At 66.2% G+C, this 115,343-nt stretch carries 105 protein-coding genes, 1 pseudogene and 1 riboswitch (2 of these 107 only partly in view); of the genes and pseudogenes, 51 read left to right on the forward strand and 55 right to left on the reverse strand.

Annotated elements, in window-relative coordinates; translation table 11 throughout:
* The 9 genes from cbbX to DCN14_RS34570 form a co-directional block, all read left to right on the forward strand.
* On the forward strand, window positions 1-230 hold the final stretch of the coding sequence (cbbX, locus tag DCN14_RS34530) for a CbbX protein (protein ID WP_096507078.1). It extends 649 nt beyond the left edge of the window; the window shows 230 of its 879 coding nt (coding positions 650-879); its start codon lies off the left edge, out of view; its stop codon occupies window positions 228-230.
* Window positions 231-242: 12 nt separating this feature from the next.
* Window positions 243-1,322, forward strand: a complete 1,080-nt coding sequence (locus tag DCN14_RS34535) for a class 1 fructose-bisphosphatase (RefSeq protein ID WP_096506950.1) — start codon at window positions 243-245, stop codon at window positions 1,320-1,322.
* A 40-nt stretch (window positions 1,323-1,362) separates the two neighbouring features.
* Window positions 1,363-2,241, forward strand: a complete 879-nt coding sequence (locus DCN14_RS34540) for a phosphoribulokinase (RefSeq protein WP_096506949.1) — start codon at window positions 1,363-1,365, stop codon at window positions 2,239-2,241.
* Between the two features lie 30 nt (window positions 2,242-2,271).
* Window positions 2,272-4,311 (forward strand): transketolase, encoded by a 2,040-nt coding sequence (gene tkt, locus DCN14_RS34545; RefSeq protein WP_096506948.1) that lies wholly within the window; start codon window positions 2,272-2,274, stop codon window positions 4,309-4,311.
* The gene (gph, locus tag DCN14_RS34550) at window positions 4,308-4,973 is read left to right on the forward strand and encodes a phosphoglycolate phosphatase (protein WP_096506947.1); all 666 of its coding nucleotides are present in this window, start codon (window positions 4,308-4,310) and stop codon (window positions 4,971-4,973) included. The genes tkt and gph overlap by 4 nt, the downstream gene beginning before the upstream one ends.
* A 34-nt stretch (window positions 4,974-5,007) precedes the next feature.
* Window positions 5,008-6,024 (forward strand): type I glyceraldehyde-3-phosphate dehydrogenase, encoded by a 1,017-nt coding sequence (gene gap, locus DCN14_RS34555; RefSeq protein ID WP_096506946.1) that lies wholly within the window; start codon window positions 5,008-5,010, stop codon window positions 6,022-6,024.
* Between the two features lie 90 nt (window positions 6,025-6,114).
* Window positions 6,115-7,161: a class II fructose-bisphosphate aldolase gene (gene fba, locus DCN14_RS34560; RefSeq protein WP_096506945.1), complete on the forward strand. Its 1,047-nt coding sequence runs from the start codon at window positions 6,115-6,117 to the stop codon at window positions 7,159-7,161.
* A 4-nt stretch (window positions 7,162-7,165) separates the two neighbouring features.
* Window positions 7,166-7,888, forward strand: coding sequence for a ribulose-phosphate 3-epimerase (gene rpe, locus DCN14_RS34565; RefSeq protein ID WP_096506944.1), 723 nt, complete (start codon window positions 7,166-7,168; stop codon window positions 7,886-7,888).
* Between the two features lie 26 nt (window positions 7,889-7,914).
* On the forward strand, window positions 7,915-8,673 hold the full coding sequence (locus tag DCN14_RS34570) for an HAD family hydrolase (RefSeq protein ID WP_096507077.1): 759 nt from the start codon (window positions 7,915-7,917) through the stop codon (window positions 8,671-8,673).
* Window positions 8,674-8,790: 117 nt separating this feature from the next.
* Here DCN14_RS34570 and DCN14_RS34575 read toward each other — a convergent pair whose 3' ends face one another.
* Together DCN14_RS34575 and DCN14_RS34580 are read right to left on the reverse strand one after the other, a co-directional pair.
* Window positions 8,791-10,863 carry a sigma-54-dependent Fis family transcriptional regulator gene (locus DCN14_RS34575; protein ID WP_096506943.1) on the reverse strand — a complete coding sequence of 691 codons (2,073 nt, stop codon included), beginning with the start codon at window positions 10,861-10,863 and terminating at the stop codon, window positions 8,791-8,793.
* Between the two features lie 440 nt (window positions 10,864-11,303).
* The gene (locus tag DCN14_RS34580; RefSeq protein WP_096506942.1) at window positions 11,304-11,711 is read right to left on the reverse strand and encodes a hypothetical protein; all 408 of its coding nucleotides are present in this window, start codon (window positions 11,709-11,711) and stop codon (window positions 11,304-11,306) included.
* Window positions 11,712-12,223: 512 nt separating this feature from the next.
* Here DCN14_RS34580 and DCN14_RS34585 point away from each other — a divergent pair.
* From DCN14_RS34585 to DCN14_RS34645, 13 genes are all read left to right on the forward strand, one after another.
* Window positions 12,224-14,041: a methanol/ethanol family PQQ-dependent dehydrogenase gene (locus DCN14_RS34585; protein WP_096506941.1), complete on the forward strand. Its 1,818-nt coding sequence runs from the start codon at window positions 12,224-12,226 to the stop codon at window positions 14,039-14,041.
* 159 nt (window positions 14,042-14,200) lie between these two features.
* Entirely contained in the window at window positions 14,201-14,611 is a 411-nt protein-coding gene (locus tag DCN14_RS34590; protein ID WP_096506940.1) for a c-type cytochrome, read from the forward strand.
* 65 nt (window positions 14,612-14,676) lie between these two features.
* Window positions 14,677-15,543: a substrate-binding domain-containing protein gene (locus DCN14_RS34595; RefSeq protein WP_096506939.1), complete on the forward strand. Its 867-nt coding sequence runs from the start codon at window positions 14,677-14,679 to the stop codon at window positions 15,541-15,543.
* A 74-nt stretch (window positions 15,544-15,617) separates the two neighbouring features.
* Window positions 15,618-16,304 (forward strand): hypothetical protein, encoded by a 687-nt coding sequence (locus DCN14_RS34600; protein WP_096506938.1) that lies wholly within the window; start codon window positions 15,618-15,620, stop codon window positions 16,302-16,304.
* Between the two features lie 16 nt (window positions 16,305-16,320).
* Window positions 16,321-17,295, forward strand: coding sequence for a LysR family transcriptional regulator (locus DCN14_RS34605; protein ID WP_096506937.1), 975 nt, complete (start codon window positions 16,321-16,323; stop codon window positions 17,293-17,295).
* Between the two features lie 101 nt (window positions 17,296-17,396).
* Window positions 17,397-18,416, forward strand: coding sequence for a MoxR family ATPase (locus tag DCN14_RS34610; RefSeq protein ID WP_096506936.1), 1,020 nt, complete (start codon window positions 17,397-17,399; stop codon window positions 18,414-18,416).
* A gap of 3 nt (window positions 18,417-18,419) precedes the next feature.
* Window positions 18,420-19,283: a VWA domain-containing protein gene (locus DCN14_RS34615; RefSeq protein WP_096506935.1), complete on the forward strand. Its 864-nt coding sequence runs from the start codon at window positions 18,420-18,422 to the stop codon at window positions 19,281-19,283.
* A complete protein-coding gene (locus DCN14_RS34620; RefSeq protein WP_172441928.1) occupies window positions 19,280-20,227 on the forward strand; it encodes a calcium incorporation protein MxaA in 948 nt (315 codons plus the stop codon). The genes DCN14_RS34615 and DCN14_RS34620 overlap by 4 nt, the downstream gene beginning before the upstream one ends.
* On the forward strand, window positions 20,224-21,210 hold the full coding sequence (locus DCN14_RS34625) for a vWA domain-containing protein (RefSeq protein ID WP_096506934.1): 987 nt from the start codon (window positions 20,224-20,226) through the stop codon (window positions 21,208-21,210). Before DCN14_RS34620 ends, DCN14_RS34625 begins: the two co-directional genes overlap by 4 nt.
* Window positions 21,207-21,767: an MxaK protein gene (locus DCN14_RS34630; protein WP_096506933.1), complete on the forward strand. Its 561-nt coding sequence runs from the start codon at window positions 21,207-21,209 to the stop codon at window positions 21,765-21,767. Before DCN14_RS34625 ends, DCN14_RS34630 begins: the two co-directional genes overlap by 4 nt.
* 86 nt (window positions 21,768-21,853) lie before the next feature.
* Window positions 21,854-22,729, forward strand: coding sequence for an MxaL protein (locus DCN14_RS34635; protein WP_240327508.1), 876 nt, complete (start codon window positions 21,854-21,856; stop codon window positions 22,727-22,729).
* A 191-nt stretch (window positions 22,730-22,920) separates the two neighbouring features.
* The gene (locus DCN14_RS34640) at window positions 22,921-23,145 is read left to right on the forward strand and encodes a hypothetical protein (protein WP_096506932.1); all 225 of its coding nucleotides are present in this window, start codon (window positions 22,921-22,923) and stop codon (window positions 23,143-23,145) included.
* Between the two features lie 107 nt (window positions 23,146-23,252).
* Window positions 23,253-24,623 (forward strand): MFS transporter, encoded by a 1,371-nt coding sequence (locus DCN14_RS34645; protein WP_096506931.1) that lies wholly within the window; start codon window positions 23,253-23,255, stop codon window positions 24,621-24,623.
* Window positions 24,624-24,837: 214 nt separating this feature from the next.
* Here the strand turns inward: DCN14_RS34645 and DCN14_RS34650 are convergent, their stop codons facing one another.
* Window positions 24,838-25,026 (reverse strand): hypothetical protein, encoded by a 189-nt coding sequence (locus tag DCN14_RS34650; protein WP_096506930.1) that lies wholly within the window; start codon window positions 25,024-25,026, stop codon window positions 24,838-24,840.
* Window positions 25,027-25,225: 199 nt separating this feature from the next.
* Window positions 25,226-26,043 (reverse strand): IS5-like element IS402 family transposase gene (locus DCN14_RS34655; protein WP_115531492.1). Its coding sequence is split into 2 segments (ribosomal slippage): window positions 25,226-25,695 and window positions 25,695-26,043, totalling 819 coding nucleotides; the frame shifts between segments, so codons are not numbered across the junction.
* A 541-nt stretch (window positions 26,044-26,584) separates the two neighbouring features.
* Window positions 26,585-26,688, reverse strand: a riboswitch (SAM-I-IV-variant riboswitch).
* Between the two features lie 353 nt (window positions 26,689-27,041).
* Between DCN14_RS34655 and DCN14_RS34665 the strand changes: the two genes are divergently transcribed.
* The 4 genes from DCN14_RS34665 (at window position 27,042) to DCN14_RS34680 (ending at window position 31,282) form a co-directional block, all read left to right on the forward strand.
* The gene (locus DCN14_RS34665) at window positions 27,042-27,356 is read left to right on the forward strand and encodes a helicase (RefSeq protein ID WP_096504468.1); all 315 of its coding nucleotides are present in this window, start codon (window positions 27,042-27,044) and stop codon (window positions 27,354-27,356) included.
* Between the two features lie 496 nt (window positions 27,357-27,852).
* Complete coding sequence (locus DCN14_RS34670) at window positions 27,853-29,253, forward strand: sodium:solute symporter (RefSeq protein ID WP_240327456.1); 1,401 nt, start codon at window positions 27,853-27,855, stop codon at window positions 29,251-29,253.
* A gap of 52 nt (window positions 29,254-29,305) precedes the next feature.
* A complete protein-coding gene (speB, locus tag DCN14_RS34675) occupies window positions 29,306-30,262 on the forward strand; it encodes an agmatinase (RefSeq protein ID WP_096504472.1) in 957 nt (318 codons plus the stop codon).
* Window positions 30,263-30,337: 75 nt separating this feature from the next.
* A complete protein-coding gene (locus DCN14_RS34680; protein ID WP_096504474.1) occupies window positions 30,338-31,282 on the forward strand; it encodes a LysR family transcriptional regulator in 945 nt (314 codons plus the stop codon).
* A 76-nt stretch (window positions 31,283-31,358) separates the two neighbouring features.
* On the opposite strand, the gene DCN14_RS34685 is transcribed toward DCN14_RS34680, so the two are convergent.
* The 6 genes from DCN14_RS34685 to DCN14_RS38215 form a co-directional block, all read right to left on the reverse strand.
* Window positions 31,359-33,860 (reverse strand): TonB-dependent receptor, encoded by a 2,502-nt coding sequence (locus tag DCN14_RS34685; RefSeq protein ID WP_240327457.1) that lies wholly within the window; start codon window positions 33,858-33,860, stop codon window positions 31,359-31,361.
* 367 nt (window positions 33,861-34,227) lie between these two features.
* Complete coding sequence (locus tag DCN14_RS34690) at window positions 34,228-35,241, reverse strand: FecR domain-containing protein (protein ID WP_096504476.1); 1,014 nt, start codon at window positions 35,239-35,241, stop codon at window positions 34,228-34,230.
* Window positions 35,242-35,244: 3 nt separating this feature from the next.
* A complete protein-coding gene (locus tag DCN14_RS34695) occupies window positions 35,245-35,772 on the reverse strand; it encodes a sigma-70 family RNA polymerase sigma factor (protein ID WP_096504478.1) in 528 nt (175 codons plus the stop codon).
* Between the two features lie 223 nt (window positions 35,773-35,995).
* On the reverse strand, window positions 35,996-36,421 hold the full coding sequence (locus DCN14_RS34700; RefSeq protein ID WP_096504480.1) for a transcriptional repressor: 426 nt from the start codon (window positions 36,419-36,421) through the stop codon (window positions 35,996-35,998).
* Between the two features lie 360 nt (window positions 36,422-36,781).
* Complete coding sequence (gene bfr / locus DCN14_RS34705) at window positions 36,782-37,261, reverse strand: bacterioferritin (protein ID WP_096504482.1); 480 nt, start codon at window positions 37,259-37,261, stop codon at window positions 36,782-36,784.
* A gap of 436 nt (window positions 37,262-37,697) precedes the next feature.
* Window positions 37,698-37,859 carry a hypothetical protein gene (locus DCN14_RS38215; protein WP_162826280.1) on the reverse strand — a complete coding sequence of 54 codons (162 nt, stop codon included), beginning with the start codon at window positions 37,857-37,859 and terminating at the stop codon, window positions 37,698-37,700.
* 129 nt (window positions 37,860-37,988) lie between these two features.
* Between DCN14_RS38215 and DCN14_RS34710 the strand changes: the two genes are divergently transcribed.
* On the forward strand, window positions 37,989-38,855 hold the full coding sequence (locus tag DCN14_RS34710) for a LysR family transcriptional regulator (protein WP_096504814.1): 867 nt from the start codon (window positions 37,989-37,991) through the stop codon (window positions 38,853-38,855).
* 74 nt (window positions 38,856-38,929) lie between these two features.
* Here the strand turns inward: DCN14_RS34710 and DCN14_RS34715 are convergent, their stop codons facing one another.
* The 5 genes from DCN14_RS34715 to DCN14_RS34735 form a co-directional block, all read right to left on the reverse strand.
* Window positions 38,930-39,274, reverse strand: a complete 345-nt coding sequence (locus DCN14_RS34715) for a DUF3088 domain-containing protein (RefSeq protein ID WP_096504816.1) — start codon at window positions 39,272-39,274, stop codon at window positions 38,930-38,932.
* Between the two features lie 165 nt (window positions 39,275-39,439).
* Entirely contained in the window at window positions 39,440-41,161 is a 1,722-nt protein-coding gene (locus DCN14_RS34720) for an ABC transporter ATP-binding protein (RefSeq protein ID WP_096504484.1), read from the reverse strand.
* Window positions 41,162-41,170: 9 nt separating this feature from the next.
* A complete protein-coding gene (locus tag DCN14_RS34725; RefSeq protein WP_096504486.1) occupies window positions 41,171-42,139 on the reverse strand; it encodes an ABC transporter permease in 969 nt (322 codons plus the stop codon).
* Window positions 42,140-42,176: 37 nt separating this feature from the next.
* Window positions 42,177-43,157 (reverse strand): ABC transporter permease, encoded by a 981-nt coding sequence (locus tag DCN14_RS34730; protein ID WP_096504488.1) that lies wholly within the window; start codon window positions 43,155-43,157, stop codon window positions 42,177-42,179.
* Window positions 43,158-43,181: 24 nt separating this feature from the next.
* Window positions 43,182-44,786 carry an ABC transporter substrate-binding protein gene (locus DCN14_RS34735; protein WP_096504490.1) on the reverse strand — a complete coding sequence of 535 codons (1,605 nt, stop codon included), beginning with the start codon at window positions 44,784-44,786 and terminating at the stop codon, window positions 43,182-43,184.
* Window positions 44,787-45,073: 287 nt separating this feature from the next.
* Here DCN14_RS34735 and DCN14_RS34740 point away from each other — a divergent pair, with 287 nt between their 5' ends.
* Entirely contained in the window at window positions 45,074-46,690 is a 1,617-nt protein-coding gene (locus DCN14_RS34740) for an ABC transporter substrate-binding protein (protein ID WP_096504492.1), read from the forward strand.
* A 203-nt stretch (window positions 46,691-46,893) separates the two neighbouring features.
* Complete coding sequence (locus tag DCN14_RS34745) at window positions 46,894-48,078, forward strand: LLM class flavin-dependent oxidoreductase (RefSeq protein WP_240327509.1); 1,185 nt, start codon at window positions 46,894-46,896, stop codon at window positions 48,076-48,078.
* A gap of 172 nt (window positions 48,079-48,250) precedes the next feature.
* Here the strand turns inward: DCN14_RS34745 and DCN14_RS34750 are convergent, their stop codons facing one another.
* From DCN14_RS34750 to DCN14_RS34775, 6 genes are all read right to left on the reverse strand, one after another.
* Window positions 48,251-49,468: an acyl-CoA dehydrogenase family protein gene (locus DCN14_RS34750; protein ID WP_096504496.1), complete on the reverse strand. Its 1,218-nt coding sequence runs from the start codon at window positions 49,466-49,468 to the stop codon at window positions 48,251-48,253.
* 221 nt (window positions 49,469-49,689) lie between these two features.
* Window positions 49,690-50,712, reverse strand: a complete 1,023-nt coding sequence (locus DCN14_RS34755; RefSeq protein ID WP_096504498.1) for an aldo/keto reductase — start codon at window positions 50,710-50,712, stop codon at window positions 49,690-49,692.
* Between the two features lie 117 nt (window positions 50,713-50,829).
* Window positions 50,830-51,132, reverse strand: a complete 303-nt coding sequence (locus tag DCN14_RS34760) for a LysR substrate-binding domain-containing protein (RefSeq protein ID WP_240327458.1) — start codon at window positions 51,130-51,132, stop codon at window positions 50,830-50,832.
* Between the two features lie 8 nt (window positions 51,133-51,140).
* Window positions 51,141-52,265, reverse strand: coding sequence for a porin (locus DCN14_RS34765; RefSeq protein WP_162826281.1), 1,125 nt, complete (start codon window positions 52,263-52,265; stop codon window positions 51,141-51,143).
* An 84-nt stretch (window positions 52,266-52,349) separates the two neighbouring features.
* Entirely contained in the window at window positions 52,350-53,750 is a 1,401-nt protein-coding gene (locus DCN14_RS34770; protein ID WP_240327460.1) for an APC family permease, read from the reverse strand.
* A 76-nt stretch (window positions 53,751-53,826) separates the two neighbouring features.
* Window positions 53,827-55,380: a carboxylesterase family protein gene (locus DCN14_RS34775; protein ID WP_096504504.1), complete on the reverse strand. Its 1,554-nt coding sequence runs from the start codon at window positions 55,378-55,380 to the stop codon at window positions 53,827-53,829.
* A gap of 170 nt (window positions 55,381-55,550) precedes the next feature.
* On the opposite strand from DCN14_RS34775, the gene DCN14_RS34780 reads away from it, so the two are divergent.
* Complete coding sequence (locus DCN14_RS34780; protein ID WP_096504506.1) at window positions 55,551-56,102, forward strand: TetR/AcrR family transcriptional regulator; 552 nt, start codon at window positions 55,551-55,553, stop codon at window positions 56,100-56,102.
* Window positions 56,103-56,271: 169 nt separating this feature from the next.
* Here DCN14_RS34780 and DCN14_RS34785 read toward each other — a convergent pair whose 3' ends face one another.
* From DCN14_RS34785 to DCN14_RS34805, 5 genes are all read right to left on the reverse strand, one after another.
* Entirely contained in the window at window positions 56,272-57,138 is an 867-nt protein-coding gene (locus DCN14_RS34785) for an IclR family transcriptional regulator (protein WP_096504508.1), read from the reverse strand.
* A gap of 109 nt (window positions 57,139-57,247) precedes the next feature.
* Window positions 57,248-58,654, reverse strand: coding sequence for an MFS transporter (locus DCN14_RS34790; RefSeq protein WP_096504510.1), 1,407 nt, complete (start codon window positions 58,652-58,654; stop codon window positions 57,248-57,250).
* A 115-nt stretch (window positions 58,655-58,769) separates the two neighbouring features.
* Window positions 58,770-59,603 (reverse strand): sugar phosphate isomerase/epimerase, encoded by an 834-nt coding sequence (locus DCN14_RS34795; RefSeq protein ID WP_096504512.1) that lies wholly within the window; start codon window positions 59,601-59,603, stop codon window positions 58,770-58,772.
* Between the two features lie 39 nt (window positions 59,604-59,642).
* A complete protein-coding gene (locus tag DCN14_RS34800; RefSeq protein WP_096504514.1) occupies window positions 59,643-60,254 on the reverse strand; it encodes an NIPSNAP family protein in 612 nt (203 codons plus the stop codon).
* Entirely contained in the window at window positions 60,251-61,996 is a 1,746-nt protein-coding gene (locus DCN14_RS34805) for an FAD-dependent oxidoreductase (RefSeq protein ID WP_096504516.1), read from the reverse strand. Before DCN14_RS34805 ends, DCN14_RS34800 begins: the two co-directional genes overlap by 4 nt.
* A gap of 138 nt (window positions 61,997-62,134) precedes the next feature.
* On the opposite strand from DCN14_RS34805, the gene DCN14_RS34810 reads away from it, so the two are divergent.
* Window positions 62,135-63,031, forward strand: a complete 897-nt coding sequence (locus tag DCN14_RS34810) for an NAD(P)-dependent oxidoreductase (RefSeq protein WP_096504518.1) — start codon at window positions 62,135-62,137, stop codon at window positions 63,029-63,031.
* A gap of 20 nt (window positions 63,032-63,051) precedes the next feature.
* Here DCN14_RS34810 and DCN14_RS34815 read toward each other — a convergent pair whose 3' ends face one another.
* Window positions 63,052-64,098 carry a Gfo/Idh/MocA family oxidoreductase gene (locus DCN14_RS34815; protein WP_096504520.1) on the reverse strand — a complete coding sequence of 349 codons (1,047 nt, stop codon included), beginning with the start codon at window positions 64,096-64,098 and terminating at the stop codon, window positions 63,052-63,054.
* A 216-nt stretch (window positions 64,099-64,314) separates the two neighbouring features.
* On the opposite strand from DCN14_RS34815, the gene DCN14_RS34825 reads away from it, so the two are divergent.
* On the forward strand, window positions 64,315-65,613 hold the full coding sequence (locus DCN14_RS34825; RefSeq protein ID WP_096504522.1) for an ABC transporter substrate-binding protein: 1,299 nt from the start codon (window positions 64,315-64,317) through the stop codon (window positions 65,611-65,613).
* A gap of 135 nt (window positions 65,614-65,748) precedes the next feature.
* Window positions 65,749-66,618 (forward strand): branched-chain amino acid ABC transporter permease, encoded by an 870-nt coding sequence (locus DCN14_RS34830; protein ID WP_096504524.1) that lies wholly within the window; start codon window positions 65,749-65,751, stop codon window positions 66,616-66,618.
* Between the two features lie 15 nt (window positions 66,619-66,633).
* On the opposite strand, the gene DCN14_RS34835 is transcribed toward DCN14_RS34830, so the two are convergent.
* Window positions 66,634-67,686 carry an RNA-guided endonuclease TnpB family protein gene (locus tag DCN14_RS34835; RefSeq protein WP_096504820.1) on the reverse strand — a complete coding sequence of 351 codons (1,053 nt, stop codon included), beginning with the start codon at window positions 67,684-67,686 and terminating at the stop codon, window positions 66,634-66,636.
* Window positions 67,687-67,799: 113 nt separating this feature from the next.
* On the opposite strand from DCN14_RS34835, the gene DCN14_RS34840 reads away from it, so the two are divergent.
* The 5 genes from DCN14_RS34840 (at window position 67,800) to DCN14_RS34860 (ending at window position 75,378) form a co-directional block, all read left to right on the forward strand.
* Window positions 67,800-70,355 carry a branched-chain amino acid ABC transporter ATP-binding protein/permease gene (locus DCN14_RS34840; protein ID WP_096504526.1) on the forward strand — a complete coding sequence of 852 codons (2,556 nt, stop codon included), beginning with the start codon at window positions 67,800-67,802 and terminating at the stop codon, window positions 70,353-70,355.
* Window positions 70,352-71,194: a shikimate dehydrogenase gene (locus tag DCN14_RS34845; RefSeq protein WP_096504528.1), complete on the forward strand. Its 843-nt coding sequence runs from the start codon at window positions 70,352-70,354 to the stop codon at window positions 71,192-71,194. The genes DCN14_RS34840 and DCN14_RS34845 overlap by 4 nt, the downstream gene beginning before the upstream one ends.
* Before the next feature lie 146 nt (window positions 71,195-71,340).
* Complete coding sequence (locus DCN14_RS34850; protein WP_096504530.1) at window positions 71,341-72,561, forward strand: porin; 1,221 nt, start codon at window positions 71,341-71,343, stop codon at window positions 72,559-72,561.
* Window positions 72,562-72,706: 145 nt separating this feature from the next.
* Window positions 72,707-74,485 (forward strand): FAD-binding protein, encoded by a 1,779-nt coding sequence (locus tag DCN14_RS34855; RefSeq protein ID WP_096504532.1) that lies wholly within the window; start codon window positions 72,707-72,709, stop codon window positions 74,483-74,485.
* Window positions 74,486-74,547: 62 nt separating this feature from the next.
* Window positions 74,548-75,378 carry an aldo/keto reductase gene (locus tag DCN14_RS34860; protein ID WP_096504534.1) on the forward strand — a complete coding sequence of 277 codons (831 nt, stop codon included), beginning with the start codon at window positions 74,548-74,550 and terminating at the stop codon, window positions 75,376-75,378.
* Window positions 75,379-75,423: 45 nt separating this feature from the next.
* Here DCN14_RS34860 and DCN14_RS34865 read toward each other — a convergent pair whose 3' ends face one another.
* The 5 genes from DCN14_RS34865 to DCN14_RS34885 form a co-directional block, all read right to left on the reverse strand.
* Window positions 75,424-76,800, reverse strand: a complete 1,377-nt coding sequence (locus tag DCN14_RS34865; RefSeq protein ID WP_096504536.1) for an MFS transporter — start codon at window positions 76,798-76,800, stop codon at window positions 75,424-75,426.
* A gap of 105 nt (window positions 76,801-76,905) precedes the next feature.
* On the reverse strand, window positions 76,906-77,673 hold the full coding sequence (locus DCN14_RS34870; RefSeq protein ID WP_096504538.1) for a glucose 1-dehydrogenase: 768 nt from the start codon (window positions 77,671-77,673) through the stop codon (window positions 76,906-76,908).
* A gap of 28 nt (window positions 77,674-77,701) precedes the next feature.
* Window positions 77,702-78,043 (reverse strand): NIPSNAP family protein, encoded by a 342-nt coding sequence (locus DCN14_RS34875; RefSeq protein WP_096504540.1) that lies wholly within the window; start codon window positions 78,041-78,043, stop codon window positions 77,702-77,704.
* Between the two features lie 14 nt (window positions 78,044-78,057).
* Window positions 78,058-79,821: an FAD-dependent oxidoreductase gene (locus DCN14_RS34880; protein ID WP_096504542.1), complete on the reverse strand. Its 1,764-nt coding sequence runs from the start codon at window positions 79,819-79,821 to the stop codon at window positions 78,058-78,060.
* An 82-nt stretch (window positions 79,822-79,903) separates the two neighbouring features.
* The gene (locus DCN14_RS34885) at window positions 79,904-80,737 is read right to left on the reverse strand and encodes an SDR family oxidoreductase (RefSeq protein WP_096504822.1); all 834 of its coding nucleotides are present in this window, start codon (window positions 80,735-80,737) and stop codon (window positions 79,904-79,906) included.
* 188 nt (window positions 80,738-80,925) lie between these two features.
* Between DCN14_RS34885 and DCN14_RS34890 the strand changes: the two genes are divergently transcribed.
* Both DCN14_RS34890 and DCN14_RS34895 read left to right on the forward strand, forming a co-directional pair.
* Window positions 80,926-81,822 carry a helix-turn-helix domain-containing protein gene (locus tag DCN14_RS34890; RefSeq protein ID WP_096504544.1) on the forward strand — a complete coding sequence of 299 codons (897 nt, stop codon included), beginning with the start codon at window positions 80,926-80,928 and terminating at the stop codon, window positions 81,820-81,822.
* Window positions 81,823-81,895: 73 nt separating this feature from the next.
* Window positions 81,896-82,024: an SEC-C metal-binding domain-containing protein gene (locus DCN14_RS34895; RefSeq protein WP_096504546.1), complete on the forward strand. Its 129-nt coding sequence runs from the start codon at window positions 81,896-81,898 to the stop codon at window positions 82,022-82,024.
* Window positions 82,025-82,093: 69 nt separating this feature from the next.
* Here DCN14_RS34895 and DCN14_RS34900 read toward each other — a convergent pair whose 3' ends face one another.
* From DCN14_RS34900 to DCN14_RS34935, 8 genes are all read right to left on the reverse strand, one after another.
* On the reverse strand, window positions 82,094-83,341 hold the full coding sequence (locus DCN14_RS34900; RefSeq protein WP_096504548.1) for an enolase C-terminal domain-like protein: 1,248 nt from the start codon (window positions 83,339-83,341) through the stop codon (window positions 82,094-82,096).
* A 46-nt stretch (window positions 83,342-83,387) separates the two neighbouring features.
* A complete protein-coding gene (locus tag DCN14_RS34905; protein ID WP_096504550.1) occupies window positions 83,388-84,680 on the reverse strand; it encodes an MFS transporter in 1,293 nt (430 codons plus the stop codon).
* Window positions 84,681-84,763: 83 nt separating this feature from the next.
* Complete coding sequence (locus DCN14_RS34910) at window positions 84,764-85,531, reverse strand: SDR family oxidoreductase (RefSeq protein ID WP_096504552.1); 768 nt, start codon at window positions 85,529-85,531, stop codon at window positions 84,764-84,766.
* 101 nt (window positions 85,532-85,632) lie between these two features.
* Window positions 85,633-86,352 carry a FadR/GntR family transcriptional regulator gene (locus DCN14_RS34915; protein WP_096504554.1) on the reverse strand — a complete coding sequence of 240 codons (720 nt, stop codon included), beginning with the start codon at window positions 86,350-86,352 and terminating at the stop codon, window positions 85,633-85,635.
* Between the two features lie 259 nt (window positions 86,353-86,611).
* Window positions 86,612-88,084, reverse strand: a complete 1,473-nt coding sequence (locus DCN14_RS34920; protein ID WP_096504556.1) for a methylenetetrahydrofolate reductase C-terminal domain-containing protein — start codon at window positions 88,082-88,084, stop codon at window positions 86,612-86,614.
* 111 nt (window positions 88,085-88,195) lie between these two features.
* On the reverse strand, window positions 88,196-88,705 hold the full coding sequence (locus DCN14_RS34925; protein ID WP_096504558.1) for a flavin reductase family protein: 510 nt from the start codon (window positions 88,703-88,705) through the stop codon (window positions 88,196-88,198).
* A 140-nt stretch (window positions 88,706-88,845) separates the two neighbouring features.
* Window positions 88,846-89,874, reverse strand: coding sequence for a methionine synthase (locus tag DCN14_RS34930; RefSeq protein WP_096504560.1), 1,029 nt, complete (start codon window positions 89,872-89,874; stop codon window positions 88,846-88,848).
* Window positions 89,875-89,900: 26 nt separating this feature from the next.
* Window positions 89,901-90,884 (reverse strand): DUF1852 domain-containing protein, encoded by a 984-nt coding sequence (locus DCN14_RS34935; RefSeq protein ID WP_096504562.1) that lies wholly within the window; start codon window positions 90,882-90,884, stop codon window positions 89,901-89,903.
* Window positions 90,885-91,217: 333 nt separating this feature from the next.
* Between DCN14_RS34935 and DCN14_RS34940 the strand changes: the two genes are divergently transcribed.
* From DCN14_RS34940 to DCN14_RS34950, 3 genes and pseudogenes are all read left to right on the forward strand, one after another.
* Window positions 91,218-92,126, forward strand: coding sequence for a LysR family transcriptional regulator (locus DCN14_RS34940; protein WP_096504564.1), 909 nt, complete (start codon window positions 91,218-91,220; stop codon window positions 92,124-92,126).
* 260 nt (window positions 92,127-92,386) lie between these two features.
* Window positions 92,387-92,545: pseudogene (glyA, locus tag DCN14_RS34945) on the forward strand (serine hydroxymethyltransferase); the annotation flags it as partial.
* 18 nt (window positions 92,546-92,563) lie between these two features.
* A complete protein-coding gene (locus DCN14_RS34950; protein ID WP_096504566.1) occupies window positions 92,564-93,280 on the forward strand; it encodes an epoxyqueuosine reductase QueH in 717 nt (238 codons plus the stop codon).
* Window positions 93,281-93,416: 136 nt separating this feature from the next.
* Here DCN14_RS34950 and DCN14_RS34955 read toward each other — a convergent pair whose 3' ends face one another.
* The 9 genes from DCN14_RS34955 to DCN14_RS35000 form a co-directional block, all read right to left on the reverse strand.
* Window positions 93,417-94,871 carry an NAD-dependent succinate-semialdehyde dehydrogenase gene (locus DCN14_RS34955; RefSeq protein WP_096504824.1) on the reverse strand — a complete coding sequence of 485 codons (1,455 nt, stop codon included), beginning with the start codon at window positions 94,869-94,871 and terminating at the stop codon, window positions 93,417-93,419.
* 187 nt (window positions 94,872-95,058) lie between these two features.
* Window positions 95,059-95,766 carry a GntR family transcriptional regulator gene (locus tag DCN14_RS34960; protein WP_096504568.1) on the reverse strand — a complete coding sequence of 236 codons (708 nt, stop codon included), beginning with the start codon at window positions 95,764-95,766 and terminating at the stop codon, window positions 95,059-95,061.
* Between the two features lie 11 nt (window positions 95,767-95,777).
* Window positions 95,778-96,875 (reverse strand): ABC transporter ATP-binding protein, encoded by a 1,098-nt coding sequence (locus DCN14_RS34965; RefSeq protein ID WP_096504570.1) that lies wholly within the window; start codon window positions 96,873-96,875, stop codon window positions 95,778-95,780.
* A gap of 11 nt (window positions 96,876-96,886) precedes the next feature.
* Window positions 96,887-97,687, reverse strand: a complete 801-nt coding sequence (locus tag DCN14_RS34970; RefSeq protein ID WP_096504572.1) for an ABC transporter permease — start codon at window positions 97,685-97,687, stop codon at window positions 96,887-96,889.
* An 86-nt stretch (window positions 97,688-97,773) separates the two neighbouring features.
* On the reverse strand, window positions 97,774-98,658 hold the full coding sequence (locus tag DCN14_RS34975; RefSeq protein ID WP_096504574.1) for an ABC transporter permease: 885 nt from the start codon (window positions 98,656-98,658) through the stop codon (window positions 97,774-97,776).
* 141 nt (window positions 98,659-98,799) lie between these two features.
* Window positions 98,800-99,840, reverse strand: coding sequence for an ABC transporter substrate-binding protein (locus tag DCN14_RS34980; RefSeq protein WP_096504576.1), 1,041 nt, complete (start codon window positions 99,838-99,840; stop codon window positions 98,800-98,802).
* Window positions 99,841-100,003: 163 nt separating this feature from the next.
* Window positions 100,004-100,960, reverse strand: a complete 957-nt coding sequence (locus DCN14_RS34985; RefSeq protein WP_172441901.1) for a flavin reductase family protein — start codon at window positions 100,958-100,960, stop codon at window positions 100,004-100,006.
* Window positions 100,961-101,184: 224 nt separating this feature from the next.
* Window positions 101,185-101,871 carry a GntR family transcriptional regulator gene (locus DCN14_RS34995; RefSeq protein WP_162826282.1) on the reverse strand — a complete coding sequence of 229 codons (687 nt, stop codon included), beginning with the start codon at window positions 101,869-101,871 and terminating at the stop codon, window positions 101,185-101,187.
* Between the two features lie 128 nt (window positions 101,872-101,999).
* Window positions 102,000-102,323: a DUF1330 domain-containing protein gene (locus DCN14_RS35000; protein WP_240327461.1), complete on the reverse strand. Its 324-nt coding sequence runs from the start codon at window positions 102,321-102,323 to the stop codon at window positions 102,000-102,002.
* Between the two features lie 76 nt (window positions 102,324-102,399).
* Here DCN14_RS35000 and DCN14_RS35005 point away from each other — a divergent pair, with 76 nt between their 5' ends.
* The 7 genes from DCN14_RS35005 (at window position 102,400) to DCN14_RS35035 (ending at window position 109,169) form a co-directional block, all read left to right on the forward strand.
* A complete protein-coding gene (locus DCN14_RS35005) occupies window positions 102,400-103,002 on the forward strand; it encodes an amino acid synthesis family protein (protein ID WP_096504586.1) in 603 nt (200 codons plus the stop codon).
* Window positions 102,971-103,789, forward strand: a complete 819-nt coding sequence (locus DCN14_RS35010) for an alpha/beta hydrolase (protein WP_096504588.1) — start codon at window positions 102,971-102,973, stop codon at window positions 103,787-103,789. The genes DCN14_RS35005 and DCN14_RS35010 overlap by 32 nt, the downstream gene beginning before the upstream one ends.
* Before the next feature lie 2 nt (window positions 103,790-103,791).
* Window positions 103,792-104,727, forward strand: coding sequence for a flavin reductase (locus tag DCN14_RS35015; RefSeq protein WP_096504590.1), 936 nt, complete (start codon window positions 103,792-103,794; stop codon window positions 104,725-104,727).
* 11 nt (window positions 104,728-104,738) lie between these two features.
* Window positions 104,739-105,776, forward strand: coding sequence for an LLM class flavin-dependent oxidoreductase (locus DCN14_RS35020; protein WP_096504592.1), 1,038 nt, complete (start codon window positions 104,739-104,741; stop codon window positions 105,774-105,776).
* 12 nt (window positions 105,777-105,788) lie between these two features.
* Window positions 105,789-107,258, forward strand: a complete 1,470-nt coding sequence (locus DCN14_RS35025; RefSeq protein ID WP_096504594.1) for an aldehyde dehydrogenase — start codon at window positions 105,789-105,791, stop codon at window positions 107,256-107,258.
* Between the two features lie 93 nt (window positions 107,259-107,351).
* Entirely contained in the window at window positions 107,352-108,764 is a 1,413-nt protein-coding gene (locus DCN14_RS35030) for a cytosine permease (protein WP_096504596.1), read from the forward strand.
* Between the two features lie 15 nt (window positions 108,765-108,779).
* Window positions 108,780-109,169, forward strand: coding sequence for a carboxymuconolactone decarboxylase family protein (locus DCN14_RS35035; protein WP_096504598.1), 390 nt, complete (start codon window positions 108,780-108,782; stop codon window positions 109,167-109,169).
* Window positions 109,170-109,184: 15 nt separating this feature from the next.
* On the opposite strand, the gene DCN14_RS35040 is transcribed toward DCN14_RS35035, so the two are convergent.
* The gene (locus DCN14_RS35040) at window positions 109,185-109,520 is read right to left on the reverse strand and encodes a cupin domain-containing protein (RefSeq protein WP_096504600.1); all 336 of its coding nucleotides are present in this window, start codon (window positions 109,518-109,520) and stop codon (window positions 109,185-109,187) included.
* 28 nt (window positions 109,521-109,548) lie between these two features.
* Window positions 109,549-110,256: a succinate dehydrogenase iron-sulfur subunit gene (locus DCN14_RS35045; RefSeq protein ID WP_096504602.1), complete on the reverse strand. Its 708-nt coding sequence runs from the start codon at window positions 110,254-110,256 to the stop codon at window positions 109,549-109,551.
* 413 nt (window positions 110,257-110,669) lie between these two features.
* Between DCN14_RS35045 and DCN14_RS35050 the strand changes: the two genes are divergently transcribed.
* Complete coding sequence (locus tag DCN14_RS35050; protein WP_096504604.1) at window positions 110,670-111,725, forward strand: NAD(P)/FAD-dependent oxidoreductase; 1,056 nt, start codon at window positions 110,670-110,672, stop codon at window positions 111,723-111,725.
* Window positions 111,726-112,001: 276 nt separating this feature from the next.
* Here the strand turns inward: DCN14_RS35050 and DCN14_RS35055 are convergent, their stop codons facing one another.
* From DCN14_RS35055 to DCN14_RS35065, 3 genes are all read right to left on the reverse strand, one after another.
* Window positions 112,002-113,189 carry a M20 aminoacylase family protein gene (locus DCN14_RS35055; RefSeq protein ID WP_096504606.1) on the reverse strand — a complete coding sequence of 396 codons (1,188 nt, stop codon included), beginning with the start codon at window positions 113,187-113,189 and terminating at the stop codon, window positions 112,002-112,004.
* Window positions 113,190-113,258: 69 nt separating this feature from the next.
* Window positions 113,259-114,728: an aldehyde dehydrogenase family protein gene (locus DCN14_RS35060; RefSeq protein ID WP_096504608.1), complete on the reverse strand. Its 1,470-nt coding sequence runs from the start codon at window positions 114,726-114,728 to the stop codon at window positions 113,259-113,261.
* An 87-nt stretch (window positions 114,729-114,815) separates the two neighbouring features.
* Window positions 114,816-115,343, reverse strand: the 3' end of a protein-coding gene (locus DCN14_RS35065) for an FAD-binding oxidoreductase (RefSeq protein ID WP_096504610.1). The gene runs 798 nt beyond the window's last position; only the last 528 of its 1,326 coding nucleotides appear in the window; the start codon falls outside the window, past its right edge — the gene reads right to left on this strand; the stop codon is at window positions 114,816-114,818.

Below are 115,343 nucleotides of genomic sequence, written 5' to 3' on the forward strand. Positions count from 1 at the left end.
ATTACCGGCTCGATGCGGGTGCGGAGGACGCGCTGCACGCCTACATCGCGCGACGCAAGGCCCGGCCTCATTTCGCGAATGCGCGTTCGATCCGCAACGCGCTCGACCGGGCGCGGCTGCGGCAGGCAAACCGGGTGTTCTCGGCCGGCGGCAGCGTGACGCGCGACGTGCTCGAGACGATCGTCGCCGCGGATATTCGGGCGAGCCGCGTGTTTGGCGACACGCAATAACAGGAGAGCAATATGCAGCACGGCCGTACGACCCTCTCGAAATTCATCATCGAAGAGCACCGGCGCCACGCGGCGCAGGACGAGCAGCTCGCCGCGCTCGTCAACGACATCCAGACCGCGTGCAAGTACATCGGTACGCGCGTTGCCCGCGGCGCGCTCGACGGCGCGATCGGCGCCGCCGGCGCGAAGAACGTGCAGGGCGAGATCCAGCAGAAGCTCGACGTGATTTCGAACGAAATCATGCTGTCGTGCTGCGAGTGGGGCGGGCAGCTTGCCGGCATGGTCTCGGAGGAGCTCGAGCATGCGTACGAGATCCCGCGCGCCTACCCGCGCGGGCGCTATCTCCTGCTGTTCGACCCGCTCGACGGTTCGTCGAACATCGACGTCAACCTCACGGTCGGCACGATCTTCTCGGTGCTCGAGGTGCCGCCCGGCGTGACCGAGCCGCGCGTCGAGGACTTCCTGCAACCGGGCAGCGCGCAGGTGTGTGCCGGTTATGCGTTGTTCGGGCCGGCCGACATGATCGTTCTGACGCTCGGTCGCGGCGTGCACGGGTTCACGCTCGACCCGGAGATCGGCGCGTACATCCTCACTCACCCCGATCTGAGGATCGGCGAGGACACGTCGGAGTTCGCGATCAACGCGTCGAACATGCGCTTCTGGGAGCCGCCCGTGCGGCGCTACATCGAAGAGTGCCTGAAAGGCCGGGCCGGCCCGCGAGAGAAGGATTTCAACATGCGCTGGATCGCATCGCTCGTTGCGGAAGTCCATCGCATCCTGATGCGCGGCGGCGTCTTCATGTACCCGAAGGACAGCAAGGACCCGATGAAGCCGGGGCGCCTGCGGCTGCTCTATGAAGCCAATCCGATGGCGATGATCGTCGAGCAGGCGGGCGGGCGCGCGTCGACCGGGCGCGGACGGATTCTCGACGAGCCGCCCGAGGCGCTGCATCAGCGCGTGCCGGTGATTCTCGGTTCGCCGCGCGAGGTCGAACTGATCGAGCACTATCACCGCGAATACGACAGCGGCGCCGATGCCGAGTTCGACTCGCCGCTGTTCAACACGCGTTCGCTGTTCCGGGCGACGACGTGAGACGCGCTGGAGCTTTGCATTCCGAACAGAAGGAGGAGACATGTCGACCAAACATCCGATCGTCGTGATTACGGGTTCGTCGGGGGCCGGAACGACCACGATCACGAAGGCGTTTCGGCACATATTCCGGCGCGAGTCGGTCAATGCGGCGCTTGTGGAAGGCGATTCGTTCCATGCGTACGACCGCTTGCAGATGCGGCAGAAACTCAAGGAAGCCGAAGAAAGGGGCGACGGGCACTTCAGCCATTTCGGCCCGAAAGGCAATTTGCTCGACAAGCTCGAGGAATTGTTCGCGGCCTACGGCGAGACGGGTACCGGGCTTTGCCGAAAATATCTGCATGACGAGGCGGAGGCCGCCGAATATGACCAGGCGCCCGGCACCTTCACGCCCTGGACCGAGCTGCCCGGCGGCACGGATCTGCTGTTCTACGAGGGGCTTCACGGCGCGGTGGTGACGGACGAGGTCGATCTCGCGCGCCACGCGGACCTGCTGGTCGGTGTCGTGCCGATCATCAACCTCGAATGGATTCAGAAGCTGCATCGCGACCAGAACATGCGCGGCTACTCGCAGGACGCGGTGATCGACACGATCCTGCGCCGCATGCCCGACTACGTGGGCTACATCTGCCCGCAGTTCTCGCGAACGCACGTGAATGTCCAGCGAGTGCCGGTCGTCGATACGTCGAATCCGTTTATCGCGCGCGATATTCCGTCGCTCGACGAAAGCATGCTCGTGATCCGCTTCGCGAATCCGCGCGGCATAGATTTCCCCTATCTGTTGTCGATGCTGAACGGTTCGTATATGTCGCGACCGAATACGATCGTATGCCCGGGCGGAAAGATGGGGCTCGCGATCCAGTTGATTTTCACGCCGATGATTCTGCGTCTGATGAGCAATCGCCGGCAGGCGGTGCTGTAAACGCGTCCGTTCCGTCAAAGAGGATTAACCATGAGCTTTCCGGATCGTGCCGGCCGCGCTGCGAGCGCGGCCGAGGCGCCGCGTCGCCGGCTCGCGAACGCGCTTCGCTTTCTGGCGATCGACGCGGTCGAGGCGGCGAAATCAGGACATCCCGGCATGCCGATGGGCATGGCCGACATCGCCGAGGTGCTTTGGCGCAATCATCTCCGGCACAGCCCCGGCGATCCGGCGTGGCCGGACCGCGACCGCTTCATTCTGTCGAACGGTCATGGCTCGATGCTGCTTTACGCGGCGTTGCATCTGTCGGGCTACGATCTGCCGCTCGACGAGCTGAAGCGTTTTCGGCAACTGCATTCGAAAACGCCGGGTCATCCGGAAGCCGGCGTGACGCCCGGCGTCGAAACGACCACGGGCCCGCTCGGTCAAGGGCTCGCGAACGGTGTCGGCATGGCGCTCGCGGAAAAGCTGCTGGCCGCGCATTTCAACCGCCCGGGCTTTCCGATCGTCGATCACCGTACTTACGTGTTCCTCGGTGACGGTTGCCTGATGGAGGGCGTCAGCCACGAGGTAGGCTCGCTCGCCGGCACGCTCGGGCTCGGCAAGCTGGTCTGCCTTTACGACGACAACGGAATCTCGATCGACGGGCGCGTCGGCGGCTGGTTTTCGGACGACACGGCCGGGCGTTTTCGCGCCTACGGCTGGAACGTGATCGGTCCGATCGACGGACACGATGCGCAGGCCGTCGATGATGCATTACGTGCCGCGGGCACGAGCACCGGACGGCCGAACCTGATCGTCTGTCGAACCACGATCGGATGGGGTTCGCCGAATCGCGCCGATACGCACGAGGTGCATGGCGCGCCGCTTGGCGCCGACGAGATCGAGGCGACCCGCAAGGCGCTGGACTGGGATCATCCGCCGTTCGAGATTCCGGACGACATCCGCAAGCGCTGGTGCCAACGCGAGCGCGGTGCGGCGGAGGTCCGCCAATGGCAAGCGCGGTTCGATGCGTATCGTGACAACCATCCGGCCGAGGCCGCGGAGTTCGAGCGGCGGATGCGGCCCGACCTGCCTTTGAACTGGCCGGACATCGTGCGCGCGCTGACCGACGTTGCCGGTGCGGCTACGGCGCCGGTCGCGACGCGCAAGGCATCGCAGGCCGCGCTCGACGTGCTGGTGCCCGCGCTGCCGGAGCTGTTCGGCGGGTCGGCCGACCTGACCGGCTCGAACCTCACCGCGGTCGACGCGTCGCGGCCGGTCGACGGGCAGCGGGCGGTCGGACCGGGCGTGAACTACCTGTCCTACGGCGTGCGCGAGTTCGGCATGGCGGCGATGATGAACGGCATGGCGCTGCATGGCGGTTTCATCCCGTATGGAGGCACGTTCCTCGTTTTCTCGGACTACGCGCGCAATGCCATCCGCATGAGCGCGCTGATGAATTTGCGCGTCGTGTACGTGCTCACGCACGATTCGATCGGCCTGGGCGAAGACGGTCCCACGCATCAGCCGATCGAACACGTGGCGAGCTTGCGACTGATCCCGAATCTCGACGTCTGGCGCCCGGGCGACACGGTCGAGACGGCGGTCGCATGGCAGATGGCGATCGAGCGCAAGCACGGGCCGAGCGCACTCGTGCTGTCTCGGCAGAATCTTCCGCAGGCGGCTTGCGACGACGCGCGGATCGAAGGCATCCGCCGCGGCGGCTATGTGTTGAGCGAGGCGGCGGGCGGACCGCCGGACCGGTTGCTGATCGCGACCGGGTCCGAAGTCGGGCTTGCGCTCGACGCGCAGCGCAGGCTCGCGGACGAGGGCGTGCGCGTGCGCGTGGTGTCGATGCCGTCGACGTCGGTGTTCGATCGCCAGGATGCCGCCTACCGCGAGAGCGTGCTGCCCGCGGGCGTGCGCCGTGTCGCCGTGGAGGCCGGGATCGGCGACGCGTGGCACAAGTATGTCGGACTCGATGGCGGCGTGGTCGGTCTCGTCTCGTTCGGCGAGTCGGCGCCGGCCAGCGCGCTGTTTCCGCTTTTCGGCCTGACGGTCGAACGGATCGTGGACGTCTGCCGCCGATGAAGACACGCCTCGTTACCTTCGATCTCGACGGCACGCTGTTCGACACCGCGCCGGAAATCGCGCTCGCGGTGAATCGTACGCTCGACCTGTACGGCTACGCGCCGCTCGAGCTCGATACCGTCATCGGCTATATCGGGCAGGGCACGCGGGAACTGATGCGCCAGGTGCTGATCCATCACGGCGTCGTGCCGGACGCGGTGCTGGATTCGATCATGCCGGCGTTCTACGTCCGCTACGACGAAACGGCCGGCACGCTGGCGCGACCGTATCCGGGCGTGCCCGGCGCGCTCGAACGGCTGAGATCGGCCGGCATTCAGATGGCCGTCGTGACCAACAAGGATCACCGGTTCGCGCAGCGGCTGCTCGAAAATGCCGGACTCGGGGCGCATTTCGACATCGTCGTCGGCGGCGACAGCCTGGCTTGCCGAAAACCCCATCCGCTGCCGATTCTCCATTGCATCGAGCGCCTGGAGGCGCCGGTGGCGGCGACCGCGCACATAGGCGATTCCCGCACCGACGTCGAGACCGCCCGACGCGCCGGGGTGCAGGCCTGGGCCGTGCCTTACGGATACAACTACGGCGTCCCGATCGCGGACGCAGCCCCGGACCGCATCTTCCCGTCGATCGCGGCGATGGCCGAACACGTTTTTGCCGCGTGCTGAGCACGCGCGCCGAATTCATCGTCAAGGAGACGACATGCCTGTCAACGTAGCGATCAACGGCTATGGCCGCATCGGGCGCAACATCCTGCGCGCACTCCACGAAGCGGGGCGGACCGACGAAATCCGCATCGTCGCCATCAACGATCTCGGCGATGCGGAGATCCATGCCCATCTGACCCGCCACGACACGGTGCACGGCCCGTTTGCGGGCACTGTCGAAGTGGTGGGCGACACGCTCGTCGTCAATGGCGAGCGCATCAAGGTGCTGTCCGTGCGGAATCCGGCGGAACTGCCGTGGCGCGAACTCGGCGTCGACGTCGTGTTCGAGTGCACGGGCTTGTTCACGAGCAAGGAAAAGGCGTCCGCGCATCTCGAGGCCGGCGCGCGCAAGGTGATGATTTCGGCGCCGGGCGGCAAGGACGTCGACGCGACGATCGTGTACGGCGTCAACGACGCGATACTGAAGCGCGCGTTTTCCGTGATCTCGAACGCGTCCTGTACGACCAATTGCCTGGCGCCGCTGGTCAAGCCGCTGCATGCGGCGATCGGGATCGAGCACGGCCTGATGACGACGATCCATTCCTACACGAACGACCAGGTCCTGACCGACGTGTATCACGAGGATCTGCGCCGGGCGCGCTCGGCCACGCATTCGATGATTCCGACCAAAACAGGCGCGGCGGCGGCCGTCGGGCTCGTGATTCCGGAACTGAACGGGCGGCTCGACGGGTTTGCGATTCGCGTGCCGACGATCAACGTATCGGTGGTCGACCTGACCTTCAGGGCCGCGCGGCCGACGACGGTCGACGAGGTCAACGCGATCGTCGCCGCCGCCGCGCAGGGCGAACTGAACGGCATTCTCGGCTACAACGACGCGCCGCTCGTGTCCGTCGACTTCAACCACGACCCGCGCTCGTCGATCTTCGACGCGACCCAGACGCGCGTGTCCGGCGGCACGCTCGTCAAGGTGCTGAGCTGGTACGACAACGAGTGGGGCTTCAGCAATCGCATGCTCGACACCGCGATCGCCTGGATGAGGGCCGCCCGGTAAGCCCGCCGCGCTCCGCGGGCCGGAGCGCCTGCAGGCCGGTCGCGCCGGAACGATCGGCAGCACGTATTCGCCATTCATCAGGAGACCTTCATGGCACTTATCGCCTTGCGTCAATTGCTCGATCATGCCGCCGCGCACGACTACGGCGTACCCGCGTTCAACGTCAATAACCTCGAACAGATCCAGGCGATCATGGAGGCGGCCGACGCCACGCAAAGCCCGGTGATCCTGCAGGCGTCCGCCGGGGCGCGGAAATACGCGGGCGAACCCTATTTGCGGCACATGGTGCTTGCCGCGATCGAATCGCACCCGGATATCCCGGTCGTGCTGCATCAGGATCACGGCGGGAGTCCGGCCGTGTGCCAGATGTCGATCCGTTCGGGGTTTTCGAGCGTGATGATGGACGGTTCGCTTGAAGAGGACATGAAGACGCCGTCGAGCTACGCATACAACGTGCGCGTGACGCGCGCCGTGTGCGAGACGGCGCACGCGGTCGGTGTGTCGGTCGAAGGCGAGCTCGGCTGCCTCGGCTCGCTCGAGACGGGCGAGGCCGGCGACGAGGACGGCGTGGGCGCCGCCGGCAAGCTGTCGCACGACATGCTGCTGACCGATCCCGATCAGGCGCGCGACTTCGTCGAGCAAACCGGCGTCGATGCACTGGCGATTGCGATCGGCACGTCGCACGGCGCGTACAAGTTCACCCGCAAGCCGAGCGGCGACATTCTCGCGATCGAACGCATCGCGCAGATCCACGCGCGGATTCCCGACACGCACCTGGTCATGCACGGCTCGTCGTCCGTGCCGCAGGAATGGCTGCAGATCATCCGCCGGTTCGGCGGCGACATCAAGGAAACCTACGGGGTGCCGGTCGAGGAAATCCAGCGCGGCATCCGCAGCGGCGTGCGCAAGGTCAACATCGATACCGACATTCGTCTCGCGATGACGGGCGCGATGCGCGCGCTGTTTGCCGAACAGCCGTCGGAATTCGATCCGCGCAAGGCGTTCGCGGCCGCCAGGCAGGCCGCGGGCGAGATTTGCATCGCCCGCTTCGACGCATTCGGCTGCGCGGGGCAGGCCGCCCGGATCAAGCCGATTCCACTCGAGAAGATGGCAACGCGCTATGGCGCAAGAGGGTGAAGGCATGGATGCGCTCAATTCCGTTGTCATCGCGCCCAGCCTGTTGTCGGCCGATTTCGCGCGGCTCGGCGAGGAGGTTCGCGCGGTCGAGGCGGCCGGTGCGGACTGGCTGCATTTCGACGTGATGGACAACCACTATGTGCCGAATCTGACGTTCGGGCCGATGGTGTGTGCCGCGCTGCGTCCGCACACGTCGCTGCCGATCGACGTTCACCTGATGGTGCGTCCGGTCGACGCGCTGGTCGATGCGTTCGCGCAGGCCGGCGCGAATTCGATCAGCTTCCATCCCGAGGCGAGCGATCACGTGCATCGGACACTGCACCAGATCAAGGCGCACGGCTGTCGGGCCGGTCTCGCGCTCAATCCCGGCACGCCGCTGACGTGGCTCAGCGAGTTGCTGGACGATCTGGATTTCGTGCTGCTGATGACGGTGAATCCCGGTTTCGGCGGCCAGCAGTTCATCGAGTCGATGCTGCAGAAAATTCGCGTCGCCGCGCTGCACATCGATCAGCTGGCAGCCCGCACGGGCTGCCGGCCGAGGCTGGAAGTCGACGGCGGCATCAAGCTCGACAACGTGGCGCGGGTGGCGGAGGTCGGCGCCGACACGTTCGTGGCGGGCTCCGCCGTATTCGGCGCGCCCGACTATCGCGACGTGATCGACGGGTTGCGCGACCGCGCCGACATCGCACGCGTCGGCGCGCGCGAAAGCGGCATGACGAGACTGTGAGGCCGGCACCGGCAGGGAGAATGCACATGCGGGCACTGGTTTTCGACGTCGACGGAACCATGGCGGATACCGAGGCGGTTCATCGCGAGGCGTTCAATGCGGCGTTTGCCGAAGCCGGCCTCGACTGGCATTGGGACGAGGCGCTGTACGCCCGCCTGCTCAAGGTGGCGGGCGGCAAGGAGCGCATCCGGCATTACTGGCACTGCGTCGAGCCCGAGGAGGCCGCGGGGGGCAAAAGCCGGGACGTGGTCGATGCGATTCATGCGATCAAGACCCGCCGCTACACGGAACGGGTGCGCGGCGGCGGTGTGCCGCTGCGGCCCGGCATCCGGCGCCTGATCGACGAAGGGCATGCGGCCGGCATGCCGCTGGCGATTGCCACGACCACCACGCCGGCCAATATCGACGCACTGTTGTCCGGGCCGCTCGGTGTCGGCTGGCGCGAGCGGTTCGCGGCGGTATGCGACGCATCGACGGTACTGGTCAAGAAACCGGCCCCCGACGTGTACATCGCGGTCTTGCGGCAACTCGGCTTGCCGGCGGCCGACTGTCTCGCGCTGGAAGATTCGGAAATCGGCCTGCGCGCGGCGCGCACGGCCGGCATTCCGGTCGTTGTCACGCCAACCGCCTACACCGCGGCGCAGAATTTCGACGAGGCCCTCGTGGTGCTGCCGCATCTGGGGGACCCGGGCGTGCCGGTACGGCGGACCGGCGCGGAACCGGAGCACGACTGCGTCGATCTGGAATCGCTGCGGCGCATTCACCTGCGGCAGGACGTTCGATAAATCCCCGCGCCGACGCGGGTCGGCGCCATTTCGTTCGGTATCCGGACAAACTCGCGGCGCGCGGCCCGACCGCGAGCGACGGCCGTTGCGTCGGAACGCGGCCGTGCAGGTTCCGCATTACGTGTCGGTGGAAATCGAGGCATCGGGTGACGCGTCGTCCAGGAACATGTCGTCGAACCCCGGGTTCTCGTGCGACAGACGGATGGATAGCCGGCGCATCTTGCGATAGAGCGTGTTGCGGCTGATACCGAGCGCCCGGGCGACATTGCTGACGTTCCAGCGGTGTTCGTCGAGCAGCGTGTTCAACGTTTCGCGTTCGTTCAGCTGGATCGCATTGAGCGCGGAAAGATCGAGGCCGCCGGCCGGCGCCGGCGCAAGGTCCGCGGTCGCACGCGACATGGGCGGCAGCGCGGCGTCCGGCGCGGGTTGCGTGATTTCGACGGGCAGATCCTTGCAGCGGATCGGCTGTCCGTCGCAAAGCGCTATGGCGATCTGCAATACATGCCGCAACTGGCGAATGTTGCCGGGCCACGCATGATTCAGCAGTGCCTGCGCGGCTTCCGGCGTCAGGGCGGGGGGATCGTTGTCCGTTTCCTGAGCGAGCAGATGACGAATCAGCGCGAGCTTGTCGAGCCGGTCCTTGAGCGGCGGCAGGTTCAGCTCGATGCCCTTGAGGCGGTAATACAGATCCTCGCGGAATTCCCCTTCCTGCACGAGTTCGAGCAGGTTGCGGTGGCTCGCGCTGATGAGCTGGAAATCGACCTTGACCGTCGTTTCGGCGCCCAGCGGCGTGACCTCGCGCTCCTCGATCACGCGCAGCAGGCGCGCCTGCAGCGCGAGCGGCATGTCGCCGATTTCATCGAGAAAGAGCGTGCCGCCGTTCGCCTGAACGATCTTGCCGCGCCGTCCTTCGCGCTGCGCGCCGGTGAATGCGCCGGCACGATAGCCGAATAGCTCGCTTTCGATCAGGCTCTCGGGCAGCGATGCGCAATTGACCGGCACGAACGGGCCGCCGGCATGGGGGCTGATGCGGTGCAGGGCCTGAGCAAAAACTTCCTTGCCGGTTCCCGTCTGCCCTCTGAGCACGATCGGAATCTTGCGCTGGATGACTTGCGTCGCGAGCCGTATTTGCGCGGCCATGTGAGGGTCGCCGAACTCGAGATGCGCGATTTCGTCCGGCACGGCCTGCGGCGGCGGCTTTTCCCGCACGCCGGCGGCGGCCGCCGCGGCTCTCGGCGTGCTCCGCGTGCCGCTTTCCGCGCTGTTCTGCGGCGTCTGCGCGACGAGAAAGAAGCGGTTCGTCGCATTGGCGCTATAGACCGCGACCGGATGGAACGACCCGCGGATGCTGCGCGCGATCATGTCTTGCAGCGATGCGTTGAACGCTTCCTCGATGCGCCGGCCGCGCAATTCGTCGAGCGAGCGGAAGCCGAGCTGGAACAGGGCGCTGCGATTCGCGGCAAGCACGGTGCTGTCGTCTGCCACGGCCAGTTTGCCTCCGTGCAGCGTCCCGACGAATTCCGGGCGGCTGTGGAAGTGAATCATGTTGGTGTGCCGGTAGCGCACGTCCAGCAACCGGTTTTCGATCATCTGCCGCGACATGCCGACGAGCACCAGCGAATGCTGCTGCAGCAGCGTCGAGCGGCTCGTCACGTCGAGCACGCCGGCAATCTCGCCGCTGTCGTCGAAAATCGGCGCGGCGGAGCAGGTGAGCGACGTATAGCGCGGATAGAAGTGCTCGTGCTGACACACGGCGATGGCGTCGCGTTCGGCGAGACAGGTGCCCAGGCCGTTCGTGCCGGCCTCGCGTTCGCTCCATAGCGCGCCGACGCGAAAGCCGTCGGCGGCAACCGTTTCGGCAAACGCCGTCGACGCAACCTGGTGCAGGATCACGCCGTTGGCGTCGGCGAGCACGACCGCGAGATTGGGGTCGGCCAGTTGCTGGTACAGCGTCGCCATTTCGAGCTTCGAACACGCAATCAGATCGTGCATCGCGTCGCGGCGGGAACGAAGCTCCTGGTCCGTCAGGATCGGGGGGCGGACAAATCGCGAAGGATCGAGCTTGAATTCGTTCACGCAGCGCGCCCACGACTGGGCAACGGGCACGCTTGTCGGACGTGTCGCCAATTGACGATTGACGACACTCAGAACTTCGCGAACATGCGAACTGCTGTCAGCAGGCAATGACATGGGGGGTGTCTCCGCAGCGTCAATTCGGGTGCGCCGGTTTTCCCTGCCTCGCCATGCGCGTCACGATTGCCGCTTTATTGATGCTGCCTTGAAATGCAGATTTCGCCGGGCGCGCCGATTGGAAACCCGTAGTTGCGCAAAACGATTTTCCGTACGGCGGATGTTAAACAGTCACTCAAGACTTTACGCCCGATGGCGTTCTTGTTCAAGAAAACGTCGCATTTGCTCAAATCACATACCCGATGCGTGCCGTTTCAGCGGCGGCTCGGGCGCACAGGCGGTGCAGCCGCTCGCGGCATGAGATGCGCGCGCAACCAATCGTGCCGGATGCCGACGGGAAGCAGCACGTCTCGCGGCCGGCGCGAAGTCGACCGATTCCGAATCGCCGCGGAGGCGCTGCGCGTTGCGCAGCGGCAGGGCGCGCCGCGCACCGCAGATGCCTATCGCGCCGAGGCAGTCTTGTCGTGACCTAGACCGCAACTGCGGTAAGCGTCGGTCTGCAGCGAGCGGAATTTTTTCGTTTGCGCTTTCGCGTGGTCGACGCGGAACTCCGAGCCGCCTTCGCCGCCCAGCGACGCGTATTTCGAGAACGTCGACTGGTCGACGAATTCGTCGTAGGGCAGCACGGCCGCCATCTTGTCGATCACGCACGAGCATTTATAGATGTTCGCGAATTCGTGCCCGTTGTCGTCCATGCAGCCCAGCACATACTCGACGCGTCCCTGCGTCGGATAACTGTAGCCGCCGGACTGAAGCTGCGCCGTGGCCGCGAGATCGTCGGCCCGGGCGAGCGGCAATGCGAATGCGAGGCACGCGCCGACGGTCAGCATGCGAAGTGGCTTGATCATTTCACGACTCTCCAGGAAATGGGCGTAGCGCGGCGAGCGTTGGCGACAGCGGCGGCATCGGCCGTCGAGGGCCGCGAACGTTCGTACCCGTCGGCAGAAGCGAAAGCCGTACCAGCCGCGTCGCGCCGCATCTGTCACGACGGCGGGCACGGTTCGGCTGGCGCGTGCCTCGCAACAGTCACGCTTCGTATCGACGGCTGACACAGTGTGTCCCGTGTGCCGCGCCGCGGCCACGATCGCGGCTGCGGACGGCCGCGTTCGATCCGCTTGCATCGAAACGGACGAGCAGACGGCGCAAACCACCGCAGCGCGCGCACATGCCTGCGACGGCGAACTTCGTTCCCGTTGTTCCGATCCAGGCATGGAACCTGCTTTTTCCCTGATGCGCCGCAAAGCCCGACATCGATCGGGCAAGGGCGCAGATCGTTACCCGTACCCGAGGAGGCGCGCCCGGGCAATGCGGTAGCGAGGATTTCGCGTTTTTTGAACGGCAAGATATTTCTGGAGGGGACATGAATTTGCGTACCGCGGTTCTGGGGTTCGCGCTCATCGCGCTGACCACCTTGAGCTTTACCGATGCCCGGGCTGATTCACAGCTCGACGGGCTCGTCAAAAATCCATCCAACTGGGCGACACAGGCGGGCGATTACGCGAATCACCGCTACAGCCCGCTCAAGCAGATCAACGAAGACAACGTCGGAAAACTGCAGGTCGCCTGGACCATGTCGACCGGCGTGCTGCGCGGGCACGAAGGTTCGCCGCTTGTGATTGGCGACACGATGTACATACACTCGCCGTTTCCCAACAAGGTGCTCGCGATCAGCCTGAAGGATCAGACCTTCCTCTGGCAGTACCAGCCGAAGCAGGACGAATCGGTCGTGACCGTGATGTGCTGCGATACCGTCAACCGCGGGCTCGCGTATGGCGACGGCAAGATATTCCTGCAGCAAGCGGATACCAAGCTCGTCGCGCTGAACGCGAAAACCGGCGACGTTGTCTGGACCGCGCAAAACGGCAATCCGAAAGCGGGCGAAACCAACACCAACGCGCCGCATGTATTCGGCGACAAGGTCCTGACCGGCATCTCGGGCGGCGAGTTCGGCGTGCGCGGCCGGTTGATCGCGTATTCCATCAAGACCGGCAAACCGGTCTGGACCGCCTACAGCACGGGCCCGGACAAGGACATGCTGATGGACCCCGACAAGACGATGACCTATGCCGACGGCAAGATGGTGCCGGTGGGCGCGGACTCGTCGCTGAAGTCGTGGAAGGGCGATCAGTGGAAACTGGGCGGCGGCACGACCTGGGGCTGGTATGCCTGGGACCCGAAGCTGAACCTTGTCTACTACGGCACCGGTAACCCCGGAACGTGGAATCCGACGCAACGTCCGGGCGACAACAAATGGTCGTTGTCGATCGTCGCGCGCGATCTCAATACCGGCGTCGCGAAGTGGATCTACCAGATGACGCCGCACGACGAGTGGGACTACGACGGCGTCAACGAAATGATTCTCTCGGACCTGACGATCGACGGCAAGAAGGTGCCGGCCCTGGTCCACTTCGATCGCAACGGTTTCGGCTACACCCTGAACCGGGCGACCGGTCAGTTGCTGGTCGCGCAGAAGTTCGATCCGGCCGTGAACTGGGCCGATCGCGTCGACATGAAGAGCGGCAAGCCGATTCGCAACGCGGCCTATTCGACGCAGGCAGCGGGTTCCGATCACAACGTGAAGGGCATCTGTCCGTCGGCGCTCGGCACCAAGGACCAGCAGCCGGCGGCGTTCGATCCGAACTCGAGTCTGTTCCTCGTGCCGACCAACCACGTTTGCATGGACTACGAACCGTTCGACGTCGACTACGTGTCGGGGCAGCCTTACGTGGGCGCCACGCTGTCGATGTATCCGGGCCCGGGCAAGGACAAGGCGATGGGTAATTTCATCGCGTGGGACGCGTCGAAGGGCAAGATCGTCTGGTCGAAACCGGAACGGTTCTCGGTATGGTCGGGCGCGCTCGCCACCGCCGGCGGCATCGCGTTCTACGGCACCCTCGAAGGCTACCTCAAGGCCGTTCGCATCAAGGACGGCAAGGAACTGTGGCGCTTCAAGACGCCGTCGGGAATCATCGGCAACGTGTTTACCTACGAATATCAGGGCCGGCAGTTCGTCGGCGTCTATTCGGGCATCGGCGGCTGGGCCGGCATCGGCATGGCGGCGGGTCTCGAAAAGTCGAACGAAGGTCTCGGCGCGGTGGGCGGTTATCGCGAACTCGCCAAGTACACGGCCCTGGGCGGCACGCTCTTCGTGTTCGCCGTTCCCGGCGGGAACGGCTGACGGGGCGAAGCGGGTTGCAACGCGCGGCCGGCTGCCGCCGACGAGGATCGGGCAGCCGGCCACCCATGAATCGCAAGCATCGTCTGACCCGCGCAGTTGTTTGCGATGTGCCGATGGGCGCATCGCGGCGCGGCTTTATCCCGAGGAGACATCTGCATTATGAAAGGTCGAGCAATCCTGATGCGGGCCCTGCTGCCTGCCTTTTTCGTCACGCTGCCCGCTGCGCATGCAGAGACCGGTTCCGCGGCCGCCTACAAGGTGGTCGACGGCAGCAAGGTCGACGCCAATACGCTCCAGGGATGGAAGACCTGGCGCGCGCTCGCCTGCGAGCGTTGCCACGGCGCGAAGCAGGAGGGAATGGTCGGCCCGTCGCTGATCGACGCGCTCAAGACGCTGGACAAGACGGAGTTTCATCGCACGGTGTTCGGCGGCCGGGTGGACAAGGGCATGCCCGATTTCAGTTCGAGCGCGATGATGCAGAAGAACTGGGAATACCTGTACGCCTATCTGAAGGGGCGTTCCGACGGCAAGATCAACCCGGGAGATCTGAAGGCCATCGACGCGAAATAGTGCCAGCGGTTTTACATCGGGAGGGCTTGAAAGTGCGTCATGACAATCGAACGAACGTATACGTCATGCTTGTCGCCGCCGTGCTGTGCGGCGCCGCGGCAGGCGGCACGGTACGTGCTCAAGGCGCCCCGCGTGCCGACGATGGCGCGGACGGCGTGCTTCGGGTGTGCGCGGACCCGAACAACATGCCTTTGTCGAACAATAAAGGCGAAGGCTACGAGAACCGCATCGCGAGCCAGATGGCGAGCGATTTCGGCTACAAGCTCGAATACACGTATTTTCCGCAACGCATCGGTTTCGTGCGCCACACGTTGCGGGAGAAAACGCCCGATACCGATCGCTACAAATGCGACCTGATCATCGGCGTGCCGGCCGGCTACGACATGACTTCGACGACGCGGCCCTACCTGCATTCCACGTACGCGATGGTATTGGCGAAGCGGCCCGAGCTGGCCGGTATCGCCGCGCCGGACGATTTGCTCAAGTTGCCGCCGGAGCAACTGCACAAGCTGCGCATCGGCGTCTTCACGCAGACCCCGGCGGTCGACTGGCTGCTCGGTCATGGCCTGATCGACCAGGCCGTCTCGTATCAGGTGCAAAGCGGCGACCCGCAGAAATATCCCGGTCAGATGATCGAGGACGATCTGCGCGCGGGCAACGTCGACGTCGTGTTCGTGTGGGGGCCGATCGCAGGCTATTTCGCCAAGCGCTCCGGCGACGGCGTGAAGCTTGTGCAGTTCCCGGTGACGCCCGGCATCCGCTTCGACTATACGATCTCGATGGGGGTGCGTTACGGCGAGAAATCGTGGAAGGACAAGATCGATCAATGGATCGGTGCGAACCAGGACAAGATCGACGCCATCCTGGCAAGCTATGACGTGCCGCTTCTGAAGCCCGTCGACGCATCCAGGTCGATGGTTGCGGCGCCATGAGCCGCGCGCGGAGTCGATCCTGGCGCATCGGGGGGCTCGTGCTCGCGGCATGCGTCGCGTGTGCGACGGGAGGGATGCCTGTCGCGGCGCGCGCGGAGGCCGCCGCGCAGATTTCTCCGGCCGAGCGGCTGATCTTCATGGCGGATCATCTGCACGGCATGGGGCGGGACACCGAACTCGACTACGCGCTGTCCGACTCGGATGCCACGGCGGCCGGTACCGACGCGATCGCGGTTCGGGTCGTCAGCGCGGGGAACGCCAACGGTGATGCCCGCGTGTTCGATCACGGCAAGGCGGTGCCGCTGCCGAACGCCGGCCTGCCGTGCAATCCCGCGATCATCTATTTTCTCGAGCAGGACATCGCGGAAATGGAACGCCTGACCGGTGGCAAGCGCCGCTATTTTCAGCAGCGCTTGCGCCTCGCGCTGGCGGCCGGGCCGAAGATCGAAACGGTGACGACCCGGATCGGGGGCAAGGTGCTGACCGCCCGGCAGATCGTCGTGCAGCCGTATCTGGCGGATCCGAACGCGGCGCGTTTCGCCCGCTATACCGGCAAGCGCTACACGTTTCTGATGGCCGACAGCGTACCGGGGCAGGTGGCCATGATTCGCACCGATGTGCCCGGCCCGAACGACGGGATTGCGCATCCGCAGCAAACGCGCACGCTGGTTTTTCGCGCGATGCGGCACACGCCGACGCCGCCGCACGACGGGACGAAGGCGTCTGCGCAGTTGTCCGACGCGTCCCGGGCCGGACGCTAGCGAGGGGCCGCGTCACGTGAGTTTCATTCGCACGCTCACCCTGCGCCAGTTGAAGACGTTCGTCGTGGCGAGTCGCTACGAGAGTTTTGCGCGTGCGGCCGAGGAGTTGCATCTGACCTTGCCGGCGGTGTCGATGCAGATTCGCCAGCTCGAGGATGCGGTCGGCCTGCGTCTGTTCGAACGCATCGCGCGCAAACTCTCGTTGACCGAGGCCGGCGAAAAGCTGAGCCATCACGCGAGCCGGATTCTCGGCGAGATCAAGGATGCCGAGGATGCGATGACGTCGCTGAAGCAGGCCGATACCGGCTCGATCGCGGTGGGCATCGTCAGTTCGGCCACCTATTTCGCACCGAAGCTGCTGGCGAGGTATTCGCACCTTTATCCCAGGGTCGACGTGCACTTTTCCGTGGGCAATCGCGACGCGCTGCTGCGCATGCTGCAGGACAATGCGATCGACCTGGCCATCATGGGACGGCCGCCGCCGGAGCTCGATACGACGACCGAACCGCTCGCGCGGCATCCGCAGGTCGTGATCGCACCCCGGAGCCACCGATTCTGCGGCGCACGGCGTTTCGACCTGCAGGAGCTGCGGCACGACACGTTTCTGTTGCGTGAACCCGGTTCGGGAACCCGCATGGCGGCCGAGGAGATGTTCAAGCACCATCTTTTCACGCCGGCGAAAATCGTCACGCTCGGCAGCAACGAAACGATCAAGCAGGCGGTGATGGCCGGCATGGGCGTCAGCCTGATCTCGCTTCATACGCTGCTGCTCGAATTGCGCACCGACGAAATCGCGTTGCTCGACGTCAACGGCATGCCGGTCGAGCGTACGTGGCAGATCGTCCATATGCGGGCCAAACGGCTGTCGCCGACCTGCACGGTATTTCGGCAGTTTCTGCTCGAGCACGCCGCCGCCTATCTGGAGCACGAGTACGCCGCCTATTTGCATCGGCTGCCGGACGATACGGGCCGACATGAACGGCCGGGATAGGCGCGGGTGTGCGTTCACTGCCGTGAATGCCGCGCCGCCGCACCGGTTTGCGTCGAGCCGGCGCGTGTCCATCCGCCACAGGAGACCAGGAGAGCGCATCGATGGGTATCGGCGAACAACTGCAAGACTGGCGTCTGCGGGCCCTGCAGATCGAAGAAGAAATCTCGCATGCCGTGATCGGCCAGTTTCACGCCATCCGGCTCATCAACGTGGCGTTGTTTGCCCGCGGGCATGTCCTTCTCGAGGGCGGTGTCGGCGTGGGCAAGACGACCGTGCTGCGCGCGTTCGCACGCGTCGTCGGCGGGGAGTTCGAGCGCGTCGAGGGAACGGTCGATCTGATGCCGGGCGATCTCGTCTATCACACGTACGTGGACGCCGAAGGCCGGCCGAGGATCGATCCCGGGCCGCTGCTCCGGCACGGCGAGCGGTTGGCCACCTTCTTTTTCAACGAAATCAATCGCGCTCGCCCACAGGTCCAGTCGCTCCTGTTGCGCGCGATGGCGGAGCGTTCGGTCCGGGCGTTCGATCGCGAATATCGCTTCCCGCACATGACGGTGTTTGCCGACCGGAACAAGGTCGAGAAGGAGGAGACCTTCGAGTTGGCGTCGGCCGCGCGCGACCGCTTCCTGTTCGAGCTGGGCCTGTCGACGCCGGACGAGCCCGAGGTGCGGCGTGCGCTGGTATTCGACGCGTCGTTTCACGACGTCGATTGCCTGCTCGAGCGGCTTTCGCCTGCAATCGTGCCCTGGGAGCAATTGAATCGGGCCGGTGCGGCCATTCAGGCGAGCGTGCAGGCCAGCGAAACGATCGAGCGTTACGTGCTGGACATCTGGCAGGCAACGGAGAATCCTCGGCGTTTCGGCATCGCGCTCGATGGCGTCGACATGCAGCGGCTCGTTCTGGCGGGCGCGAGCCCGCGAGGTATGAGCGCGCTGCTGAGGGCCGCTCGGGTGACGGCATGGCTCGCGGAGCGTACGCATCTGATTCCGGAGGATATTCATGCGGTGCTGATGCCCGCGCTCGGGCATCGCGTGTTTTTCACGCCGATCTACGAACTGCGCCGCCAGGAACTTGCCGAGGCCCTGATGGCGCAGATCGTGAGCCGGCTCGCCGTGCCCTGAATCATGAACGGCACATCGGAATTTCACTATCGGCTGCCGATGCGTTCCGGGGGATTTCGTCCTGGCGCGCATCGCGGATCGCGTTTCGGAACCGGTCATGAATTTGCGATGCACGGCCGCCTGCTCGACTATCCGGACCCGCGCCGTCTGGATTTGCGTGCGAGCCTGCGTGCCGCAAGCCAGGACTGGCTGGTGCAGGTTCACCTGCAACGCGCCGCGGCGCAGGTGCAGGCGGTGGTCGACGTCTCCGCGTCGATGCGCTTCGGCGCCGGCCGAACCAAATTGCAGGTTGCGGCGGATTTTGTCGACGCGCTGGGTCATAGCGCGTTCCGTGCGGGCGATTCGCTGGGCATGCTGGCCTTCGACGCCGGCCCGCGCGACGATCTTTTCATGCCGGCCCGGTACGGCCGGGGCGTCGGCAACGCACTCGCGACGATGTTGCGCGAAAGCACGACCATCGCGACGGGAAACGACCCCGCGACGGCGCTGCGGCACGTCGTTTCAGCGCTGGCCGGACGGCAGGCGCTGGTCTTTCTCGTTTCCGACTTCCATTGGCCGCTCGAGGCGTTGCCCGCCGTGCTCGACGGGCTGCCCCATGCCTGCGTGGTTCCGATCGTCGTCTGGGATGCCGCGGAGATCTCGCCGCCCGAAACCGGCCGGCTCCTTGCCGTCAGCGATGCCGAGTTCGCCGGACGGCGCACGCTGTGGCTGCGCCGCAGCGTGCGCGAGCGTTGGCGCGAGGCCGTCGTGCGACGGCGCGCGGAACTCGGGACGATGCTTGCCGCGCGCGGCATCCGGCCGTTTTACGTTGAGAACGCGTTCGATCCGGAAGCGATGTCGCGGTACTTTCTGGAGGTGACCGAATGACACCGGACGGACGCGCGATCGGCCCGGGAAAGCGGGGGCATCGTCACGCGTGCGCCGCGACGATGCTGGCCGCCTCGCTGGCACTGACACTGGCGTTGCCGATGGCTGCTGCTGCCGCCGCTGCCGAGCGCGCCGTCATTCCGGCGATGGTCCGGCAGCCGCGTGCATTCGGTCATGTACTCGGCGACGTGCTCACGCAACGCATTCTGCTGCGTGCGGGAGACGACGATGCCGACCGGGTGGCGCCGCCTGCCGTCGGCCGAACCGGAACCTGGCTCGAGCGCCGTCGCGTTCGATTCGAAACCGACACGCAGGGGCGCCGGTGGATGGCGATCGACTACCAGATCGTCAACGCCGCGCCGGTGCCGACCACGATTGCATTGCCGGCGCTGACGTTGGCGTCGCCGTCCGGTGCGACGCTGCGGATCGCCGAATGGCCGGTCAGCGTCAGTCCGATAACGCCTGACGACACATTCAATGCCGGCGACCTGCAACCGATGCGGCCGGACCGGCAGGCGCCTCTCCCGCCGACCGGGCCGATCCGGCGACAGGCGGGTTTCGCGCTCGGTCTGTGGCTGCTGACCTTGCTGTCGTGGGCAGGCTGGTGGATGTGGCGCACCAGGCGCGAGTCGGTGCGGCTGCCGTTCGCACGTGCGTGGCGGCAGATGCGGCGGCTCGATCCGTCGCACGTCGATACGTCCCCACTGGCGTGGCGCTGCCTGCATCGCGCACTGGACGAAACGGCGGGGCAGGTCGTTCATGCTGACTCGCTGCCGGGCCTGTTTGCGCGGGCGCCGTATCTGCGGCCGCTGCGCGTACCACTCGAACATTTCTATCGGCAATCGGCCGAGCGGTTCTTCGCGCTCGCGCCTGCCGAGGCCGCCTATCCATTACAGGCGTTATGCCGGGAACTGTATCGCGCGGAGCGGCGCTATCGAAGATGAACATCGCGTTCGACTTTACCGCCCCCTGGCGGCTCGCATTACTGCCGCTGGCCGTGTTGCCGCTGCTGCCGCGACGTGGCGACAGGCTGGCGTTCCCGTGGCTCGCGTGGCTGCCGGACGATCGCGTCGGGCGCTGGGTCGCGGTCATCGGGCAAGGCTGCGCCGTGCTGGCGATACTCGGGATCATCGTCGGGCTGGCCGGCCCGGGGCACGCGTCCCGCCAGGTGTTGCGCACGGGTAGCGGGGCACAGGTTCTGATCCTGATGGATCGCAGCGCGAGCATGGACGAGCCGATGAACAGCAAAGGCGTGCAGGTATCGGCGGGCGATTCCAAGAACAAGGTCGCGCGGGCCGCGTTGACGGGATTCGTGACGCGGCGTCCTCATGACCGGTTCGCGTTCATGATGTTCGGCTCGAGCCCGGTGCTCGCGATGCCGTTCACTTACGATCACGATGCGATCGTCGCGGCGATCGCGGGCACGGCAGTGGGGCGCGGCATGCCGGATACCGAGCTGGGCCGCGGGCTGACTGCCGCGATCGACGCGTTCGACGGGCGCGTATCGTCGGGCCGACGGGCGATCATCCTCGTTTCCGACGGCGGTGCGCGACTCGACGCGCGGGCAATGCAGCTCGTCGCGGACGGGCTGAAGCGCAACCGGATTGCCCTTTATTTCATCTATTTGCGCAGCGGCATCTACAGCCCCGATCTGAATGCGCCGACGGCGGCGACGGAAATATCGGCCGAGTCGGCGCTACATCGCTACTTCCTGTCGCTGCAAACGCCTTATCGGCTCTTCCAGGCCGGCAGCGCGAAGGCGATGACGGATGCCGTGACCGAGATAGATCGTCAGCAGGACGTCGTCACGTCATTTGTCGAACAGGTGCCCCGGCGCGATGTCAGCGCGTATTGCTTCGCGCTCGCGCTATCCGGTTGCGTGCTGTTGCTGGTTCTGCGCTTGCTTCAGGTGAGGGCCTGGTCATGACGCGTACCGCGATTCACGTCGTCTTCGCGACGGTGGCGTTGTGTTGTGCCGGCACGGCAGCGTATGACTGGGGACGTCTGCGGCAGATCGAGCGCATCGATCGGATGGTGGCGGAGGCGGGCAGGCAGGGTGCGGCAGACACTTCGCACGATAGGCGTGACGACGGGGGCGTCCGGCAAGTCACGCTCGCACGCGCGATCGCGTTGTCGAAGGCCGGCGCCTACGACAACGCGAGGCTACGCTACGAGTCGCTGATCCGCGACGCGCGCGATGACGAAACAGGGCGCGCGGCACGCTTCGATCTCGGCAACATGTATCTGCGCAGGGGAATGACCGACACACTGTCCGGAACGGTGCGGTCCGCCGACATGATCGACGAAGCCAAGGCGCACTACAGGGTGCTGCTGCGCGAGACCCCGGACGATTGGGATGCGCGCTACAACCTCGAACGGGCATTGCGGCTCGCACCCGAAACGCGCTCCGCGCCGGCCGCACCGGACATCAAGTCGCAACGCAACGTGACGGTGCGGGACCCGCAGAGCAAGGACTTGCCGTGAGCTTCGGCACGCCGACGCGTTCTTTCTTCGGAAGCCGCCACTGGGCGACGGCAGCGGCGGTTCCGCTGCTCGTCGCGGCGGCCGCGATGCCGCGCGTGACCTTGCCGCGCGATACGTTCAGCTATGTCGTCACCTTCGATATCACCCAAAGCATGGACGTCGAGGATGCCGTCCTGGACGGCGCGCCCGTGAGCCGTCTCGCGTTCGCGCGAACGACGATGCGCGATGTGCTGGGGCGATTGCCGTGCGGCGCGAAGGTCGGCTGGAGCGTGTTTACCGGCCAGCGGACCTTGCTGCTGCTGCCGCCCGTCGACGTCTGCGAAAACTACGATGCGTTGCTGTCGTCGCTCGACAGGATCGACGGGCGCATGCGCTGGACCAACTGGAGTCGTATTGCGGAAGGGGGCATCTATTCGGCGGTTCGTGTGGCACATGACGTCGGTCGTGGCGCCGCCGTCGTGTTTTTCACCGACGGCCAGGAGGCGCCGCCGCTCCTGTCGACCGATGTGACGAAGCGGGATATCAATCGCGTCCATGTCGGGGGCTGGCTAATCGGCGTGGGGGGCGATCAGGCCGCGCCCATTCCGCGTACCGATGCCGACGGTAATCGACACGGATACTGGCAGGCGGAGGACGTGATCCAGGTTCCGGCGCAGCAGGGTTCCGCGACACCGGTGGAAAGTCACGAGGAGCGCTCCGCGTTGCAGGGGCGCTACCTCGCATCGGTGGCGGAACAGATCGGCTTCGGGTATCGCCGCTTGTCGAGCGCGGCGTCTTTGCGGGATGCCATGCTCGACGAGCGGTTCGCCCATCGGGAGCCGACGCCGACCGACTTGCGGTGGGCGCCCGCGCTATGTGCGTTGCTGCTGCTCGTGTGGCGGTTTCTGCCGGCGTTCGGCGTGGTGAGGTGCCGTACAGGCGCGCGAAATCTGTTGACGTCCATTTATCGTTTGCTGACTTGATCTGTGGATTTTTATCGGGCTTTGTTATTTTACATAATGCGTATGATCACATTTTTTGATTGTGGTGGCTAGATTGAAATGTCCGCTTTTGGCTACATAGAAATGTCCGCTTTCGGGCCGCGTAAGCTGTTCGGCCGCCGGCGGGTGTCCGGCGCCGGAGGCTGCGATGGCTGCAACGCAACGGATCACGCATGACGATGCGCGAGCTGGACCGATTCAAGGTCATTCAGGACGTGGCCGATGACAAGCGACGATCGCACAGCGCGAGCCGTGACGACACCAGGTTCAGTCGTCGAACGCTCCGCGATATTCCGGTTCGGCATCTGCGTGTGTTCAGTTCGAACATCACGCCAATCTCATCGCTGCCGCGGCGAATGACACATCAGCATCACGTCATGATGTATAAGGATGACTGAATGAAAAACCTCGGCACGGTGGAATCCATTCGCAGCTCGCGCTTGCCGGAACCTGTCGCGGGGCGTATGGTTTATTTCTCTATCGCCCTTTTCCGGGAGATATCAAAATGGCTGCCATGCAATCCGCGGCCACGCCCCTCTCCGACGAGGAAGCCCGGCGCCAGTTGCACCGCGCCGTCATCGCCAGCACGATTGGCACCACGATCGAATGGTATGACTTCTTCCTCTACAGCACGGTCACCGGCCTGGTCTTCGCAAAGCTGTATTTCCCGCAATCCCACCCGCTCGTCGGCACGCTGCAGGCGTTCCTGATCTATGCCGTCGGCTTTGTCGCACGGCCGGTCGGCGCGGCGGTCTTCGGCCATTACGGCGACCGCATCGGACGCAAGGCCACACTGATCGTGACCCTGTTGCTGATGGGGCTCGCCACGTTCGCCGTGGCCTTCGTTCCGACCTACGCCGCGATCGGCATCTGGGGCGCCGTTATCCTCACGGTATTGCGCTTCATCCAGGGCGTCGGCGTGGGTGGCGAATGGGGCGGCTCGGTCCTGATGTCGATGGAGTGGGCGCGCACCAATGCGCATCGCGGTTTCGTCGCGTCGTGGCCGCAGTTCGGCGTGCCGGCAGGATTGTTCCTCGCCAACCTTGCCGTGCTGGCCACGAGCTGGCTTTCCGGCAGTGCTTTCCTCGCGTGGGGCTGGCGCGTGCCGTTTTTCCTCAGCATCGTGCTGGTTGCGATCGGGCTCTATATCCGCCTGAATATTCTCGAGACGCCGATCTTCGCGAAGCTGCTGGCCGAGCGTCGGATCGAGAAGACGCCGATGCTCGAAGTGCTGCGCAAGCAGCCGAGGGATATCGTGCTGTCGGCGTTCGCGCGGATGGCCGAACAGGCGCCGTTCTATATCTATACGGCGTTCGTGTTCACTTACGGGATCACGGCGCTGGGCGCCACGCGCGAACTGCTGCTGGCGGCGGTGCTGTTCGCATCCGTGGTCGAGTTCTTCACCATTCCGCTGTTCGGGCACGTGTCGGATCTGATCGGGCGGCGGCGGATGTACATGATCGGTGCGGCTGCCGTCGGCCTGTTCGGATTCCTCTACTTCGCGATGGTCGATAGCCGGAATCCGGTGTGGATCTTCGCGGCCATCGTGTTGTCGCTGGTCCCGCATTCGATGATGTATGGGCCGCAGGCCGCATTGATTGCCGAGTCATTCACAGGGCGGTTGCGGTATAGCGGCGCGTCGATGGGTTATCAACTCGCTTCGGTCATTGCCGGTGGCCCTGCACCGCTGATCGCAACGGCGCTGTTCGCCTACTACCACTCGGGGTATGCGATCGCGGCGTACGTGCTGGTATGCGCGGTGCTGAGCGTGATCGCCGCATCGAAGCTCGGGGACTACACGAACAAGGATATTTCGCGGGAATACGACGACGCGCGAGGTTTGGGAGATCATGGGCACGCGCCGCCGGTGACTTGACGAATTGGCCGGCTCAGGCACGCGATGACGACCACAGCCGCGATCCCGTCGCGTCGCAGGCGCGAAACGGACGTTGCGTGCGGGCACATCGAGTCTGCTTCGGCGAACCGCCGCTCGTCGTCCGGTGGCCGCGTTTCACATGGGTTGAAATCGGGAGAAGCGCCGGACGGCGAAATCGGCGCTGTCGCGCAGCGGCTCGCCCGGCGTAACCCGGTTACCGCTCGCTGACCTTCGTGCGCGGCAGCCATTCGGCCTCGGCGCCCTGCGTGCCTTTCAGATGGGCGGGAGTCGCGTCCTGCGTGTGCGTGTCGATGCGGCGAACGGCCTCGGTGTCGAGATGCCGGCCGTCGAACGTCGACTGACGGCGGGAAATCATGTTGATGCGAAGGCGCTTTGCCGCCATGGTCGATATTCCTTGAGAAAACGGTACCCCGCCAACTGGCGAAGTATCGTAGATTTACGTGAGAAAGATGTCGCTGCGATGACGCAGCGCTCGACCTTGTGCACGCTCGCCCCCGGAGCTTGACCGGCAGTGCCAGTTCATCGCATCTTCTCGCGCTTCGACAAACCGGATTTGATGTCCATCGCCTTTAGAGACGGTTTCATAAAGACTGATCGGCCCGCCGAAGGGTATTCCAGCAGATCAGACAGCAACCGAGTTTGAGGAACGCGCCGTGAATGTCTGCACGGCGCTCGAAACGAATACGGAGACGACGGAAGTGATGCAGCCAGGCATGCGTGCGTTCGACGACCCAGCGATATTTGCCAAGGCCGCTGCCATGTTCGGTACGGCGCTTGGCGATCACTGGCTCGATACCGCGATCGCGCAACGCGCGCCGATGTCGCTCGGAGTCGTAACCGCGATCCGCGTAGACCACACGCGGCCGCTGCAATGGGTGGCCACGCAATCCGCGGATCGGCGGAATCGCGTCGATCAGCGGCAGCAATTGCATGACGTCGTTGACGTTCGCGCCGGTCAGGATCGCGGCGAGCGGCGTACCGTTGGCGTCGGTGACGATGTGGTGCTTGGAACCGGGTCGCGCGCGATCGGTGGGGTTTGGCCCAGTTTTTGGCCTGCCCCAACGGCGCGAATCGATGATGAATCGACGGCGGCTCGTGAGAAGTCGATCTGGTCCGCTGCGCGCAGCTTTGCGAGCAGTAGCTCGTGCAAGCGATCCCAGACACCGGCTGCTTGCCAATCGCGCAGCCGGCGCCAACATGTCACGCCCGAGCCGCATCCCATCTCGGCCGGCAGGTCGCGCCAGCGTAGTCCGGTCTTGAGAACGAACAGGATGCCGGTCAGCGCGGCGCGATTCGAAACAGGCAGGCGGCCCGGGTTCTTCTCGCGCCGCGGCTTGGGTGGCGGCAGTAACGGCTCGATCAGTGTCCACAATTCATCGTCGATGATCGGCTTGGCCATCTCCTCAGTCTCGGTTGTTCCGATGCCTGAGGTTAACAGCTCACCGCGAAAGTTAACAGCCCCACGGGGCCTTTTTGAAACCGTCTCTTAGCAACTTCGCCCTGATCGTCGACGCCCTTCGCTAGCGTGAACACGCGCTGGCCCGACATCCATTCTCCGGTGCCTTTTCGGACGCTGCTGAACTGCCTCGCACGAAATGATGTTCCATTCTTGAGCGGAGCACGCCATCAAGCGCGGCAAGTTGCTCGCGCAGTCGAACCGCCCGCCCTTCCGTCATTTCGCCGAGAACGATTTTTTGCTCGAGAACGTCGCCGCACCGGGTGACGGCCCAACGGTCCACCGAGGCTGCTTCACCCTCAAGTACGGCAGATACCGTCGAAACGATACCCGGATCCAGTCTCGATATGAGGTGAACCGTATGCGTTAACGTGAAACCCGGGAGGAAGTGCGACCAGTCTTGGCTGGCCACTGGGGACGGGGGAAAGACAGCTTGGCACATAGACGCTCCGGATAAGTGCTCATCGAACCGGTGCTAGCCATGCTGCTCCCGCTTCGTTGCCGTGAATCGGCCGCATCGCCTCAAAGGCGTCCACCTTGCCCGGGAGGGCAGGTTGGCGTCGGATAGTCCGACTCTGGATGCATAACTTCTGACACATCGTTCGATATACCGAACTTGAATTTATTATACCGAAAAAATGTCGATGGACAAGTTATTCCGGCCGGGACCTCTCGACGCAGGAAGACATGCGCTCTCGGCACGGCAACCCGTGTCCGAATCGGCCGGCCACCGCCGGCACCCGTGAATGCAACCCCGCATCCCCGGATTCCTCGATCCAACGATGGCAAGATAACGTTTTCGACGCAGCGGCACCCCGCCTCGGCAGAATCGCCCCGTGGCAGATTGCCTCGCAGCGGCCCCGGCCATCGCACAGCATGGTCGATTCTCGACGGATCCTCGTGCAGCGTTAGAATAGCGCCCCTTTTCACTGGAGACGAAAATGTCCTGGTTCGTTTACGAAGTGCCCGAATACCACGAAGACGCCGCGCGCATCGAGCCCCTGAGCGAGCTGCGTAGCCGCGTGCTGAAACTCAGCGGCCCGGCCATGGCCGACGAACTGGAAAGCGTTCGCGAGAACGCCGCGGCGACGGCGGAAACACCCGAGCGCCCCCTGCGTACGCCGGAAAATCCGCATGTCTTTCCGATCCCTTACGCCGACTCCATGATCCTGGTCGGATTCATCTTCGATCTGAAACGCGAATTCCGGCAACTGGTCGTGTCACCCGTGGAAATGCCCTGGCTGAAAGACGCGTAAAAGGTGGTCGGAACGGAGGCCGACAGGTGAATTGCGCCTGCTCCGGAGCCGGGTCCGAATACCCAGCGCAGGCTTTCGGATATCCATGCCTGTGCGCCCCATCACACTGAAGTCGAAGGCAAACGCTTCACCCTCCTCCCGCACTGGCGTCGGGAGCGATCAAGTGACGGCCGCACGCAGCGCGCCATTTTCCGCTATCGAAGCGGCGGTTCCTGTGCGCCGCCCCGGATCGCGACGACGCGCGAACTGAACCGATTCAAGGCCCTTCGACGCCGGATCTCCCCCCTGCAAATCGGGCCACAGCCCCCGGCACAGCCGTGACTCCACGGCGCCACCCCCACCCCGCGCCCCATCCCGGCCAGCATCGCCGCGGCATCGCATCCCACTTTCTCGTACCCGCAAATTGAGTTGTCGAATCGGGGATTCCATGTCCACGCCCGACGCCCCAGACTCCGCGAACGCGGTCCTGCGTGACCGTCGGAACGACGACAAATACATGGAGACACCCATCATGCTGCTCGACTATCTGGTCATGCTGGCCTATGCGCTGACGATGCTCGCGCTCGGCTGGTACGGGATGCGCAAGGCGCGCAACCGGAACGATTTTCTCGTCGCCGGCCGGCGTCTCGGGCCCGGACTGTATCTCGGCACGATGGCCGCCGTGGTGCTCGGCGGCGCATCGACGATCGGCACGGTCAAACTCGGCTATCAGTACGGGTTGTCCGGGCTGTGGCTCGTGTTCATGCTCGGCCTGGGGATCATCGTCCTCAGCGTCGTGTTTTCGCGGCAGATCGCGCGGCTCAAGGTCTATACCGTCACGCAGGTGCTGGAGCAGCGCTACCAGGCGTCGTCGCGGCTGATCGGCGGCATCGTGATGGTCGCGTACGACCTGATGGTGGCCGTGACCGCGACCATCGCGATCGGCTCCGTCACCGAGGTGGTGTTCGGGATTCCGCGCGTGCCGGCCATCCTGTGCGGCGGCGGCATCGTGATCGTCTATTCGGTGATCGGCGGGATGTGGTCGCTGACGCTCACGGACGTCATCCAGTTCGTGATCAAGACGGTGGGCATCTTCTTCGTGCTGTTGCCGCTGTCGATCCACGACGCGGGCGGGCTCGCGCGGATGCAGGCCGTGCTGCCGGCGGGCTTCTTCGATCTCGGGCACATCGGCACGGAAACGATCGTCACGTACTTCCTGCTGTATTTCTTCGGCGCGCTGATCGGCCAGGACATCTGGCAACGCGTCTTCACCGCGCGCAGCGAGACCGTGGTGCGCTACGCCGGCCTTGGCGCGGGCGTCTACTGCATGCTCTACGGCGTGGCCTGCGCGCTGATCGGCGCGGCCGCGCGCGTGCTCATTCCCGATCTCGCGGTGCCCGAGAACGCGTACGCGGAAGTCACCCGGCAGGTGCTCGCATCGGGGCTGCGCGGCCTGGTCGTGGCCGCCGCGCTGTCGGCCATCATGTCGACCGCGTCGGGTTGCCTGCTGGCGGCCGCGACCGTCCTCCAGGAAGACGTGTATGCGCGCTTCCTGCGCGCGGGCGGCCCCGGCAGCCTGCGCGAAAGCCGTGTCTTCACGCTGCTGATGGGCATCGCGATGCTGGCGCTCGCGTGCGTCGTCAACGACGTGATCGCCGCACTGAGCATTGCGTACAACCTGCTCGTCGGCGGCCTGCTGGTGCCGATCGTCGGCGCCCTGCTCTGGCGTCGCGCGACCGCGCGCGGCGCTATCGCGAGCATCGTGGCCGGCTGCGCGGTGGTGGTGCTGTTCATAGCGCTCGACGGCGTACTCGCGACGACGCCGATCGTCTACGGGCTGGCGGCCAGCCTCGCCACCTTCGTCGTGGTGAGCCTGGCCGGACGTCCCGCGGCCGCGCTCGAACCGCAATCGGATTGACCCACCCTGCTGCTCCACCGACCAACCGTTCCGACCAACAGGAGACCCACCCATGCCCAACGACTTCCCGCAACCGCTCGACGCAGCTGAAATTCCGCGCTTCGCCGGCATCCCGACGTTCATGCGCCTGCCGGTTTTCGACGACCCGGCTCACGTGCAGATCGCACTCGTCGGCGTGCCGTGGGACGGCGGCACGACCAACCGCGCGGGGGCTCGCCACGGCCCGCGCGAAGTGCGCAACCAGTCGAGCCTGATGCGCCGCGTGCATCACGTCAGCCGCATTGCGCCGTACGACCTCGTGCGCGTCGGCGATCTCGGCGATGCGCCGACCAATCCGATCGACCTGATGGATTCGCTCGAGCGGATCGAGCGCTTCTACCGGCGCATTCATGCGGCCGGCGCGGTGCCGCTGTCGGTTGGCGGCGATCATCTGGTGACGCTGCCGATCTTTCGCGCGCTGGCCGCCGAACGGCCGATCGGCATGATTCATTTCGATGCGCACTCGGACACCAACGACCGCTATTTCGGCGACAACCCGTACACGCACGGCACGCCGTTCCGCCGCGCGATCGAGGCCGGCCTGCTGGACCCGAAGCGGACGGTCCAGATCGGTATCCGCGGTTCGGTCTATTCGGCCGACGACGAAGCATTCGCGAAGGAATGCGGCATCCGGGTGATCGCGATGGAGGAGTTCGTCGAGCTGGGCGTGGCGGCCACGCTGGCCGAGGCCCGCCGCGTGGCGGGCAGCGGGCCGACCTACGTGAGTTTCGACGTCGACGTGCTCGATCCGGCCTTTGCGCCAGGCACGGGCACGCCGGAAATCGGCGGGATGACGACGCTCGACGCGCAGCATCTGGTGCGCGGCTTGCAGGGGCTGAATCTCGTCGGCGCGGACGTGGTGGAGGTGTCGCCGCCGTTCGACGCGGGAGGCGCCACGGCACTGGTCGGCGCGACGATGATGTTCGAGCTGCTGTGCATCCTGGCCGACGCGGTTGCCGCGCGGCGCTGAAACGGACATGGGGGATCGCACGGCGGCAACGGTCGCGTTATAAACGACATTCGGCCCACTGCTGCGAGACACCCCATGCTCGGCAATCTTTCCGATATCGATTTGCGCCTGGTGCGCACCTTCTGCGCGATCGTCGAGGCGGGTGGCTTCACGGCCGCCCAGGTTCGCCTGAACACGAGCCTGTCCCGGTTGAGCGTGCTGGTGCGCGACCTCGAACTGCGGCTCGGCTATTCGCTGTGCCGGCGCGGCAGCAGCGGCTTCCAGCTGACCGACGAGGGGCAGGAACTGTACGAAGCCGCCCAGGGGCTGTTCAGCGATATCGAGCGGTTCCGCGAACAAGTGAGCGGCCTCGGCGGCCGCCACCGGGAAACGCTCGAGCTCGGCTGCGTCGACGGCGTGATCGGCCAGCCGTGCGCGCCGCTGCCGCTCGCGATCCGGCTGTTTCGCGAGCGTGCGCCCACGGCGCGCGTGAACCTGCATACGCAGCGCCCGGACGAACTCGAACACGCGGTGCTCGATGCGCGGCTTCAACTGGCTGTCGGCGCGTTTCATCATCGGCTGTCGGGGCTGCGATACCGGTTCCTGTTTCGCGAGGAGCAGAATCTCTATTGCGCCCGCGAGCACCGGTTTTTCGAGCGCCGCGGCCGCGAACCCGAGCTCGACGAAATCTGCGCGGCCGACTATGTCGGACGCGGCTACATGGCGGAGAGCCGGCGGCCGCACGGCCTCGTGTTCGGCCACGGCACGAGCGCGTACAGCATGGAGGCGATCGCGACCCTCGTGTTCAGCGGGATGTTCATCGGCTACCTGCCGACCCACTACGCGGCGGCCTGGGTCGCCGAAGGCCGCCTGCGCGCGATTCGCCCCGCGCAGCTCGCCTATTTCTCGTCGTTCCACTGCGTGACGCGCCAGGGCATCGAGCCGGGCGCGGCGCTCGATGCGTTTCTCGGTGCGCTGGACGACGCGCAGGCGCGATTGGGCGGCACGTGCGCCGACCAGCCCGATCCGCCGGCGCCATGAACGACTGCGACGACGCGATCTTCAATCCGGGCTTTTCGGCGCCGCCGCCCACGCGCCCCCGGCTTGCCGCCGCCCATCACAGGTCGGTCGACAGCGACAGCCAGAACGTGCGCGGCGCGCCCGTGAACAGATACCCGGTCGGGTTCGCCTGCCAGTAGTTGCGATTGAACAGGTTCGTCACGTTCGCCCGCAGCGTCACGTCGCGGCCGGCCACTTTCGTCGTGTAGCGTCCGCCCAGATCGAAGCGCGTCCAGCTCGGCACATGCTGCGTGTTGTCCTGGCTCACGTAGGCTTCGCCCGTGTAGATCATCCGGCTCGTCAGCGTGACGCCCGGCACGAACGGCGTATCCCATTCCGCGCCGACGGTGGCCTGCAGCGACGGCGCGCCGAGCGCGTGATTGCCGTCGTACGCGCCGCCCTGCGTGCGGCGCAACCGCGCATCGAGCCACGTGACGCCGCCGAGCAGACGCACGCCGCGCGTCACTTCGCCGAAGCCGGACAGCTCGAGGCCGCGATTGCGCTGCAGCCCGTTGAGGCTGTACAGCTTGCTGACCGGGTCGACGATCCCGCTCGGCACGTCGATCTGGAACAGTCCGAGCGTCGCGCCGAACCGGCCGAGATCGAGCTTGGTGCCGATTTCATACTGCTTCGACTTGAACGGCGCGAACACCTGGTTCGGGTTCGCCGCGTCCGGCGGCGGTGCCGAGCCGGGCGTCAGCGCTTCGATATAGTTCGCGTAGAACGACAACGCGTCGAGCGGCCGGACGACGAGCGCGACGGACGGCGTCGTCGCGCCCTGGTCGTAGTGCGAAGTTTCCGCGCCGGAAGTATCGAAGTTGCGGCTGCTCACCTGCTGGCGACGCACGCCGAGCGTGAGCTGCACGAGCCCGCCGGCCGCGGACAGCGTGTCGGCCACGCCGATGCTGCGCAGGATCTGCGCGCTGTCCTTCGCCTCCGGCGACACGGAGACCGGCGCCCCCGGCCCGGCGAGACGCGTCGGCATGTAAATGTTCGTCGCATAGCTGCCGTAGGCGGTCTGCCCGAACCACGTCGTCTGCTGCAGGTAGTCGCCGCTCACGACGAACTGGTGGTCGATCGGCCCCGTCCTGAAACGCGCGCGTACACCGGCTTCGGCCGATAGCGCATGCGACGCGCCCGACTGGTATCTCGACGTGGACGTCGCGTCACCCTGCGTACCGGTGATCGTCGCGCCCGGGTCTTCCAGCTTGTCGTAGCCGAAACGGTTCATGCCGAGCGCGCCGAACAGCGTGACGTTCGACGACAGGTCGTACTCGGCGCGCCCGAGCGCCGTCAGGCTGTGGGAATTCGAATAGGAAAACGTCTGCGCGAGATTGGTCCGCGCATCGGGCGCCTCGGGCATCGCGATGCCGGCGATCGGCGTATAGCCGCGCACCGGCGCGCGCATGAAGTCTTCCTGATAGATCACGTCGCCGGACACGCGCAGACGGCTGCCGCGGTAATCGAGCCCGACCGACAGCGACGTATTGCGGCGCGACTGTTCGTCGATCGGGGTATCGCCTTCGCGATGGGCCGCATTGACGCGCACGCCGAACTCGCCATTCCGGCCGAAGCGCCGGCCGATGTCGGCATGGGCGCCGAACACGGCGCTCGACGCATATTCGGCGGTCAGCCGGTTGAGCGGCGTGTCGTCCGCGCGCTTCGTCACGACGTTCACGCTGCCGCCGACGCTGCCCTGCGGCATCATCCCGTTGAGCAACGCCCCAGGCCCCTTGAGGATCTCGACGCGCTCGACCGGATCGGCGCCGACCCGGTAAGCCGGCACGAGGCCGTAGAGGCCATTGAGCGCGATTTCGCCGTTCTCGACGCGCAACCCGCGAATCGTGATCGCGTCGTAACGGTTGGTGCCGTCGATCGCCGCGCGCACGGACGGGTCGGTGGTGGTCAGCAAGTCCGCGACGCTGGTCGACTGCTGGTCGCGGATCAGCTTCTCGGTGTAGCTCGAGATGCTGAACGGCGTGTCCATGTAGTCGCGATTGCCGAGCATGCCGGCCTTCGCGCCCTCCGCCACCTGACCACCCGCATAGGCGTCCGGAATCGCGTCCGCGACCCGTTTGCCGAGCACCTTCACGGCCGGCAGCACGCCGGCTTCGACACCGGCTGCGGCGGCGGCCGGACGCAGCGAAAAGCTGCCGTCGGACTGCTGCACGGGCGCCAGGCCCGTACCGTCGAGCAGCGCCTGGAACGCCCCCTGTACCGAATAGGTGCCGTGAACGCCCGCGCTGGTCTTCCCGGCCGTCAGGTCGCCCGGCGCGCTGAGCAGGACGTCGGCCTGATCGGCGAGACGGTTCAGCGACGCCGACAGCGGGCCTGCCGGGATGTCGTAACGCCGGGTGGCGGCTTGCGCCGCCGCACCGGCCGCCGACTGCGCGGCGGCCGCTTGCCATGCGCCGCTGCCGGCGAGCGCGATGCCCAGAACGGCACACCGGACGGCCTGCACGGCAGGACGATGCGCGGTGCGCGGCGCGCGCGGCATTCGTGCGCCGCCGCGCACGGACGACGAGAAATCGGGATGCGACGAGAACGACGGGCGATGCATGGACGGCATTCCTTGAGAATGAAGTGAACAAGGAGAGGTCCATCGCGCGTCTAACAGAGCCGGATACCTTGGCTTGATAGCGGCCGCGCCCGGTCGTTCGGGCGGCGCCATGCTGGCTGCGACTGTCGCCATCCCGACGCTGCCTGGTTGCGCCCGGATTCGTCCGGAAGCAGGCAGCGCCAGACCGGAGCGGATGCTCGGCCTCGTGGCGCCGGGTCGGCATTCAGAGCACTGATTGATCTCCGAATGGTCCTCTTTCATCTGTTAATCGGATGACGCCCGGAAATGCGAACTAGAATCTGAAATTTTTTTGCGACGACGCGAAGCGCGCGTCGGAGCCGTCACCTTGCCGCCGGCATCGCACCGGTCAGCGCGCTTCGATCGACACCCACCACGGCAACGTGCGGCGCACGCGGATCGGCAAATCGCGCTCGAGCATCGCGAGCATCCGGTCGGGATCGTCGGCCGGAAAACGGCCGACCACGCGAATGCCGGCCACCGCGGGATCGACGCCGATATGCCCATGCTGATAACGGTCCAGCTCGGCGATCAGCGCGCCGAGCGCGACGTCGTCGGCGAGGATCACGCCGCGCGACCATGCTTCGCGCGCGGGATCGGCCCGCTCCGGCGCATCGATCGCGTCCGCCGTGAACTGCCGCTGCTGACCGGCCGGCACGATTTCGACGTGCCCGGCCCGGTTGCGAATTTCGACGCGGCCGTCGAACACGGCCAGCAGCGTGTGCGTGCCGGATTGCCGTACGGTGAATCGGGTGCCGAGCGCCTGCATCCAGCCATTCGGCGTATCGACGAAGAACGGCCGCCCCTGGCTGTCCCTGGCCGTATCGATGAGGATTTCGCCCATCGTCAGCGTCAGGAGGCGTCGCGTGCCGTCATAGCGCACATCGAATGCACTGTCCGTGTTCAGCCAGACACGCGTGCCGTCGGCAAGCTGTACGTCGCGCCGCTCGCCGACACCGGTGCGGTAGTCCGATCGCCATGCAACGATGCGATCCTGCAGCGGCGTGAAGCGCCATGCCAGCCAGCCGGCCAGGCCGGTTCCGGCGAGCGCCGCGAGACTGCCCAGCACGTGGCGCCGGCTCGCGGAACGGGTGGCGGACACGTGCACGGCTGCCGCGGCGGCATTGCGCTCGCCCCGGCTTTCTCCCCTCAGCGGCTCGAACCGGCGGCTGACCGCTTCGACGTGTGCCCACGCGCATCGATGTTCCGGGCGCTCCGCCAGCCACTGCGCCCAGGCGGCGCGGCGCTCGCTGCCGCCGCCGTCGGCATGCAGCAGCGCATACCAGTTGGCGGCCTGTTCGAGGCTTTCGAAATCGGTCTGGACGCCGGATTCGGCGGCGGATGAAGACGGCGAGGCGGCCATCGGTCAGTGCTTGAGGCCGGCGTCGATCAGCGCCAGCTGCAGCATCGCCTGCGCGAGATACTTCTGCACCATGCGGTCGGACACGCCCAGTTCGGCCGCGATCTCGCGGGTCGACAGGCCATGAATCTGCGCCATGACGAACGCGTCCCTCGCCTTGTCCGTCAGACGGCTGATGAGCGCGCCGATTTCCATCAGCGTCTCGATCACGATCGCGCGGGATTCGGGCGACGGCTCGCAAGGCGCCGGCAGCGCGGCAAGCGCGTCGAGCCAGGCCTGCTCGACCTGGCGGCGACGGAACAGGTCGATGCACATGCCCTGCGCCATCGTCCGCAGATACGCCCGTGCCTCGGCATCGTTGTCGAAACCCTTGGGCGCCGGCTTCAGGATCAGGCGAAGAAACGCGTCCTGGGCAAGATCGGCCGCATCGAACGCGTTACCCAGCCGCCTGCGCAGCCATCCCTGCAACCAGCCGTGGTGGTCGCGGTAGAGAGCCTGCACATCCTGGTGCACGGCGAATGGAGCGGCGGACATGAAACGACCCTTTCGGCTTTAGAAGCGCGAGACGAGAAGATGAATAAGAATCATTCCGGTTTATAAACCAATTCAATACGTTTACGCAATGTTTTGCAATTAAGGGCCGTATCTTGTAATGGACGTCGCGCGCGTTGATTCGTCAGACATTTTGGTAAGCGTTCGCGCGTTTGGCCCGGTGCGGCGACGTCACACCGGGCGATGCTCTGGCCGACCGGTCGAATCAGCCGCCCTTCGCCTGGCAGTCGGAACATACCCCGGTGATCACCAGCGATGCGGTCTGATACTTGAAGCGATGCCCGGACGCGACGCGTTCGAATTGCCGGTCCAGTTCGTCTTCGACGAGATCGCAAATTGCCGCGCATCGGCGGCAAACGAGATGGTGGTGACGCTTGCCGTGGTTCAGTTCATACACGACGCGCGAATCACCCAGCGACGCACTGGTAATGAGCCCGCTGTCGATAAACGTGGCCAGGGTCCGGTAGGTGCTTGCAAGGCTGAATGGCTCCGGGCCGCCGGACAACATCCGGTAGATCTGCTCGACGGTGAAATGCGTCGCGGGATGCTCGCGAAACAACTTCAATACGCTGAATCGACTGACCGTCGGCCGTATCCCCACCCGGGCCAGTTCCATGTAAATGGCTTTCATTGTCTTATATGAGAAATTCCCCGCTGCATCATGTGCCGCGCATGCTTAAGCGTTCGTTAAGGCCGGTATCGCCCCACTCCGGGCATGGAGACGGGCCATGGATGTCCCCGCATCCATGAGCCGTGACTCGCCGGCGCGCCTTGAGATTCGATATGCGGACAAATCAGTCGAGTGCGCGCGGTGATCGGGTTGCGGTCGATACGCACCCGGATCCGCCGGCGATCACGATGCCGTATTGCGTCGCGCTCAGGCGGCGATCGTCTGACGCGTTTAACGGGGGTTCAGCCGGACGGCGGGTGTTGCAGAACCGCGCCGCCCTGGCGGGCACAGCCTCGCTCCCGGCGAGCGTGCGCCGTGGATTCACGCGTCGAGCGAGGTCATCCCGGACTGCAGGTAGTTCTGGATACCGACCTTCTGGACCAGTTCCAGCTGCGTCTCCAGCCAGTCGATGTGCTCTTCGGTATCGTCGAGAATGTTCTCGAGAATTTCTCGCGACACGTAATCCTGCACCGATTCGCAGTACGCGATCCCTTCCTTGCTGGTTGCCTGTGCCACGCGCTCGAGCTTCAGGTCGCATTCGAGAATTTCTTCCGTGTGCTCGCCGATGAGAAGCTTGTGCAGATCCTGAAGATTCGGCAACCCGTCGAGCATGAAGATGCGCTCGATGAGTGCGTCCGCATGCTTCATCTCGCCGATCGACTCCTCGTATTCGTGCTTGCCCAGTTTGTCGAGTTGCCAATGACAATACATACGCGCATGCAGGAAATACTGGTTGATCGCCGTCAGTTCATTCTTCAGTTGAGCGTTCAGGTATTCGATGACCTTCTTGTCGCCTTTCATCGCAGTTCTCCCGTTCGGCCCGTGCAGGTGGACGACACGTCCAGAACCTACAGTAGTCCGTGACCGGCCCATCCGCAAACGACTTCTGCGCGCATCGGACGGCCTCGGGATATGCCACGCTCGAAGCCCGGAAATACGGGCGGCGTGACGATGCATATCGCCTCGCAGTACGAATGATTTCGATTCGCTTTACGTTTTTCCCGCAACCTCCACGGCCGTGCGCGAACGCCTGGCGCACTCATGTCGTCCGGCGCCGGGCGGGCGCGTTCGATCGTGCCGGCTCGGGACTGCCGGCGGACTCGCGCAGCCATATCGATCGGAAGGTGCCCAACGTTGCGAGCCGTCGAGCCGGCGATAGCCGCCGTTTCGAGAACCGCTACGCCCAACCGCGCCGACGCAGCCGGTACGCCGCCGATCCGCGTCGTCTCCTGCTCTTTCACCACACGCGGAGCGCGCCGCAGACGAGCGTCGTCGCAGCAGCGACGATCGCCGCGCCCAGCACGAGGCCCGCCACGTGTGCGCCCAGCACGCGCCATGCGAGCGTGTCGTCGTCGCGTTCGGCAGCGGCCCGCGCGACGGTATCGGTACGGTACGGCATCTCGGCTCCTTGCGGGAAGGGTGCGGGCTCGCTTGCCAAGCCCGTCGATGAGCGCTAGCGTGTCACGGCACTCGCGCGCGCAACATGGGCTGCGCGCTATTTCAGTGATGAAGAAGCCAAATGGATCCGATGAAGACACTCGATCTCGACGCGGTGCACGCGTTCGTCCTGGTCGCGGACTTGCGCAGCTTCACGCGCGCGGCGGACGCGCTCGACAGCACGCAATCGACGGTCAGCCTGAAAGTGAAGCGTCTGGAAGACCGGCTCGGCCACCGGCTCATCGAACGGACGCCGCGGATGGTACGACTGTCGCCGAAAGGCGAGATCTTCCTGCGCGCCGCGCGTGCGCTGTTGCAGGCCCATGACGACGCGCTCGGCGCGCTGACCCGCGAACGCACGACGCTGAAGGTGGGAATCAGCCATCACATCGTCGGCCCCGACCTGCCGCTGCTGCTGGGCCACGTGCATCGCGCGGATCCGGGGCTGCTGGTGGAACTGCGGGTCTCGAGCTCGCGCGACATCGAGGCCGATTTCGATCGCGGCGAGCTCGATGCGGCATTCGTGCTGCGCCACGACGACAGCCGGCGCGACGGCGATACGCTGCAGGCCGAACCGTTCGGATGGATGGCGGCGCCCGGCTGGACGCAGCGGGACGGCGAGCCGCTGCGGCTCGCGACGCAGGCCGCGCCGTGCCGCATACGGGCAATGGCGGTCAGCGCGCTGCAGGCCGCCGGCGTGCCGTGGGTCGAGGTATTCGTCGGTGGCGGGATCGGCACGATCGCGGCCGCCGTGCAGGCGGGGCTGGCAGTCGCGCCGCTCGCGTGCCGCGTCGCGCCGCCGGGTACCGAGGATGTCGGTCCGCGGCTCGGGCTGCCGCCGCTGCCGACCCGCGACGTCGTGCTGTATTCGGCGACCACCGACGCACAGGTGCGCGCGGCGCTGCGCACGCTCGTCAGCGCGTTCCGCTCGGCGCCTGCGCGCGCGGTCACGGCCTGAGCGGCCGGCACGCCATGACCGTCAACCCTGGCCGCCCGACGTACCGCATCGGCCGGCCACGGCATCCGGTTTCGTCAATGCACCTTCGGAAAACCGTGGCGCTCGGCCAGTAGCTCGACGATGCGACGCGCGTCGTTGACGAAGCGGACGTCGCCGAGCGTCCCGGCATCGTCCGGCGCAGGCTGGTCGCTGCCGAGCACGAGCACCGGCAGCCCCTGATGGGCGTCGTCGAGTGCGTCGATCACCGCATGGCGCGGTCGCTCGAACCCGACGCGCCTCACGTCGACGCGCGCGGCGCGTGCCGGATCGCTCGCGAGCAACCCTTCGATCGACAGCCCGTGCGGGCAGACGAAGCGCTCGCCCGGATACTTCGGATCACTGAAGCCCGGCTCCAGCAGAAACAATACGTCTCGACTCATCGCAATCAACTCCCAGGTGGGTTCGAGGCGCCGCGTCCGGACTCGCTGCGCATCGTCCGTTCACGGCCCGCGCCGGCCGGCGGCCGGATTCGCGACTCTATGCGCGGCGCCGGCACCTGCCAACCAACGAATGCTTCGATCGATATGCGAGCGCGCAGCTCCGCTTCAGGCCACGCGCGCGTCGCGGCTGCTCCCCGGTATCGCGTCGAGCAGCGTCCGTGTGTACGGATGCCGGGGCGCGCGCCAGAGCTCGAGATGATCGCCGCTCTCGACGATTCGTCCGCGCTGCATCACGTGCACGCGATCCGCGATGTAGCGGACGACCGACAGGTCGTGCGAAATGAACAGGAACGCGAGACCGAGCTGCGCCTTCAGGTCGACCAGCAGGTTCAGGATCTGCGCCTGGATCGACACGTCGAGCGCCGACACCGGTTCGTCGCAGATCAGCAGCGACGGTTCGAGCACCAGCGCCCGCGCAATCGCGATCCGCTGCCGCTGCCCGCCCGAGAATTCGTGCGGAAACCGGCCGAGCGCGGTCGACGGCAGGCGCACGCGCTCCAGTATCGTCCGCACCCGCGAACGGCGCGCCGCGGCGTCCGTCACGCCGTTGACGGCAAGCGTCGTATCGAGAATCTGCTCGACCGTGCGGCGCGGATTGAGCGACGCATACGGATCCTGGAACACCATTTGAACCTGCCGCCGCAACGGGCGCAGCGCGCGCTCGTCGAGCGGCACGAGATCCGTGCCGTTCAGCCGGATCTCGCCTTGCGCAACCGGCGCGACGCGCAGGATCGCCCGCGACAGCGTCGATTTTCCGCAGCCCGACTCGCCGACGAGGCCGACCGATTCGCCGCGCGCGATGTCGAACGAGACGTCGTCCACCGCGCGCAGCGGCGCCCTGGACTGCCGCTGTGCATAGTCGACGCTCAGGTTGCGTACCGCCAGCAACGGCGGCGGATCGTTCGCGGCCGGCGTGCGCGTGGCCGAAACCGCAGGCACCGGCGACACGTGCGGCGTCGTGCGCGCCGCGCGCGGCACGACGGTGAAACCGCCCTCCGCATCGCTTGCGCCGTGGCGGATTTCCGGCAGCGTCCAGCCGCGATAGTGCAGATCGTCCGCGAGATTCAGCGACGCGCCGAGCAGCCCGCGCGTGTACGCATGGCGCGGCCGCGCGAACAACTCCGCCGCCGGCGCCTCTTCCACCTTGCGGCCGGCCAGCATCACCGCGACGCGGTCCGCGTGATCGGCGACGACGCCGAGATCGTGGGTAATCAGCAGCAACGACATCGACAGTTCGCGCCGCAGCGTATCCAGCAGCGCGAGGATGTGCGACTGGATCGTCACGTCGAGCGCGGTCGTCGGCTCGTCGGCGATCAGCAGGCGCGGGCGGCAGGCGACGGCGATCGCGATCATCACGCGCTGGCGCTGCCCGCCGGACAGCTCGTGCGGATAGTCGAACACGCGGCGCTGCGGCTCCGGCAACCGCACCAGGTCGAGCAGTTCGACGGCCCGCGCGTGCGCGGCGCGGCGCGACAGCGGCGCGTGCTGGCGCAACGTCTCGACGATCTGCGCGCCGATCGGCAGCACCGGATTGAGCGACGTCATCGGCTCCTGGAAGATCATCGAGATCTGCCGTCCGCGCAGGTCGCGCATCCGGGCGGGCTTCAGCGCGAGCAGGTCCTGCCCGTCGAACCGGATGCTGCCCGTCACCCGGCCCGGCTCGGGCACGAGGCGCATCAGCGACAGCGCGGTGGCGGATTTGCCGCAGCCGGATTCGCCGACGAGCGCGAGCGTCTCGCCGGCCGCGATGTCGAAGCTCACGCCCCGCACCGCGTCGTGCGCGCCGAATCCGACGCACAGGTCGCGCACTTCAAGCAGCGTGGCCATCGTCGCTCCTCAGTGGCGGTGCCGCAGGCGCGGGTTCAGCGCATCGTTGAGCCCGTCGCCGAGCAGATTGAGCGCGAGCACGGCGACGACGATCGCGGCGCCCGGGATCGCGGTCAGATACCACGCGGTGCGCAGCGAGTCGCGGCCGAAGCCGATCATCGCGCCCCAGCTCACCACGTTCGGGTCGCCCATGCCGAGGAACGACAGCGACGATTCGATCAGGATCGCGCTCGCGACCATCACCGACGCCGTGACGATCACGGGCGGCAGCGCATTCGGCAGGATCTCGCCGACGATGATGCGCGCGTCGCCGAAGCCTTGCGTGCGCGCGGCGATCACGAAGTCCGCGCGCCGCAGGGTCCGGAACTCGGCCCGCACGATCCGCGCGACGGTCGGCCACGACGCGATGCCGATCGCGAGCGCGATCACGACGACGTCCGGCCGGCCGATCGCGACGATCACGATCACGAGCAGGAACGACGGCACGGTCTGGAACAGCTCGGTCACGCGCACCAGGACGTTGTCCACGATCCCGCCGAAGTAGCCGCCGATCGCGCCGACCAGCGTCCCGATCGCCAGGCCGATCGCGGCCGACGCCGCGCCGATCAGCAGCGACACGCGCGTGCCGTGCGCGATGCCGGCCGCGACGTCGCGGCCCAGCGAGTCGGTGCCGAGCCAGTATTGCGGATCGGCGCCCGGCCATTCGAACGGCGTCGCGACCATGTCGAGCGGATCGCCCGGAAACAGCGTCGGCGCGGCGATCGCGAGCACGACGAACGCCGCCAGCAGCACGAGCCCCGCGCACGCCGACGGATTGCGCAGCAACAGCCGCCACGCGCCCGGCCGCGCCGGGCCGGCCACGGGCGCGCCTGCCCCACGGCGGCCGAACAGCGCGCCGGCAAGCTGGCGCCGCCACGGCGAACCGGGCGCCCCGGCGTGAGCGGCGGCGGAATCGAAATTCGACGAATCGGTACGCATTGCACTCCTCTGCGCGAGAACAACGACGGAAAATGCCTTACTCGACCCGCGGGTCGAGCCATGCCTGCAACAGGTCCACCAGCGCGTTCGCGACGATCACCAGCATCGACGACAGCAGCAGCACGCCGAGCAGCACGCTGAAATCGCGCGCGAGCACCGCATCGAGCGCGAGCCGGCCGAGCCCCGGCCAGCTGAAGACGGTTTCGGTGACGGCCGCGCCGCCGAGCAGCGTGCCGAAATGCATGCCGACGACGGTGGTCAGCGGCACGAGCGCATTGCGCAACACGTGGCCGACGGTGACGCGCCACGGATGCAGCCCCTTGGCGTGCGCCGTGCGCACGAAATCCTGCCGCTGCACTTCGAGCATCGCCGCGCGGGTGAGCCGCGCATAGATCGCGACGAAGAAGGTCGACAGCGTCAGCGCCGGCAGCAACACGTGCCGGCCGACGTCGGCCAGATACGCCACGCCGCCCGCATGCGCACCGATCGTCACGTTGCCGCCGCTCGGCAGCCAGCCGAGGCGCACCGAGAACAGCACGATCGCGAGCAGGCCGATCCAGAAGCCGGGCGTCGAATAGAACAGCAACGCGAACACGGACAGCACGCGGTCCGGCCATTTGCCGGCCCAGTGCGCCATCACGGCCCCCAGCGCGAGGCCGACGACGAGCGCGAACGACAGCGCGACGCCCATCAACAGCAGCGTGTTCGGCAGGCGCGACAGGATCAGCTGCATCACCGGCATGTCGTAGCGCGGCGAATAGCCGAGGCTGAAATGCGACAGATTCGCGAGGTACGCGGCGAGCTGGTGGAAGACGGGCTGATCCAGCCCGAACTTCGCGCGCAGCAGGGTCATCGTCTCGGCCGTCGCGGAGCCGGCCTCGCCGGCGATCACGTCGGCCGCGTCGCCCGGCATCAGCTTCAGCAGGAAGAAATTGACGATCACGATGCCGACCACGGTCGGCACGGCCTGCCACGCGGTGCGGCGCACGATCGTGTGCCAGCGTGCGCGTCGATTCATCGGAGGCGCTCCTCTTGCTCTTGGTCAGGCGCTCAGATACACGTCGGCGAGATTGCCTTCGAGCCCCTGCGCCGTCACCGTGTGGTCGTGCACGCGGCGATTCGCGAGCGTCACCATGCGCGGTGCGATCAGGTTCAGGATCGGCAGGTCGCGGCTGACCGCTTCCTGAAACTGCCGGTACAGCACGACGCGGCGGCGTTCGTCGATTTCGACGGAGGCCGCTTCGAGCAGACGGTCGACGTCCGGATTGCTGTAGTGCGGCGCATTCGAGAACGGCACGCCGGGCCGGATGTTCTTCGACCAGTACAGCCGCTGCACGCCGACGCTCGGATCGAACAGCGTGTTCACGCCGATGCTCGTGAAGTCGAACTGGCGATCGGTGTACACGCGCTTCAGGAACGACGGCAGATCCTGCGAGCGGACCGTCACGTCGATCCCGATGCGCGCCAGCGCGGATTTGACGTAGTCGGCCTGCCGGCGATACAGGTCGCCGTACGGCAGGTAGTCGTGGGTCAGCGCGAAGCGCGTGCCGCCCGGGCCGCGCGGGTAGCCCGCCGCGTCGAGCAGCTTCCCGGCCGCGGCGGGATCGAACGGAACCGGCGCGAGTTGCGCGTCGTGATACGGCGAGGCAGGCGTGATCGGCGTGGTGGACACGTCCGCGTAACCGTAGGCCACGGTATTCTGCACGACCTGCACGTTGATCGCATGCGCGATCGCCTGGCGCACGCGCCGGTCCTTCAGGATCGGGTGATCGAGATTGAAGTCGATTTCGGACTGCGGCGCGAGGAAGCGGTAGCCGCGCGTCTCGACGGCGAGGTGCGGCAACTGCGTCAGGCGCGCGAGGTCGGTCAGCGGAACGGGATTCTCGCCGCCGAGGTCGAGCGCGCCCGTCTCGAAAGCTGCGGAGCGTGCGGCGGGATCCGGGATCACCCGGTACACGAGCGCGTCGATGTACGGCTTGCCGGCGTCCCAGTAGTCCGGGTTGCGCTCGTAGACGATGCTCGCGCCGCGCGTCCATGACCGGAAGCGGAACGGGCCGGTGCCCACCGGCGCGTGATTGTGCGGATTGGACAGCGGGTCGCCCGACTCGTACAGGTGCTTCGCGACGATCGGCGACTCGCCGGCCGACAACGCGCGGATCAGGAACGGCGCCGGCTTCGACAACTCGACGACGACGGTGGCCGGATCGGGCGCCAGCACCTTCGTCACGTTCGCGAACGTGCTGCGCCCGCGCGGATGCACCTGCTTGAGCAGGCCGATCGAAAACGCGACGTCGGCCGACGTGAACGGCCGGCCGTCATGCCACTTGACGCCGCGCCGCAACGTGAAGCGGTATTGCAGCCCATCCGGGCTGACCTGCCACGCGGTCGCGAGCTGCGGTTTCGGCTGCAGGTCGAAGTCGTACGCGAGCAGGCCGTCGTGCACCTTCGAGCTGGCGGCGAGCGTCGGCCCGGTCGTCTGGAACAGCGACACCAGCACCGGCGGTTCGGGATTGATCAGCACGTTCAGCGTGCCGCCGCGCGCCCGCGCGCCGCCGGGGGCCTGCGTCGCGGCGACCGACGGCAGCGCCGGGCCCGCGAGTGCGGCGCCGGATGCAATGAGAAACTCGCGACGGGTCAGACGTGCCATTCGATAACGTTCCGGTTGCCGGGATCATGTGAAGCCTGGCACGTCGAACACGGCAGGCGGACGAAAAATCCTAGCAACCGGATCCCGACGGACGAACCAATCGTTGCAGCTATCGTTATGACGCCCGGGCGCGGCGACAGGCTCGCTCCGCCGCGGACGCACCGCTTCCGGCGCCCGCGCGGCACCCTGCCCATGCGTGCTATCCATAGCAAAAATGCTTGGTTCGGCGGCCGCCGCGAACGACGCACCATGTGGCCACCCTTCACTCGCCCCTACCGCTATCGCCCATGGCACGTCATGATCGCCGCCGCTTCGTCGCGCTGACCGGCACGCTAATCGCCGCCGCTCCGTTTTCGTTCACCGTGCCCCATGCACGGGCGGCCGGCGCGCCGCCCCGTCGCGGTGGCGTGCTCACGCTCCTTGTCGAGCCGGAACCGCCGACGCTGCTTTCGATCGCGAACACGGCGGGCTCGACGCTGAAGACCAGCGCCAAGACGAACGAAGGGCTGCTCGCATACGGCTTCGATCTGCAGCCGAAGCCGCAGCTCGCGACCGCGTGGCAGGTCAGCCCGGATGGGCTGCAATACCGCTTCACGCTGCGCCGCGGCGTCAAGTGGCATGACGGCCGGCCGTTCACGTCGGCCGACGTCGCGTTCTCGATCGGCTTGCTGAAGGGCGCGCATCCGCGCGGCCGCGGCACGTTCGCGAACGTCGCCGAATTGCGCACGCCGGACGACTGGACCGTCGTGGTCGTGCTGTCGAAGCCGTCGCCGTATCTGTTGCGCGCGTTCGACGCCGCCGAATCGCCGATCGTGCCGAAGCATCTGTACAAGGACGCGACCGCGCAGAACGTCGCGTCGCACCCGAACAACCAGGCGCCGGTCGGCACCGGCCCGTTCCGCTTCAAGGAGTGGGTGCGCGGCTCGCACGTCGTGTACGAACGCAATCCGGACTACTGGGATGCGGGCAAGCCGTACATCGACACGCTGATCGTCAAGTTCATCCCCGATTCCGCCGCCCGCGCGGTCGCATTCGAGTCGGGCGCGGTCGATCTCGGCGGCGAGAGCCCGGTGCCGCTGTCGGAACTCGCGCGGTTGCGCGCGAACCCGACGCTCGAGCTGGAAACGCGCGGCTACGAATACTCGATCACGCAGACGCGGATCGAGTTCAACCTCGACCATCCGGTGCTCGGCAAGCCGCCGGTGCGTCAGGCGATCGCGCATGCGCTCGATCGCAAGGTGATCCGCAACACGATCTGGTACGGCTACGCGGTCGACTCGCCGACGCCGATCGCGCCCGGCTCGCCGTTCCACGACCCGCGCCCGTCGCCGTATCCGTTCGATCCGCGGCGCGCGGAAGCGCTGCTCGACGCGGCGGGCTACCCGCGCGGCACCAACGGCAAGCGCTTCGCGCTCACGCACGATTTCCTGCCGTACGGCGACGGATTCCGGCGCGTCGCCGATTACGTGAAATCCGCGCTGGCGCGCGTCGGGATCGACGTGACGATCCGCGCGCAGGATTTTCCGACTTATATCCGCCGCGTATATACGGATCGCGCGTTCGATTTCACGAACAATTCGATGGGCAATTTCTTCGATCCGACCGCGGGCGTGCAGCGGCTGTACTGGTCGAAGAATTTCAAGCGTGGCGTGCCGTTCTCGAACGGCGCGCACTATGCGAACCCGGAAGTCGACCGGCTGCTGGAGGCCGCCGCCGTCGAGCCGGATGCCGCAAAGCGGGTCGAGCTGTTCCAGCGCTTCCAGCGCATCGTCGAAGACGAGTTGCCGGATATCAACCTCGTCGCGCTCAGGCAGGTGACGATCGCGAATCGCCGCGTGCGCGACCACACGACGACGGCCACCGGGTTGAACGGCACGCTCGCGGACGTCTGGCTCACCGCATGAGCCGCGCGCCCGGCTCGCTCAATTGAAAATCAGAATTCGTTCTTTGGCGATTCGATGCTTCGCATGCTTAACTTTTCAGGCGCGCAAGCGCAGCACTTCGCGTTGCGCGCGGCATCGTCGCGGCAGCGCCGCTTTCGCCGTTCGAACGATCGCGCATGCCGCGCGACGCACCGCACAGGACACCCATCGTGAGCGACACCCCACTGGCCGAGCGCAGCGTCGCGCCGGCCGCCCCGTCTTCCTTCGTCGACGTCCGTTCGCCGGCCGCCTACCCTGACAGCCCCGTGTCGCGCGCGTTCGCGCAGCCGCTGATGCTCGGGCTGTTCCTGCCGATCCAGGCCGGCGGCTGGAGCGCGTCGACGCTGCCGCGCGGCACCGACTGGTCGTTCGACTACAACGCCGCACTCGTCGAGAAGGCCGAGGTGCTCGGCTTCGACCTCGTGTTCGCGCTGTCGCAGTGGCTGCCGAAGGGCGGATACGGCGGCGTGTTCGACGGGCAGGCGCTCGACTCGTTCATGACGCTCGCCGCGCTGACCGCGCGCACCGAGCGCATCATTCTCGCCGCCACGAGCCACGTGCTGTACGGGCCGTGGCATCCGCTGCACTTCGCGAAGTTCACGGCGACGCTCGACCATATTTCGCGCGGACGCTGGGGGATCAACGTCGTGACCGGCCATCGTGCGATCGAGCACGAAATGTTCGGATGGCACCGCATCGAGCACGACCGGCGCTACGATCTCGCCGCCGAATTCCTCGACGCGGTGCAGCAGCTGTGGGCCCAGCCGGAGAACTTCAGCTTCGAGCCGGCGCTGTCGAACTGGCGCCTGAACCGTGCGTTCGTCACGCCGAAGCCGCGCTACGGCCGCCCGTTGCTGATCAATGCGACCGGCTCCGACGCCGGCATCGCGTTCGCCGCGCGCTATTCGGACGTCGTGTTCATCACAAGCCCGGCCGGGCCGGACATCGATCGCGCGCTGGCCGCGCTGCCCGCTCACGCCGCGCGCGTGAAGGCCGCGGCGGCGGCCCACGGGCGGACGATTCGTACGCTGATCAATCCGCTCGTGATCTGCCGCGAAACGCCGGCCGAAGCGCGCGCATACCGCGACGCGATCGTCGCGCATGCGGACGAAGGCAGCTTCCATCGCTTCGACAGCGACGCGCACGCGTGGCGCGGCGGCTTCGAGGAACGCGCCCAGGCCGCCGCCCGTGCGATCGGCGGCAACATCTCGATCACCGGGTCGCCCGAGGAAGTCGCGGACTACATCGTGCGCCTGCATCGCGCCGGCATCGACGGCGTGCAGTTGAGCTTCTACGACTTCAAGCCCGATCTCGATTTCTTCGGCGAGCGCGTGCTGCCGCTGCTGCGCGAAGCCGGATTGCGGCACTGACGCCGCCACCGCGCACGACACGATACCCGACCGATGACGCAACGCCGGTAGCCGCGTTGCGTTGCCCTGCCCCGACGCCGCGCGGCATCGCCGTGCGGAAAGGCCGCCACGGCCCGGCGACGTGCATCGCCAGGCACGGGCGCGTGACACGCGGCCGGCGTGGCCGCCGGGATCAGAACACCCGCCCTTCCGTCAGGTGGGTGGTCACGCCGTTCAGCTCGTAGTCGCCGACGACCCGCGCCTTGTGCAGCAGCGGGTTGTGGCTGAAGATCGTCCGCAGGTTGCGCCAGTGGCGATCGAGGTTGTGCACGCGCCCGGTTGCCGATGCGCCGCCGACCTCGAACAGCCGCTCCGCCGCATGCAGCGCGAGTTTGCTGACGACGAGCTGGGTGCGCGCGGTGGCCAGCGCGCCATCGAGCACGAGCGCCTCGGCATCCGGCGCGCCGGCGAGAATCGCGTCCGCCGAACGGTCCAGCACGCGCGCGTTCTCGCGCACCAGCGCGTCGATCGCATGGCTATGCGCGGACAGATCGCCGACCACCTGCTGAATCAGCAGATCCTCGCGCGCGGACGGCGCCGGGCTGTGCAGCGCCGGACGCGCATGCTGCAGCACGTAGTGGCGCGCATCGGCCACGACGTTGCGGACGATCCCCGCACCGACCGCGACGAGATGGAGCTGACGCAGCGCACCGGTGTGACGGCCGATGAGCGTCGTGCCGTCGCGGTGCGCGACTTCGTCGGCGAACACCTGCACGTCGTCGAGCAGCAGGCTGCCGCTCGCCGTCATCCGCTGGCCCATCCCGTCCCAGTCGTCGGCGATCTGCAGCCCGTCGCGCCCGACCGGGATGATCGCGGCAACGGATGCGCCCGTCTCGTCCACCACGTTGATGCGCGCGTAATCCGCGAACGCCGTGCCGGTCGAGTAGTACTTGCGGCCGCTCACGCGGTAGTGCTCGCCGTCCTTGCGCAGCACCGTCGTGTTCTCGCCCGGACGCGACGTGCCGCGCTCGGTCGATGCGCCGCCGAAGATCGCGCCGGCCCGCGCGCGCTCGAGCTGCACGTCGTGGAACGGCGAGCGTGGCGACAGGCGGAGCGTTTCGGTCTGGTCGTAATGGATGCGCAGCGCGTGCGCGAGATTGGAATCCGCGGCGGCGAGCGTGGCGATCACGTCGAACAGGTCGACGAGCGTGCCGCCGAGGCCGCCGTGTTCGACCGGGAGGCGCAGCACGCCGAGCGCGGAGCGTCGAAACAGCTGGAAGCCTTCGAACGGCAGTTCGCGCCGCGCCTCGCGCTGCGCGGCATCCACGCCGATCGCGGCGGCAAGCTCGGGCAATGCGGCGAGCGCGCCGCTCAGGCGGTCGCGCGCATCGAAGACGTGAGGGGCATTCATTCGGGTGTCCTTTGCGAAGGTCGGTTCGCGGCGCGATGGCGCCGCGCATCGCCGGGAAGCGATGGCGGGCACGCGCGCGATGCAGGGAGATCGCTGCCGGCGGTGCGACCGATACGACCGGCGCGGCCGCGCGGGCAATGCGAAACGTATAAGAACGCACGCCCGGCGCGCGAAACGCCGATTTCAGCTTTTGTCATGCGTTCGCCGGGATAGCCGCGCCGTCAGCGCTGCGCGCCGCCGGTGCGCGGCACGCGGCCGAAGAACGGGTGGCCCGGATCGTTGAAGCCCGGCGTCGACGGATGCCCGGTCGGCACGAGCGCGTCGACGAAGGCCTCGTCGTCGGCGTCGAGCCGGTAATCGAGCGCCGGCAGATAGTCGTCCCATTGCGCCTCGGTGCGCGGCCCGGCGATCGTCGACGTGATGTAGCGGCTGTTCAGTACCCACGCGAGCGCGAACTGGCTGGCCGGCACGCCGCGCGCGTGCGCATGCGCCTGCACGCGCCTCGCGAGCTGGATCGTCTCCGGCCGCCATTCCGTTTCGAGCAGACGCCGGTCGTTGCGGCCGGCGCGCGTATCGTCCGACGGCGCCGCGCCCGGTTCGTATTTGCCGGTCAGCACGCCGCGCGCGAGCGGGCTGTATGAAATCACGCCCAGCCCGTAGCGATGCGCGGCGGTCAGTTGCTCGGCTTCGGCCTGCCGGTTCGCGATGTTGTAGAGCGGCTGGCTCGCGGCGGGGCCGTCGATGCCGAGCGCCTGCGCGATGTGACTGAACTCCGCGATCCGCCATGCGCGATGGTTCGACAGCCCGTAATAGCGCAGCTTGCCGGCGCGGATCAGGTCGCCCAGCGCGCGCACGGTCTCTTCGACCGGCGTGTCGTGATCCTCGCGATGCAGATACAGCACGTCGATGTAATCGGTGTTCAGGCGCGCCAGGCTGGCTTCGACCGCCTGCACGACATGCTTGCGCGATGCGCCCCGGTCGTTCGGGCCCGCGCCCTGCGGGTTCGCGAACTTGGTCGCGAGCACCCAGCTGTCGCGCCGGGACGCGATCGCGCGGCCGACGATCCGCTCGGACTCGCCGTCCGCATAGACGTCGGCGGTATCGATCGAATTCACGCCCTGCTCGAATGCCTTGTCGATGATGCGACGCGCGTCGGCTTCCGACGTCGGGCCGCCGAACATCATCGTGCCGAGCGTGAGTGTGGAGATCTTGATGCCGTTGCGTCCAAGCTGCCGATATTCCATGTTCCTGTTCCGCGGGTAAGTGACGATCGGCGCGCCCGGCAGCCGCCGCGGGCGCGCAAAACCGTCAGCGTAACGCGCGGGTGGCCGTCCGCCTAACGATGAATCGGCATAAGGAATTCAGTGTTTCTGTCGGCCGTGCGGGCGGGTGCGCGTGATCGCGCCCGACGTCGGCATCGCGCCGCCCCTCTCGAAGCCGCGGCACTTGGCGTTGATATGCGGTTCGTACCCGGCACGACGGCACAAGCCGGCGATGAAGTCGCCGAATACGCTCGACGTCGAGTCGATGGCCCACGTTTCATGCTTCAGGTCGGCGATGCCGAGCGACGGCTTCCTGCTCAGCGGATGGTTGGCCGCGACGGCGACGTACGGCACCTCCTCGGTCAGTTCGACGACACCGCCGTTTTCCTGTTTGTCGCCCACGACGCCCGTCAGAACGAATGCCGCATCCCGATCCGGACATCCGCCTGCGTTTGCGTCGACGAAGGCGTGAAGCTGTAGCCGATGACCGCGTCGACACCCGACGACGCGCGAAGGTAATCGCCGGAGAGGTAAACATCGGTCCTCGCCGACAGCAAATAGTGCAGCCCGAGCGACGCCTGGTTCCAGTGATGGCCTTCGAAGCGCGTATGCTGCACGCCGCCGTAAAGGATCAGCGCCGGCGTGAAGTTGTACCCTGCTCCGCCCTGAAACTCCCGCATGTAGGAAGTCTTGCCGAACGCCTTGATCCCGGTATAGGTGAAGTCCCCGGACAACGTGAGCTTGTCGATCGTATACGCGGCGCCGACGCCGAGCGTCGCCTGGCGGTCGACCGGGAACGGCGTCGAGGCATACAGGTCGGTCGGCGTACCGCCGCCCGACGCGCGTGCCGCAACCGGCTGCCCGAGAAACGTATCTGTGCCGAGCATCGCATACGGATCGAACGCATAGCTCCCCGACGGATTGTTCAGCACCGTATACGCGGCGCCCGCGTTGAAGGCCCCGTGTGTATAGCGCCCACCGACGCTCCATCCGCTTCCCTGATGGAAATTCCCGGCCACGTTGCCGAACGCATACATGCCGCCGAAGGTCAGCCCGTGAATGTCCGGCGACAAGTATTTGACCGCGTTCGTCAGGTGATCGCCCTCCATCCTCGCGAAATCCCCCATGCCGATCGCGTAGCCGCTCCCCCACGACGGGATATCGTATAGATAGACGAACTCGTTGGTCATGTCGGCCTGGTTGCCGAACGTCAGCGTTCCCTGCTCGCTTTTCAGCCCGACGAACGCGAGCCGTCCGAATCCGTCTCCGCCGTAGAAGCGCCCCGAGCCCAGACTGAAGCCGGATTCCAGCGTGAATACCGCATGCAGGCCGTTGCCCAGATCTTCGTCGCCCTTGAAGCCAAGCCGATTGAAGTACGAGATGCCGTCGTCGAACTTCACCTGCTTTGCGCCGCCGGCATTGCTGACCCACGTGACGCCCGCGTCCACGATCCCGTACAGCGTGACGCTGCCCTGCGCTGCCGCATCGCGTGTCGAAAGCCCGACGGCGGCCACACACGCCAGCCCGCCCGACATCAATATTGAAAATCGCCGACATGCATTATTCATATGGATACCTAAGTTAATGGACCGATATCGTTCCCGGAATCGTCGACCCGGTCAGCCCTCGTTCAGAAATCGTCCGAGCCGCGTATAAATCTCGGGCCGCGCATGCCGCAGCCATGCGGCGAAAACCACGCCCACGCCGGCGATCGCCGGTGTCGTCCACGGCAGTATGGACACGATCGTCGACGACGTACCGGCCATCAGCGACACGTTGCCGATCATCGCGTACAGGAAGTAGCCGAACCCGGCAAAGCTGACCGCCGGAAAGACGGCCCACCGGATGAACGGCGTGTCGCGCTCGCGTCGGGCCGCGAAGAACCGGATCACGGCAAGCGCCGTCAGCGCCTGCACGCACACGATCCCGATGGCGGACGGAATGCTGAGATACGGCGCGATCACCATCACCGGATCGACACGGTAGGCGGCGAACACCACGATCAGGGCGATCATGATCACGGACTGCGTGTTCGCGGCCCGGATCGGCAGCCCTTTCCTCGCGCTCAGCTGCCCGAGCGACTTGAACGCGATGCCGTCGCGGCCGAGCGAATACCAGTAACGCACCGTCGCGTTGTTGAAGCTGATGATCGCCGCCAGCATGCTGGTAATCAGCAATGCATTGGTCACCACCACCATCTGCTTGCCGAGCACCCGCTCCGTCACGGCGAACCACAGATCCGCGGGCGACTTGACCGCGAGGGCGACGACCTCGGCATAGCCGAATGCGTTGGACATCTGCACCGTCGACACCACGTAGATCGCCATGATGACCGCGACGCTCACATAGGTCGCGATCGGAACCGAGCGGCCCGGGTTCCGGACATCGTTCGCGTAGATCACCGTCGTCTCGAAGCCCATGTAGGCCACCACCACGAACACCAGCGACGTGCCGAACTTCCCGGTGAAGACGTTCGCCGGATGAAGCGGCGCGAGGCTGAAGTGCTCGACGCCGCCGCCGGTGGCCGCCACCTTGATGTTGAACGCGACGATCAGCCCGATCTCGACGATCATCAGCAGGAACAGCACGGCGCCGTTGAACTGCACGTTGTTGATCGCGAACACGTGGACCACGGCCGCCGCGCACAGCGTGCTGAGCCACCACGGCACCGCGATGCCGGTCAGGCTGCTGATGAAGTAGCTGATGTAGAAGCCGAGCAGCGCATAGCACGCGAGCGTGATCACGAAATAGGACGCCACGGCCATGAACGCGGCGCCCACGCCCGCGGGCCGGCCGAGACCTTGCCCGACGTACGCGTACAGCGCGCCGGCATTGCGGACGTGACGGCTCATCGCGGTGAAGCCGACCGAGAAAAGCAGGTAGATCAGTCCGACGCACAGATAGGAACCGGCGATGCCGATGCCGTTGCCGTACGCGACGCCATACGGCACGCATCCGATGAGGCTGGTGAGCGGCCCGTTCGTGGCGAGCACGAAAAATACGATGGCGATCCAGTTCAAAGGCCGTGAAGTCGCCGATGCCGGGGTTGTCGCTGAAGTCTCCATGTGGGTTCCTTGTCGATGAAGGTGAAATGCATCACGAGCTCGCGTGCTCGGCGCGCCATGCGCGCCGGCGCGCGGCATCGGGGTCGTCCTCGATGCGGCAGATCCGGTCGAAGATTCGTGTCGAACGCGACGCCGGCGTGTAGCGCGGCCACGCCATGGCGGCGCGAGCGGACGGATCGCCAAATCGGGCGAAATCGGCCCACGCGCGCCGCATGCGGGCAGCCAGCGCGAATCGTTCGTCGCCCGCGTCGGCCGCATAGCGTGCGTGCGGGAAATCGGCGGGATCCCAGGCCGGCAGCGCGTAATCGAGCGTGCCGAACACGAACGGAATCTCGGCGCCGTGAATCGAGTAACGGCCGCCGCAACACGCGAATTCCCAGTCGAAGCGATACATGAACGTGTCCGCATGGCGGCCGTTGCGTTCCGCCAGCGTCACGGCGGGAATCCAGAACAGGATGTCGGTCAGGTCGCGGCCGATCGTGCCGGGTGCGTCCGCATGCGTGCTCTCGGCGGCGGCGGCGGCTTGCGCCGCATCGTCGGGACCGAGGCTGAACGGGCCGAGGCCGCGCTCCAGCGCGCGACGGTGATCGCGCCAGTCGAGCGGGCCGTGTTCGAGCAGCCGCGGCTCCAGAAAATACGCCGCCTCGTGCCGCGTCGTACCGATCATCATCGGCACCGCCGTGTGCCGCCCGCCCGACGCATCGATGACGACGCCATCGTCGACCGGCCAGAACGCCGTATAGCCGTATCGTTCGATCAGTTGCCGCGCGGCCGCGAGCATCCGCTCGTCCGGGAGATCGACGAGCGCGCGCGCGTCGGCGCCGAGCAGCGCCAGAAACGCATCGGCCCGCTCGCGCGCCTGCTGCCGCGACAGCGTGGCGACGAACGCGCCGCTCTGGATCACGGCCTTGTGGAACAGCCCGCGGGCCGACGGCATCATCGTCAGCGCGCAGATCTTGCCGCCGCCGCCCGACTCGCCGAACAGCGTCACGTTGTCCGGGTCGCCGCCGAACGCCGCGATATTCGCCGCGATCCATTCGAGGGCGAGCACGATGTCCTGTTGTCCGAGATTGGCCGTACTCGATGCGCCGTCGTCCCTGTCGTCGAGATACAGGTAGCCGAACGCATTGAGGCGATGGTTGATCGACACGACGACCACCTGCTGTTCGTCGGACAACATCCGGCCGTCGTACAGCGGCAGGTTCGCGGAGCCCGACAGATAGGCGCCGCCATGCAGCCACACCAGCACCGGCAAACGATCGCCCGGCGTCGCATCGGCGGGCATCCACACGTTCAGGTTGAGACAGTCCGCCGAGTGTGCGCCGTCGAACTGCCAGGCCGGCAAGTCATCGTTGACCTGCGGACAGGCATCGCCATAGGCGCGGCAATCGCGCATGCCGTCCCACGCCGGCGCCGCAATCGGCGGCCTGAATCGCAACATGCCGTTCGTCGGCAATCCGTAAGGTATGCCAAGGAATCGCATGCTCTCGCCAATGCGTCTGCCCTGGACCCTCCCTCCCGCAAGCGTCAACACTTCGTCAACGCGCGCGGGGCACGCGTCTACATCCTGAAAGCTGGTTTGCATACTCGTCGTTCCGGCCATGCAGTGGATCACGGCAATTCGCATCGTGCGAATTCGAACTGAACCGTCCAGCCGGTACAGTAGCGAAACCAAAAAAAATCGCAAACGGAATTTGTATAATGCACCGTCCAGCCGGTATGGACGATTTCGGTAGTCGATCCCACAGGAACCCAATGAAAGAGAACATCGATAGCGACATTGGCGAAACCAAGAGAAAAATATTCGAAGCTTCTCGAAAAATCCTCCAGGACAAGGGCATCCTGGGACTTACCCTAGCCGAAGCGGCGGCGGTTGCCGGCGTCAGCAAAGGCGGGCTGCTCTACCATTTCGCGAACAAGTCTGAGCTTCTGGCCGGCCTGTTGCACTTCGAAGCGTCGACGTTCGAGCAGGCCGTCACGGATGCCGCGCTTGCCGACGGACAGCCCGGTGCATGGACGCGTGCGTACATCATCGCCAGTTCCGAGCAGGCGCTGGAGGGGAAAAGCCTGTCGGCCGTGATCGGAAGCCTGTTGCTCGAGCCGAGCCTGCTGCCCGTCTATGCGAGCCATGCTGCCCGCTGGGCGGAATTGCTGGGCCGCGACCAACTGCCGGAGCGGACCGCGCACATCATCCGCTTCGCCGTGGAAGGCCTGTGGTTCGATGAGGTGTGCGGATTGCGTCCGCTCAATCCCGGGCAACGAGCGGCATTCATCGACGAACTGCTCGAGATGACGCGCCCGGCCTGAAGCGGCCGCGGCGCTCAATGGCGGAAGAAATGCGGCGCTAGAGAATCTCGTACCGACGCACCGGTGGCCCGGTACGTCGAACGACCTGCGCATGCGGATGATCGGCGACACGTCGGCCGCGTCGCCCTCTGACGAAACGAGCGTTTCGATACCGCCGTGCGCGTCGTTGCTACTTCGCCGCTCGCTTGCGCGTCGGCGTTTTCGGCGCACTCGCCGGTTCCGGTTCCAGCTTCTCCGGCACGCTGCCCGCGCCCGCATGTTTGAACCAAGGAGAACCGAGCGTGGCCGCGCTCATGTCCGACGCGGCTTCGAGCAGCAACGGCGCGAGTTCCTTGAGCCGGGATTCCGGCAGGCGGCTCGTAGGGCCGGCCAGACTCACGATACCGACCACTTCGCCCGTGACCGGGTTGCGCACCGCCGCGGCAAGCGACGTCATGCCGATCTCGTAAGTCTCGATCGCCACGCCGTAGCCGCGCGCGCGCGCGCCGTTCAGGTCCTTCAGGAACTGCTGGATCGTCTTCGGCGCGCGCGGCACGTTCTGCGCCTTCGCGCTGAGCCCGCCCTGCTTCGACACCAGCTCGATCGCGCGCTCGTCGGGCAGCGTCGCGAGCCAAGCCTGGCCGCTCGCGGTGCAATGCAGCGGCGGCTGGCTGCCCATGTCCGGGTCGTAACGCAGGCCGGATTTCGCACCCTGCGCCTTGCCGACGAACGTGATGTGATCGTCCTCGACCACACCGAGCCGCGCCAGTTCGCCGGACGACTCGGCCAGGCGATCGAGCACCGGCTGGGAAATGTCGAACACCCCGCTCGTCGACAGGTAGATCAGCGCGAGCGACACCAGCTTCAGCGCCAGCATGTACTCGCCGTGCTCTTCGTCCTGACGCACGAACCCTTCGTCGATCAGCATCGACAGCAGACGATGCGTGCCGCTGCGGGGAATGTTCAGCGTATCGGCAATGGTGGCCAACTGCATGCGGCCGCCGTTCTTTGCCAGCAATTCCAGCACTGCGAGCGCACGCTCGAGATTTCCTGCCATGGCGCCTTCTCGTCCGTATGGTGAATGTCAAATAAGAACACAATTCCATACTGGAATTCAAGCGAATTTGCGCGGCGCCGCGACCGCGGCCGCAACGCCGCGCCCGCCGTCAATGGCCGACCGCCCCGCTCACGGCCACGAACGTGCCGCGATGGCGCGCGCCCTTGAGCAGCACCGCCGCGCCGCCCACGGCCGCCGGCACCGCAAGCGCCGCGAAGACCTGGCCGAAGCTCCAGTTCGCATGGAGCATGGCCGCGCCCAGCATCGCACCCGCAATGCCGCCGAAGCGGCCGACGCCGAGCATCCAGCTGGTCCCGGTGGCCCGCATTTCGGTCGGATAGGAGCCGGCCGCCAGCGCGCAGAAGCCCGTATTCGACCCGTTCATGCAGTAGCCGATGCCGAACGCCAGCACGCAGATCACCGTGAACGGATGGGCCGACACGCCCATGTACCAGGCCAGCGCGCCGCCGGCGAGCACGGTCGCGCCGAGCGCGGCGTGCGGATTGAAGCGGTCCATCTGCCAGCCGATCAGCAGCGAGCCGACCGTGCCGCCCGCCTGGAACAGCGCGCCGACGATCGCGGCCTCGGCCAGCGAAAACCCGAGCCCGCGGATCAGCGTCGGCAGCCAGTTGCCGAGCAAATACACGGTCAGCAAGCCCGCGAAGTAGCAGATCCACAGCATCACCGTGCCGAACGCATGCTCGCGCGACAGAATCGCGCGGACGGGGCTGCGCGCCTCGCGCACCGGCTCGGCCGACACGAAGCGCGTGCGCGCGTCGGCAACGCCGCGCTGCACGCGGTTCAGCACGCCGATGAGCCGTACGCGGCGCTGCTCCGAGAGCGCGAGATAGCGCGCGGATTCCGGCAGCCATTTGACGAGGATGGGCACGTACGCGATCGGCAGCACGCCGCCGAGCAGCAGAACCGAATGCCAGCCCCACGTTTCGATCAGCCACGCGCTCACGAAGCCGCCGCCTGCCGCACCGAAGGTGAAGCCACAGAACACGGCCGTCACCATCAGCGCGCGCCGCCGCGGCGGCGCATATTCGGCCATCAGCGTGGCCGCGTTCGGCATCGACGCGCCCAGGCCGATGCCGGTCAGAAAGCGCAGCACCGTCAGCGACACCACGCCGGTCGCAAACGCCGACGCGATGCTCCACACGCCGAAGCACAGCACCGCGCTGACCATCACCGTCTTGCGGCCGAAGCGGTCGGACATCGGGCCGGCCGTGAGCGCGCCGAACGCGAGACCGAGCAGGCCGCCGCTCATCACCGGGCCCAGCGCGTCGCGCGGAATCGACCACGCGCTGGAAATCGACGGCGCGATGAAGCCGATCATCACCGTGTCGAGCCCGTCGAGCATCACGATCAGCATGCACAACAGCAGCACGAGCCACTGGAATGCGCCCACCGGCCGTGTATCGAGAAACTGTTGAACGTCGAGCGAGCGCGCGTCTTTCGATTCGCGATCCTGAATGGTCTGCTTCGGCTTGCGGGCCGTCTGCGAGGAAGTCATGCGGATGTCTCCGGAAATGTTGTTCTTGTCGTCGTGTCGAATGCCCGATCCGCGCGCCGGCACGATGCCCGGCGCCGATCGGGCCCGTTGGGCCGCGAAGGCGGCCGACGCGTGCTCAGGCCGGCACGGCCGCCGCGTCGATTACGGCAACGGTGGCTTCGCGCAGGCGGCGCGCCCGCTCGACGGCGGGCGTCGTCTTCGCCCACGCTTCGTTCGGCACCTCGACGCTCACCGGCAAGTGGGCGGGCAGCGCGCGCAGGAGGCCCGCGAGATCGAGCCCGCCTTCGCCCGGCACCATCCGCGCGCAGCGTGCCTGGAACAGCAGCGTGTCGACGTCGGTCGGCCGCTCGGCGGGCGCATCGCAGAACTGCACGTAGCCGAAGTACGCGTGCGGCAACGCCCGCAACGCGTCGAGCGACGAGCCGGCACGATCGAAGTGGATCGGGTCGACGATCAGCCCGGTGTTGCGCCGGCAGCATGCGTCGACGATGCGCGCCCCGGCGCCGATGTCCTTCACGTCGGTCCACGGCATCGGCTCCAGCGACGGCGACAGGCCGAGCGGCGCGGCCAGGTCGCACAGCCGGCCGAGCCGGTCGACGGTGCGCGCTTCGTCGGGATCGTTGCCGGCCACGAGGACGTAGCGCGCACCGAGTTCCGCCGCCGTTTCGAGCATCGGCAGGTAATGCGTCACGTCGGTCTCGGGTTTCAGCCGCACGATCTCGACGTCGAGCACGCGCATGCCCGTATCGCGCAGGACCGCGAGCGTTTCGCGCTTGAGCCGCGTATCGCCGACGATCTCGTGGCGCACCTCGGTGTCGGTGGCCGGCAGCAGTCGCAAGCCGACATAGTCGTAGCCCGCGTCGACGGCGCATTGCACCATCTGCGGCGGACTCAGTTCGAGCACGGTCAGCGCCGACAGCGACAGCGCGCGGGGTTGAGGCTGGGTCATATCGTCTCCTTGAGCGTCATGGCGCAACACACGGCAGGTTCAGCGCAACGGCGAGAACGGCGCGGGCACGCAGATCGTCGATTCCATGGTCGTGAGATGGGCCGGGCCGCCCTTCGGCGGCCAGATGCCGTCCTTGACCGCTTCGGCGCGAATGCGCGAACGCTCGTCCACGCTCGCATACGGCCAGATGTTCAGGAACCGCGGCGTGTCGCCGTCGAGCGCATACATCGCGCCGACCAGCGGCGAGCGCCGGGTGCGCGCCGGCACCGCCTGTTCCCACACGTCGATGGTGTGCTGCAGGCTGCCGAGCTTCGTACCGTACACGCGCATCTCGTAGATGCCGCCGTGCACGGCCGGCTCGATCGGCGGCAGGAACGGGAACAGCGCATAGCTGGCCGTCTTCACGTCGATGATGGATTCGCCGCAGCCGAACGGATTGCCTTCGAGCAGCATCCGCTTGCGCTCGGCGACGAGCGCGGCCTCCGATTCGTAGCCGCGCAGCACCAGCACCTGGCCGAGCGTGCCGATGTCCGAGTACCACGCGCCGAGCAGCTTGCCGCCCTGCGGATCGCCGCTGGCCTGAATCCCTTCGAAGACCTGCGCGTTCGCGCCGATCTTCACCGTGAGCGTCACCACGTCATACAGTGTCATTGCATTGTCCTCGAGGATGAATCGATGCCGGCACGCGCGGGTTCGGGCGCGGCGTCGGCGAGAGAAAGGCCGGCGAGATAACCGAACGTCATCGCCGGGCCGAGTGTGATGCCGCCGCTGGGATAGCAGCCACCCATCATGCTGGCCGCATCGTTGCCGACCGCGTAGAGGCCGGCGATCGCCCGGCCGGCGACGTCGAGCGCGCGCGCATCGCGGTCGGTGGCCAGGCCCGCGAACGTGCCAAGGCTGCCGGGCAACAGCTTCACCGCGTAGAACGGCCCCGCGTCGATCGGCGCGAGACACGGGTTCGGCTGCCGGTCGGCATCGCCCTGCACGCGGTTGTACGGCGTCGAGCCCTTGTGAAACGCCGGATCGCTGCCCTGCTTCGCATACTGGTTGTAGGCCGAGACCGTGTCCGCCAGCGCGGCCGCGTCGATGCCGCATTCGCGCGCGAGCGCATCGAGCGTCGCGCCGCGCTTCAGATAGCCCGAGCGCCGGTACGGGCCGGTCGGAAACGGAAACGGCTTGGAGAAGCCGAGCCCGTAGCGCCGCTGAAAGCGATGGTCGCAGACGAGCCACGCGCACACTTCTTCGCCGGCCGGCGTCGTGTCGAGCAGCGCGGAAATGAAGTCGTGATACGACGATGCCTCGTTCACGAAGCGCCTGCCCGCGCGCGTCACCGCGATCACGCCCGGCTTCGCGCGTTCGATCAGGTGCGGAAACGCGACGGCGTCGCCGCCCGGTTGCGGCACCAGCGAGACGGGCGCCCACGCGGCCGGCGCATCGAGCGACCGGTCGAAATGCGCGCCGATCGATTCGCCGAGCCGGATCCCGTCGCCGGTATTGCTGAGCGGCGCCGCCGACCAGTGTTCGCGGCCCGACGGCGTATAGGCGAACGTCTGCGCGCGCCGCGCCGGGTCGTGCGGGAAACCGCCGCAAGCCAGCACGACGCCGCGCGCCGCGCGCACCTCGTGCACGATGCCGTCGATCGCCACGCGCGCGCCGGTCACGCGCGCGTCGTCGCGCAGCAGGCCGATCGCCTTCGCATGCGTGCGCAGGTCGACGCCGCGATCGGCGGCCGACTTCAACAAGCGCGCGACGAGCGCATTGCCGTTGACGAGATGCATCGAGCGCCCGTAACGCAGCGTGTGCCACGCGAACGCGGCCAGCCGGCGGCCGACATGCAGCGCCGACTTCAGCGAGCGCGTCGCGCGATAGAAATGCGCGAGATCCTGGCCGGACGCGAGCGCCATCCCCTTGAGCGTCGTCACCGACAGCGGCGCGCGCAACCGGTCGATCAGCGGGCCCAGTTCGCGGCCGTCGAACGGCATCGCGCAGACCGAGCGCCCGCCCGTGCCGGCGCCCGGCGTGGTGTGGAAATCGGGAATGCGGTTGCCGTCGACGAAGCGCACCGCCGTGTGCCGCTCGAAGAATTCGATCATCTCCGGGCCGCGTTCGAGCAGCGCGTCGGCCTTCGCCGCATCGAACTGCGCGCCCAGCTCGTTCTTCAGATAGGTGCGCGGCACGTCGATGTCCTCGCGAATGCCGACCCGCGTCGCGAGCGGATTGCGCGGAATCCACAGCCATCCGCCCGACCACGCGGTCGTGCCGCCAAACACCGCCTCCTTCTCGGCGACGATCACGCGCAGCCCCTGCGCCGCCGCCGTGACCGCCGCCGCGAGGCCGCCCGCGCCGGAGCCCAGTACCAGCACGTCGCAATCGAGTATCGGTTCACGCTTCATGTTCAGTCTTGCCCGTTCAGTGTCTCCAACGCCGGATGCGACCTGATCGCGACGCATATGGAATGTTCTTTCGAAGTGGAATACTATTCCACTAAATTGAGTTTAGCAAAGACTTTGTGACGACAGGGAGGCAATGCAATGCGAGTACTGGTAACGGGCGGCAGCGGTTTTCTCGGCGCATGGATCATCAGGAGGCTGCTGGCGCGCGGCATGGAATGCGTGAGTTTCGACATGCGCACGAACCCGCGCCTCGTCGAGGCGCTCGCGCCCGAACGGGCCGCGGCCGTGCAGTGGCGCACCGGCGACATCGCCGATGCGGCCGCCACGGCGCGCGCATTCGACGGCTGCGACGCGGCGATCCATCTCGCGGGCATCCTCACGACGGACTGCGCGGCCGATCCCGTGCGCGGCGCGCAGGTCAACCTGATCGGCACGCTGAACGTATTCGAGGCCGCCCGCGCGGCCGGGCTGCGACGCGTGCTCTATGCGAGCAGCGCCGGCGTGTTCGGCCCCGACGACGGCGCCGTGCCGCTGCCGCAAACCCACTACGGCGCGTTCAAGCTGGCGTGCGAAGGATCGGCGCGCGCGTACTGGCACGACCACGGGATCGCGAGCGTGGGCTTTCGTCCGCTGGTGGTCTACGGCGCCGGGCGCGAGACCGGCTCGAGCGCGGGGCCGAGCCTGGCGTGCCGGGCGGCCGCGCGCGGCGAGCGCTACACGATTCCGTTTACCGGCACGACGGGCCTCGTGTTCGCCGACGACGTCGCCGCCGCCTACGAGGCCGCGCTGCTGGCCGACATCGGCGGCGCGCACGCCTTCACGCTGGCGGGCGAGATCACCCCGGTGAACACGCTGATCGAGCGGATCGCGGCCATCGTGCCGGGCGCACACCTCGATGCAGGCGGGCCGCCGCTGCCGATCGCGACGGCCTTCCCCGACGACCCCGCGCTCGCGCGCCTGCTGCCCGGCCTGCCGCGCACTGCACTCGACGACGGCCTGCGGCAGACGGTGGCGTTCTACGGGCGCCAGCGCTAGGCCGGCGCCCGTCCGCGCGGCTACGCCGCGACGTCCGCGGGCGCCACGCCCGTGCGCGTCGCGGCCGCGCGATGCACGGCGAGCGTCGCGGCGAGCGTGCGCGCGGCGTCGTCGGCCGGACACAGCGGCGCCTCGTCGCCCGCGATCACCGCCGCGAAGTGGCGCAACTGCTCGCGATACGGATCGGCGCCATGCGGCGTGCAGCGCTCGACCGTCAACGGATCGTGCCAGCCCTTCCCGCTGCGGTATTCCCACAGATCGAGTTGCGGCAGCGTGAGCGAGGCATCCGTGCCGATCAGGAAATGCGTGTTCACCTGCTGGCGCGGATAGTGCGCGGCCTCGCCCGCCGCGAGATCCCAGTTCCACGGCGAGGCCGCGCAGTCGGACACGGCCAGCGTGCCGAGCGCGCCGCTGTCGAAACGCAGCAGCACGGCGGCCGTGTCTTCGACGTCGAAGCCGCGCACGCGATTGGACGCCTGGGCCTGCACCTCGACGATCTCGCCGAACAGGAACCGCATGATGTCGATGTCGTGAATCAGGTTGATCAACACGGGGCCACCGCCCGCGCGACGGCGCCATTCGACGTCGAAATACGCGTTGGGCTTGTAGAACGTCGCGAGCGCATTGGCCGCGACCGGCTTGCCGAGCCGCCCCGACTGCACGATCTCGCGCGCGCGCCGCAGGATCGGATTGTGGCGGCGATGGTGGCCGACCAGCAGCGGCACGCCGGCCTCGCGTGCGGCGCGCCCCAGTTCGGCCGCCGCTGCGACGCTGTCCGATACCGGCTTTTCGATCAGCGCCGGCACCCCGCGCGCGATGCATGCCAGGCCGACCTCCACGTGTGTCGCATTCGGCGTCGCGACGATCGCGCCGTCCGGGCGCACCGCGTCGAGCATCGTCGCGTAATCGGCGAACCCGCGCAGCCCCTCGGCACGCGCGAACTGCTCGGCCGCCGGCGATGGATCGGCGATCGCCACCACGTCCACCTGCGCATGCGTGCGTGCGCGCTCCACGTGCATCCGCCCGATTGCGCCCGCACCGATCACTGCCAGCCGTCTTCTTGCCATCTTTTCATCTCCGTTGCTCGGGGCGTCCGCATCGCGTCGAGCCGTTCGCATTCCGGACCGACCGGGTGAATACCCCGATTTATTGAAATCATCTTTGATTGTTGAATGCTATTCCACTTCTAACTAGAATTCACGAAAAATTTCGACACGCGCCGCGCGGCCCGCCCACGGACCGCGCGGAATCGACCCTTGAGCAGGAAACAGGAGGCCAGACACATGACTGATCAGCACGCGCAGAACGACACCCTTTCCAGCCACCCGGCGGACGCGCCCGACAACCCGGCGTTGTCGCGCCGCGCGTGGCTCGTCACCGCGGGCAAGGCGCTCGCGGGCGGTGCGGCGGCGCTCGCCGCGCCGGCGATCGTGCGCGCGCAGGGCGAGCAACCGCTGAAGCTGGGCCTGCTGATGGCCAAGCAGGGCGTATGGACCGAACAGGGCGAAGTGATCGCGAACGGCGTCAAGCTCGCGCTCGACGACGCGGGCAACCAGGCGCGCGGCCGGCGTGTCGATCTCGTCTGGTACGACGAACCGAATCCGCAGTCGGCGCAGCAGAACATGCAGAAGCTCGTCGAGCAGGACAAGGCGATCGCGGTGATCGGCGGCACGAACAGCGGCACGTCGCTGGCGATGTCGTCGGTCGCGTGGCGCACCAAGACGCCCTACATCGCGCCGAACGCCGCCGCGCGCGAGCTGACCGGCAGCAGTTGCAACCCGTACACGTTCCGCGTGCTGAGCCCGACACCCGTCGCGTGCCGCGCGCTCGCGCCGTCGCTGCTCGCGATCGGCAAGAAATGGCACTTCCTCGTCGCGAACTATGCGTACGGGCAGGACATCCAGCGGGCGATGTCGGACCTGCTGAAGCAGTCGGGCGGCTCGATCACCGGCGCCGACGTCACGCCGCTCAACACCACCGATTTCAGCTCGTTCATCCTGAAGATCCGCCAGTCGAAACCCGACGTCGTGCTGCTCGGGCTGCCGGGCGGCGACCTGTCGACGTTCCTGAAGCAATACGCGGAAATGGGTATGAAAGGCCGGATCCCGGTGGCGTGCCCGATCATCGGCGACTCGGATCTGTGGTCGATCAACGCCGATGCGGCGACCGGCTATTACGGCAAGCCGTGGCATTTCAGCTCGCCGGGCCATTCGCCGGAAGAAGTCGCGTTCGTCAAAAAGTACACGGCGAAGTACGGCAAGCCGCCGGCCGACAAGGCCTGGATCGGCTGGTTCACGGCACGTGCGCTGCTGCAGGCGATCAACCACGCGAAGAGCACGTCCGGCGCGGACATCGTGCAGAGCCTGGAAACCATCCGGATGACCGACGGCAGCGGCCCCGCGTACTTCCGCCCGTGGGACCACCAGCTGTTGCGGCGCTGGAGCGTGTTCAAGGTGAAGGACCGGATCACCGACAAATGGGACTGGCTCGACCCAATCTCCGTCGTGCCGCAGAACCCCGCCGACCTCGACCGCCTGTTCGGCACGCGCGAGGAGATCGGCTGCAGGATGGCCGCGCGCTGAGCCCGCGCGCCGCCGCCGCGGCGGCGCACGAATCGACACGGCCCCAAGCGTATCCCGCGCGCGTCGCGGCCCGCCGTTCGCCCGTCACGACGGGCCGCGGCGCGGCGGCGACGGGCCGCACTCTGGAGTAAGGGCATGGCTGAAATGTTGTTGTCCCAGGTCGCCAACGGACTGGTGCTGGGATTCCTCTATGTATTGCTCGCGATCGGACTGTCGATCATCTGCGGGCTGCTCGGCATCGTGAATTTCGCGCATGGCGCGCTCTTCGCGCTCGGTGCGTATTTCGCGATCGCGCTGTCGACGCAGTTCGGATGGGCCGCCGTCGTGCTCGCGCCGGTGCTCGTCGCGGCGGTGGGCGTGCTGATCGAAGTGGTGTTCATCCGGCGCCTGTACGGCAAGGAGCCGCTGCTTAGCCTGATCGTCACGTTCGCGCTGTCGCTGCTGCTCACCGCGCTGGTGCGCCTCGTGTGGGGCGCGGGTGGCCTGCCGTTCAGCCCGCCCGAGATGCTCAACGGCTTTCTCGTCTACGGGCCGCTGCTGATCACGAAGTACCGGCTGTTCGTGCTCACCGCGACGGTTGCGATCCTCGTCGTGCTGTGGTGGTTCATGAACTACACGCCGTACGGGCGGATCCTGCGCGCCGGCAGCCGCGATCCGGAAATGGTCGGACTGCTCGGCATCAACCTGCCGCGCGTGCTGACCGGCGCCTTCGCGCTCGGCGCGCTGCTCGCGGGCGCCGCCGGCGTGCTCGCCGCGCCGCTCGTCACGGTCACGCCCGGGATGGCGACGACCGCCGTGATGCCCGCGTTCGTGATCGTGACGATCGGCGGGCTCGGCTCGTTCGCCGGCGCCGTGGTCGCGGGCCTGCTGGTCGGCATCGTGACCGCGCTGGCCGTCCAGTTCTTTCCGGAGGGCTCGTCGGTCGCCATGTACGTGCTGATGGCACTCGTCCTGCTCGTGCGCCCTCGCGGGCTGTTTGGTGAACGCTGGGAGCGCTTCGATTGACGTCCCCCCCACAGCCTAAAGGCAGGGGATTCCCACTACTGGCGATGCACGTCCGCATCGGAGAATGTTCAACGCAGCATTGGTATCACGATCATGCTCGACACCACAGTCACTGCAGGCCCACGCTCTTATTCGCAGTCCCGCGATACCTTTCGGCCGCGTCGTGCTGTCTTTCGACCCACACGCCGAACAGGACTGGGTAGAACCGCTTTCGTCCACTTCCTCGAACGTGGCCCCGTGCGCCATCGCCTTGTAACGGAGCTTGTCCCGGAAGGACGACCAGGATGCGTCGTAGACACTTTTCGCCAGCCTGGTTCTGGCCAGTTTCGAGGCCGACACGTTGCCGACCGCGATGTAATCGAAGCGCCGCACCAGATCGAGCGCGAGTTTGTGCTGGAAATCGGCGCGGGCGTTCGCCACCCGTACGTGCAGCTTCGCGATATGCCGCTTGTGCTTTCGCGCCCGCTGCGCCTTCGCCAGCCTGTCGGCCGCGCGCCGGCCGAACGGGTCATTCGGCAGCTTCTCGCCGGTCGAAAGTGTGACGAAGTCTTTCAGACCGAGGTCGATGCCGACACCGGAACGGATCGGGCGCGCCTGAACATCGGGCATTTCGATCACGATGTTGAGGAACCAGTTGCCGCGCGCATCCTGCGCAAAATTGGTTCCGTCCTTGATCTTGCCGTCGGGAAGCGGGCGGCTGCTGAACACACGGATCGTATTGCCGGCAAAGCGGAACGCGTCACCCTCGCGGTTCAGGTCGCGGCCCTTCAACGGCACCCAGCCCAGCGATTTTCTGCCGCGATAGCGCAAGTAGGGGCGACGGTGCTGGCTGCGCGACTTCGCGTATTGCTCACACGTCGCGTTGATCGTGCCGGAGTGGATGCCGAGCGCCTTGCTGCTCCCCGTCGTCAGCACGTTCAAGTCGAAACCCGTCGGCCACTTCTTGCTCCACTTGAGCGCGTGCTTCTGCGTGTCATTGCAGAAGTTCCAGACGGTGTTCACCGCGCGGCTCGGCTTGTTAAGGAGTCCGTGGAGCGACTTCACCCGGTAGCGGTAGACAAGGATCATGCCGGTCATTGTAGCGTTGGAATGCCGTCTGTCGACGGCGCTCCTTTCCTCCCCGCCATGCGCCCCGAAGGGAGTCCCGTTGGGGGAAATGGCGAGCTTTCTCGGAGCAACTGATGAAACCCGCCTATCTGACCCGCCACCCTGTTGCGGTGCTGACCACCGCGCTCGTCCTCGTGTCGCTCGCGCTCACCGCGACCGGCACGCCGCTGGAGCGCGCGACCCAGATCGCGATCTACACGCTCTACGGGATGGGCGTGAACCTGCTGGTCGCGTACACGGGCCTCGTACCGTTCGGCGCATCGGTGTTCTTCGGCACGGCCACGTATCTGGTCGCCGTGTCGCTGCTGCGCGTGCTCGGCAACGAGCTGCTCGCGCTGGCGGCCAGCGTGATCGTGACGACCGTGCTGGCCGCGCTGATCGGCGCGATCGTGTTGCGCCGGCGCGGGCTGTACTTCTCGCTGCTCACCCTCGCCTGTTCGCAGATCGCATTCGAGATCGCATTCAAGTGGACCGACGTGACCGGCGGCGAAAACGGCCTGCAGAACGTGCCGCGCCCGACCTTCCCGACGACCGTCGACTTCCACGTGTTCGCGTGCGCGACGGTGATCGCCATCGCGTATCTGCTGTGGCGCCTCGTGCACGCGCCGTTCGGGCGGGCGCTGCAGGCGCTGCGCGACAACGAGCAGCGCGCGGCGAGCCTCGGCTACGACACGTACCGGCTCAAGCTGCGCGCGTTCGTGATCTCGGCCGCCGTGATCGGCTACGCGGGCGGCCTGCTGTGCCTGATGCTGCAGGGCGCGTATGCGAACAACCTGAGCTGGGAACATGCGGGCGACAGCCTGCTGATGACCGTGCTCGGCGGCGTCCACCAGTTTCTCGGGCCGCTGTGGGGCGCGATCGCGTTCATCCTGCTCGAGGACAAGCTCAGCAGCCTGACCGAGCACTGGTGGCTGATCTTCGCGCCGATCATCATCGCGTTCGCGTTCTTCTCGCCCGAAGGCATCCACGGCATCGTGCAGCGCTTGCTGCGACGCCCGCGCTGGACGCTCGTGCGTGACACGATTCCCGCGCGCCCCGACACGATCGCGCCGTATCGCGCAGGCGGCATCGACACCGATTCCGGCAAGCCCGTGCTGAGCGTGCGCGGGTTGTCGAAGCGTTTCGGCTCGCTCGTGACCGCCGACCGGATCGACCTCGACGTGCATCCGTGCCGGCTGCACAGCTTCATCGGCCCGAACGGCGCGGGCAAGACCACGTTCTTCAACATGCTGACGGGCGTGCTCTCGCCGACGGCCGGCACGATCACGTTCGACGGCCGGGACGTGACGAAACTCGCGATGTTCCGCCGCGTGCGGCTCGGCATGAGCCGCTCGTTCCAGATCCTCAGCGTGTTCCGCAACCTCACCGTGTTCGAGAACGTGCGCGTGGCGGTGCAGGCCGCGCAGCACGATCGCCTCGGCATGTGGCGCGACGCACACACGCTCGGCGAACAGAATGCGCTGACCTGGTCGCTGCTCGCGGCGGTCGGGCTCGACGATCGCGCGGCGCACGGCTGCGAAAGCCTGTCGCATGGCGAACAGCGCCTGCTCGAAATCGCGCTGTCGCTCGCGACCCGCGCACGCCTGCTGCTGCTCGACGAACCGCTCGCGGGGCTGGCCGAGGCCGATCGCGTGCGCGTGGCGGCGATCATCCGCGAGCTGGCGAACCATCATGCGGTGCTGCTGATCGAGCACGACATCGATCGCGTGCTGACGATCTCCGATCGCGTCAGCGTGCTCCATCGCGGCCGGCTGATCGCGGACGGCTCGCCAGCCGAAGTCGCGCGCCATCCCGAGGTGGTCGAAGCGTATCTCGGCCACGCGAAGGGCGAGCGGCCGGTCGATGCGCGGCTGGCCGCACGACGCGGCGCGCAGCAAGAAGACGCCGCGCCGGCGCGACGCCCGCTGCTGCGCGTCGAAGGCGTGAAGGCCGGTTACACCGGCAACACGATCCTCGACGGCATCGACCTCACGCTTCACGAAGGCGAAGTGATCGCGATCCTCGGCCGCAACGGCGTCGGCAAGACGACGACGTTGCGCGCCGCGACCGGCGTGGCCGACGTCACGGCCGGGCGCATCGTGTTCGACGGCCACGACATCACCGGGCGCCCCGCGCACGAGATCAATCGCCTCGGCCTCGCGATGGTGCCCGAAGGCCGCCGGTTGTTCCCCAACCTCACGGTCGCCGAAAACCTGCGGCTCGCCGCGCGCAAGGGCGGCGCGAGTGTCGACGAGATGTTCGCGCTGTTCCCGCGCCTCGCGACGCGCAAGGACGCGCGCGCCGAACACCTGTCCGGCGGCGAGCGGCAGATGGTGGCGATCGCGCGCGCGCTGATGGCGCCGGCGAAGGCCATCCTGCTCGACGAGCCGTTCGAAGGGCTCGCCCCCGCCGTCGTGCAGGAAGTGCTCGACGCGGTCGTCAAGCTGCGCGAGCGCGCGAGCGTCGTGATCGTCGAGCACCAGGCCGACATGGTGCTGCCGATCGCCGATCGCGCCTACGTGCTCGTCAATGGTCGCGTCGCGCACGAGAGCAGCGCGGTCGCGCTCGAACAGGACACCGCCACCCAGGCGAAATTGCTCGGCATCGTACACAACGAGGCCGGTTCCACCCAGGAGATGAAAACAGCATGACTGCCCCCTTGACCCCGACCACCCCGGTTTCGCTCGACGAAGGCCTGAGCGGTGCGACCCGCGTCCACTTCATCGTCGGCGATCCGATCGCGCAGGTCCGTTCGCCCAAGGGCGTGACGGCCGCGCTGCGCGAGGCCGGACTCGACGCGCTGGTCGTTCCCGCGCACGTCGCGCCGGACGATCTCGCGACGTTCTTCGCGGGCATCACGCCGATGCGCAACGTCGACGGCGTGATCATCACGGTGCCGCACAAATTCAGCGCCGCCGGGTTCTGCACGAGCCTGTCCGACGAAGCCGCGTTCCTCGGCGCGGCCAACACGCTGCGCCGCACCGCCGACGGCGGCTGGCACGGCGGCATGTTCGACGGCACCGGCTTCGTCGCCGCGCTCGGCGACGCGGGCTGCGACCTGCGCGGCAAGCGCGCGCTGCTGGTCGGCGCGGGCGGCGCGGGCTCGGCGATCGGCCATGCGCTGGTGACGGCGGGCGTCGCGTCGCTCGACGTGCGCGACAACGATGCCGCCCGCACCGCGTCGCTGGTCGACCGGCTGGCGACGCTGCAGCGCGGCACGGTGCGCGTCGCCGCGGCGGACGTCGCGCCCGAATCGTTCGACGTGATCGTCAATGCGTCGCCGATGGGCATGCAGGCGGACGATCCACTGCCCGTCGACGTGTCGCGCGTGCCGGCCACCACGTTCGTCGGCGACGTCGTCACGAAGCCGCCGCTCACGCCGTTCATCGAAGCGGCGCGCGCCCGCGGCTGCCGGACCGTCACGGGCACGCAGATGTTCGCGCGGGTCTGCGACCGGATGGTCGCGTTTCTGCTCGATACCGCCGCCTGAGCGCGTGCGTGCGGGCGGGGCGCGTGCGCCGTGCGCGGCGCGCCCCGTCGAATCCAGTCGAATCGTTTTTTCCCCGCATGCACGGCGACGCGGCGTGCCGCGCCGCCGTGCATGCCTGCCTCATCACAACAATCCGGAGACAATCCATGAAATCCTGTCGTACCTCCCCCCAACTCGTTGCGGCCGGCGTCGCGCTGCTCGCAGCCGCACCGGCGTTCGCGCAGTCGAGCGTCACGCTCTACGGCGTCGTGGACAACGGCATCGCGTACCAAAGCAGTCAGACCACGCTCGGCTCGACGGCCGGCGGCCATTCGTCGGTGAAGATGGTGACGGGGGTCTGGGCCGGCAGCCGCTTCGGCGTGCGCGGCACGGAGGATCTCGGCGGCGGCACCAAGGCCGTCTTCGTGCTCGAGTCGGGCATCAACTCCGCGACCGGCGGCCAGCAATATACGGACGCGATGTTCGGGCGCCAGGCCTGGGTCGGCTTCACGCATCCCGCCTACGGCTCGCTGACGTTCGGCCGGCAATATGCGTCGTACTACCAACTGCTGTCCCCGTACAGCCCGACCAACTGGCTGACCGGCTTCTTCGGCGCCCATCCGGGCGACATCGACGGGCTCGACACCATCTATCGCGCGAACAACACCATCGAATACACGTCGCCGAAGCTGTACGGCTTCACGTTCGGCGGCTCGTATTCGCTCGGCGGCGTCGCGGGCAGCCTGAATGCCGGCTCGACGTGGACCGCCGCGATCCAGTATGCGAACGGCCCGATCGGCATGGCGGTCGGCTTCTCGCGAATCAACAACTCGACATCGGGCGGCGGTGCGTTCGGCGCGAACTCGACGACGTCGAACAACGGCGCGCAGGCCGGCGTGTCCGCCCTCACGAACGGCTACCAGACGGCACAGGCACAGCAGCGCTTCGCGGTCGGCGCGAGCTATGCGATCAACAACGCGTGGGACGTGTCCGCGACCTACTCCAACGTGCAATACATCCCGGGCGCCGGCTCGAAGTTCGCCGACACGGCGATCTTCAATACCGGCGGCGTCGTGCTGCACTGGAAACCGGCCACGGCGTGGGATCTCGGCGCGGGCTACAGCTTCACGCGCGCCACGAAGGCCAACGGCATCGCGAACGCCGCGCAATATCAGCAGTTCAACCTGTCGCAGTACTACGCGTTGTCGAAGCGCACCGGGCTCTATGCGCTCGAGGCGTACCAGCGCTCGAACGGCAGCACGCTCGGCACCGCGGGCAGCGGCAACGTCATCGACGCGACCGCCACGCTCGGCGACGGCTTCAACTCGACACCGTCATCCACGCGCCGCCAGTTCGCGGCCGGCGTCGGTATCGTGCACCGCTTCTGAATGTCGCCGCGCGTCGCCCTGCTTAATTTTTGGAATACAATTCCACTTTGTTATTTATTGGAATAACATTCCACAATTATCGGAGCTTCTTCCGCCGCGCGCCGAATCCGGGCGCGCGGCGGAACGACATGAAGGAGACGTGGACATGGATGCGGTGCGACAGGACTGGGACGAGGAAGTAGACCTGCTGGTATTCGGCGCGGGGGCGGCAGGCATGACCGCCGCGCTCGTCGCGCATCACGAGGGGCTTGCGGTCCTCGTCTGCGAAAAAACAGCCATGGTGGGCGGCATCACGTCCACGTCGGGCGGCACGACGTGGGTGCCGGGCACCCGCCTGAGCGTCGATGCGGGCGTTCCCGACAGCGTCGACGATGCGCGCCGCTTCCTGCAGTCGGTGGTCGGCGCGCGCGGCGGCGACGACGCGCGCGAAGCCTTCCTGCAAAGCGGCCCCGACGCGATCGACGAGCTTGCGCGCATCAGCGAAGTCAAGTTCGTCGCCGCCGCCGCGCATCCCGATTACGTGAACGGCCCCGGCGCGGCCTATGGCGGGCGGGCGCTCGTGCCCGCGCCGTTCGATGCGCGCGTGCTCGGCCGCGCGTTCGCGCGCGTGCGCCCGCCGCGCAAGGAGTTCATGGGGCTCGGCGGGATGATGGTCGCGCGCGCCGACCTCAATGCGCTGCTCGCACCGTTCGCATCGGTCGCGCACTTCAAACGCACGATCGCGGTCGTCGGCCGCTATGCGATGGACCGCCTGCGTTTTCCGCGCGGCACGCAGCTCGTGATGGGCAACGCGCTCGCCGCGCGGCTCTATTACAGCCTGCTCAAGCGCCAGGTCGAGATTCGCTTCGACACGCCGCTGCTCGAACTGGTACGCGACGACGGCCGCGTCACCGGCGCCATCGTCACGACGCCCGACGGCGGCCGCAGGCGAATCGGCGCGCGGCGCGGCGTGGTGCTCGCGACCGGCGGCATCACGCGCCATCCGTCGCTGCGCCAGCAGTTCTTCCCTGCCGCGGCCCGGCCACTGTCGCTGGCGCCGGCGACGCATACCGGCGACGGCGTCGACCGCGCACAGCGCATCGATGCGCGGGTCGAAAACGGCGGCGACAGCCCGGGGCTGTGGATGCCGTGCTCGATCCGCCGTGCCCCGGGCGGCGACGGCGACAGCGTGTGGCCGCACATCATTCTCGATCGCGCGAAACCCGGCCTCATCGCGGTCAACAGCCGCGGCGAGCGCTTCGTCAACGAGTCGGACTCGTATCACGACTTCGTGATGGGCATGCTGCGCGACAGCGGCAACGGGCCCAGCGTGCCGGCTCATCTGATCGTCGATGCGGCGTTCATCCGGACCTACGGCCTCGGCCTGCTGATGCCGGCACGCAGCGCGGCGCGCATCGCGGCGTTCGAGCGTGCCGGCTATCTGGTCAAGGGCGCGACGCTGGCCGAGCTGGCAGCGAAATTGCAGGTGGATGCGAACGGCCTGGCGCATACCGTCGCGACCTACAACCGCGACGCCGCCAACGGCGAGGATCCGGCGTTCCAGCGCGGCAGCAGCCCGATGAGCCGCTTCAACGGCGACCCGGCGCAACAGCCGAACCCGTGCATTCGCCCGATCGGCGCCGGGCCCTACTATGCCGTGACCGTATGGCCCGCCGATCTCGCGTGCAGCGCGGGGCTGAGCGGCACGGCGAACGGCGAGGTGCTCGACGTCGACGGGCGCGTGATTCCCGGCCTGTTCGCGTGCGGCAACGATCTCGCGTCGATCTTCCGCGGCACCTATCCGGGCCCCGGCACGACGCTCGGCCCGGCCATCGTATTCGGCTGGCGTATCGCGAAGTTCGTCGCACACGGCGGTGCGGTGTCGAAGGGCGAGGCGTCTGTGGACTCGCTGCATCGCGCGACCTGCGACAGCGCCCACGGCTGACGAACGCGCCGGCACGGCACGGGCAGGTCGTGCCGGCTCAACTCATCGAGGAGGAATCGTTCATGCAATGCATTGTCAACCGCCACCAGTTGAACATGCCGAAACTGGGGCTCGGCACGTGGCCCATGCTCGGCGACGACTGCACGCGCGCGGTCGCGCTCGCGCTGGAGTCGGGTTATCGACACATCGATACCGCGGCCGCATACGAGAACGAAGCGGCGGTCGGCGAGGCCATCGCCGCGTCGAACGTCCCGCGCGAGCAGATTCACGTGACCAGCAAGGTCTGGTGGGACCAGCTGAACCCCGAACGCATGCGGCAATCGCTCGACAACACGTTGCGCGCGCTGCGCTCCGACTACGTGGATCTGTTCCTGATCCACTGGCCGGCACCCGACTGGAATCTTGCCGAGACGATCGACACGCTCGTGTCGTTCAAGGAGCAAGGACGCGCCCGCGCGATCGGCGTCGCGAATTTTCCGCTGCCGCTGCTGCGCGACGTCGTCGAAAACCGGCAGGCGCCGCTGGCCGCGATACAGGTCGAGTATCACGTGCTACTGGGTCAGGCGAAGCTGCTGCAATTCGCGCGCGAGCACGACATGGCGCTGATTGCGTACAGCCCGCTCGCGCGCAACCGCGTGTCGGAGCTTCCGGAGCTGCAGCGGATCGCCGACAAGCATCGCGTGCTGCCGACCCAGGTCGCGCTGAAATGGCTGCTCGACCAGCCGAACGTGGCGGCCGTGCCGAAGGCGGCCGGACAACGCAATCAGCTCGCCAACCTGGCATCGCTCGACGTGAACCTGGACGACGCCGATCGTGCGCTGATCGACGGCCTGCCGAAGAATCAGCGCCTCGTCAGCCCGGCTTTCGCGCCGCAGTGGGACGCGGCTGAATGAAGAACCGGGCCGGGCATCGCGCACGCCCGGCCCGATGGGGGCACCTCAATGCTGCCGAACCACCGCCCCCGCGGCGCGCTCCGGCTCGCCCGCTTCCCCGTGACGGCTGCCGATCAGGTACACCGCACCGGCCGCCACGAGCGACGGCACCGCGAGCAGGCTGAAGACGTCGCCGAAATGCCAGCCCCAGCCCATCAGCAGCGCGCCGAGAAACGCGCCGGCCACGCCGCCGATTCGTCCGACGCCGAGCATCCATGCAACGCCGGTGGCGCGGCAACGGGTCGGATACAGGCTCGCCGCATAGGCCGACATCGACGTCACCGCACCCGTCACGACGGTGCCGCACAGGAGCGTCAGCGTGCCGAGCCACGCGGCGTGTCCGATCGTGCGGCTCACCACGAGCACCAGCGCGGCCGCCACGACATAGGTAAAGACGATCGTCCGGTTCGCATTGAAGCGATCCATCAGCCAGCCCGCGCACAGATTGCCGAGCACGCCGCCGAGCGGGAACAGCGACGTCATCAGCGCGCCGCCCTCCGCGCCGAAGCCGGCGTCGCGAAACAGCGTCGGCATCCAGTTGGTCAGCAGGTAGTAGATCAGGAGTCCCATGAAATATGCGGCCCACAGCATCAACGTGCGCGAACGAAACCGGCCCGACAGCACCAGCGCGAGCGCCGACGCGCCGCCTTCGGTTTCCTTGCGCGCTTCGGCGGCCACGAACGTGCAGTCGTCGAAACGCGCGCGCGGTGCGATCCGGGCGAGAATCCGCGCGATGCGGTCGTGCTTGCCGTGGCGGGCGGCGAGATACTGCGCGGACTCCGGCAGCCACGCGACGAGCGCCACGGCCAGCGCGATCGGCCCGACCCCGCCCGCCGTCAGCACGCTTTGCCAGCCGAAGTGCGGAATCAGCCACGCCGACGCGAGGCCGCCCGCCGCAAGCCCGCCCGAGAAGCCGCAGAACATTGCGTTGACGGCGAAGCTGCGGATCCGTGCAGGCGCATATTCGGACATCAGCGTGACGGCATTGGGCATCGCCGCGCCGAGCCCGAGCCCGGTCAGGAAGCGGAACGCGGTCAGCTCGCCGATCGATTGCGCATGCGCCGACACGATGCTCCAGCCGCCGAAGCACGCCACCGACAGCACGAGCACCGTCTTGCGGCCGAGCCGGTCGGCGCAGGGGCCGGCGGCGAGCGCGCCGATGCCGAGGCCGGCCAGCGCGGCGCTCATCACCGGGCCGAGCGCGCTGCGCGCGATGCCCCAGTCGTGAACCAGCGCGGGCGCGATGAAGCCGATCGCGGCGGTGTCGTAGCCGTCGGCGGCCACGACCAGAAAGCACAGAACCAGAATCAGCCACTGGCTGGGAGAAAAGCGCTCGGCGTCGATGAACGACTGCACGTCGAGCGTCCGGGTCGGGGTTGTCATCATGTGTCTCCTGTATGCCGTGCGCGTCGCAGCACTTACGCTGCCGGCAGCACGGCTGTCTCCATGGTTTGATTATCGGTGTCCCGTCCGGGCGGACGGCCCACGTCAGCCGGGCGGCGAATCCGCTGCGCCGTAGGCGAGCCAGCCGCCATCGACGTTCAGCACGGTGCCGGTGATGTAGCTCGCCGCGTCCGAGGCCAGGAACGCGATCGCGCGGGCGATTTCGTCCGGCTCGGCGAGGCGTCCGAGCGGCGTCCGGCGTTCGATCGCCGCCCGGTTCAACTGCCCGTTTCGCGCAAGCGTATCGACCAGTTCGGTCGCCACGTAGCCGGGTGCGACGGCGTTCACGCGCACGCCCTGACGTGCCCACTCGCAGGCCATCGAGCGCGTCAGCGAGGCAATCGCGGCCTTCGCGGCGTCGTACGCGTTGCGCGTCGGAATGCCGCCCTGGCCGGCGATCGAGCACAGATTGACGATCGCGCCGGCGCGTTGCGCGAGCATCGCGCGGGCGGCCTCGCGGCTCGCCAGAAACGTGCCGCGCACGTGCACCGACAGCAAGCGGTCGAACGCCATCGACGATTGCTCGAGCGTCGGCGCGTTCTGCTCGCCGATCCCCGCGTTGTTGACCAGCACGTCGATCCGGTCGAAGCGCCCGACGACGGTGCGCATCAACGCGACCATCTCGTTTTCGTTCGCCACGTCGCCGCCCATTCCAATGTGCCGCGGCCCGAGTTCGGCGGCCCGCCGGGCCGCGCGCTCGCCGTTCAGGTCGGCGATCGCGACACGGTAGCCGTCTTCGGCGAACCGCTTCGCGCACGCCCAGCCGATACCGTCCGCCCCGCCCGTCACGATTGCCACACGCGTATTGACCATGTGACCTCCCGGTTTCATCGTGGTGCGCTCAGCGCGTCAGAGACGCGAGGCTCGGAAAATCGACGCGGCGGATGATGCGGCTTTCCTGCGCGACGATCAGATGGCCGGACGCCTGCAAATAGGCCGGCCACTCCGGGTCGGCATCCCGCGCGGTGCGCCGCGTGTCGTAGTCGGCAATACTGTCGTAGCCCCACAAGTGCACGACCTGGTTCAGCGCGCCGATGTCGCTCGTGTAGAACCCGACGGGCGGGCCGAGGTACTTCACCTGGATCGGCATCGCGTAGCGGTCGAAGATGTCGAGGAATTCGGCCATGCCGCGTGGACGGATCGTATAGATGCGGTGGTCGATGAAGGCTTTGGACGGGCTCATGGTGTGCTCCGGATTCAGGCGGTCGCGCGCGCGGCGGCGCGGGGCGTTGCGGTAGCGGCGGGCGCCGGGTCGACGAGCCCCGCGATGTGGCGCGCGCTCAGATAGCCGAACGTCATGATCGGCCCGAGCGTGATGCCGGCGCCCGGGTAGTTCCCGCCCATGATGCTGGCGCGGTCGTTGCCGACCGCATACAGGCCCGCCACCGGCTGATTGTCGGCCGCGAGCACCTGGCCGTGCACGTTCGTGCGAATGCCGTCGAAGGTGCCGAGATCGCCCATCAGGACTTTCAGCGCGTAGTACGGGCCCGCGCCGAGCGGCGCCACGCACGGGTTCGGGCGATGGGCCGGATCGGCGAGATAGCGGTTGAACGACGTGGTGCCGCGGCCGAACTCGGGATCCTCGCCGCGCACGGCGCCTTCGTTGTAGCGCCGCACCGTCGCTTCCAGGTTCGCGGCGTCGATGCCCGCCTGCCGCGCGAGCGCCGCGAGCGTGCGGCCCTTCACGAGATAGCCGTTGCGCAGCAGCGGCCCGAGCGGCACCGGCGCGGGCTTCGCGAAGCCCAGCCCGTATTTGCGGATCGTCGCGTGATCGCACACCAGCCACATCGCCGTCTCGGTGTCGCCGCTGCAGGCGTCGATCATCGCCGCGCCGACGTCGTGGTACGAATTCGATTCGTTGGTAAACCGCCTGCCGTGGCGGGTGACGCCGATGATGCCCGGCTTGTAGCGATCGAGCAGATGCGGAAACACGCCGAACCGGCCGTCGCCGAGCGGCACGCGCGATACCGGCATCCACGCGGCCGGCTGCGGATAGCGGATCTCGACCCGGCCGCCGGCACGCTCGGCGAGCTTCGCGCCGTCGCCGGTGTTGCCGGCCGGCACCGGCGACACATGTTCGCCGCCGCGCGCGACGTGCGGATATGCACGCGCGATGCGCGCAACGTCGTGCGAGAAGCCGCCGCTGGCCAGCACCACCGCGCGCCGCGCCGTGATGCGATATCCGGCGCCGCCCCCTTCGACCGCCGCACCGACGACGCGCCCGTCGTTCACGACGAGCTCGCGCGCCGCGGTATGCGTGAGGATCGGAATGCCGAGATCCAGGGCCGACTTCGCGAGCCGCGCCGCGAGCGCGTTGCCGCTCGTGATCTGCACGCCGCGCCGATACAGCGCGAGATCCTTCAGGTGCGAAACCAGCCGCTTCGTCACGTACCACGCCGATTTCAGCGACCGCGTCGCATTGAAGAAATGCTTGAGATCCGCGTTGGACGAATTGAACATCATCCCGATGAACGTGATGGTCTTCAGCGGCGGACGCAAGCGCTCGAGATCGCGCCCGAGCCGGCGCGCGTCGTAGGGGGCGGCCACCACCGAGCGGCCGATGTCGACGCCGCCCGGCTGGTCCGGGTGATAGTCGGGATAGAGCGTCGGCACGAATTTCACTTCCGTTTCCCGCTCGAAGAATTCGAGCATCCGCGGACCGTGCTCGAGAAACGCCTCGATCGCATCGTCGTCGTGGAACGCACCGGTTTCGCCGCGCAGATAGGCACGCGCGGCCTCCCGCGTGTCGTGCACGCCGTTCGCCGCGGCATGCGGGTTGCCGGGAATCCACAGCACGCCGCCGGAAAAAGCCGTCGTGCCGCCAAAGCAGCCTTCCTTCTCGACGACGATCACGTCGAGTCCGGCCTTGCGTGCGGTGATGGCGGTGGACAGGCCGCCGGCTCCCGCTCCGATCACGAGCAGGTCGCACGTGACATCCTTCGAACGCCGCTGGTCGCTCATCGCGTTCTCCTCCAGTGATAGGGCTGCGCCGCGGCGTCGCTCGATTGACGACGGCGCGCGCGGCGCGGGCCAGGTCGTTGAATTACTTCGCGGCGGCGCCGGCTTCGTAGCCCGGGCGCGGCACCAGATCCATCAGCATCGCGTCGAGGCCGCCGTCGACGACGAGCTCCGCGCCGTTCACGTACGCCGCGCGCGGGCTCGCGAGAAACGCGACGACGTTCGCGATGTCGTCGGGGCGGCCGATGCGCCGGCTGGCCGTCATCGCGCTGCGGCGCGCTTCGATGTCGCCGTTCGCGTAGAACGACTCGGACAGCGGCGTGCGGATCATGCCGGGGCACACGGTATTGCTGCGCACGCCGCGCGGCCCCCACTCGGCCGCCAGTTGCCGTGCGAGCATCGCGACGGCCGCCTTGCTGGCGCTGTAGGCGCCGCTGTGCGTCTGCGGATGACGCGCCGCGATGGACGCGACATGCACCAGCGAGCCCGAGCCGCGCGCGAGCATCGCGCGTCCGAACGTCTGCGAGCACAGCATGTAACCCGTCAGGTTGACCTGCAGCATCGCGTTCCATGCATCGAGATCGATGGTTTCGATACCGCCGGCGCGCAGCAGGCCCGCGTTGTTGACGAGCACGTCCGCCGGGCCGAGATCGCGCTGCACGCGCTCGGCCGCTTGGGCGACGCTGGCCGGATCGCCGATGTCGCACGCGATCGCGATGGCGTCCGCGCCGCCGGCACGCAGCCGCTCGGCGAGTGCGATCGTCTTGTCCGCATCGCGGTCGAGCAGCGCGACGCGCGCGCCGGCCGCGACGAACGCCTGGGCGATCGACGCGCCGATGCCGCCGGCCGCGCCCGTCACGACGCATGCGTTGCCGTCGAGCTGCAGCCAGTTCGGTTGATGATCGTTTGCCTCGGAAATCATGTTAGTTGTCCTTCTGATGCGGTTGTGTCATGTTCCAGTGAATGCCGAACGGATCGTTCGATCCCGGCTGCGATACGTGATGCGCACGCCGCGCCGTTGCGGAAAAGTATAGAAGTGCGGCACCGGCGAAAACTGGACAAACGCCGCAAGCAGCAGGACAATTTGTACACTGGAGGCGAGACGGCATGAGGAGAATCCCTAACTACGACCTGTACGGCGAATCGGCCCGCCCGCCTTGGTACGACGCGTTCAACTTCGAATGGATACACGAGCGCAGCCGGCCCAACGACTGGCATATCGCCGCGCATCGCCACGATGCGCTATTGCAGATTTTGTACATTCGCAGCGGCAGCGGGCACGTCGTGATCGAAAGCGACAAGCTGCCGTTCGTGCCGCCGTGCCTCGTGCTGCTCCCCGCGCAAACCGTGCATGCGTTCGAGTTCTCGCCGCAGATCGACGGCCTCGTGATCACCGTCGCGCAACGCGCGCCCGATGCGCTGCTGAAGGTGGTCGCGCCCAACGTGCTGCCGGTGCTGCAACGCGCCGAGGTGATTCCCGTCAAGGGGCCGGACGCGAGCGGGTCGATGCTGATGCCGCTGTTCGCATTGCTCGAACAGGAATTTCGCGGCCCGTCGCGCGGCCGCGGCGCGGCGGGCATGGCGCTGCTGGTTGCGTTGCTCGTTCATATCGCGCGCTTGAGCGATCTCGCGGCGGCCCCGTCGCATACGGGCACCGATCGGCGCGGCACGCTGCTGCGGCGCTTTCGCGAGCTGATCGCCACGCATTTTCGCGAACACCAGCCGGTGGAGTTCTACGCCGAACGGCTCGGCGTGACCGCCGCGCAGCTCGCGCGCGTGTGCCGCGACGAACTCGGCATCTCGACGACGGCCGTCATCAACGAACACGTGATTCGCGAGGCGCAGCGCGACCTCGTCTACTCGAACCTGAGCGTCAAGCAGATCGCGCACGAGACGGGCTTCGTCGACAGCGCGTATTTCAGCCGCTACTTCCGCAAGCAGACCGGGATGACGCCCGGCGAATTCCGCGAGTCCGCCCATCGCGACCTGATGCTGGGGCCGTAGCGCACGGCCGGCAGCGCGGACCTTTGGCAGCGTCGCATCGATCTACCGTTTCTGGCTGCCGTACCGCCGCGCGATGCACGAGCGAAAACTGGCGACGCCGATCCAGCGGACGACGCCCAGGACAGGCCGCAACGATCCCTGCCCGTGCGGCAGCGGGAAGAAGTTCAAGAAGTGCTGCGGCGCGGCCGGCACGCTGCATTGACGTGACGACCGGCCGATGAACCCATGAGATTGCATCGGCCATGAAGGTGCGGGGATCGCGGCGAAAGCGTTACGGCGTCTGCAGCGCCCCGTCCTTCAGCCGCGTCTGCGTCCAGGTCGTCACCGTGTTTTCGCACGGATATTTCGCGGCCTCCGCTTCATCGATATCGACGCCCAGCCCCGGCTTGTCGTTCGCATACACGTAGCCGTTCCGGAATTCTGGCAGGCCCGGGAATACGTCGAGCAATGCCGCCCTCGGCCCCTTCAGTGCCTGGATTACGAAATTGGGCGGCTCGGTGCCCGACCATTCCTGCACGCCGAAATTGCGCGACGCGAGATCGATATGGATGTTCGCCGCATGCGCCAGCGGCGACATGTCGCCGGGGCCGTGCCACGCCGTTCTCACGCCGAACTGCTCGGCGAAGATCTGCAGCTTTCGGCCGGCCGTGATGCCGCCGATCTGGCTCAGGTGAACGCGGATGAAGTCGATCAGCCGCTCGGTGATCAGAAAGCGCCACTCGTACGGATTGTTGAAAAGCTCGCCTTGCGCGAGCGGCGTGCTCGTCTTTTCGCGCAACTGGCGGATCCATTCGCCCTCCTCCAGCGCGATCGCGTCTTCGAGAAAGAACAGTTCGAACGGTTCGAGTTCGCGCGCGAAGCGGATCGCGTCGACCGGTTTCAGGCGTTCATGCACGTCGTGGCACAGCTCGACGTCGAAGCCGATCTTGCTGCGGATGCCGTCGAACAGCTTCAGCGTGTCACGCATGTATTTCCGGCTGTCGAGATAGACGCCATCGGCCGCGCCGCGCGGTGCGCTCGCCGGCGCGTCGCCGTAGCCGTCGCCGCCGTAGCCGCCGCTCTGGCAGCGGATGTGCGTGATGCCCTGCTCGCGATACTTCTGGATGTTCTCGCACAGCTCGCTCAGGTCGCGGCCATCCGCATGCCGATAGACCGGCACGCCTTCGCGGCACTTGCCGCCGAACAGCTGATACAGCGGCAGGTTCGCCATCTTGCCCTTGAGGTCCCACAGCGCCATGTCGACGCCCGAAATCGCGTTGTTCTCGATCGGGCCGTTGCGCCAGTATGCGTTCTGATGCATCAACTGCCAGAGCTCCTCGATGGCTTCGGCATCGCGTCCGATCAGCAGCGGGCGCAAGTATTCCTCGATCACGCATTTGACCGCGACGTGCCGGTACGCGAACGTCGCGCAGCCGAGGCCGTACAGGCCGGGCTGGGCGGTCTCGATCTTGACGACGATCAGGTTGATGCCTTCCGGCGCGGTCAGGATGACCTTTACATCTGTAATCGGGGTGGTCATGGTTGATCTACCAAAATTCTGTCGATGAATCGAACGGGGCGCCGCGTCAGGTACGGCGCAGCGAGACGGTTGCGTCCCCGGCCGAGCGTTGCTCCGAACGTGCCGGCACCGTGATCATCAGGATCACCGACAGCAGCAGCGCGACCGCCATGAAGATGTAGGACGCCGACGGGCTGCCGGTCGCGCCGTTCAGATAGCCGACGACCCACGATCCGAGGAACGCGCCCAGTGCGCCGCTCGAATTGATGACGCCGATCGCGCCGCCGAGCACGTTGCTCGGAACGAGTTCCGGCACGAGCGCGAAGAACGGCCCGTACGGCGCGTACATCGTTGCGCCCGCCACGACGAGCAGCGTGAACGAGAACCAGAAGTCCGATTCGCCGACCAGGTACGACCCCACGAGCGCAATCGTCCCCACCAGCAGCAGCGGCCAGACGAACAGCTTGCGGTTGTGCGTCCTGTCCGACAGCCACGATGCCAGCAGCATCAGGATGATCGCGGCGAGATACGGCACGGCGGCGAGCCAGCCCACCGACACGATGTCGATCGTCGCCGCGGATTTGAGAATCGACGGCAGCCACATGATGAAGCCGTAGACGCCGATGCTCCACAGCGCATGAATCGCGCAGCACTTCAGGACGACCGATGAACGGAAAGCAGCCTTGTAGTCGCGCACCGGTGCGATATGCGCCTGCTCGGCTTTCAGGCGCGCATCGAGTTCGGCCTTTTCGGCATCGGTCATCCACGGCGCGTCGGCCGGACGATCCTTGACGGTGAACCACCAGACGACCGCCCATGCAAGCGCCGGCACGCCTTCGATGACGAACATCTCGCGCCATCCGAAGCTGTGGACCAGATAGCCCGACACCACCGACATCCACAACACGGTCACCGGGTTGCCGAGAATCAGGAACGTATTCGCGCGCGAGCGTTCGGTGCGCGTGAACCAGCGGCTGATGTACATCAGCATCGACGGCATGACCGCCGCCTCGACCACGCCGAGCACGAAGCGCAGCACCATCAGCATCAGAATGTTGCTGACCATCCCGGTCGCCGCGGCGCACAGGCCCCACAGGATCAGGCTGAAGAAGATCAGTTTCTTCACGCTGTTGCGTTGCGCGTAGATCGCGCCCGGCACCTGGAACAGGCAGTAGCCGAGGAAAAACAGCGAGCCGATCAGCGACGACATGCCGTGCGTGATGCCGAGATCCTTGTCGATCCCGGCCGCCGCCGCGAAACCGTAGTTGGCGCGATCGAGATACGCGAGGCTGTAGGTGATGAAGATGATCGGCATCAGATACCACCATCTTTGCGGTGCGACGGGTTTGGCGCTTTCCATGATGTCTCCGGATAGGTGTGGCGCGCGGGCGCCCTGATCGGGTTCGGGCTGCCTCGGGGATGGGTTTCGTTCGCGCGGGTCGTTCAAAGGACGGCCAGCCAGCCGCCGTCGACGTAGATGATCTGGCCGTTCACGTAGCTCGACGCCGCCGACGCGAGGTATACGGCCGTGCCGACGAGCTCCTCCGGCTTGCCCCAGCGTTGCGTCGGGTTGCTGTTCCTGACCCATGCATCGAACGCCGCGTTCTCGACGAGCGGCTTGTTCATGTCGGTCAGGATGTAGCCCGGGCCGATCGCGTTCGCCTGAATGTTCGACGACGCCCATTCGGCGCTCATCGCGCGGGTCAGCATCTTGATTCCGCCCTTGGCCGCCGTGTATGCGCCGACCGTCGCGCGCGCGGCTTCGCTCGTGAGCGAGCCGATATTGACGATCTTGCCGCCCGTGCCGCGCGCGATCATGCGCCGCGCTGCCTGCTTCGCGACGATGAACGCACTCGTCAGATTGGTGTCGATCACGCGCTGCCAGTCGGCCAGTTCGAGTTCGACGAGCGGCTTGCGAAACTGGATGCCCGCGTTGTTGACGACGATGTCGATCGGCACGCCGGCGTCGTCCCATTGCTGGAACGCGTCGGCGACGGCCTGCTCGTCGGTCACGTCGAACGCGCGGCCTTGCGCATCGAACCCTTGGGCCGTGAGTCGGGCGACCGCGGCGGCCACCGTGTCGGGCTGCGTTCCGTTCAGAACGACGCGCGCGCCGGCCGTCGCGAGCCCTTCGGCCAGCGCGAAGCCGATACCGCGCGCCGACCCGGTGACGAGCGCCGTGCGGCCGCTCAGGTCGAATAGTGAAGTCATTTTTTCGTAGTCCTCTCGATGTTCGAAAATCGGGCGCGCGTGCGCCCCTCGCGACCGTCGCCGGTCGCGATGAAGTCAATGCCGGTATTGCCGTTGGCGCGTCAGGCGCGTGTGCGGGTCGCCGCGCGGTTCAGCGCGGCGCGATCCTCGAAGTCCTGCTCGGCGCGCCGGATGAGCGTGAGCACCGCGTGTTCCGCGGCGGCCTCGTCGCCGTTTTCGATCGCGACGCACAGCGCTTCGTGCATCGGCAGCGACCGGGCCGGGCCGCCCGCGATCTCCGAACTGAGCTCGAAGCTCGTCTGCAGGATGGACGACAGCGCGTTCTGCATCTGCTGGACGAACTGGTTGTGGCAGGCGGTGAGGATCGCGCCGTGAAACGCGAGATCGGCGGGCACATATTCGCCGTCGCCCGCGACCGCGCGCGCCATCGCCCGGTACGCGCGCCGGATCGCGATGCGATCTTCATCGGTCGCGCGCCGGGCGGCGAGCCGGGCGGCGTTCGGTTCGATGATCAGGCGCAGCTCCATCAGATCCTGGATCAGCCCTTCATCGACCGTGCCCGCGCGGGCGCGCCACGTGATGACGTCCGGATCGAACAACTGCCATTGCGAGCGCGGCAGCACGACCGTGCCGTAGCGGCGGCGCACTTGCAGCATCCCTTTCGCGGACAGCGACTTGACCGTTTCGCGGATGGTGATGCGGCTGACCTGCAGCTGTTCGGCGAGTTCGTCCTCGGACGGGAGGACGTCGCCGGGCGCCAGCTGGCCCGAGCAGATCTGCTCGCCCATCTGGTTCAGTACCTGACGGTGTAGGGTCGCCATGAATGCCCTCTAGATCATACGTATGATGTAGAAAGATAAACGCATGGGTTTCCGCGTGCAACCTGGGGTTCTCCCGAAGGGAGGCGGGAGGGAGGTTTCGTGCGGTGGGGACGTCGAACAACGGGTTGCGCGGCAGTCTGGCCGGCTTATTGGGCGGGTCGGTCAGGCGGCATTCGGCCATCAACTGTCACGCTAAAAACCGGATCGAATGACCGTTCAAGGCTTGCTTTCGGCATCGTGGAGACCGCGTAGCCACCTGTCATTCTCGGCGACTTGCTTCAGCGCCCTGCGTAGTATCTTCCGGCTCGAACCATTCAGGCCAGGAACTGCGGTGCCTGTTTTCCGCCTCGATACAAGGAATCAACGTCTGCGCCAGCACGGGTAACTGATCTGCAGACTTGGCAATCCGGTATTTGACGCTGTGTACGCACTCCCGGTCGCCAAATTCGCAACGATTGAGCCAGGTGCCGCCACAAGGGCCGTTCGCCAGGCCTTTGGGGCATGTCTCGGGACAGACGTACAGGGTGTCCTGCAAGCGGCAGCTGCCGCAGGTATCACAGCCGATCAGCGGCCGTTTGACCGCCCGTTCGACGGCATGCAGGGCATTCGCAGCCACGCCGACCTTCCAGATCGGCCGCGTCACACTCCAGCCAAAGGCCCTGCCGAGCCATCCCGTGCGGCTGAAGAATTGGTCATGTACCGAGGAGAGCAGCGTATGTCGCAAGCGCTCCCGGCGGGTGGCGGTGACATCGGAGCGCCCCAGTGCCCAGGCACCGCTTTCGGGGGTGAAGCTGACCAGCGGCGCCCCAGGCATCTGCCAGCTTGCACGCCATCGCTCGCCCCAATCGGTCAGTGAGGTCATGCCGTCCCGCTGCTCGGCGATCGCCTGCTCCAGCGAAAGCAGTTCGTCCAGCGTATGCACCCCGGACACATGAGCACCGGCATAGCCCATCAATTGCAGGCCCACTATCTGCAGCGCCAGGCGCTCGAGGCTTCGTGCGCCGGCATAGGCCCGCGATACCTGCTGCTCCCTGCCCAACAGCGCGCGCATGGATTCGGTGACAATCACGCCGGGCACCGCCTGCAAAACGGCCGCGCGCGTATCGGTCAGCTTCATCACACAGCCCAGCATCGGTTTCATGCGCGCCTGAGCGCGCATCCAGGTCTGGGCTTCGATATGCTTGGCGGCGTCGAAACCGAGTTGCAGGGTAAGAAAATCCGCCCCGGCCAGAAGCTTTTTCTGCGCCTTCAGATACTGTGCGCCGCCTTCTTCCTCGCGGTACTTGAACGGGTTCAACGCGGCACCTAACAGCCAGTCCGGACAGTGCTCGCGGGCAATCTGCAGCGCAGCGACCGACTCCAGATAGCGCACGGGCGCCTCACCAGGACGGTGGCCCGGCAGCCGGTCGCCACTGAGCAGCAACAGTTGCTCCAGACCGCGGGCCTTCATCAGGTTCATCTGCTGCAGCAGGTCTGCACGCTCGCGATCCTTGCCTGAAAAGTGCAGCAAGGATGCAGCCGGATTCCCCAATGCTTCGGCGCCTTCCAGGGGGCTCAAGTCCGAGTGCAGCCCGACACGATCGGCGAAAGCCGGCAGTAGAGGCCAGCCGGCCAGGTGCCCGCGTTGCACGATTTGTTCAAGCGCGGCCAGGCGCGCAGGGGACTGTTGAGGAACGACCTCAAACACGCAGACGAAGCGTCCTTCGTTTAGCGCCTGTTTCAATGAACTCAAGACAGCTCGATACCTTTCGAGTCAGAGGGGCGTCGCCGCAGCAACTTCCAGGTGACAGTGCAGAGCAACGACCGCGATGACAGCCGGTAGCAAGCCGGCGGAGGTCGACACTCAAACCGGGCGATGCGCGGCGATGTTGCGATATTGCCCTTTGAAATACAGCAATGGCTGCGTAGCGGCAGCTTCTTGCAGATCCAACGCTTTCACTTCGCCAATCACGATCAGGTGATCGCCCGCGGCATGTTCCGCGTAAATTTCGCAATCGAGCCAGTGAAGGCTGCCGGCAATGATCGGATTACCCAGCGGCGACGCCTGCCAATCGACGCCGTGCCATTTGTCCGCGCCTCGTCGAGCGAATTGGTTGGAAATCCCGACCTGCTCGTCCGACAGGATATTGACGACGAATCGACCTGCCTGGCGAATTTTTGGATAGCTGGCCGAACCGGACATTACGCTGAATGACACCAGCGGCGGGCTCATCGACACACTATAGAAAGACTGGCAAGTGAAGCCGATCGGCTCGCCATCGACGTGTGATGCAATCACCGTGATGCCGGATGCGTAATGCCCGAGCGCTTCGCGAAAGCTCAAAGGCTCGATGGCAGTGCTGGAAAGTGACATGGTAGATATCGCATACCGGGTGCGGCCCGGAAATATCGAGGCGGTGTATTTCGACAGATTCAGGGAGCCAGTTCAACGCATGCCCTGAAACCCACACAGCCTTCGATTCCCCGAGCACGACTTCCGACTTCAGCCCGGAACTAGTTCGAGAGTTCTTTTCGGACGATTTCCGCACCCGCGCTCAAAGCACTCAGCTTGCCTCTCGCGACTGCACGCGACAAGGGAGCCATGCCGCAGTTGGTGCAAGGATAGAGCTTGTCGGCGTCCACGAACTGAAGTGCTTTTCGCAACGTGCCGGCGACTTCCTCGGGGGTTTCAATGGTATCGGTTGCCACATCGATGGCCCCCACCATCACCTTCTTGCCGCGAATGAGTTCGATCAGATCCATGGGAACGCGAGAGTTGTGACATTCCAGCGAAACCATATCGATGCTGGATTTTTGCAGCTTGGGGAAGGCTTCCTCGTATTGCCGCCACTCGGACCCCAGCGTCTTCTTCCAGTCCGTATTGGCCTTGATGCCATAGCCATAGCAAATATGCACGGCGGTTTCACACTTGAGACCTTCAATCGCCCTTTCCAGGGTCGCGACGCCCCACTCGTTCACCTCGTCGAAGAAGACATTGAATGCGGGCTCGTCAAATTGAATGATATCGACGCCGGCAGCCTCCAGCTCCCTGGCTTCCTCATTCAGGATCTTCGCGAACTCCCAGGCCAGCTTTTCGCGACTCTTGTAATGATCGTCGTAAAGCGTATCGATCATGGTCATCGGACCCGGCAACGCCCATTTTATGGGCTGCCTGGTTTGCTGGCGCAAAAACCTGGCATCTTCAACGAAAACCGGTTTTTGTCTGGCGACCGCATCGACGACCGTCGGCACGCTCGCATCATAGCGATCGCGAATTCGAACGGTCTTGCGGTTCTCGAAATCGACGCCGCTGAGGTGTTCGATAAACGTGGTCACGAAATGCTGGCGCGTTTGCTCGCCGTCACTGACGATATCGATGCCCGCATGTTGCTGCTCTTGCAACGACAAACGCAAAGCATCCTGTTTTCCCTCGATCAGCCCCTCGTCCTGCAATTTCCACGGCGACCAAAGTGTCTCGGGTTGTGCAAGCCAGGAAGGTTTGGGCAAACTGCCGGCGGTTGAGGTGGGTAGCAATTTTTTCACGGTAGACAACCTTGCGTTTTTGTTAGTCAAACAGCGTAGTCCGCGGACCACTGTTCAAGAATGGCCTGGTATGGCTTGATAAACTGTTCCTCGACAAACCTTCCCTGCTCGATAGCCAGCCGGCTGCGCTCTTCTCGATCGTAAACAATTCGGGTTAACGAAAAATCCTGGTGCTTCAAACTGGGTTGATAGAATTTCCCTGCCGGAGAATTCGCATTGTAAATCTCGGGCCGGTAAATTTTCTGGAAGGTATCCATCGTGCTGATGGTGCCGATAAGCTCGAGATCGGTGTAGTCAGCAAGCAAATCGCCGGTAAAATAAAAAGCCAAAGGCGCAACACTATTCGGCGGCATGAAATAGCGAACCTTCAGCCCCATTTTTTCGAAATATTCGTCAGTCAGGGAATATTCGTCCTGCTGGTACTCGACGCCCAATACAGGGTGCTGATTGGCAGTCCGGTGATAGGTCTTGCTACTCGAAACGCTTAGACATATGACGGGCGGCTTGGCGAAATGATCTCTGTAAGCGCTGGAATTTATGAAGCACTTGAACAGCTTTCCATGCAGATCCCCAAAATTGTCCGGCGTGCTGAACCTGGGCCGACCCTTGTTGTACTCCAGCAATACCACGCTGAAGTCGTAATCTCGCACATAGGAGGAAAAGTTATTTCCCGCAATACCTTCGATGCGTTCGTTGGTTTTTCGATCAAAAATATTCGTCCTCAATATTTCGATCAAGGGAAGCGCGTTATCGCTGCTTTCCCCTTCAATATTCATTTCAACGGAAATGATTTCAAGCTTGACGGCGTAACGATCTCCTTCAGGATTGTCCCAATGCGCCAGCGCATTGAAGCGATTGTCAATCATCCTGAAGGTGTTGCGCAGATTCTCCTGGCGGCTACTTCCCCTGGCCAGGTTGGCGAAGTTGGTCGTGATGCGCGTATTTTCCGAAGGGCGATAGTCTTCATCGAAACGGATGCTGTTAATAGCAAATGTGAACTCTTGACTCATTGTGATCTTGCACCCTGATTTCCGAAATGAAAACTGCGTTTGCTCTTTGATTTTCAAAGCTTCCCGCTTTTCTTCTCTGTTTTTTTACCCGACAGTCTCGTTGGCACCGACATCCATGACGAATTTGATGTTGAACCACAGCCGGCCAGACATGAATCGATTTCATGCAACCATTAATCGCGCTCATGGCGCAAGATATGTTGATCTGCGTCGTGACACATGTGCTGTATGCTGATCAGAAGAAAAGTGACTGGCAGCGATGATATAGTTCCCTTTTCATGAATAAAAATGGATTTTTTTCATGCGGACATTAAATTTGTTCATGGGTGAGCGATGCTGGATCGCAGTCATCTGATGGTCGTGCGGGAAGTGGAGCGGCAGGGTTCGCTCACGGCCGCCGCCGATACGCTCAATCTCACGCAGTCGGCGCTCAGCCATGCCGTGAAGAAGCTCGAGCAGCAGCTCGGTACGCCGGTGTGGACGCGCGAAGGACGTTCCATGCGGCTCACGCAGGCCGGACAGTACCTGCTGAGCCTCGCGAACCGGTTGCTGCCGCAATTCGAACTCGCCGAAGAGCGCATGAAGCAGTACGCACAGGGCGAGCGCGGCACGTTGCGGATCGGCATGGAATGCGCGCCGTGCTATCAGTGGCTGCTGAAAGTGGTGTCGCCGTATCTCGCGCGCTGGCCGGATGTCGACGTCGACGTGAAGCAGCGCTTCCAGTTCGGCGGCATCGGTGCGTTGATCGGCTATGAAATCGACGTGCTCGTCACGCCCGACCCGCTCAAGAAGCCCGAACTGCATTTTCAGCCGGTGTTCGATTACGAGCAGGTGCTGGTGGTTGCCGATGATCACGCGCTGGCCGGAGAAGCGTATGTCACGCCGGAACAGTTGGCGCATGAGGTACTCATCACGTATCCCGTCGAAACGGACCGGCTCGATATCTACACGCAGTTCCTTACGCCCGCGAACAGGGCACCGAAGCGCCACAAGGTGATCGAGACGACCGACATCATGCTGCAGATGGTGGCGAGCGGCCGTGGGGTAGCGGCGTTGCCGCGCTGGCTCGCGGAAGAATACGCGGGCTGGATGCCGCTTACGCCCGTGCAACTTGGAAAGAAAGGTATTGCGAAGCAGATTTTCCTCGGCACGCGCAAGACGGATGACGACGTCGACTATCTCGTCGCGTTTGTAAAGGCGGCGCGCGAGTGGAAATGGGCGGAAGCGAAGATGCGAGACTAGTTTTGCATCGGGACATGAACAAAACTAATCGCTGGATGAAAAGATACCATTTCATTTTGCACGGCTCAGCCTCTATCATCTCCGCCGGAGCGCTTTAGCCGTTTGGCCTTTTGGTCTTTCTGCCGCCTGCGGCCCCGTCCCCCGCGTCGGGCCGCGCCACACCCTCACGCAATGCTCGCGTCTGAAAATCAGCCGTGAGCGTCAAATACTTTTTTCTTCCAGGACGCCAATCCCATGTTCTGACGTCGCCGCGGCCATTTGCCGAACATGAGCAACCAATCAACTGGGCGATTTTCTCCGGCATCCAGCATGGCCTGCTGATGCAGGCGATCGCGGGCAACGCCGTCGCATTCTACGAGGCCGCATCGCTGGAGTTCGAGGCGCATCGGCAGCAGGCCGTGCGATACGCGGTAGTGATGGATTGAGGTAAAACGACGATGACCAACGCCAACGAACGCAACTCCCTGCCCTTGCCGGGCGGCCATCGGAAGGTTCTGCTGCATTCGTGCTGCGCGCCGTGTTCCGGGGAAGTCATGGAAGCCATGGTCGCTTCGGCGATCGATTTCACGATCTTCTTCTATAACCCGAACATTCATCCGCGCAAGGAGTACGACCTGCGCAAGGATGAAAACATCCGTTTTGCCGAAAAATTCGGCATCCCGTTCGTGGATGCCGACTACGATCGCGACAACTGGTTTGCGCGCGCCCGCGGCATGGAGAATGAACCCGAGCGCGGCGTTCGCTGCACGATGTGCTTCGACATGCGCTTCGAGCGCACGGCGCTGTACGCGCACGAGCACGGCTTTCCTGTGATCACCAGTTCGCTTGGCATTTCGCGCTGGAAGAACATGCAGCAGATCAACGACTGTGGCAAACGCGCGGCCTCTCACTATCCGGAACTGTTGTATTGGGATTACAACTGGCGCAAGGGCGGTGGTTCCGCTCGCATGATCGAAATCAGCAAGCGCGAAAATTTTTATCAGCAGGAATATTGCGGGTGCGTCTATTCGTTGCGCGACACCAATGCGCATCGCATCGCTACCGGACGCGAGCGGATCAGGCTGGGCGAGTTGTACTATGGGCAATCTTCGGTGGAAGAGAAGGACGCACAGCCCGCGGCGCTGCCCGATACCGACGCTTCACCGCAGGGCTGACAACATCCCGTGTTATTGCGCGACCCGGAAGCGCACGCCAGCGCCGGGAAGCCTCGATTGGCTGCAACGAGTCGGCAAGCGACGTCCACGAAACGCCACGAAGAATTTTTTTCGGCCGGAATCGAAATCCCCGCGATCAAACCGCCATGCACAGATATTTGATGACCAGATAGTCATCGATCCCGTAGTGCGACCCTTCGCGTCCCAGCCCCGACTGCTTCACGCCGCCGAACGGCGCGACCTCGTTCGAAATCAGCCCCGTGTTGATCCCCACCATCCCGTATTCGAGCTGCTCGGCAACCCGCCACACGCGCCCGGCATCGCGGCTGTAGAAGTAAGCGGCCAGCCCGAACTCGGTGTCGTTGGCGAGCTTCACCACTTCTTCGTCGCTCGAGAAGCGGAACAGCGGCGCGAGCGGCCCGAACGTTTCTTCTCGCGCGACGTCCATCCGCGCGGTGGTGTTCAGCAGCACCGTCGGCTCGAAGAAGCCCTGCCCGAGTGCGTGCCGCTTGCCGCCGGTCGCGAGCGTCGCGCCTTTGCCGAGTGCATCGGCGATGTGCGCTTCGACCTTGGTCAGCGCCGCGTCGTTGATCAACGGCCCCAGCGTCACGCCGCTTTCGGTGCCGTGCCCGACCTTCAGGCCCTTCACCGCCTCGACCAGCTTCGCGGCGAATGCGTCGTACACCCGGTCATGCACGTAAAAGCGATTGGTGCACACGCACGTCTGCCCGTTGTTGCGGTACTTCGACGCGATCGCGCCGGCCACGGCGGCGTCCAGATCCGCATCGTCGAACACGATGAACGGTGCATTCCCGCCCAGTTCGAGCGTCACCTTCTTCACCGTCGGCGCGCTTTGCGCCATCAACAGCCGGCCGACGCCCGTCGATCCGGTAAACGAAAGCTTGCGCACCACCGGGCTGCTCGTCATGGCGCCGCCGATCGCCTTCGGGTCGCCGGTGACGATATTGAGCACGCCCCTCGGCACGCCAGCGCGCTCGGCCAGCACGGCCAGCGCGAGCGCCGAGAACGGCGTGGCTTCGGCGGGCTTCACGACGATCGGGCAGCCGGCGGCCAGCGCGGGCCCGACCTTGCGCGTGATCATCGCGTTCGGGAAATTCCACGGCGTGATCGCCGCGCACACGCCGACGGGCTCCTTGACCACCACCAGGCGCTTGTCCGACGCGGGCGTGGCGAGCGTATCGCCCGCCACGCGCTTGCCTTCTTCGGCGAACCATTCGATGAACGACGCCCCGTAGACGATTTCGCCCTTCGCCTCGGCCAGCGGCTTGCCCTGCTCGGCGGTGAGGATCAGCGCGAGATCGTCCGCGTGTTCGATCATCAGCTCGTACCAGCGGCGCAGGATGCGCGCACGCTCCTTCGCCGTCGTCGCGCGCCACGCCGGCCATGCGGCGTTCGCGGCATCGATCGCGCGCGATGTCTCGGCTTCGCCCATCAACGGGACGCTGCCGAGCGTTGCGCCCGTTGCCGGGTCGATCACGCCGAAGCTTGCGCCCGAGTCGGCCTCGCGCCATCGACCGTCGATGTAAGCGTGCTGGCGCAACAGCGCCGGATCCTTCAACAGCGTATTCAATTCCACGATCGTTCCTTCCGGAGATAAAAATGCGTGTGTCGGACCGGGCATGGCCTGGTCCATAAAAATTCAATCGCCGCGCGACTGCGATTCAGTCGCGTCATTTCGCAATGCGAACGAGCGTCATCCCGTGAAAACCGGATTCCATGCGATGCTCATCGCGTCATCCACCGCGAATCCGAGCGCATCATCCCGCCTGACGCCACGAAGCGCTCTCGTGCCCCTGAGCCAGCAGCTTGCGTGCGATCTCGGCCACGCGGTGCACGTGTGCGATGGCCGCCTCGCGCGCCGCGGCGCCATCGCCCGACGAGATGCCCGCGAGAATCGCGCGCATTTCGTCGACCGCCTGCGTGCCGCGATCGTCGGAAGCGATCGTCAGCGCACGCAAGCGGTTGATGCGTGCGGTCAACGACTGCACGATCTCCCACGCGACGTGCTTTTTTCCGGCGCTGAACATGCGCTCGTAGAAAGCCGACGTAAGCGCCTTCACCGCCTGATGATCCTGGGCGTCGAACGCGGCCCGGATGGTGTCGATGCAGGCCGCCAGATCCGCGACGAGCGCCGCGTCGGCATGCTGCGCGCAGGCCATCGCCGCCTCGCCCTCCAGCAGCGCGCGGATTTCGTAGATCTCGGCCGCCGTGGCGAAGTCGAGCACCGCGACGATCGGCCCCTGGTTCGATACCGAATCGACGAGGCCTTCCGTTTCCAGATGCCGCAGGACCTCGCGCACGACCGTTCGGCTCACGCCGAGAATCTCGCACAGCGAGCGTTCGACGAGGCGCTCGCCCGGCTGGAAATGCGCGTCCAGGATGGCGTTGCGCATTTTCTCGAGCGCAAGCTCCCGCAGCGTGGCGGCGGGCCGCTGGACTTTCAGTGACGGCAGTGCGGGACGCATGATCGTCGCCGTCAGGCTTGCGCGAACAGGCGCACGTCGCGCGCGTCCCAGTCGACCCGCGCCTGCGCGCCGATCACGATGCCGCTGTCGTGGCGATGCGCGGCCGGCATCCGGATCGAGATCTCCTGCTGCCACGGCGTCGCCACCGCGTAGTGCATCGCATCGCCGAGATAGGTGACGTCGCGCACGGTCACCGGCAGGCCCGCCGCGCCGCCCGAACCGCCAGCGTGTTGCAGCGAGCTCAGCCGCATCTGTTCCGGGCGGATCATCAGCGCGCCTTCGTCGCCGACGGCGAGCGTCGGGTGGAACACGTCCGACGCCGTTTCTAGGCCGTTAGGCAGCACGCCGCTCATGCGGCCGCCGCTGTGCTTCGTCACCTTGACCGGCAGGAAATTCGAGTTGCCGATGAAGCTCGCGACGAAACGCGAAGCCGGGTTCGCATACAGTTCCTCGCCGGTGCCGACCTGCTCGATGCGGCCCTGGTTGAACACGGCGATGCGATCCGACAGGCGCAGCGCTTCCTCCTGATCGTGCGTGACGTACAGGATCGTCACGCCGGTTTCCTGGTGAATGCGGCGCAATTCGAGCTGGATTTCCTCGCGCAGCTTCTTGTCGAGCGCGGAAAGCGGCTCGTCCATCAGCAGCACGGGCGGATCGTAGGCCAGCGCGCGTGCGATGGCGACGCGCTGCTGCTGTCCGCCGGAGAGCTGCGCGGGCATGCGGTCGCGGCACTCGGCCAGATGCACGAGCTTCAGCATCTGCTCGACTTTCGCGCGGATGTCGGCTTCAGGCCGGCGGCGCACGCGCAGCGGAAACGCGACGTTCTCGCCCACGGTGAGATGCGGGAACAGCGTATAGCGCTGAAACACCATGCCGATGTGGCGCTGGTTCGGCGCGACCGACAGCAGCGACTTGCCGTCGAGCAGCACGCGTCCGTCGGTCGGCGCCTGAAAGCCCGCGACGATGTAGAGCGTCGTGCTCTTGCCCGAGCCGGACGGCCCGAGGAAGGTCATGAATTCGCCCTTGCGCACGTCGAGCGAAACCTGGTCGATCGCGACGACGTCGTCATAGGTCTTGCGCAGGCGCTGGATTTGCAGGAAAGCAGTCATGGCGGGTACCCTCAGTGAGCGCGTGCGCGGCGCACCACGGCGCCCGCCAGCATCAATACGGTCGTCAATCCGACGAGCAGCGACGACGCGGCCGCCACGACGGGAGTCAGGTCTTGCCGCAAGGTCGCCCAGATCCGCACGGGCAGCGTTTGCAGCGTCGGGCTCGACATGAAGATCGACACCACGACTTCGTCCCACGACGCGAGGAACGCGAAGATCGCGGCGGCGAACAGGCCGAGCCGGATCGCGGGCAGCGTGACGCGCAGCTTCACCGTGAGCGGCGACGCGCCGCAGATCAGCGCGGCGTCCTCGAGCGCGGTGTCGAAGCTCACGAGCGAGTTGCTGATCGAGATGATCGAGAACGGCAGCGCGATGATCAGGTGGCCGATCACGAAGCCGGTCATCGTGCCGTTCAGGCCGATGCGCAGGAAGAACGCATAAAGCGCGACGGCGAGCACGACGACGGGCAGCACCATCGGCGTGAGGAAGAAGCCCCGCACCGCCTCGCGGCCGCGAAACTTGCCGCGCACCAGCGCCAGCGACGCGAGAAAGCCGATCGACACCGACAGCGCGGTGACGATCACGGCCAGCTTCACGCTGGTCAGCAGCGAATCGATCCAGCCCGCATCGGTGAACAGCTGCCGATACCATTCGAGCGTCCAGCCCGGCGGCGGGAAGATCAGCCACTGCGAATCGCCGAACGACAGCGCGACGATGAAGACGATCGGCAGCAGCAGAAACAGCGAGACGGCCGCGCCCACGGCCACGAGTATCCAGCGCAGCGCGCCCAGGCGATCGAAATCGAGCAACATGTCAGTCCTCCCGCCGGGCCGCCCCAAGGGAGGCTGACGCCCCCTTGGGGGGCAGCGAACGTAGTGAGCGTGGGGGGTGTTTCATCTCAGCGGCCTCCCGCGGTTGCGCGCGCACGGCCCGCAAAGCGCAGTTGCAACGCATAGAGCCCGAGCGTCACGGCGAGCAGCACGCAAGCCGCGGCACCGGCGAGGCCCCAGTTCAGCAGTTCCTGCACGAGCTGCGCGATGAGCTCGGCAAGCATCATGTACGACGGGCCGCCCAGCAGCGTGGGCGTGACGAAGTAGCCGAGCGCCATCACGAACACCATCAGCGCGCCCGACGCGACACCCGGCATCGCGAGCGGCACGAGGATGCGCCAGAACGCCTGCCAGCGGCTCGCGCCGCACACGGCCGCCGCACGCAGCGTCGACGGGTCGATGCCGCGCAGCGTCGCATGCAGCGGCATCACGAGAAACGGCAGCATGATGTACGTCATGCCGATCGTCACGCCGGTGAGGTTGTTCACGAGCGACAGCGGTTCATGGATCACGCCGATCGCCATCAGCGCGCGGTTGATCGGCCCGGTCTCCTGCAGCAGCACCATCCATGCGAACGTCCGCGCGAGCAGGTTGGTCCACATCGACAGCAGCAGGATCGCGAACAGCACGGCACTGAGCTTGCGCGGCGCGATGGCGAGCAGCCACGCCATCGGAAAGCCCACGAGCAGCGTGACGAGCGTCACGACCGTCGCGACGAGAAACGTGTTGCCGAACACGCGCAGATACGTCGTCGAGCCGAGCAGTTGCTGGTAGTTGTGCAGCCCGGCCGTCGGCTCGAGCACGCTGCGCAACAGCAGCGACAGCACCGGCAACAGGAAGAAGATCGCGAGCAGCAGCATCGCGGGCGCCAGCAGCCGGATGCTGCGCCAGTCGCGCCGCTTGCGCGCGGCTGCCGCGGGCGGATGCGCGACGGTACTCAATACGTTGGGCATGGTGTCTCCTGTGTCGGCCGGCGTCGGCGCGTCCGCGCCCGATACCCCGGCCCCATGCGGATTCGTTGGTCGACCCGGCCGGCTCGCGTCGATCTGCAATCCTGACCGACATGCGTGCCGGCGCGATCGTGACGGGCCGGCTTACTTCGATTGCCACGCGTACCAGCGCTTCGCGATCGCGTCGCGGTTCTCCGCCCAGTACTTCATGTCGAGATTGATCTGCGAAGTCTTGTACTGGTCGGGCAGCGTCTTCGCGATCGCCGGCGGCATCAGCGCGGCCGACTTCACGTTGATCGGCGCATAGCCCGTATCGGCCGCGAATTTCGCCTGCGCCTGCGCGCTCGTCGCGGCGGCCAGGAACTTCATCGCCGCGTCGCGATGCTTCGCGCCCTTCGGAATCACGAGCATGTCGGCGGCGGTCAGGTTCTGGTTCCACGAAATGCCCACCGGCACGCCGGTCTGCGCCAGCGCATGCAGCCGGCCATTCCAGAACATGCCGATCGGCGCCTCGCCCGACGCGAGCAGCTGCTGCGACTGCGCGCCGCCGCTCCACCAGACGATGTCGCCCTTGATCGAGTCGAGCTTCTTGAACGCACGGTCGAGGTCGAGCGGATACAGCTTGTTGGGCGCCACGCCGTCGGCGAGCAGCGCGATTTCGAGCACGCCCGGCGCCGACCACTTGTAGAACGTGCGCTTGCCCGGGAAGCGCTTCGTATCGAACAGGTCCGCCCAGGTTTGCGGCTGCGCGGCGGTGTACTTCGCCTTGTTGTAGCCGAGCACGAACGAGTAGTAGAAGCTGCCCACCGCGGACGTCGTCGTGAAGCGCGGGTCGAGGTCGGCCTTGTTCACCACCGCGTAGTCGATCGGCTCGATCAGGCCGGCTTTTTGCGCGGCGTACGCGAAGTCGCCCTCGACGTCGACCACGTCCCAGCTGACGTTGCCGCTCTCGACCATCGCCTTGAGCTTGCCGTAGTCGGTCGGCCCGTCCATCAGCACGTTGATGCCGCTCGCCTGCGTGAACGGCTGCGCCCAATCCTTCTGTTGCGACGACTGGGTCGTGCCGCCCCAGCTCGTGAACACGATCGGGTCCGCGGCCAGTGCCGGCGCCGTGCAAAAGGCGGCCAACGGCACGATACAGGCCAGACGCGATGCTGCAAGACGCGGGATGCTTCTGCTGCTCATGGTCTCTCTCCAAGGGGAAACGGATGCGGCTCGCGGCCACCGGGGCGGCGGTCATTCGAGCGCGCGTATTCAGGCCGGCGACGTCAGCCGCGCCGGCTTCTCGATCTTGTTTTCATGGCTTCGCCGCGGCCCGCGCGCGGCACGCCGGCATCGGCCGGCGCCGTCAATGCGCGTGGGCCAGCGCCTGGACCGTCCCGGCGTCCGAATCGCCGACGTAGATGCCGTACGCGTCCTGCCTGCGTTCGCGCACATAGCGTTCGAGCATCGAGCGCACGGCGTGATCGGCGATCTCGTCCCACGGAATCTGCCAGAGCGGCACGATGCGAATGCTGTCGTCGAACCACGGCGAACCGGTGGGAATCACGCGGCCGCGGTAATAGACGTGGACGCCCGGCTCGCGCTCGCCGGCCGCCTCGAACACGGCAAACAGGAAGTCGAGATGCGCGTTGAGGCCGAGCTTCGCGAGCACGCCGCGCAGGCTCGTCGCGTCGCTCGCCGGCTCCAGCTTGATGCCGGTCGGCAAGCGCAGGCCTTGCGGCGTATCGACGAGCACGAGCCCGTCGCGATGTTCGAGAATCGCGCCGACATGCGTACGCGCGCCGGCGGCGGACAACGCATCCTGCGACAGGCTGAAATTCACGTACGCGCCCCGGCAATAGCCGAGCGGCGACGCATTCGTCTGCACGAAATCGACCACGCGCCCGATCAGGATGATGTGGTCGCCCGCGTCCACGACGTCATGCGTGCGGCAGTCGAAGCTCGCCGCCGCATCGTGGATCACGGGGGCGCCCGTCTTGCGCGTACCCCACGGCACTTGCGCGAACTTGTCCTGCGCCTTCGACGCGAACACGCCCGATACGTCCGCCTGGTTTTCCGCGAGCACGCTCACCGCAAACCGTTGCGTGGCGGAGAACACCGCGTGGCTCGACGCCGTCTTCGCGATGCACACGAGGATCAGCGGCGGGTCGAGCGACACCGACGTGAACGAGTTCGCGGTGAAGCCGCGCGGCGACCCGTCGGGCTGGATCGTCGTGACGACCGTCACACCGGTGACGAACGCACCCAGCGCACGGCGGAATCCGGCGATATCGAATGCCTGTTCCGCGATTTGTCCGGTCATCGACTCAGTCATGGCGTGCTCCCGTGATCACTCGTTACTCGATGAGATTATGGTATTCCATCTTATGGCCCACAACAATGCTCGTCGTATTATGGAATACCATGAGTTGAATCGGCAGACGAAACCGGACAAAACACCGGGCAAAACAAAAGGCCGCCGGCATTGCATGCCGGCGGCCTTGGCGGATTGAACCGCGCGGGTCGCGGCCCGCGCGCGTGATGCGATCAGTCGTCGGTCGCTGCGTCGCCCTGCTGCGCGAGCGCCGACAACGCCAGCTCGGAAACCCGCTTGATGTGCGCGGCGGACGCGGCCGATGCCGCGTCGCCGTCCCGTCGCTCGATCGCGTCGAGCAGGCGATTCATCTCGCTGTTCGAATCGCTGCCGCGGCCCGGCATCGCGATGGTCAGTGCGCGCAACCGGTTGATACGCGCGTTGAGCGTCTTCACGACCGTCAGCGACACCTGTTTGCCGGCGGCCTCGAACAGCGTTTCGTAGAAGCGCTCGGTGTATTCGAGCACGCGCGGCAATTCCTGCTGTTCGAACGCCGCTTCGATCGTCGCGCGGATCTCGCGCAGTTGCTGCACCACTTCGGGCGTCGCGCTTTCCGCACAGGCGCGCGCGGCATTCGCTTCGAGCAGGCCGCGCAGCTCATAGATCTCGCCCACTTGCGCCGGATCGAGCCGCGCCACCACCGGGCCTTGCCGCGATACCGTCTCGACGAGCCCTTCGGTTTCCAGATGCCGCAGCACCTCGCGCACCACCGTGCGGCTCACGCCGAGCTCGTCGCACAGCGTGCGTTCGACGAGCCGCGCGCCCGGCCGGAAATACCCCTGCACGATCGCGCCGCGCAGTTTGTCGAGCGTCAGCTCGCGCAGGGTTTTGGCATTGCGGTCGATCTTGAGGTCTTGCATGGGCGGCACTCGGAAAACGATTGTTCGATTATGGCCCGCCGCCGGCCAAGCGCCGGGCGCGGACATGGAATGCCATATTATGACCTAACTGTCATCGCGCTTTCCATATCGCGCCCGCCGTGGCGCCGTCAGTCCTCCAGCCCCTCGACGATCGCGACCTGCGCGCGGCAATGCCCGTCGCGTTTCGCCTTGGCCGCCTGATATTCCGGCGAGTGATAACAGGCGAGCGCCGTTTGCATGTCTGCAAACCGGATCACCACATGGCGCTCGAACGCGTCCCCCTCCAGTACCTGCGATGCGCCGCCCCGCGCGAGAAAAACGGCGCCGAACTTCCTGAACGCCTGCGGCGCGATATCCGTGTAGTCCTTGTATTTCGCGGGGTCCAGCACTTGCACGTGGGCAATCCAGTACGCAGTCATTTTCATCTCCAGGGTCGGGAATGGTCGGGACACGGGTTAACACTCATGGCATGCCGTAACATGGTATACCAAAATGAATCCCACAATCAACGCACGAAAGGAAGGTGCCATGAGCCTGATTCGGAAATCCGTCCTCCATGTCGAGACGCTCTACGTGGATGGTGACAAGGTCGCTGCCAAACCGCTGAAGATGATCGGCGCGGTCGCCGTGATCAAGAACCCGTGGGCCGGCCGCAGGTACGTGGAGGACCTGTCGCCGGAGATTCGCGCGATCGCGCCGCAGCTCAGCGAACACCTGACCCGGCTGATCCTCGACGAAGCCGGTTCGGGCGACGCGGTCGAAGCGTTCGGCAAGAGCGCGATCGTCGGCCTCGACGGCGAAATCGAGCACGCGTCCGCGCTGATCCACACGCTGCACTTCGGCAATACCTATCGCACGGCCGTCGGCGCGAAGTCGTACCTCGCGTTCAACAACACGCGCGGCCCGGCCAATGCGCCGCTGCTGATCCCGATGATGGACAAGAACGACGAAGGCCGTCGCTCGCATTACCTGACGCTCCAGTTCTCGATTCCGGACGCCCCGGCCGCCGACGAACTGGTCATCGCCATCGGCGCCGCCACCGCCGGCCGGCCGCATCACCGCATCGGCGACCGCTACAAAGATCTCGCAGAGCTCGGAAATGACGTCAAGAACCCTGCAGCTGTCAAATAATCGCGTCGCGCACTACCTCGACCACGGTGCCGGCGAGCCGCTGGTGCTGATTCACGGCGTGGGGATGCAGGCGAGCGCGTGGTATCCGCAAATCGACGATCTGTCGCATGAATGCCGCGTGATCGCGGTCGACATGCCGGGCCACGGCGCAAGCGATGCGCTTGACGCCAGCGCCGAGTTGCAGCAGTTCGTGCAGTGGGCGATCGAGTTCATCGAGGCGTTGCGCGTCGGCCCGGTCAACCTGGCCGGCCACTCGATGGGCTCGCTGATCGCCGCGGGCGTCGCCGTCACGCGGCCCGATCTGGTCAAGCGCGTGGCAGTCCTGAACGGCGTGTACCGCCGCACGGAGCAGGCGCGCGAAGCCGTGCTGCAACGCGCCGCCGAACTGCGCTCGGGCACCATCGACGTGGATACGCCGCTCAGGCGCTGGTTCAACGCCGACGAAGCGCAGCAAGCCGCCGCGCGGAAGGTGGAAGCGTGGCTGCAGTCGGTCGACCTCGCGGGCTACGCCACCGCGTACAGCGCGTTCGCGAAGGGTGACGAAGTGTATGCGGACGGCTGGCACCGGATTGCGTGCCCCGCCCTCGTGCTCACCGGCTCGGACGACCCGAATTCGACGCCCGAGATGGCCATGCAGATGGCGCAGGCCGCGCATGACGGCAAGGCCGTCGTGATCGAGCACGAGCGCCACATGGTGAACCTGACCGCGCCCGAGCGCGTCAATCGCGCCCTGCGAGCCTGGTTGCAGACCGAGCCACAGGCGGAACCCCTGAAATCGGAAGTGTGAACATGAGCCAAGTAACCCGCCAGGAAGCCCCGACGCTCAACACCCGCGAGCTGCGCGATGCGTTCGGCGCGTTCATGACCGGCGTGACGATCGTCACCACCACCCGCGACGACGGCCAGCCGCTCGGCTTCACCGCGAACTCGTTCTCGTCGGTGTCGCTGGACCCCGCGCTGCTGCTCGTGAGCATCGCGAAGACGTCGAGCAATTTCCAGACGTTTTCCACCACGGGCCATTTCGCGATCAACATTCTCGCGGAGGGGCAAAAGGAACTGTCCAATATCTTTGCGCGGCCGAGCGACGACCGCTTCGCGAAGGTCGGCTGGCACCTGAGCGCGCATCGCAATCCGCTCGTCGACGACGTCAGCGCGTGGTTCGACTGCACGACGCACGCGGTGATCGACGCGGGCGATCACGCGCTCATCGTCGGCAAGGTCGAGGCGTTCCATTCCGCCGGTTACGCGGGGCTCGGCTATTACCGCGGCGGGTATTTCACGCCGGCGAAGCTGTCGGCCGAAGTCATCGCCGGCCCGAAGGTCATCGTGAGCGCGATCATCACGCGCGACGACAAGGTCCTGATGGTCCGGACGGCCGACCGCAAATGGGGGCTGCCGTCGAAGGAAATCGGCAACGAAGGCGCCGACAAGGCGCTCGCCGAACTCTTCAGGCAATACCAGCCGGATGCATCGGCGAGCTTCATTTATTCGGTCTACAACAATACCGAAACGCACTACCAGTACATCTCGTTCCTCTGCAGCGCACCGGACGAAGCGGCCGCCGCCGGCGAATTCGTGAGCCTCGACGACATCGAGGCCGACGCGTTCCAGGACAGCGCGCTCGCCAGCATGCTCGAACGCTATCGCAAGGAGAGCCAGTTGAAGAGCTATGGCCTGTACTTCGGCGATCACAGCACCGGCACCGTCCGCCCGCTTCTTTCCTGAAAGGTCACATCATGCGTTTTTCGCTTTTCGTTCACATGGAGCGCGTCTCCGACCAGACCAGCCAAAAGCAGCTGTACGACGAGATGGTCGAGCTGTGCCAGATCGCCGATCGCGGCGGCATGCACGCCGTCTGGACCGGCGAGCACCACGGCATGGACTTCACGATCGCGCCGAACCCGTTCATCAACCTCGCCGATCTCGCGAACAAGACGAAGCGCGTGCGGCTCGGCACGGGCACGGTCGTCGCGCCGTTCTGGCACCCGATCAAGCTCGCCGGCGAAGCCGCGATGACCGACATCATCACGAACGGGCGGCTGGAACTCGGCATCGCGCGCGGCGCCTACTCGTTCGAATACGAGCGCCTGGCGCCGGGGCTCGACGCGTGGGGCGCGGGCCAGCGCATGCGCGAACTCATTCCGGCCGTGAAGAAGCTGTGGGAAGGCGACTACGCGCACGCAGGCGAGTTCTGGCAATTCCCGTCGACCACGTCGTCGCCGCTGCCGCTGCAACAGCCGCATCCGCCGATCTGGGTGGCCGCGCGCGACCCGAACAGCCACGAATTCGCGGTGTCCAACGGTTGCAACGTGCAGGTCACGCCGCTGCATCTGGGCGACGAGGAAGTCGAGAAGCTCGTCGGCCACTTCAACGCCGCGTGCGAGAAGTTCAGCGACGTGCCGCGCCCGCAGATCATGCTGCTGCGTCATACCTATGTGGCGAGCAGCGAGGCGGACGCGCAGGTCGCCGCCGACGAGGTCAACGTGTTCTACAACTACTTCGGTGCGTGGTTCAAGAACGAGCGCCCGATCAGCCGCGGAATGATCAAGCCGCTGAGCCGCGACGAAATCGCCGCCCACCCGTTCTACACGCCGGAAGCGATGCGCAAGAACAACGTGATCGGCACGCCCGCGGAAGTCATCGCGCGCCTGAAGGCTTACGAAGCGCTGGGCTTCGACGAATACTCGTTCTGGATCGACACCGGGATGAGCTTCGAGCGCAAGAAGGCGTCGCTCGAGCGGATGATCCGCGACGTGATGCCCGCGTTCCAGTGAGGTGCCGACGCCATGAATGATCATTTTCAGCTGTATATCGACGGCCGCTTCGAACCCGGCGCCGCGACGTTCGGCAGCATCGATCCCGCGACCGGCGCCGTGTGGGCGCAGATGCCGGAAGCCCGTACCGACGAGGTGAACCGCGCGGTGGCCGCCGCCGGCCGCGCGTTGACCGATCCGCGCTGGGCGGGCCTGTCCGCGTCGGCGCGCGGCAAGCTGCTGTACAAGCTCGCCGATCTCGTCGAGCAGGCCGCGCCGCGACTCGCTGAAATCGAAACGACCGACACCGGCAAGATCATCCGGGAGACGTCCAGCCAGATCGCGTACGTCGCCGAGTACTACCGGTACTACGCCGGCATCGCCGACAAGCTCGAAGGCAGCAGCATTCCCGTCGACAAGCCCGACATGCAGGTCTGGCTCGACCGGCAGCCCGTCGGCGTGGTCGCCGCGATCGTGCCCTGGAACAGCCAGCTGTTCCTGTCCGCGGTCAAGGTCGGGCCGGCCCTCGCCGCCGGCTGCACGCTGGTGCTCAAGGCGTCCGAGGAAGCGCCGGGGCCATTGCTCGAATTCGCGCGCCTCGTGCACGAAGCGGGATTCCCGCCGGGCGTCGTCAACGTCGTTACCGGCTTCGGCCCGGAATGCGGCGCGGTGCTGAGCGGCCACCCGGACGTCGACAAGATCGCGTTCACCGGCGGCCCGGAAACCGCCCGCCACATCGTGCGCAACACGGCCAGCAATCTCGCGAAGGTGTCGCTGGAGCTCGGCGGCAAGTCGCCGTTCATCGTGTTCGCCGATACCGATATCCAGAGCGCGGTGAATGCGCAGGTCGCCGCGATCTTCGCGGCGAGCGGCCAGAGCTGCGTGGCCGGCTCGCGCCTGCTGATCGAGGCGTCGGTCAAGGAGCGCTTCCTCGCGCTGCTGGTCGAGCGCGTGGCGCGCATTCGCGTGGGGCCGCCCAACGAGATGGCGACGGAGTACGGGCCGCTGTGTACCGAGCGGCAGCTTCGCCACATCGAGGCGGTGGTCGCGCGTTCGGTGCAGCAGGGCGCGAAAGTGCTCGTGGGCGGGAAGCAGCTGGCGCGCGACGGCTATTACTACGCGCCGACGATTCTCGACTGCACCGGCGTCGAGCACGCCGACAGCATCACGACGGAACTGTTCGGCCCGGTGCTGTCGGTCGATACGTTCGAGTCCGAGCAGGAAGCGATCGAGAAGGCCAACGGCACGGCGTATGGCCTCGCCGCCGGCATCTTCACGACCAATCTGACGCGTGCGCATCGCGTGTCGAAGCGCGTGCGCTCGGGCATCGTGTGGATCAACACCTATCGGGCGGTGTCGCCGCTCGTGCCGTTCGGCGGCTTCGGCTTGTCCGGGCACGGCCGCGAAGGCGGCCTGAGCGCCGCGCTCGACTATACGACGACGAAGTCCGTGTGGCTTCGCACGTCGGACGATCCGATCGGCGACCCGTTCGTGATGCGTTGAGCGGGCCGGCATGCGCCGGCAAGACCGACTCGAAGCCGTACAGACCCTGCCCGCGCGTGGCGCGGCGGGGCCGGCAATAAAGATGGAGACACCATGAAGCAAGCGGAAAACGATAGCGGCGTGCTCGCGATCGAGAGCAACTCGATCGAGTATGTCCCCCCGGAGGCGCGGCACGGCAAGCCGGCCGACCTGTTCACCCTGTGGTTCTGTACCAACGTCGCGCCGCTGGCCGTGATTTCCGGCGCCACGTCGGTGCTGGTGTTCCACCTCGATCTGGCGAGCGCGATGCTCGCGATCGCGGCCGGCCAGTTCTTCGGCGCGATCTTTCATGCGCTGACCTCCGCGCAGGGGCCGCTGGTCGGTGTGCCGCAGATGATTCAGAGCCGCGCGCAGTTCGGCCGCTACGGGTCGCTGCTGGTGGTGGGATTCACCACGCTGATCTACCTCGGCTTCTTTGTGTCGAACATCATTCTCGCGGGCAAGACGCTCCATACGGCCGTGCCCGCGGTGCCGGCGCACGTCGCGACGGTCATCGGCGCCGTGCTCGCAACGCTGGTCGGCGTGATCGGCTGCCACTTCATTCACCGCTTCAACAAGATCGGCGCATGGTTCATGGGTGGCGCGCTCGTGATCGGCATCGCGCTGATGGCACCGAGTCTCGACGCGCGCATCTTCGCGCAGGGCCGTTTCGATCTCGCGAACTGGTTCGCGATGTTCGGGCTCTGTGCGGTATGGCAGATCAGCTTCGCACCCTATACGTCCGACTATTCGCGCTATCTGCCGGCGTCCGCCGGATTCGGGAAGACTTTCGCGTACACGTACTTCGGCACGTCGCTGGGCACGATCTTCGCGTTCCTGTTCGGCGTGCTCGCCGTCAGCACCGGACATTCGACCGACGCGATGCAGGCGATCCGCGACCAGACCGGCGCGTTCGGCTACGTGCTGATCTTCCTGTTCCTCGTCAACATCATCGGCCACAACGGGATGAACCTGTATGGCGCGGTGCTGTCGTTCATCACCGCCGCGCAGACTTTCCGCCCGCACTGGGTGCCGGGCCGCAACGTGCGCGTCGGCGTGTCGGCGGCGCTGCTGGTCGCGTCGACCGTGACCGCATTGTGGGCGTCGAGCAACTTCATCTCGATCTTCCTCAACGCGATCTTCGCGCTGCGCATCGTGCTCGCGCCGTGGATCGCGATCAACCTGATCGACTTCTATCTGGTCAACCACCGCCACTACCGCGTCGCGGAAATCATCAGCAGCAATGGCGGCGTGTACGGGGCGTTCAACGTCAAGGCGCTGGCGATCTACGTGTTCGGCATCGCCGTCCAGGTGCCGTTCATGGACGAAAGCTTCTTCCACGGCCCGTGGGCGGCGATTCTCGGTGGCGCGGACGTGTCGTGGATGGTGGGCCTCGTCGTCACCGCGCTGGCCTGCTACCTGTTCGCATCGAAGAACGGCGTGCATTCGCGCAGCGGCTGCACCGCCGCTGCCGAAGCGTTGAAATAACCGGGGAATTCAATCATGAACGAAGATGATGCGCTGTTTCAGAAGGGGTTGCCGATTCGCCGCGAAGTGCTCGGCCCCGAGTATGTCGATGCGTCGATGGAAAAGGCCGACGCATTCATGATGTCGTTCCAGCGCGCGACCACCGCGTGGGCATGGGGATGGGCCTGGGGCGACGACACGCTCGATCGCAGGACGCGCAGCCTGCTGAACCTCGCGATGCTCACCGCCGGCGGGCATACCAACGAGCTCAAGCTGCACGTCAAGGGGGCGCTCAACAACGGCGTGAGCGTCGAGGAGATCAAGGCGGCGCTGCTGCACGCGACCGCTTACTCGGGCATTCCGCACGGGCTCAGCGCGTTCAAGGCCGCGCACGAAGTACTGGTGGCGGAAGGTGCGCTGAAGTAGGCGATGCGCGCCGACCTATCGGCCATGCGGGAGATAAAGGGTCACCAGCACCGAGGTGTTTTCCACCGCCTCGAGCCAATGCGGCTCGCCGGCCAGCAGGAACAGCATGTCCCCGCTGCGCATCAGCCGGGTGCCCGCGCCGGTGCCGAACTTGACGACACCTTCAAGGCACTGCACGGTAATTTCCCCCGGCGCGCTGTGTTCAGGGATGTGTTTTCCGGCCGGGAGTACGAGTCGAACGACCTCGAGATGATCCGAGCGCATGAGGGTGACGGATTTCGATCCCGGCAATGCATCACCGAGCGGCCGCACGTCGATCAGTTCACCTTGCGTTGCCCGTGGCATTGCCATCGCAACCTCCCTCTTCGGTTAACGGCATTCAGATCGTCCGGCGCGCAAGCATCGCCCGGATCTCGGAGATCGCCTTGGCCGGATTGAGGCCTTTGGGGCAAACGTCCGTGCAATTCAGTATCGTCCGACACCGGAACAGGCGGTATGGATCGTCAAGGTTGTCAAGCCGCTCGCCCGTCCCTTCGTCGCGGGAATCGGCCAGAAAGCGATAGGCCTGCAAAAGCCCGGCGGGACCGACATATTTGTCCGGATTCCACCAATAGGACGGGCACGCGCTGGAACAGCACGCGCATAAAATGCACTCGTAGAGGCCGTCGAGCAGATCCCGCTCCTCGGGCGACTGGCGCCGTTCGCGCTCGGGCGGGGGCGTGTCGTTGATCAGGTAGGGCTTGATCGAGTGATACTGCTTGAAGAACGCGGTCATGTCCACGATCAGGTCGCGAACGACGGGCAATCCGGGCAACGGACGCAAGACCGTATGACGCGGCAGGTCGTTGAGGTTGGTGACGCAGGCAAGTCCGTTCTTGCGGTTGATGTTCATCGCATCCGAGCCGCAGACGCCTTCGCGACACGACCGCCGAAAGCTCAGCGTCTCGTCCCGCGCCTTGAGCCGAACGAGCACATCCAGCAACATCCGGTCGTTCGGGGCGGTCTCGAGCTCGTACGTTTGCATGTACGGCTTCGCGTGACGGTCAGGATCGTAGCGGTAGATTTCGAATGTTCTCGTATCGCTCACGAGGGTCCTCCTTTGAGGGATCGCACATTCCGCGCACGCGTTTCTCCTGTTTCAGGCTACGCAGGCCAAACGACGGCCGGCGGCAATCCGGGGAAAGGGCCGAATCATATGGCAGCTGAAACCGCATCGAACCGGAGGCCATCGGCGCTCACACTATCGAAAGAAAACCGGAGAGTTTTGCTCCATGTCAAAACATTGTATTTATATCACAACATGATACAAATTGACGATTGCAACGGTACGACGCCGGATCGGACCGTGCTTGCAGCCGTGCGCGTGCGTTTCCTATGCTGACAGAGCGTGGAATGTCGATGCGCACTGTAACGGCGTCCTTGCAAGCGCGGCACCGGCCCGGTATGTGAAAAGCCGCCGGCACGACGTTTCGTCTCGCACGGCATGCATGGGGAATACACATGACATCTTCGGAAAAATTGCCGATCCCGACGCCTCTGCGAACCGACGTGCTCATCGTCGGCGCGGGGCCGGTGGGGCTATTCGCCGCGTTCGAGGCGGGCGTGATCGGACTCTCATGCCGGATCGTCGACGGGATCGAGCGCCCCGGCGGCCAGTGCATCGAACTGTATCCGGACAAGCCGATCTACGATATCCCCGCCATTCCATCATGCACCGCACGCGATCTCGTCGATCGACTCGTCGAACAATGCCGTCCATTCGATCCCCCGATGCATCTCGGCGAGCGCATCGAGACGCTCGAACCGCTCGAGGGCGGGCGCTGGCTTGCCCGCACCGACAAGGGGCAGGCGTTCGACGCCGCCGCGATCCTGATTGCCGCCGGCAACGGCGCATTCGTGCCGCAACGGCTGGCCCTGGACGACGCTGCGGCGCTCGAAGGCCGGTGCGTCCATTACAGCGTCGCCGACATACACGAATTTGCCGGCAAGAACGTCGTGGTCGCGGGCGGCGGTGACGCTGCGCTCGACTGGGCGTTGGCGCTGCGTTCGGCCGCGCGGCACGTCACGCTCGTCCATCGACGCAACGGCTTCAGCGCGATGGACTCGAGCGTCATCCGGTTACATCAGGCGGTCGCGGCGGGCGAGATCGATTTCGTGGTTGGCACGATCGCCGCGTTGAATGCGCCCGAGGGGCGGCTCGATTCGATCGAGGTTCGACAGATTGGCGGTTCCGTGCGTCTCGACGCGGATCAATTGCTCGTGTTGTTCGGCCTCGTCGCGACGCTCGGCCCGATCGCCAACTGGGGGATCGACGTGCAGGCTGGACGAATCGTCGTCGATACGTCGTACTACGAAAGCTCGCGGCCCGGCATATTCGCGGCCGGCGACATCGCCGGCTACGCGAACAAGCAGCGGCTGATCCTGTCCGGGTTCCATGAGGCGTCGCTTGCGCTGCGCAAGGCATACACGTATGCATTCCCCGACAAGAAACGCGTGCATGTACATTCGAGCTACGACGCCAAGCTGGCCGAGCGCGTGGCCGCCGCTCATCCTTAGCGGAGCCGTCCGGGATGGCGTCGCGCCCGACCGGGATCGACCGGCCCGAGTGTGACGCGAACGGCGACGCAGCTTGTCGATGCGAGCGTGTCATGCGCTTTCGCGAAGTCGCGTTGCGGGTTTCGACGATTGTCCCGAACCGGAATCGCCCCGGTGCTGGCACACCGTCCGCAGCCTTTCGCGGTGAGCATTGTTAAGGATTACGATCCGCACGCCCTTGGATATTTCCTTCGGGCGTTCGTTAATCCGGCTGGCTCGCCCGCCGCACCGGCAAGATCACGTCAATCTCCCGAAGTAATGCTGCGCCAGCGCCACCCAATACCGCACCCCGGCCGGAATGATCTCGTCGTTGAAATCGTACTTCGGGTGATGCAGCGCCGGCGCGGCTGCTCCGGCCGGCGCGTTGCCGATCAGCACGTACGCGCCGGGCCGTTCCTCCAGCATGAAGCCGAAGTCTTCGGACGTCATGTTCGGCGGCACGTCGCGATGCAGGCGTTCGTCGCCGAACGTGTCGCGAATCACCGCTTCGCAGCATGCCGTCTCGGCCGGCGTATTGACCGTCGCAGGGTAGTACTGAAAGAACTCGACGTCGACCTGCGCGCCATACGCATGCGCCAGCGCCTCGCACGTGCGCTGAACGTCGCGCTGCAGTTGCTGCTGCAACGCCGACGACAGCGTGCGGATCGTGCCGCGCAGCTCGGCGCTGTCCGGAATGACGTTGTCCGTGGTTCCCGCATGGAACATGCACACGGAAATGACGGCGGGATCCACCGGATCCTTGTGCCGCGCCGCGATGGTCTGGCATTGCAGCACCATCGAACAGGCGAGCGGGACGGAATCGATGCCCAGGTGCGGCTGCGCCGCATGCGCGCCCTTGCCGGTCACGGTGATCCTGAACCGGGAGCCGGCGGCCATGATCGGGCCGGTGCGCAACCCGAACTGCCCGGCGGGCAACCCGGGCCAGTTGTGCATGCCGAACACCGCTTCGGTCGGAAACTGCTCGAACAACCCGTCGTCGATCATCTTGCGCGCACCCGCGCCGCCCTCTTCTCCGGGCTGGAACACGAAGTGGACCGAGCCCGGCAACTGCGGCAAATCCTTCAGGATGCGCGCGGCCCCGAGTAACATGACGGTGTGGCCGTCGTGCCCGCACGCATGCATGATCCCGTGCGTGCACGACGCATGCGCGAAGTCGTTCGCTTCGTGGATCGGCAGCGCATCCAGATCCGCGCGCAGCACGATTCCGCGCGACGGATCGGCGCCGGGCAGGCTCGCGACGACGCCCGTGCCGCCCAGCCCGCGCGACACCGCATAGCCGAGCGCTTCGAGCTCGCGCGCGACGACGTTCGCCGTCCGGTGTTCCTCGAAGCGCAGCTCCGGATGCGCGTGCAGATCGCGGCGCAAGGTCGCCCAGTGCGCGCGATGCGCGTCCAGCGACGTCTCGGGGATGATGGGATTGTCCAATTCAGGCACCTTCGGAAAGCAGACGGGTTCCATTCTGCACGGCTGCCGCGTTCGCGTGCAGCGGTGGCATCAGTCGTAGAAGCCGAGAATCGACTTGATCTCCATGTACTCCTCCATGCCCTCGATCCCGTACTCGCGGCCGTTGCCCGATTGCTTGTAGCCGCCGAACGGAGCCTGCGGGTCCCACGCCGGGTAATTCAAATGCACCTGGCCCGACCGGATGCGCGCCGCCACCGCGCGCGCGCGTTCCTTGTCGGCGCCCTGCACGTGCGCGCCCAGCCCGTAGACCGTGTCGTTCGCGATCGCGACGGCTTCGTCGACGGTGTCGTAAGGGAGGATCGCGAGCACCGGACCGAAGATCTCCTGCTGCGCGATCGTCATGTCAGTGCGAACGTCGGAAAAAATCGTCGGCCGCGCATAAAAGCCGCGGTCGAAACCGGCGGGCCGTCCGGGCCCACCGGCGATGAGTGTCGCGCGTTCGTCGAGGCCCGCGTCGATCATCTGCGCGACCCGGCCGAACTGCGCGCGATTGGCGAGCGGCCCGTGCGTCGTCGCGTCGTCGAACGGATCGCCGACGACCATCTGCTCCATTGCCGCGACGGCCAGCGCCTCGACGCTGCGCAGCATGTCGCGCGGCACGATCATGCGGGTCGGCGCACTGCACGACTGGCCCATGTTCCGGAACGCGGCGGCCACGCCCGGCGCGATCGCGCGCGCCAGATCCGCATCGGGCAGCACGAGATTCGGCGATTTGCCGCCGAGCTCCTGCGCGACGCGCTTGACGGTCGGCGCGGCCGCCTGCGCGACGAGCACGCCCGCACGCGTCGACCCGGTGATCGACACCATGTCGACCTCCGGATGGCACGAAAGCGCGGCGCCCACCGCGTCACCGCTGCCGCTCACCAGGTTGAATACGCCGGCAGGCACGCCCGCGTCGGCGATCACTTCCGCGAACAGCAGCGCGCTGAGCGGCGACAGCTCGCTGGGCTTGAGCACCACGGTGCACCCAGCGGCAAGCGCCGGCCCGACTTTCGCGGTGATCTGGTAGATCGGCCAGTTCCACGGCGTGATCAGCGCGCACACGCCGATCGGCTCGCGGACGATCGCCGTCGTTCCGCGCCGGGACGCGAACGGGTAGCTGGCGAGATTGTCGCGCGCGACGCGGATATGTTCGGCCGCGAGCGGCACGTGGGCACTGCGCGCATAGCCGAGCGGCGCGCCCATTTCCATCGCGAGCGCGGTGGCGAACAGCTCGGCGCGCGCCAGGATCAGCGCATGCACGCGGTCGAGCAGCGCGGTGCGCTCGTGCGGCGGCGTCGCGGCCCAGCGTTCGAACGCGCGGCGCGCGGCCTGCACCGCGCGGTCGGCATCGCGTGCGTTGCCGAGCGGGATCTCGCATAACGTGTCTTCCGTGGACGGGCTGACGACCGCGAACCGCTCGCCGCCGCCGGGCACGACCCAGTCGCCATCGATGAAGAACCGGTCGAGCCTGCCGGCCTGCTTCAGGCGATGAAGCAGTGAACTGACGGATGAATGCATTGCAGGATGTCCTTGAGTCGATACCACGGGTGCGCTTCGAATCGAAGCGCATCGTTCGGGCGCCGCCACCGCGGTCGCGGCCGCACATCAAAAATCGGCGACCTTGCCCCACGCGGAGTCGGCGAAACGGCCAGGCCGATACGGCACCGGATCGACGAGCGGCGGCGCGCCGGTGACGAGATCGGCGATCAGGTGCCCGGCGCCCGGGCCGATTCCGAAGCCGTGCCCCGAAAAGCCCGCCGCGAGAATCAGCCCCGGCACGCCCGGCACTTCGCCGATGCCCGGCACGCCGTCCGGCGTGCTGTCGACGAATCCGGCCCATGCATGCGTGATCGTGGCTTCGCGAAGCTCGGGCAGCAGTTCGACCGCGCGGCGATACGTTTCGTTGACCGCCGACATGTCGGGCTTCGGATCGAGAATGCGAACCGCCTCCATCGGCGTCGGCGCATCGAGGCGCCAGCGCTTCAGCGTTTCGTGGCCGCCGCGCACCCCTTCGAGGCCGCCCGGCATCAGATTGCGCCAGCGCTTCGCGAACATCGGCACGAACTGCGGCGCGAAGCGCAGGAACTGCGGCGTCAGGTCGACGCGCGCGCGGCCGCTGATCGCCAGCGCATA

It is taken from the genome of Burkholderia sp. IDO3, assembly GCF_003366075.1.
Taxonomy (GTDB): domain Bacteria; phylum Pseudomonadota; class Gammaproteobacteria; order Burkholderiales; family Burkholderiaceae; genus Burkholderia; species Burkholderia anthina.

Coding starts and splice junctions, on each gene's coding strand:
- DCN14_RS34535 (WP_096506950.1), top strand. CDS start 243: ATGCAGCACGGCCGTACGACCCTCTCGAAATTCATCATCGAAGAGCAC.
- DCN14_RS34540 (WP_096506949.1), top strand. CDS start 1,363: ATGTCGACCAAACATCCGATCGTCGTGATTACGGGTTCGTCGGGGGCC.
- tkt (WP_096506948.1), top strand. CDS start 2,272: ATGAGCTTTCCGGATCGTGCCGGCCGCGCTGCGAGCGCGGCCGAGGCG.
- gph (WP_096506947.1), top strand. CDS start 4,308: ATGAAGACACGCCTCGTTACCTTCGATCTCGACGGCACGCTGTTCGAC.
- gap (WP_096506946.1), top strand. CDS start 5,008: ATGCCTGTCAACGTAGCGATCAACGGCTATGGCCGCATCGGGCGCAAC.
- fba (WP_096506945.1), top strand. CDS start 6,115: ATGGCACTTATCGCCTTGCGTCAATTGCTCGATCATGCCGCCGCGCAC.
- rpe (WP_096506944.1), top strand. CDS start 7,166: ATGGATGCGCTCAATTCCGTTGTCATCGCGCCCAGCCTGTTGTCGGCC.
- DCN14_RS34570 (WP_096507077.1), top strand. CDS start 7,915: ATGCGGGCACTGGTTTTCGACGTCGACGGAACCATGGCGGATACCGAG.
- DCN14_RS34575 (WP_096506943.1), bottom strand. CDS start 10,863: ATGTCATTGCCTGCTGACAGCAGTTCGCATGTTCGCGAAGTTCTGAGT.
- DCN14_RS34580 (WP_096506942.1), bottom strand. CDS start 11,711: ATGATCAAGCCACTTCGCATGCTGACCGTCGGCGCGTGCCTCGCATTC.
- DCN14_RS34585 (WP_096506941.1), top strand. CDS start 12,224: ATGAATTTGCGTACCGCGGTTCTGGGGTTCGCGCTCATCGCGCTGACC.
- DCN14_RS34590 (WP_096506940.1), top strand. CDS start 14,201: ATGAAAGGTCGAGCAATCCTGATGCGGGCCCTGCTGCCTGCCTTTTTC.
- DCN14_RS34595 (WP_096506939.1), top strand. CDS start 14,677: ATGCTTGTCGCCGCCGTGCTGTGCGGCGCCGCGGCAGGCGGCACGGTA.
- DCN14_RS34600 (WP_096506938.1), top strand. CDS start 15,618: ATGCCTGTCGCGGCGCGCGCGGAGGCCGCCGCGCAGATTTCTCCGGCC.
- DCN14_RS34610 (WP_096506936.1), top strand. CDS start 17,397: ATGGGTATCGGCGAACAACTGCAAGACTGGCGTCTGCGGGCCCTGCAG.
- DCN14_RS34615 (WP_096506935.1), top strand. CDS start 18,420: ATGAACGGCACATCGGAATTTCACTATCGGCTGCCGATGCGTTCCGGG.
- DCN14_RS34620 (WP_172441928.1), top strand. CDS start 19,280: ATGACACCGGACGGACGCGCGATCGGCCCGGGAAAGCGGGGGCATCGT.
- DCN14_RS34625 (WP_096506934.1), top strand. CDS start 20,224: ATGAACATCGCGTTCGACTTTACCGCCCCCTGGCGGCTCGCATTACTG.
- DCN14_RS34630 (WP_096506933.1), top strand. CDS start 21,207: ATGACGCGTACCGCGATTCACGTCGTCTTCGCGACGGTGGCGTTGTGT.
- DCN14_RS34635 (WP_240327508.1), top strand. CDS start 21,854: ATGCCGCGCGTGACCTTGCCGCGCGATACGTTCAGCTATGTCGTCACC.
- DCN14_RS34640 (WP_096506932.1), top strand. CDS start 22,921: ATGACGATGCGCGAGCTGGACCGATTCAAGGTCATTCAGGACGTGGCC.
- DCN14_RS34645 (WP_096506931.1), top strand. CDS start 23,253: ATGGCTGCCATGCAATCCGCGGCCACGCCCCTCTCCGACGAGGAAGCC.
- DCN14_RS34650 (WP_096506930.1), bottom strand. CDS start 25,026: ATGGCGGCAAAGCGCCTTCGCATCAACATGATTTCCCGCCGTCAGTCG.
- DCN14_RS34665 (WP_096504468.1), top strand. CDS start 27,042: ATGTCCTGGTTCGTTTACGAAGTGCCCGAATACCACGAAGACGCCGCG.
- DCN14_RS34670 (WP_240327456.1), top strand. CDS start 27,853: ATGGAGACACCCATCATGCTGCTCGACTATCTGGTCATGCTGGCCTAT.
- speB (WP_096504472.1), top strand. CDS start 29,306: ATGCCCAACGACTTCCCGCAACCGCTCGACGCAGCTGAAATTCCGCGC.
- DCN14_RS34680 (WP_096504474.1), top strand. CDS start 30,338: ATGCTCGGCAATCTTTCCGATATCGATTTGCGCCTGGTGCGCACCTTC.
- DCN14_RS34685 (WP_240327457.1), bottom strand. CDS start 33,860: ATGCATCGCCCGTCGTTCTCGTCGCATCCCGATTTCTCGTCGTCCGTG.
- DCN14_RS34690 (WP_096504476.1), bottom strand. CDS start 35,241: ATGGCCGCCTCGCCGTCTTCATCCGCCGCCGAATCCGGCGTCCAGACC.
- DCN14_RS34695 (WP_096504478.1), bottom strand. CDS start 35,772: ATGTCCGCCGCTCCATTCGCCGTGCACCAGGATGTGCAGGCTCTCTAC.
- DCN14_RS34700 (WP_096504480.1), bottom strand. CDS start 36,421: ATGAAAGCCATTTACATGGAACTGGCCCGGGTGGGGATACGGCCGACG.
- bfr (WP_096504482.1), bottom strand. CDS start 37,261: ATGAAAGGCGACAAGAAGGTCATCGAATACCTGAACGCTCAACTGAAG.
- DCN14_RS38215 (WP_162826280.1), bottom strand. CDS start 37,859: ATGCCGTACCGTACCGATACCGTCGCGCGGGCCGCTGCCGAACGCGAC.
- DCN14_RS34710 (WP_096504814.1), top strand. CDS start 37,989: ATGAAGACACTCGATCTCGACGCGGTGCACGCGTTCGTCCTGGTCGCG.
- DCN14_RS34715 (WP_096504816.1), bottom strand. CDS start 39,274: ATGAGTCGAGACGTATTGTTTCTGCTGGAGCCGGGCTTCAGTGATCCG.
- DCN14_RS34720 (WP_096504484.1), bottom strand. CDS start 41,161: ATGGCCACGCTGCTTGAAGTGCGCGACCTGTGCGTCGGATTCGGCGCG.
- DCN14_RS34725 (WP_096504486.1), bottom strand. CDS start 42,139: ATGCGTACCGATTCGTCGAATTTCGATTCCGCCGCCGCTCACGCCGGG.
- DCN14_RS34730 (WP_096504488.1), bottom strand. CDS start 43,157: ATGAATCGACGCGCACGCTGGCACACGATCGTGCGCCGCACCGCGTGG.
- DCN14_RS34735 (WP_096504490.1), bottom strand. CDS start 44,786: ATGGCACGTCTGACCCGTCGCGAGTTTCTCATTGCATCCGGCGCCGCA.
- DCN14_RS34740 (WP_096504492.1), top strand. CDS start 45,074: ATGGCACGTCATGATCGCCGCCGCTTCGTCGCGCTGACCGGCACGCTA.
- DCN14_RS34750 (WP_096504496.1), bottom strand. CDS start 49,468: ATGAATGCCCCTCACGTCTTCGATGCGCGCGACCGCCTGAGCGGCGCG.
- DCN14_RS34755 (WP_096504498.1), bottom strand. CDS start 50,712: ATGGAATATCGGCAGCTTGGACGCAACGGCATCAAGATCTCCACACTC.
- DCN14_RS34765 (WP_162826281.1), bottom strand. CDS start 52,265: ATGTCGGGCGGGCTGGCGTGTGTGGCCGCCGTCGGGCTTTCGACACGC.
- DCN14_RS34775 (WP_096504504.1), bottom strand. CDS start 55,380: ATGCAAACCAGCTTTCAGGATGTAGACGCGTGCCCCGCGCGCGTTGAC.
- DCN14_RS34780 (WP_096504506.1), top strand. CDS start 55,551: ATGAAAGAGAACATCGATAGCGACATTGGCGAAACCAAGAGAAAAATA.
- DCN14_RS34785 (WP_096504508.1), bottom strand. CDS start 57,138: ATGGCAGGAAATCTCGAGCGTGCGCTCGCAGTGCTGGAATTGCTGGCA.
- DCN14_RS34790 (WP_096504510.1), bottom strand. CDS start 58,654: ATGACTTCCTCGCAGACGGCCCGCAAGCCGAAGCAGACCATTCAGGAT.
- DCN14_RS34795 (WP_096504512.1), bottom strand. CDS start 59,603: ATGACCCAGCCTCAACCCCGCGCGCTGTCGCTGTCGGCGCTGACCGTG.
- DCN14_RS34800 (WP_096504514.1), bottom strand. CDS start 60,254: ATGACACTGTATGACGTGGTGACGCTCACGGTGAAGATCGGCGCGAAC.
- DCN14_RS34805 (WP_096504516.1), bottom strand. CDS start 61,996: ATGAAGCGTGAACCGATACTCGATTGCGACGTGCTGGTACTGGGCTCC.
- DCN14_RS34810 (WP_096504518.1), top strand. CDS start 62,135: ATGCGAGTACTGGTAACGGGCGGCAGCGGTTTTCTCGGCGCATGGATC.
- DCN14_RS34815 (WP_096504520.1), bottom strand. CDS start 64,098: ATGGCAAGAAGACGGCTGGCAGTGATCGGTGCGGGCGCAATCGGGCGG.
- DCN14_RS34825 (WP_096504522.1), top strand. CDS start 64,315: ATGACTGATCAGCACGCGCAGAACGACACCCTTTCCAGCCACCCGGCG.
- DCN14_RS34830 (WP_096504524.1), top strand. CDS start 65,749: ATGGCTGAAATGTTGTTGTCCCAGGTCGCCAACGGACTGGTGCTGGGA.
- DCN14_RS34835 (WP_096504820.1), bottom strand. CDS start 67,686: ATGATCCTTGTCTACCGCTACCGGGTGAAGTCGCTCCACGGACTCCTT.
- DCN14_RS34840 (WP_096504526.1), top strand. CDS start 67,800: ATGAAACCCGCCTATCTGACCCGCCACCCTGTTGCGGTGCTGACCACC.
- DCN14_RS34845 (WP_096504528.1), top strand. CDS start 70,352: ATGACTGCCCCCTTGACCCCGACCACCCCGGTTTCGCTCGACGAAGGC.
- DCN14_RS34850 (WP_096504530.1), top strand. CDS start 71,341: ATGAAATCCTGTCGTACCTCCCCCCAACTCGTTGCGGCCGGCGTCGCG.
- DCN14_RS34855 (WP_096504532.1), top strand. CDS start 72,707: ATGGATGCGGTGCGACAGGACTGGGACGAGGAAGTAGACCTGCTGGTA.
- DCN14_RS34860 (WP_096504534.1), top strand. CDS start 74,548: ATGCAATGCATTGTCAACCGCCACCAGTTGAACATGCCGAAACTGGGG.
- DCN14_RS34865 (WP_096504536.1), bottom strand. CDS start 76,800: ATGACAACCCCGACCCGGACGCTCGACGTGCAGTCGTTCATCGACGCC.
- DCN14_RS34870 (WP_096504538.1), bottom strand. CDS start 77,673: ATGGTCAATACGCGTGTGGCAATCGTGACGGGCGGGGCGGACGGTATC.
- DCN14_RS34875 (WP_096504540.1), bottom strand. CDS start 78,043: ATGAGCCCGTCCAAAGCCTTCATCGACCACCGCATCTATACGATCCGT.
- DCN14_RS34880 (WP_096504542.1), bottom strand. CDS start 79,821: ATGAGCGACCAGCGGCGTTCGAAGGATGTCACGTGCGACCTGCTCGTG.
- DCN14_RS34890 (WP_096504544.1), top strand. CDS start 80,926: ATGAGGAGAATCCCTAACTACGACCTGTACGGCGAATCGGCCCGCCCG.
- DCN14_RS34895 (WP_096504546.1), top strand. CDS start 81,896: ATGCACGAGCGAAAACTGGCGACGCCGATCCAGCGGACGACGCCCAGG.
- DCN14_RS34900 (WP_096504548.1), bottom strand. CDS start 83,341: ATGACCACCCCGATTACAGATGTAAAGGTCATCCTGACCGCGCCGGAA.
- DCN14_RS34905 (WP_096504550.1), bottom strand. CDS start 84,680: ATGGAAAGCGCCAAACCCGTCGCACCGCAAAGATGGTGGTATCTGATG.
- DCN14_RS34910 (WP_096504552.1), bottom strand. CDS start 85,531: ATGACTTCACTATTCGACCTGAGCGGCCGCACGGCGCTCGTCACCGGG.
- DCN14_RS34915 (WP_096504554.1), bottom strand. CDS start 86,352: ATGGCGACCCTACACCGTCAGGTACTGAACCAGATGGGCGAGCAGATC.
- DCN14_RS34925 (WP_096504558.1), bottom strand. CDS start 88,705: ATGTCACTTTCCAGCACTGCCATCGAGCCTTTGAGCTTTCGCGAAGCG.
- DCN14_RS34935 (WP_096504562.1), bottom strand. CDS start 90,884: ATGAGTCAAGAGTTCACATTTGCTATTAACAGCATCCGTTTCGATGAA.
- DCN14_RS34940 (WP_096504564.1), top strand. CDS start 91,218: ATGCTGGATCGCAGTCATCTGATGGTCGTGCGGGAAGTGGAGCGGCAG.
- DCN14_RS34950 (WP_096504566.1), top strand. CDS start 92,564: ATGACCAACGCCAACGAACGCAACTCCCTGCCCTTGCCGGGCGGCCAT.
- DCN14_RS34960 (WP_096504568.1), bottom strand. CDS start 95,766: ATGCGTCCCGCACTGCCGTCACTGAAAGTCCAGCGGCCCGCCGCCACG.
- DCN14_RS34965 (WP_096504570.1), bottom strand. CDS start 96,875: ATGACTGCTTTCCTGCAAATCCAGCGCCTGCGCAAGACCTATGACGAC.
- DCN14_RS34970 (WP_096504572.1), bottom strand. CDS start 97,687: ATGTTGCTCGATTTCGATCGCCTGGGCGCGCTGCGCTGGATACTCGTG.
- DCN14_RS34975 (WP_096504574.1), bottom strand. CDS start 98,658: ATGCCCAACGTATTGAGTACCGTCGCGCATCCGCCCGCGGCAGCCGCG.
- DCN14_RS34980 (WP_096504576.1), bottom strand. CDS start 99,840: ATGAGCAGCAGAAGCATCCCGCGTCTTGCAGCATCGCGTCTGGCCTGT.
- DCN14_RS34985 (WP_172441901.1), bottom strand. CDS start 100,960: ATGACCGGACAAATCGCGGAACAGGCATTCGATATCGCCGGATTCCGC.
- DCN14_RS34995 (WP_162826282.1), bottom strand. CDS start 101,871: ATGCAAGACCTCAAGATCGACCGCAATGCCAAAACCCTGCGCGAGCTG.
- DCN14_RS35005 (WP_096504586.1), top strand. CDS start 102,400: ATGAGCCTGATTCGGAAATCCGTCCTCCATGTCGAGACGCTCTACGTG.
- DCN14_RS35010 (WP_096504588.1), top strand. CDS start 102,971: ATGACGTCAAGAACCCTGCAGCTGTCAAATAATCGCGTCGCGCACTAC.
- DCN14_RS35015 (WP_096504590.1), top strand. CDS start 103,792: ATGAGCCAAGTAACCCGCCAGGAAGCCCCGACGCTCAACACCCGCGAG.
- DCN14_RS35020 (WP_096504592.1), top strand. CDS start 104,739: ATGCGTTTTTCGCTTTTCGTTCACATGGAGCGCGTCTCCGACCAGACC.
- DCN14_RS35025 (WP_096504594.1), top strand. CDS start 105,789: ATGAATGATCATTTTCAGCTGTATATCGACGGCCGCTTCGAACCCGGC.
- DCN14_RS35030 (WP_096504596.1), top strand. CDS start 107,352: ATGAAGCAAGCGGAAAACGATAGCGGCGTGCTCGCGATCGAGAGCAAC.
- DCN14_RS35035 (WP_096504598.1), top strand. CDS start 108,780: ATGAACGAAGATGATGCGCTGTTTCAGAAGGGGTTGCCGATTCGCCGC.
- DCN14_RS35040 (WP_096504600.1), bottom strand. CDS start 109,520: ATGGCAATGCCACGGGCAACGCAAGGTGAACTGATCGACGTGCGGCCG.
- DCN14_RS35050 (WP_096504604.1), top strand. CDS start 110,670: ATGACATCTTCGGAAAAATTGCCGATCCCGACGCCTCTGCGAACCGAC.
- DCN14_RS35060 (WP_096504608.1), bottom strand. CDS start 114,728: ATGCATTCATCCGTCAGTTCACTGCTTCATCGCCTGAAGCAGGCCGGC.